General features: G+C 67.9%; 86 protein-coding genes, 15 tRNA genes and 1 pseudogene (1 of these 102 running past the window's edge). 20 read left to right on the top strand and 82 right to left on the bottom strand.

Translation table 11 applies throughout. The annotated features are described in order from the left end of the window. From N536_RS0130245 to N536_RS0130235, 3 genes are all read right to left on the bottom strand, one after another. Nucleotides 1-539 (bottom strand): type I glyceraldehyde-3-phosphate dehydrogenase (locus tag N536_RS0130245; RefSeq protein WP_029117033.1); only part of this gene is annotated, 539 nt, incomplete at its 3' end. A gap of 87 nt (nucleotides 540-626) precedes the next feature. Continuing rightward, a complete protein-coding gene (locus N536_RS0130240; protein WP_029117032.1) occupies nucleotides 627-1340 on the bottom strand; it encodes an ABC transporter substrate-binding protein in 714 nt (237 codons plus the stop codon). Between the two features lie 23 nt (nucleotides 1341-1363). Beyond that, a complete protein-coding gene (locus tag N536_RS0130235) occupies nucleotides 1364-2752 on the bottom strand; it encodes an HNH endonuclease signature motif containing protein (protein ID WP_051574860.1) in 1389 nt (462 codons plus the stop codon). Between the two features lie 166 nt (nucleotides 2753-2918). Here N536_RS0130235 and N536_RS42420 point away from each other — a divergent pair, with 166 nt between their 5' ends. Continuing rightward, nucleotides 2919-4715 carry a triacylglycerol lipase gene (locus tag N536_RS42420; protein WP_036438112.1) on the top strand — a complete coding sequence of 599 codons (1797 nt, stop codon included), beginning with the start codon at nucleotides 2919-2921 and terminating at the stop codon, nucleotides 4713-4715. 1 nt (nucleotide 4716) lies between these two features. Here N536_RS42420 and whiA read toward each other — a convergent pair whose 3' ends face one another. The 4 genes from whiA to uvrC all read right to left on the bottom strand — a co-directional run bounded on the left by whiA (nucleotide 4717) and on the right by uvrC (nucleotide 9715). Then, nucleotides 4717-5694 carry a DNA-binding protein WhiA gene (whiA, locus tag N536_RS0130225; RefSeq protein ID WP_029117029.1) on the bottom strand — a complete coding sequence of 326 codons (978 nt, stop codon included), beginning with the start codon at nucleotides 5692-5694 and terminating at the stop codon, nucleotides 4717-4719. Between the two features lie 13 nt (nucleotides 5695-5707). After that, nucleotides 5708-6709 (bottom strand): uridine diphosphate-N-acetylglucosamine-binding protein YvcK, encoded by a 1002-nt coding sequence (gene yvcK, locus N536_RS0130220; protein WP_029117028.1) that lies wholly within the window; start codon nucleotides 6707-6709, stop codon nucleotides 5708-5710. Nucleotides 6710-6782: 73 nt separating this feature from the next. Further along, entirely contained in the window at nucleotides 6783-7742 is a 960-nt protein-coding gene (rapZ, locus tag N536_RS0130215; protein WP_369798484.1) for an RNase adapter RapZ, read from the bottom strand. Beyond that, a complete protein-coding gene (uvrC, locus tag N536_RS0130210; RefSeq protein ID WP_029117026.1) occupies nucleotides 7739-9715 on the bottom strand; it encodes an excinuclease ABC subunit UvrC in 1977 nt (658 codons plus the stop codon). Before uvrC ends, rapZ begins: the two co-directional genes overlap by 4 nt. 92 nt (nucleotides 9716-9807) lie before the next feature. Here uvrC and N536_RS0130205 point away from each other — a divergent pair, with 92 nt between their 5' ends. Beyond that, the gene (locus tag N536_RS0130205; protein WP_081809446.1) at nucleotides 9808-11787 is read left to right on the top strand and encodes a gamma-glutamyltransferase family protein; all 1980 of its coding nucleotides are present in this window, start codon (nucleotides 9808-9810) and stop codon (nucleotides 11785-11787) included. Here N536_RS0130205 and murD read toward each other — a convergent pair. The 3 genes from murD to N536_RS0130190 are packed head-to-tail and all read right to left on the bottom strand — an operon-like array spanning nucleotide 11771 to nucleotide 15223. Continuing rightward, nucleotides 11771-13075, bottom strand: a complete 1305-nt coding sequence (murD, locus tag N536_RS0130200) for a UDP-N-acetylmuramoyl-L-alanine--D-glutamate ligase (protein WP_029117024.1) — start codon at nucleotides 13073-13075, stop codon at nucleotides 11771-11773. The genes N536_RS0130205 and murD overlap by 17 nt on opposite strands. Further along, entirely contained in the window at nucleotides 13056-14405 is a 1350-nt protein-coding gene (locus N536_RS39865) for a hypothetical protein (protein ID WP_036438106.1), read from the bottom strand. Before N536_RS39865 ends, murD begins: the two co-directional genes overlap by 20 nt. Beyond that, a complete protein-coding gene (locus N536_RS0130190; protein ID WP_029117023.1) occupies nucleotides 14402-15223 on the bottom strand; it encodes a hypothetical protein in 822 nt (273 codons plus the stop codon). The genes N536_RS39865 and N536_RS0130190 overlap by 4 nt, the downstream gene beginning before the upstream one ends. Nucleotides 15224-15271: 48 nt before the next feature. Here N536_RS0130190 and N536_RS0130185 point away from each other — a divergent pair, with 48 nt between their 5' ends. After that, on the top strand, nucleotides 15272-15748 hold the full coding sequence (locus tag N536_RS0130185; RefSeq protein WP_029117022.1) for a GNAT family N-acetyltransferase: 477 nt from the start codon (nucleotides 15272-15274) through the stop codon (nucleotides 15746-15748). Here the strand turns inward: N536_RS0130185 and N536_RS0130180 are convergent. The 4 genes from N536_RS0130180 to N536_RS0130165 form a co-directional block, all read right to left on the bottom strand. Next, complete coding sequence (locus tag N536_RS0130180) at nucleotides 15723-16184, bottom strand: PH domain-containing protein (RefSeq protein ID WP_029117021.1); 462 nt, start codon at nucleotides 16182-16184, stop codon at nucleotides 15723-15725. The genes N536_RS0130185 and N536_RS0130180 overlap by 26 nt on opposite strands. Further along, nucleotides 16181-16663 (bottom strand): 6,7-dimethyl-8-ribityllumazine synthase, encoded by a 483-nt coding sequence (gene ribH, locus N536_RS0130175; protein WP_029117020.1) that lies wholly within the window; start codon nucleotides 16661-16663, stop codon nucleotides 16181-16183. Before ribH ends, N536_RS0130180 begins: the two co-directional genes overlap by 4 nt. Further along, complete coding sequence (locus N536_RS0130170) at nucleotides 16660-17988, bottom strand: bifunctional 3,4-dihydroxy-2-butanone-4-phosphate synthase/GTP cyclohydrolase II (protein ID WP_029117019.1); 1329 nt, start codon at nucleotides 17986-17988, stop codon at nucleotides 16660-16662. The genes ribH and N536_RS0130170 overlap by 4 nt, the downstream gene beginning before the upstream one ends. Before the next feature lie 129 nt (nucleotides 17989-18117). Beyond that, complete coding sequence (locus N536_RS0130165) at nucleotides 18118-18726, bottom strand: riboflavin synthase (RefSeq protein WP_029117018.1); 609 nt, start codon at nucleotides 18724-18726, stop codon at nucleotides 18118-18120. A gap of 96 nt (nucleotides 18727-18822) precedes the next feature. Between N536_RS0130165 and N536_RS0130160 the strand changes: the two genes are divergently transcribed. Beyond that, nucleotides 18823-19533 (top strand): LppX_LprAFG lipoprotein, encoded by a 711-nt coding sequence (locus tag N536_RS0130160; RefSeq protein ID WP_029117017.1) that lies wholly within the window; start codon nucleotides 18823-18825, stop codon nucleotides 19531-19533. Then, nucleotides 19533-21119, top strand: coding sequence for an MFS transporter (locus N536_RS39860; protein ID WP_036438103.1), 1587 nt, complete (start codon nucleotides 19533-19535; stop codon nucleotides 21117-21119). Before N536_RS0130160 ends, N536_RS39860 begins: the two co-directional genes overlap by 1 nt. 1 nt (nucleotide 21120) lies before the next feature. Here N536_RS39860 and N536_RS42415 read toward each other — a convergent pair whose 3' ends face one another. The 9 genes from N536_RS42415 to N536_RS0130110 all read right to left on the bottom strand — a co-directional run bounded on the left by N536_RS42415 (nucleotide 21121) and on the right by N536_RS0130110 (nucleotide 30704). After that, on the bottom strand, nucleotides 21121-21285 hold the full coding sequence (locus N536_RS42415; protein WP_155948799.1) for a hypothetical protein: 165 nt from the start codon (nucleotides 21283-21285) through the stop codon (nucleotides 21121-21123). A gap of 222 nt (nucleotides 21286-21507) precedes the next feature. Next, nucleotides 21508-22509 carry a bifunctional diaminohydroxyphosphoribosylaminopyrimidine deaminase/5-amino-6-(5-phosphoribosylamino)uracil reductase RibD gene (gene ribD, locus N536_RS0130145; protein WP_029117016.1) on the bottom strand — a complete coding sequence of 334 codons (1002 nt, stop codon included), beginning with the start codon at nucleotides 22507-22509 and terminating at the stop codon, nucleotides 21508-21510. After that, on the bottom strand, nucleotides 22506-23183 hold the full coding sequence (rpe, locus tag N536_RS0130140; RefSeq protein ID WP_029117015.1) for a ribulose-phosphate 3-epimerase: 678 nt from the start codon (nucleotides 23181-23183) through the stop codon (nucleotides 22506-22508). The genes ribD and rpe overlap by 4 nt, the downstream gene beginning before the upstream one ends. A 5-nt stretch (nucleotides 23184-23188) precedes the next feature. After that, on the bottom strand, nucleotides 23189-24562 hold the full coding sequence (locus N536_RS0130135) for a 16S rRNA m5C967 methyltransferase (RefSeq protein ID WP_029117014.1): 1374 nt from the start codon (nucleotides 24560-24562) through the stop codon (nucleotides 23189-23191). Further along, nucleotides 24559-25500, bottom strand: coding sequence for a methionyl-tRNA formyltransferase (gene fmt, locus N536_RS0130130; protein ID WP_029117013.1), 942 nt, complete (start codon nucleotides 25498-25500; stop codon nucleotides 24559-24561). Before fmt ends, N536_RS0130135 begins: the two co-directional genes overlap by 4 nt. A 2-nt stretch (nucleotides 25501-25502) precedes the next feature. Beyond that, nucleotides 25503-26039: a LemA family protein gene (locus N536_RS0130125; RefSeq protein WP_029117012.1), complete on the bottom strand. Its 537-nt coding sequence runs from the start codon at nucleotides 26037-26039 to the stop codon at nucleotides 25503-25505. Then, nucleotides 26033-27844, bottom strand: a complete 1812-nt coding sequence (locus tag N536_RS0130120; protein ID WP_029117011.1) for a DUF2207 domain-containing protein — start codon at nucleotides 27842-27844, stop codon at nucleotides 26033-26035. Before N536_RS0130120 ends, N536_RS0130125 begins: the two co-directional genes overlap by 7 nt. A gap of 59 nt (nucleotides 27845-27903) precedes the next feature. Next, complete coding sequence (locus tag N536_RS0130115; RefSeq protein WP_197040272.1) at nucleotides 27904-29853, bottom strand: primosomal protein N'; 1950 nt, start codon at nucleotides 29851-29853, stop codon at nucleotides 27904-27906. A gap of 89 nt (nucleotides 29854-29942) precedes the next feature. Further along, nucleotides 29943-30704 carry a lysoplasmalogenase gene (locus N536_RS0130110; protein WP_029117009.1) on the bottom strand — a complete coding sequence of 254 codons (762 nt, stop codon included), beginning with the start codon at nucleotides 30702-30704 and terminating at the stop codon, nucleotides 29943-29945. Between N536_RS0130110 and N536_RS0130105 the strand changes: the two genes are divergently transcribed. The 3 genes from N536_RS0130105 to N536_RS0130095 all read left to right on the top strand — a co-directional run bounded on the left by N536_RS0130105 (nucleotide 30703) and on the right by N536_RS0130095 (nucleotide 33115). Further along, entirely contained in the window at nucleotides 30703-31659 is a 957-nt protein-coding gene (locus N536_RS0130105) for an alpha/beta hydrolase (RefSeq protein WP_029117008.1), read from the top strand. The two genes, N536_RS0130110 and N536_RS0130105, sit on opposite strands and share 2 nt — an antisense overlap. 5 nt (nucleotides 31660-31664) lie before the next feature. After that, on the top strand, nucleotides 31665-32030 hold the full coding sequence (locus N536_RS39855) for a YdeI family protein (RefSeq protein WP_036438144.1): 366 nt from the start codon (nucleotides 31665-31667) through the stop codon (nucleotides 32028-32030). Between the two features lie 155 nt (nucleotides 32031-32185). After that, a complete protein-coding gene (locus tag N536_RS0130095) occupies nucleotides 32186-33115 on the top strand; it encodes an LLM class flavin-dependent oxidoreductase (RefSeq protein WP_231514681.1) in 930 nt (309 codons plus the stop codon). Nucleotides 33116-33178: 63 nt separating this feature from the next. Here N536_RS0130095 and N536_RS0130090 read toward each other — a convergent pair. The 18 genes from N536_RS0130090 to N536_RS0130010 all read right to left on the bottom strand — a co-directional run bounded on the left by N536_RS0130090 (nucleotide 33179) and on the right by N536_RS0130010 (nucleotide 36741). Then, nucleotides 33179-33250 (bottom strand) — tRNA-Arg (locus tag N536_RS0130090). A 19-nt stretch (nucleotides 33251-33269) separates the two neighbouring features. After that, nucleotides 33270-33341, bottom strand: a tRNA-Arg gene (locus N536_RS0130085). 3 nt (nucleotides 33342-33344) lie between these two features. Further along, nucleotides 33345-33419 (bottom strand) — tRNA-His (locus N536_RS0130080). A 62-nt stretch (nucleotides 33420-33481) separates the two neighbouring features. After that, nucleotides 33482-33553: transfer RNA gene (locus N536_RS0130075), tRNA-Glu, on the bottom strand. A gap of 58 nt (nucleotides 33554-33611) precedes the next feature. Continuing rightward, nucleotides 33612-33682, bottom strand: a tRNA-Glu gene (locus N536_RS0130070). A gap of 11 nt (nucleotides 33683-33693) precedes the next feature. Then, nucleotides 33694-33766, bottom strand: a tRNA-Gln gene (locus tag N536_RS0130065). Nucleotides 33767-33779: 13 nt separating this feature from the next. Next, a tRNA-Gln gene (locus tag N536_RS0130060) sits at nucleotides 33780-33851 on the bottom strand. A gap of 16 nt (nucleotides 33852-33867) precedes the next feature. Further along, nucleotides 33868-33951: transfer RNA gene (locus tag N536_RS0130055), tRNA-Tyr, on the bottom strand. 15 nt (nucleotides 33952-33966) lie between these two features. Further along, nucleotides 33967-34038 (bottom strand) — tRNA-Asn (locus tag N536_RS0130050). Between the two features lie 62 nt (nucleotides 34039-34100). Continuing rightward, a complete protein-coding gene (locus tag N536_RS0130045; protein ID WP_029117006.1) occupies nucleotides 34101-34586 on the bottom strand; it encodes an HNH endonuclease in 486 nt (161 codons plus the stop codon). A 35-nt stretch (nucleotides 34587-34621) separates the two neighbouring features. Then, nucleotides 34622-34698: transfer RNA gene (locus tag N536_RS0130040), tRNA-Met, on the bottom strand. A 31-nt stretch (nucleotides 34699-34729) separates the two neighbouring features. Then, nucleotides 34730-34803, bottom strand: a tRNA-Trp gene (locus tag N536_RS0130035). 41 nt (nucleotides 34804-34844) lie between these two features. Further along, nucleotides 34845-34919, bottom strand: a tRNA-Lys gene (locus N536_RS0130030). A gap of 8 nt (nucleotides 34920-34927) precedes the next feature. Then, nucleotides 34928-35003 (bottom strand) — tRNA-Lys (locus tag N536_RS0130025). An 11-nt stretch (nucleotides 35004-35014) separates the two neighbouring features. Beyond that, nucleotides 35015-35098: transfer RNA gene (locus N536_RS0130020), tRNA-Leu, on the bottom strand. Between the two features lie 14 nt (nucleotides 35099-35112). Then, nucleotides 35113-35200 (bottom strand) — tRNA-Leu (locus tag N536_RS0130015). Between the two features lie 188 nt (nucleotides 35201-35388). Further along, a complete protein-coding gene (locus N536_RS42410; RefSeq protein ID WP_155948798.1) occupies nucleotides 35389-35652 on the bottom strand; it encodes a hypothetical protein in 264 nt (87 codons plus the stop codon). 54 nt (nucleotides 35653-35706) lie between these two features. Next, nucleotides 35707-36741 (bottom strand): AraC family transcriptional regulator, encoded by a 1035-nt coding sequence (locus N536_RS0130010; RefSeq protein WP_155948797.1) that lies wholly within the window; start codon nucleotides 36739-36741, stop codon nucleotides 35707-35709. 72 nt (nucleotides 36742-36813) lie between these two features. On the opposite strand from N536_RS0130010, the gene N536_RS0130005 reads away from it, so the two are divergent. Together N536_RS0130005 and N536_RS0130000 are read left to right on the top strand one after the other, a co-directional pair. Then, nucleotides 36814-38193 carry a cytochrome P450 gene (locus tag N536_RS0130005; protein ID WP_029117004.1) on the top strand — a complete coding sequence of 460 codons (1380 nt, stop codon included), beginning with the start codon at nucleotides 36814-36816 and terminating at the stop codon, nucleotides 38191-38193. Next, nucleotides 38190-39671, top strand: coding sequence for an NAD(P)/FAD-dependent oxidoreductase (locus N536_RS0130000; RefSeq protein ID WP_029117003.1), 1482 nt, complete (start codon nucleotides 38190-38192; stop codon nucleotides 39669-39671). Before N536_RS0130005 ends, N536_RS0130000 begins: the two co-directional genes overlap by 4 nt. Before the next feature lie 4 nt (nucleotides 39672-39675). On the opposite strand, the gene N536_RS0129995 is transcribed toward N536_RS0130000, so the two are convergent. From N536_RS0129995 to mihF, 6 genes are all read right to left on the bottom strand, one after another. Beyond that, nucleotides 39676-40689, bottom strand: a complete 1014-nt coding sequence (locus N536_RS0129995; RefSeq protein WP_029117002.1) for an acetamidase/formamidase family protein — start codon at nucleotides 40687-40689, stop codon at nucleotides 39676-39678. 51 nt (nucleotides 40690-40740) lie between these two features. Beyond that, nucleotides 40741-41949, bottom strand: coding sequence for a methionine adenosyltransferase (metK, locus tag N536_RS0129990; protein WP_029117001.1), 1209 nt, complete (start codon nucleotides 41947-41949; stop codon nucleotides 40741-40743). Between the two features lie 114 nt (nucleotides 41950-42063). After that, nucleotides 42064-43320 (bottom strand): bifunctional phosphopantothenoylcysteine decarboxylase/phosphopantothenate--cysteine ligase CoaBC, encoded by a 1257-nt coding sequence (gene coaBC, locus N536_RS0129985; protein WP_029117000.1) that lies wholly within the window; start codon nucleotides 43318-43320, stop codon nucleotides 42064-42066. Between the two features lie 16 nt (nucleotides 43321-43336). After that, nucleotides 43337-43633 carry a DNA-directed RNA polymerase subunit omega gene (gene rpoZ / locus N536_RS0129980; RefSeq protein ID WP_029116999.1) on the bottom strand — a complete coding sequence of 99 codons (297 nt, stop codon included), beginning with the start codon at nucleotides 43631-43633 and terminating at the stop codon, nucleotides 43337-43339. Between the two features lie 18 nt (nucleotides 43634-43651). Then, nucleotides 43652-44242, bottom strand: coding sequence for a guanylate kinase (gene gmk / locus N536_RS0129975; RefSeq protein WP_029116998.1), 591 nt, complete (start codon nucleotides 44240-44242; stop codon nucleotides 43652-43654). 60 nt (nucleotides 44243-44302) lie between these two features. Next, the gene (gene mihF, locus N536_RS0129970; RefSeq protein ID WP_029116997.1) at nucleotides 44303-44626 is read right to left on the bottom strand and encodes an integration host factor, actinobacterial type; all 324 of its coding nucleotides are present in this window, start codon (nucleotides 44624-44626) and stop codon (nucleotides 44303-44305) included. 525 nt (nucleotides 44627-45151) lie between these two features. Between mihF and N536_RS0129965 the strand changes: the two genes are divergently transcribed. Further along, entirely contained in the window at nucleotides 45152-45676 is a 525-nt protein-coding gene (locus N536_RS0129965) for a hypothetical protein (protein ID WP_029116996.1), read from the top strand. Nucleotides 45677-45977: 301 nt separating this feature from the next. Further along, nucleotides 45978-46295, top strand: coding sequence for a hypothetical protein (locus tag N536_RS0129960; protein WP_029116995.1), 318 nt, complete (start codon nucleotides 45978-45980; stop codon nucleotides 46293-46295). 53 nt (nucleotides 46296-46348) lie between these two features. Here the strand turns inward: N536_RS0129960 and pyrF are convergent, their stop codons facing one another. Genes pyrF through pyrR form a run of 7 tightly spaced genes read right to left on the bottom strand, consistent with a single transcriptional unit; the run spans nucleotide 46349 to nucleotide 54968 of the window. Further along, nucleotides 46349-47164 carry an orotidine-5'-phosphate decarboxylase gene (gene pyrF, locus N536_RS0129955; RefSeq protein WP_029116994.1) on the bottom strand — a complete coding sequence of 272 codons (816 nt, stop codon included), beginning with the start codon at nucleotides 47162-47164 and terminating at the stop codon, nucleotides 46349-46351. Further along, nucleotides 47164-50505, bottom strand: a complete 3342-nt coding sequence (carB, locus tag N536_RS0129950) for a carbamoyl-phosphate synthase large subunit (RefSeq protein WP_029116993.1) — start codon at nucleotides 50503-50505, stop codon at nucleotides 47164-47166. The genes pyrF and carB overlap by 1 nt, the downstream gene beginning before the upstream one ends. Next, the gene (gene carA / locus N536_RS0129945) at nucleotides 50506-51633 is read right to left on the bottom strand and encodes a glutamine-hydrolyzing carbamoyl-phosphate synthase small subunit (protein WP_029116992.1); all 1128 of its coding nucleotides are present in this window, start codon (nucleotides 51631-51633) and stop codon (nucleotides 50506-50508) included. 20 nt (nucleotides 51634-51653) lie between these two features. Next, nucleotides 51654-52157 (bottom strand): hypothetical protein, encoded by a 504-nt coding sequence (locus tag N536_RS0129940; RefSeq protein WP_029116991.1) that lies wholly within the window; start codon nucleotides 52155-52157, stop codon nucleotides 51654-51656. Continuing rightward, entirely contained in the window at nucleotides 52154-53446 is a 1293-nt protein-coding gene (locus tag N536_RS0129935) for a dihydroorotase (RefSeq protein ID WP_029116990.1), read from the bottom strand. Before N536_RS0129935 ends, N536_RS0129940 begins: the two co-directional genes overlap by 4 nt. Next, nucleotides 53443-54396 (bottom strand): aspartate carbamoyltransferase catalytic subunit, encoded by a 954-nt coding sequence (locus N536_RS0129930; RefSeq protein ID WP_029116989.1) that lies wholly within the window; start codon nucleotides 54394-54396, stop codon nucleotides 53443-53445. Before N536_RS0129930 ends, N536_RS0129935 begins: the two co-directional genes overlap by 4 nt. Further along, entirely contained in the window at nucleotides 54393-54968 is a 576-nt protein-coding gene (gene pyrR / locus N536_RS0129925; RefSeq protein ID WP_369798485.1) for a bifunctional pyr operon transcriptional regulator/uracil phosphoribosyltransferase PyrR, read from the bottom strand. The genes N536_RS0129930 and pyrR overlap by 4 nt, the downstream gene beginning before the upstream one ends. A 110-nt stretch (nucleotides 54969-55078) precedes the next feature. Here pyrR and N536_RS0129920 point away from each other — a divergent pair, with 110 nt between their 5' ends. Next, on the top strand, nucleotides 55079-56296 hold the full coding sequence (locus N536_RS0129920) for a serine hydrolase (protein WP_029116987.1): 1218 nt from the start codon (nucleotides 55079-55081) through the stop codon (nucleotides 56294-56296). A 3-nt stretch (nucleotides 56297-56299) separates the two neighbouring features. Here N536_RS0129920 and N536_RS0129915 read toward each other — a convergent pair whose 3' ends face one another. Next, nucleotides 56300-56674, bottom strand: a complete 375-nt coding sequence (locus N536_RS0129915; RefSeq protein ID WP_197040268.1) for a nuclear transport factor 2 family protein — start codon at nucleotides 56672-56674, stop codon at nucleotides 56300-56302. Between the two features lie 80 nt (nucleotides 56675-56754). Here N536_RS0129915 and N536_RS0129910 point away from each other — a divergent pair, with 80 nt between their 5' ends. Further along, a complete protein-coding gene (locus N536_RS0129910) occupies nucleotides 56755-57996 on the top strand; it encodes an FAD-dependent monooxygenase (protein ID WP_029116985.1) in 1242 nt (413 codons plus the stop codon). Nucleotides 57997-58003: 7 nt separating this feature from the next. Here N536_RS0129910 and N536_RS40955 read toward each other — a convergent pair whose 3' ends face one another. Beyond that, the gene (locus N536_RS40955; RefSeq protein ID WP_197040267.1) at nucleotides 58004-61534 is read right to left on the bottom strand and encodes a YncE family protein; all 3531 of its coding nucleotides are present in this window, start codon (nucleotides 61532-61534) and stop codon (nucleotides 58004-58006) included. 513 nt (nucleotides 61535-62047) lie between these two features. On the opposite strand from N536_RS40955, the gene N536_RS0129890 reads away from it, so the two are divergent. Further along, nucleotides 62048-63151 carry a helix-turn-helix transcriptional regulator gene (locus N536_RS0129890; RefSeq protein WP_029116981.1) on the top strand — a complete coding sequence of 368 codons (1104 nt, stop codon included), beginning with the start codon at nucleotides 62048-62050 and terminating at the stop codon, nucleotides 63149-63151. A 1-nt stretch (nucleotide 63152) separates the two neighbouring features. Here the strand turns inward: N536_RS0129890 and N536_RS0129885 are convergent, their stop codons facing one another. The 4 genes from N536_RS0129885 to N536_RS0129870 are packed head-to-tail and all read right to left on the bottom strand — an operon-like array spanning nucleotide 63153 to nucleotide 65880. Further along, on the bottom strand, nucleotides 63153-63695 hold the full coding sequence (locus N536_RS0129885) for a hypothetical protein (RefSeq protein WP_029116980.1): 543 nt from the start codon (nucleotides 63693-63695) through the stop codon (nucleotides 63153-63155). 2 nt (nucleotides 63696-63697) lie between these two features. Next, nucleotides 63698-64174, bottom strand: a complete 477-nt coding sequence (gene nusB / locus N536_RS0129880; protein ID WP_029116979.1) for a transcription antitermination factor NusB — start codon at nucleotides 64172-64174, stop codon at nucleotides 63698-63700. 33 nt (nucleotides 64175-64207) lie between these two features. Beyond that, nucleotides 64208-64771: an elongation factor P gene (gene efp, locus N536_RS0129875; protein WP_029116978.1), complete on the bottom strand. Its 564-nt coding sequence runs from the start codon at nucleotides 64769-64771 to the stop codon at nucleotides 64208-64210. Between the two features lie 14 nt (nucleotides 64772-64785). Next, nucleotides 64786-65880, bottom strand: coding sequence for a Xaa-Pro peptidase family protein (locus N536_RS0129870; RefSeq protein WP_029116977.1), 1095 nt, complete (start codon nucleotides 65878-65880; stop codon nucleotides 64786-64788). 33 nt (nucleotides 65881-65913) lie between these two features. Here N536_RS0129870 and N536_RS0129865 point away from each other — a divergent pair, with 33 nt between their 5' ends. Beyond that, the gene (locus N536_RS0129865) at nucleotides 65914-66483 is read left to right on the top strand and encodes a B-4DMT family transporter (protein WP_029116976.1); all 570 of its coding nucleotides are present in this window, start codon (nucleotides 65914-65916) and stop codon (nucleotides 66481-66483) included. On the opposite strand, the gene aroQ is transcribed toward N536_RS0129865, so the two are convergent. The 11 genes and pseudogenes from aroQ to N536_RS0129810 all read right to left on the bottom strand — a co-directional run bounded on the left by aroQ (nucleotide 66480) and on the right by N536_RS0129810 (nucleotide 76640). Next, nucleotides 66480-66920, bottom strand: coding sequence for a type II 3-dehydroquinate dehydratase (gene aroQ / locus N536_RS0129860; protein ID WP_029116975.1), 441 nt, complete (start codon nucleotides 66918-66920; stop codon nucleotides 66480-66482). The genes N536_RS0129865 and aroQ overlap by 4 nt on opposite strands. Then, nucleotides 66917-68008: a 3-dehydroquinate synthase gene (gene aroB / locus N536_RS0129855; RefSeq protein ID WP_029116974.1), complete on the bottom strand. Its 1092-nt coding sequence runs from the start codon at nucleotides 68006-68008 to the stop codon at nucleotides 66917-66919. Before aroB ends, aroQ begins: the two co-directional genes overlap by 4 nt. A 145-nt stretch (nucleotides 68009-68153) precedes the next feature. Beyond that, nucleotides 68154-68648 (bottom strand): annotated as a pseudogene (locus tag N536_RS0129850) (shikimate kinase); the annotation flags it as partial. After that, nucleotides 68648-69859, bottom strand: coding sequence for a chorismate synthase (gene aroC, locus N536_RS0129845; protein ID WP_029116972.1), 1212 nt, complete (start codon nucleotides 69857-69859; stop codon nucleotides 68648-68650). The pseudogene N536_RS0129850 and the gene aroC, both read right to left, overlap by 1 nt. Before the next feature lie 54 nt (nucleotides 69860-69913). After that, nucleotides 69914-70408, bottom strand: coding sequence for a GNAT family N-acetyltransferase (locus tag N536_RS0129840; RefSeq protein WP_029116971.1), 495 nt, complete (start codon nucleotides 70406-70408; stop codon nucleotides 69914-69916). Between the two features lie 18 nt (nucleotides 70409-70426). Next, a complete protein-coding gene (locus tag N536_RS0129835) occupies nucleotides 70427-70858 on the bottom strand; it encodes an A24 family peptidase (RefSeq protein ID WP_036438097.1) in 432 nt (143 codons plus the stop codon). 9 nt (nucleotides 70859-70867) lie between these two features. After that, nucleotides 70868-71689, bottom strand: coding sequence for a shikimate dehydrogenase (locus tag N536_RS0129830; protein WP_051574858.1), 822 nt, complete (start codon nucleotides 71687-71689; stop codon nucleotides 70868-70870). After that, a complete protein-coding gene (gene mltG / locus N536_RS0129825) occupies nucleotides 71686-72936 on the bottom strand; it encodes an endolytic transglycosylase MltG (RefSeq protein ID WP_029116968.1) in 1251 nt (416 codons plus the stop codon). Before mltG ends, N536_RS0129830 begins: the two co-directional genes overlap by 4 nt. After that, nucleotides 72929-73438 (bottom strand): Holliday junction resolvase RuvX, encoded by a 510-nt coding sequence (gene ruvX, locus N536_RS0129820; protein ID WP_029116967.1) that lies wholly within the window; start codon nucleotides 73436-73438, stop codon nucleotides 72929-72931. The genes mltG and ruvX overlap by 8 nt, the downstream gene beginning before the upstream one ends. A gap of 4 nt (nucleotides 73439-73442) precedes the next feature. After that, entirely contained in the window at nucleotides 73443-76145 is a 2703-nt protein-coding gene (gene alaS, locus N536_RS0129815) for an alanine--tRNA ligase (protein WP_029116966.1), read from the bottom strand. A 105-nt stretch (nucleotides 76146-76250) separates the two neighbouring features. Beyond that, nucleotides 76251-76640, bottom strand: coding sequence for a secondary thiamine-phosphate synthase enzyme YjbQ (locus N536_RS0129810; RefSeq protein WP_197040271.1), 390 nt, complete (start codon nucleotides 76638-76640; stop codon nucleotides 76251-76253). Between the two features lie 130 nt (nucleotides 76641-76770). Here N536_RS0129810 and N536_RS0129805 point away from each other — a divergent pair, with 130 nt between their 5' ends. Together N536_RS0129805 and N536_RS0129800 are read left to right on the top strand one after the other, a co-directional pair. Further along, complete coding sequence (locus N536_RS0129805; protein WP_029116964.1) at nucleotides 76771-77391, top strand: hypothetical protein; 621 nt, start codon at nucleotides 76771-76773, stop codon at nucleotides 77389-77391. 92 nt (nucleotides 77392-77483) lie between these two features. Continuing rightward, nucleotides 77484-77771 (top strand): GlsB/YeaQ/YmgE family stress response membrane protein, encoded by a 288-nt coding sequence (locus N536_RS0129800; RefSeq protein ID WP_029116963.1) that lies wholly within the window; start codon nucleotides 77484-77486, stop codon nucleotides 77769-77771. An 88-nt stretch (nucleotides 77772-77859) separates the two neighbouring features. Here N536_RS0129800 and N536_RS0129795 read toward each other — a convergent pair whose 3' ends face one another. The 4 genes from N536_RS0129795 to N536_RS0129780 form a co-directional block, all read right to left on the bottom strand. Next, nucleotides 77860-78333, bottom strand: a complete 474-nt coding sequence (locus N536_RS0129795) for an SRPBCC family protein (protein ID WP_029116962.1) — start codon at nucleotides 78331-78333, stop codon at nucleotides 77860-77862. Beyond that, nucleotides 78330-78692 (bottom strand): helix-turn-helix transcriptional regulator, encoded by a 363-nt coding sequence (locus N536_RS0129790; protein WP_029116961.1) that lies wholly within the window; start codon nucleotides 78690-78692, stop codon nucleotides 78330-78332. The genes N536_RS0129795 and N536_RS0129790 overlap by 4 nt, the downstream gene beginning before the upstream one ends. Nucleotides 78693-78854: 162 nt before the next feature. After that, entirely contained in the window at nucleotides 78855-80183 is a 1329-nt protein-coding gene (locus tag N536_RS0129785) for a replication-associated recombination protein A (RefSeq protein WP_029116960.1), read from the bottom strand. A gap of 20 nt (nucleotides 80184-80203) precedes the next feature. Further along, nucleotides 80204-81046, bottom strand: coding sequence for a DUF3097 domain-containing protein (locus N536_RS0129780; protein ID WP_029116959.1), 843 nt, complete (start codon nucleotides 81044-81046; stop codon nucleotides 80204-80206). 71 nt (nucleotides 81047-81117) lie between these two features. Here N536_RS0129780 and N536_RS0129775 point away from each other — a divergent pair, with 71 nt between their 5' ends. After that, nucleotides 81118-81699, top strand: coding sequence for a hypothetical protein (locus N536_RS0129775; RefSeq protein WP_029116958.1), 582 nt, complete (start codon nucleotides 81118-81120; stop codon nucleotides 81697-81699). Between the two features lie 31 nt (nucleotides 81700-81730). Here N536_RS0129775 and N536_RS0129770 read toward each other — a convergent pair whose 3' ends face one another. Further along, nucleotides 81731-82042 (bottom strand): DUF4333 domain-containing protein, encoded by a 312-nt coding sequence (locus N536_RS0129770; RefSeq protein ID WP_051574857.1) that lies wholly within the window; start codon nucleotides 82040-82042, stop codon nucleotides 81731-81733. A gap of 129 nt (nucleotides 82043-82171) precedes the next feature. Here N536_RS0129770 and N536_RS40950 point away from each other — a divergent pair, with 129 nt between their 5' ends. Beyond that, nucleotides 82172-83287: a hypothetical protein gene (locus N536_RS40950; RefSeq protein WP_051574856.1), complete on the top strand. Its 1116-nt coding sequence runs from the start codon at nucleotides 82172-82174 to the stop codon at nucleotides 83285-83287. A 14-nt stretch (nucleotides 83288-83301) separates the two neighbouring features. On the opposite strand, the gene N536_RS0129760 is transcribed toward N536_RS40950, so the two are convergent. The 6 genes in view from N536_RS0129760 to N536_RS0129735 are tightly spaced (at most 44 nt apart) and all read right to left on the bottom strand, a layout consistent with a single transcriptional unit that may run on beyond the window. Beyond that, nucleotides 83302-84318, bottom strand: coding sequence for an NAD(P)/FAD-dependent oxidoreductase (locus tag N536_RS0129760; RefSeq protein ID WP_029116956.1), 1017 nt, complete (start codon nucleotides 84316-84318; stop codon nucleotides 83302-83304). After that, nucleotides 84315-84824: an isoprenylcysteine carboxyl methyltransferase family protein gene (locus N536_RS0129755; RefSeq protein WP_029116955.1), complete on the bottom strand. Its 510-nt coding sequence runs from the start codon at nucleotides 84822-84824 to the stop codon at nucleotides 84315-84317. The genes N536_RS0129760 and N536_RS0129755 overlap by 4 nt, the downstream gene beginning before the upstream one ends. A 3-nt stretch (nucleotides 84825-84827) precedes the next feature. Then, nucleotides 84828-85898, bottom strand: coding sequence for a type III polyketide synthase (locus N536_RS0129750; RefSeq protein WP_029116954.1), 1071 nt, complete (start codon nucleotides 85896-85898; stop codon nucleotides 84828-84830). Nucleotides 85899-85942: 44 nt separating this feature from the next. Further along, a complete protein-coding gene (locus tag N536_RS0129745) occupies nucleotides 85943-87004 on the bottom strand; it encodes a putative zinc-binding metallopeptidase (protein ID WP_029116953.1) in 1062 nt (353 codons plus the stop codon). Beyond that, on the bottom strand, nucleotides 86997-87935 hold the full coding sequence (locus N536_RS0129740; protein ID WP_029116952.1) for a transglutaminase family protein: 939 nt from the start codon (nucleotides 87933-87935) through the stop codon (nucleotides 86997-86999). The genes N536_RS0129745 and N536_RS0129740 overlap by 8 nt, the downstream gene beginning before the upstream one ends. After that, nucleotides 87932-90309, bottom strand: partial view of a circularly permuted type 2 ATP-grasp protein gene (locus N536_RS0129735; RefSeq protein ID WP_029116951.1) — the 3' portion only. It continues 283 nt past the right edge of the window; 2378 of the gene's 2661 nt are visible here — the last part of the coding sequence; its start codon lies off the right edge, out of view; its stop codon occupies nucleotides 87932-87934. Before N536_RS0129735 ends, N536_RS0129740 begins: the two co-directional genes overlap by 4 nt.

The raw sequence follows: 90309 nt of genomic DNA, 5'->3' as shown, positions 1-90309 counted from the left end.
CCCTTGACGATGCCGAACTCGTCGTTGAGCACCTTGGCCAACGGACCCAGGCAGTTCGTCGTGCACGACGCGTTGGAGATGATGTTCTGGCTGCCGTCGTACTTGTCGTCGTTGACCCCGATCACGATCGTGATGTCGGGATCGGTGGCCGGCGCAGAGATGATCACCTTCTTCGCCCCCGCATCCAGGTGACCCTTGGCCTTGGCGGCGTTGGTGAAGATGCCGGTCGACTCGACCACCACGTCAACACCCAGATCACCCCACGGCAACTCGGCGGGACCGGCCTTGACCTCCAACGCCTTGATCTTGGTGGAACCCACCACGATGGTGTCGTCACCTTCCAAGCTGACGTCGTACGGCAGCCGGCCCAGGATCGAGTCGAACTTCAACAGATGCGCCAACGTCGCATTGTCGGTCAGATCGTTGACCGCCACGATCTCGATGTCCTTGTTCGCACCCAGCGCCTGCTGCGCATCCAGAGCCCGAAAGAAGTTGCGCCCGATTCGGCCGAAGCCGTTGACGCCTACCCGAACGGTCACTATGTGTTCTCCTTCGATCTTGACGAGTGCTCCGGTGAATTGCTCGAGGCCAGCCTAGTGGTGTGCCGATCGCAGCGCGAAGGCTGGTCAGTGCGCGGCGAGGCTCTGGTCGACGTAGGGATTGCCGAGCCACTTGCGCCGGATTCGCTGCAGCGTGCCGTCGTCTTCGAGTTCGGCCTGCGCCGCGGCGATGCGCTGCAACATCGCGTCGTCACCCAGGGCCACCGCGATGGCGATTTCCTCCCTGGAGATGTTGCGCTGCACCACCTCGACGTCGGCGATGGGCTTGACGAGCTCTGTGAGCACCGGTGCCAGCTTCATGAACGCATCGCAACCGCCGGTGCTCAGGTCGGCCAGCGCGGTCCGGATGCCGGCGTAGCCGTAGACGCGGACCGCCCCCGCCTTGCCGTCGATGACGAGGCGCTCGGCGATGGGCTGGCTGGTGTTGCCCTGCTGGACGCCGATCGTCAACCCGGCCAGATCATCGATCGAGCGCACCCGCGGAAACCGTTCGGTGTCGACGGCGAGCGACTGGCCGGAGATCAGATATGGCGGCGCAAAGGCGGCCTTGCGCTTGCGTTCGGGGGTGACCGTGGTGCCGGCGATGACGCAGTCGAACTGCCGGGCGCCCAGCGCATCGAAGATGCCGTTGAAGTCCGGTCCGTCGTAGGCGACGAGTTGAACCGACATGCCCATCGCCGCGGCGACCTCGGTAATGAGATCGACGTCGAGGCCGCCGCCGTCCGCGACGCCGTTGAAGGGCGGGTCGGGGAACGCAGCACCGACTCTCAGAATCGCCACGTGATCAACCTATGCCCCGTCGGCTATTCGTCGTCGAGAAGTTCACCGTCGTGGTGGATGCGGTTGGTTCTTGGTGGACCGTCACCGATGGACCACGCCAGTCGGCCATCGGGGGTGACGGTGGTGCTGGCGTGTCCGTCGGTGACGAGCTTGTGGTCGCGTGGGCAGCCGAAGTGCAGCTTGTCGGCGTCGGTGGCCCCGTCGGGATGCCAGTCCGGTGTGTGGTGCACTTCGCAGTCGTAACCCCATACGGTGCAGTCGGGCCGGGTGCAACCCTTGTCTCGCGCGTGGCAGATGATGCGTTGGTCCGCGGTGGCGATGCGTGTGCTGCGCCCCAGGTACACCGGCCGCTCGGAATGCCCGTCGAACACGGTCAAGTAGTGAATGCCGTTGCCTGCCATCCGAATCAGATCGCGCATCGGCAGCGACGACCCGCCACCGGTGCGTGCCGGGGCGGGCATCGCGACATCGGGATCGGTCGTCGCGCGGGCGGCCTGTTCCATCTGATCCACGGTCACGGTCGCGATCACGGTGACCGGGATACCGCGATGGGCGCCCAGGGAGCCGGACTGGAGACCCGCCCGCAGGCCCCACACCAGCGCGTCGTGCAACCGCTGCGGGCCGCTGCGATCATCGGTGGCCGCGTCCACCACCGCCTGGTCGGCACCCGGAACGTGGTGGCCCGGACGCACCGCCGCCTTGAGGGCTTCGACGTAGGCCCGTCCTTCTGGCGTGACCCAGCCCGACAATCGACTCATCCCGTCCGGGCCCTGCCGGCCCAGCGTCATGGAACGACGGTTCATTCGATCGCGGTCGTCGAACAGCCCGTCCGGGTTGAGGGTGTCGGCCAGGCGACGCCCTATCTCGGCGACGAACGCGGAGTCCTGCTCGCGGGCGTGGCGAACCAGCGTGCGTTCCACCCGGTCCTTCTGGTCGGCGACCGCGGCGGGTAGGACGTCGATCGCGTCGCACACCTGCTTGATGTGATCGTCTCCGACGTCGCCCGCCTCGACTGCAGCGGCGAGCGCAGGCAACTCCGGCGGCAACGTCACCCCGATCGGGGAGCGCCGCCGCGTGATCCGGGCGGCAAGCTTGAAGCGGCGCGTCACCTCGGCGGGCACGATGCGCAGTCGGTGAGCCAGCACGTCCCGCAGCTTCACGCCAGGAGCCTGGACAGGTCGGTCGTCGCCGTCGGGTGGGTCGGCCAGTTCGGCGAACACGCGGTAGGACAAACCGCGGTTGATCCGTAGCTGCGTCTCCAGCCGGTCGGCCACCTCGACGCGAAAGGCATTGCCCACCAGGTCCGTTGACGTCGCCCGCAGCCGGCTCAACGCTGCGTCGATCGCGTCGAGGTCGGCGGCCACTCGGGAGCGGGCCACCTCGGCAGTCAGGAACGGACGATCAACGGACACACCCCCACGCTAATCGCACAAAGGTTCGAACGACAGGTCGCGAGACCTCGCCTGTGGATGAAAACGTGACTGTGGATAACTGCAGCGTCGGCGTACGAAATCAGTGAAAACTCCGGCCGCCCCACCGTCCGAGCGGTTATGGTCCCGCCTGAAGTGGGAGGCTGATTTGTCCAAGAGCGCCGTTTGCCAGTTCGGGAGCCGCACGTCGTCGGTGCAGGTGTGGCTGCGGCTCACACTCGCAGCGTTCGTGCTGGCCTTCTACACCGTCATCGCGATGGCCGGTGGCATCGCTCGTGCCGACGACGACCCGTCCGCCTCGGGTGGTGAGCCCGGTACGAAGGGCACGACGTCCCAGCAGTCAGGCCACGCCGACGAGGTAAAGCCGCCGAAAGCCGGCGCCACCGATGGTCCCGCGCCCAAGTCCGACGAGCCCGAAAAGTCCGACGAGCCGAGCACCGTCGACCCGTCGACGAAGACGCCGAAGCCAACGGGCACAACGGAACCCACTGCGCCGACGGTGACTGGCCTTCGGGACAAGGACACGACCAGTCCACCAGCCGGCACACCCGTCGAACACACCACGACCACAGCCATTACTGAAACACCCGAAACCCCACCGCTGGTCGTCCCCGACGCCGGCCCAGCCACAACCGATCCGAGCGAAGTCGACGTCGAGCCGGCGACGTCCCTGCCTGCTGGCGCCTCACACGACTCGAAGCGGCCCAGCCCAACGGCCAGCGCCGCCGCACCCGCCACCGCCGAGCCCCGGCCGACTGCGACGGTCGAATCCAACGTGCGCAGTCTCAGGCCCCAGCTCGATCCCGAGCCGGCCAGCGCAGTCGGGGCATCGATCGCACCGCCCGTTCCCGCACCCGTCAGCCCCATTTCGTTCAACCCACCACTATTCATCCAACAGATGACCGGGTTGGTCGCGGACTTAGGAACGATCACGGTGTCCGTCGTGCACACCGCCGCGACCGCCGTTGCGCAGGCATTCGGACCCGATAGCTTCCTCGGCGCGCCCTACCTGCTCGCCTCCACGGTGGCCAACGTCGCGGCCGCCGTCGGCCGATCGATCATCGGGGCGCCGATGTTCGAACCCACCACGGGACAGTTCGACGTCAACTACGGGATCCTCGATGGGCTGGCGTTCTTCAATCCGACCAAGCCGCCCGCCGGTGCCAATGACGTGACCATCAAGGTGACCGCCGACCATCCGCTGCCGATCATCCTGATCAACGGCACCACCGCCACCCAGGGCACCAACTGGTCCGTCGGGGCACCAGTTCTCGCCAACGCGGGATACAAGGTCTACACGTTCAACTATGGCAACACCACCGGGAACCCGAACTCCCCGATCCAGGCCATGGGCGACATCAGGCAGTCCAGCGCGGAACTCGCCGCCGAGGTGCAAAGAGTGCTCGACGAAACGGGCGCCCCGAAGGTCATCCTGATCGGGCACTCCCAGGGCGGCGGAATCCTGGCCGTCGACTACATCAACAACATGGGCGGCGCGGACAAGGTGTCGCAGCTCATCGGGATTGCTCCGAGCAACCACGGCACCGACATCGACGGCCTCGGCGCGCTGCAGTCGCTGCCGATCTTCGGGCAGTTGGCCGTCGGCATCGCCAACGTGATCGGACCTGCCCTCTACCAACAGGCGCTGGGTTCGCCCTTCCAACAAGAGGTCTACGGCAATGGCGACACCCGGCCCGGCGTGCTGTACACCACGATCGCGTCCGTGAACGACTGGGTCGTCACCCCGTATACGCAGCAGGCCCTCACCGGTCCGCCTGGCTCGAACAACGTCACGAACATCGTGCTGCAAGACCGCTACCCAGGATTGATCCTCGGCCACGCGAACATCTTCTTGAGCCCTCAGGTGTGGTCGACGGTGCTCGACGCTCTGGCGAGCAACCCCGCAGCCAATCCCCTACCGGCTCAGAGCACCGTCGCCGCCTGAACTAGGCCTCTTCCAGCAGATCCGGGGTGACTGCCGACTCGGTGTCGGGAATCCCGTCCTGCTTGGCCTTCCGATCGGCCATCGACAGCAGCCGCCGAATGCGCCCCGCCACAGCGTCTTTGGTCATCGGAGGTTCGGCGAGCCGGCCGAGTTCCTCCAGCGACGCCTGGCGGTGCTCGACCCGCAACCGGCCTGCCGCCGAGAGGTGATCGGGCACGGTGTCACCGAGGATCTCCAACGCCCGCTCGACCCTGGCCGCCGCAGCGACGGCAGCCCGCGCCGAGCGGCGCAGGTTCGCATCGTCGAAGTTGGCCAGCCGATTGGCAGTCGCCCGTACCTCGCGGCGCATCCGCCGCTCTTCCCACGTCAACCGCGTGTCCTGGGCGCCCATCCGGGTCAGTAGCGCGCCGATGGCCTCGCCGTCGCGGACCACGACGCGGTCGCTGCCCCGCACTTCGCGCGCCTTGGCGCTCACACCCAACCGCCGCGCGGCGCCGACCAGCGCGAGCGCCGCCTCCGGCCCGGGACAACTGACCTCCAACGCCGACGAACGCCCGGGCTCCGTCAGCGAACCATGCGCCAAAAACGCTCCGCGCCAAGCGGCTTCGGCATCACCGACACTGCCGCCGACGACCTGCGCCGGCAGGCCACGGACCGGACGACCGCGCAGATCCAGCAGGCCGGTCTGACGCGCGAGCGCTTCACCGTCCTGCGCCACGCGCACCAGATACCTGGTGCTCTTGCGGATGCCGGTGGCCGACAGCACGTGCACGACGGCGTTGTAGCCGTATAGGTCGTAGATGTCCTTGCGCAACCGTCGCGCGATGATGCCCAGGTCGACCTCTGCCTCCACCACGACACGGCCGGCCACGATGTGCAGCCCACCGGCGAAGCGGAGCAAGGAGGCTACCTCGGCACGACGGGCGCTCACGGAGTTGATCGCCAACCGACTCAGCTCGTCTTTGACCTCGGCTGTCATCGCCACGAAAACGTCACCTCTCGTCGACCGATCTCACGGCAGCAGTTGGAACCGTCGGTGGCACCGGTGCGGTGCCACGCAGGCGGACGCGCTCCAGGGCCGCCGCCAATCTCGCCGGGTCATGTAATGGTGTACCAGGTCTGGACACGTCAGCAAACTCGACCTGAGCGTTGAGTATGGCTGCGGTGCGCCTGAGCTGTTCGCGTTCGCGCTCGCCGGGCACTCCTGCCGCGTCGACGACGATGTCGTGAACGGTGAAGCCGGGTGCGTGTTGCGCCAGGACGTGAATGTGCCGTTCGGCGGAAAAGCCTGCGGTCTCCCCCGGTTCGGCCACCAGATTGAGCACCAGCGCGCGCCGCGCCGACGTCGCCTGCAGTGCCTCCGCCAGCTGCGGAACCAGGACGTGAGGTATCACGCTGGTGAACCACGACCCCGGACCCAGCACTACCAGATCGGCCGCCATGATCGCGTCGATGGCCTGCCGCGTGGCCGGCGGATTGCTCGGCAGCAGCCGCACCCGCCGCACCTTTCCCACCGTGGTGGCGATGGCGACCTGTCCGCGGATCACCCGGCTCATCCGCGGATCGGACTCGAGGCCACCCACGTCGGCCTCGATCTGCAGTGCGATCGGGCACATCGGCAGGACCCGGCCCTTGAGGCCGAGGATCCGACCGAGCTCGTCGAGCGCCGCCACCGGATCGGCCAACACCTCGTTGAGCCCCGCGAGCAATAGGTTTCCGATCGGATGGCCGGCGAGTGCGCCGTTGCCGCCGAACCGGTGCTGGATGATGGTGCCCCACAGCTGACCGTGCGGGCTGTCGGAAGCCAACGCCGCCAAGGCCATTCGGAGGTCGCCGGGTGGCACGACGTCGAGCTCGTTGCGTAGCCGCCCGGATGAACCGCCGTCGTCGGCGACGGTCACCACGGCGGTGACGTGTGGGGTCAGCCTGCGGGCGGCCGACAACGTCGCGTACAGCCCGTGCCCGCCACCGAGCGCAACGACGCGTGGGCTCATGGCTCGACTCCCACGCGCTCCGGTCCTCGCTCGTCCCTCGCTGCGATCCTCACGCGCGCTCGTCTTCGCGGACTCATTCGCGCCCCAGGTCCCGGTGCAGCACCCGGACCGTCAACTGATCGCCACCCTCGAGACGCCCGGCGAGCGCCTCGGCAATGGCAACGCTGCGATGCTTGCCACCCGTACATCCGATGGCGACGGTCATGTATCGCTTTCCCTCCCGCCGGTAGCCGTCGATGACGACGTCCAGCAGCCGATGGTAGGTGTCGAGGAACTCCGCCGCGCCTGGTTGCCCCAGTACGTAGTCGCGAACCGCGGCGTGCTGACCCGTGTGCGGCCTCAGTTCGTCCACCCAGTGCGGGTTGGGCAGGAACCGTACGTCCATCACGGTATCGGCGTCCATCGGCAGTCCGTACTTGTAGCCGAACGACTCGACGGTGATGTTGGTGTGCGCGACGGTCTCGCTGCCGAAGGCCCGTTCGATGCTTGCCCGCAACTCGGGTACCGACAGGGTCGTCGTGTCGATCACCAGGTCGGCGGCAGCGCGCACCGGCGCCAGCATCGTCCGTTCGGCGGTAATGCCTTCTGCCAGAGTCTGATTGCCCTGCAGCGGATGACTGCGCCGGTTTTGTTCGTAGCGGCGCACCAAGATCTCGTCGGATGCCTCGAGGAAGAGCACCCTCGGTGTGATCTGCCGGGTGGCGAGGTCGTTGCGCACCCAGTCCAGATCGCCGGTAAAGCCCCGTGAGCGGACGTCCATCACCACCGCGAGCTGGGTGATCCGCGACCCGGCCGCCAAGCCCAATTCGACCATGCGGGCGATGAGTTCCGGCGGCAGGTTGTCTGCGACGTACCAGCCGAGGTCCTCGAGCACCTTGGCCGCCGTCCCGCGCCCTGCCCCGGACAGTCCGGTCACCAGAACAACGTCGATGTCGCCGGTCTCGTGGTCGCTCGGCAAGCCGTCCCTCAACTCCTCGGTCACGCGCGATTCGCCTCCGGCTCCTCGCTGCACGCCATTACCCGACCCCGTCATCCCGATGCTCTACTTCGATCATCGTCGATGATCACCTCGGGCGCGTCCGATTCGGCTGGTACGCCCAGCGCTTCCAACACCGCCTTCGCGGTGGCCACGCCGATGCCCGGCACCGAGGTGATCTCCTCGACGCTGGCCTGCTTCAGTCGGGCCACCGAACCGAAGTGGGTGACGAGTGCCTTGCGCCGGTGCTGACCCAGGCCCCGGATGGAGTCGAGCGCCGACGCCGTCATCCGCTTGGATCGCTTGCTGCGGTGGTAGGTGATCGCGAACCGGTGCGCTTCGTCACGGACTCGCTGCAACAGATACAGGCCCTCGCTGTTGCGCGGCATGATCACCGGATCCGGTTCGGACGGCACCCAAACCTCCTCCAGCCGCTTCGCCAGACCGATCACCGCGACGTCGGTCACGCCGAGCTCGTCGAGCACCGCAGCGGCGGCATTGACCTGTGGAGCGCCACCGTCGACGACGAACAGGTTCGGCGGGTAGGCGAATCGGCGCGACCTTCCCTCGGCCACCAGAGGCCGGTCCGCGTCCGCGACGTGTCGCATGAACCTGCGGCGCGTCACCTCGGCGATCGACGCAACGTCATCGGATCGGCCATCGCCCGCGGCCTCCCGGATCGCGTAATGCCGGTAGTCCGACTTGCGGGGCAGGCCGTCCTCGAACACCACGAGTGACGCCACCACGTCGGTGCCCTGGACGTGGCTGATGTCCACGCACTCGATGCGCAGCGGCGCGTCGGCGAGACCAAGGAATTCCTGAATGCTCTGCAGCGCAGCAGATCTTGCGTTGAAGTCGCCGGCGCGCTTGAGCTTGTGCTGGTTGAGCGCGTCCTGGGCGTTGCGGTGCACGGTCTCGGCGAGCGCGCGCTTGTCGCCGCGGGCCGGCACCCGCAACTGAACCCGCGATCCGCGCAGCCCCGACAGCCAGATCTCCACTTCCCCGGCGTTGCCGGGCAGCACCGGTACCAGCACCTGTCGGGGCACCGGGTTGGTCGCTTCGTCCGCGGCATCTCCGAGTTCCGCCTGGGCGCCGTAGAACTGCGTGAGGAACTGCTCGACGAGCTGCTCCTGGCCGGATTCGCCTGGCTCACCGGACTTTTCGACCACCCAGCCACGTTGACCACGGACCCGTCCGCCGCGCACGTGGAACACCTGAACGGCTGCCTCCAGCTCATCGTCGGCGAAGGCCACCACGTCGGCGTCGGTCCCGTCACCGAACACCACGGTCTGCTTCTCCAATGCCCGCCGCAGGGCACCGATGTTGTCGCGCAACCGCGCCGCCCGTTCGAAGTCCAGCTGCTCGGACGCCGCGTTCATCTGCTGTTCCATCTGACGGACGAACCGATCGGTCTTGCCAGCAAGGAAGTCGCAGAAGTCCAGCACGATTGCCCGGTGCTCCTCGGCACTGACCCGGTCGACACACGGCGCCGAGCACTTGTCGATGTAACCGAGCAGGCAGGGCCGACCAATCTGGTTGTGCCGCTTGAACACCCCCGCTGAGCAGGTCCGCGCGGGGAAGACCCTGGTCAACAGGTCCAGGGTCTCGCGGATGGCCCAGGCGTGCGAGTACGGACCGAAGTAGCGCACACCCTTGCGGCGTGGCCCGCGGTAGACGAAGAGCCGGGGGTATTCCTCGTTGAGGGTGACCGCCAGCACCGGGTACGACTTGTCGTCTCGGTACCGGATGTTGAATCGCGGATCGAACTCCTTGATCCAGTTGTATTCGAGCTGCAGCGCCTCGACCTCGGTGGTGACCACCGTCCATTCGACGCTGGCCGCCGTCGTCACCATCTGCCGCGTGCGCGGCGCCAGTCCGGAGATGTCGGCGAAGTAGGAGTTCAACCTGCTGCGCAGGCTCTTGGCCTTGCCGACGTAGACCACCCTGCCGTGCGGATCCCGGAACCGGTAGACGCCGGGCTCGATGGGAATGGATCCCGGAGCCGGCCGGTACGTCGCTGGATCGGGCACGGGTTCCAGGTTAGTACCGCCGGGTGACCCGATTTGAGGAGCGCTAGGCCAAGTCGGCCCGCGTGGGTCCATCGATGATCTACCGTCGGATGATGCGGATCCCGGCTTCCGCCCCGTGGATGGCCCTGCTGGCCAGTGTCGTGTTGGTCGTCGCGGGATGCGGATCCGAGGAATCCGCACCGCCGGCCGCCGCGGGACCGTGCGAGATCGTGGCGAACGGCACACCGGCGCCGAAGACGTCGGCGGCTCCTACCACCGGGTCGGTGGCCACCTCGCGGAATCTCGGCACCAATCCCGAAGTCGCCACCGGCTACCGCAAGGACATGACCGCCGTGCAGACCGCTCGCTTCTCGGTGGTGACCGCCAATTCGCTGGCCACCCGGGCGGCGTGCGAAGTGCTTCGCGACGGCGGCACCGCCGCCGATGCGCTCGTCACCGCGCAAGCAGTGCTGGGTCTGGTCGAACCGCAATCGTCTGGCATCGGCGGCGGGGGCTTTCTGCTGTACTACGACGCCGCGTCCGGCACGGTGCAGGCCTACGACGGCCGCGAGGTAGCGCCGGCCGCGGCGACGGAGAACTATCTGCGCTGGATCTCGGACACCGACCGCACCGAACCGAAACCCGACGCGCGGGCGTCCGGACGGTCCATCGGCGTGCCCGGCATCGTGCGAATGCTGCACGACGTGCACACCCAGCACGGCAAGACAGCGTGGCGCGAGCTGTTCGGTCCCGCAGTCGAACTGGCCGACGGCGGCTTCGACATCAGCCCGCGGCTTGCCGCCGCCATTGCAGACGCCGCGCCGCAACTGCACGTCGACCCGCAGGCCGCCGCCTATTTCCTGAATTCGGACGGAAGCGCCAAGACCTCCGGAACCCGCCTGACCAACCCGGCCTATTCGAAGACGTTGGGGGCCATAGCTTCCGACGGTCCTACGGCCTTCTACTCCGGGAACATCGCCAGCGACATCGTCGAATCCGCCGCTGACACGTCGGGTGGCCGCACTCCGAGCCTGATGACGCTCGAGGACCTGTCCACCTACACCGCGAAGCAGCGCGAACCGCTGTGCACCGGCTACCGCGGCCGCGAGGTCTGCGGCATGCCGCCGCCGTCGTCGGGCGGCATCGCGGTGGCCGCCGTCCTCGGCATTCTGGAGCACTTCCCGATGGGCCAACACGAGCCCACCGACGTCGACCTCAACGGCGGCCGACCGGCCGTCATGGGCGTTCATCTCATCGCCGAGGCCGAGCGTCTGGCGTACGCCGACCGCGACAAGTACGTCGCCGACACCGAATTCGTGCCGCTGCCGGGCGGCTCACCCAACACCCTGCTCAACAGCGATTACCTCGCAGGCCGGGCGGCGCTGATCTCCGAACAGCACACCATGGGCACAGCCAAGCCCGGAGAGTTCGGTGCGCCGTCGTCGCCGGTACCGCCCGTCCCGGAGCACGGCACCAGCCACATCAGCATCGTCGACACGCAGGGCAACGCGGCCGCGATGACCACGACGGTGGAATCGGCCTTCGGCTCCTTCCACATGGTGGACGGTTTCATTCTGAACAACCAGCTCACGGACTTCTCGGCCGAGCCGGTGGGTCCCGACGCACTACCGGTTCCGAACCGGATCCAACCGGGAAAGCGGCCACGCAGCACGATGGCGCCCACGTTGGTGTTCGACCAGCCCGGTTCGGGCCAGCCCAACTCCAGGGGGCCGCTGTACGCGGTGCTCGGTTCGCCGGGCGGCTCGGTCATCATCCAGTTCGTCGTGAAAAGCCTTGTGAGCATGCTGGATTGGGGACTGGACCCGCAGCAGGCGGTGTCCGCCGTCGACTTCGGCGCGGCCAACACCCCGAAGACAAACGTCGGCGGCGAGCATCCCGTGATCGACACGTCCGCGAATGGCGACCACGACCCGCTGGTGCAGGGACTGCGCGCACTCGGACATCAGGTCGACCTCGCCGATCAATCCAGCGGATTGTCCGCGATCGTCCGCAACCAGTCCGGCCTGGTGGGCGGCGCCGACCCGCGCCGCGAGGGTCTGGTGATGGGTGACCCCGTCACAGGCGGTCGATGAAGCCGCAGAACGCGGCGGCCTTCGCCTCGTAGTTCACGAACAGGTCGTAGCTCGCCGCGCCCGGTGAGAGCAGCACGACGTCGACGTCGGGCAACCCGGCGGCCACCCGGACCGCCTCCTCCAGCCCGCCCACGACATGGGTATCCGAGGGATGCTCGCGGGCGAAGCCGCGGCCGATCACCGTGCCGTTGCTCGGTGCCTGGATGAGCGACACCCGCCGCGCGCCGCTGCATAGGTACGCGTCGATCTGGTCGTAGTTCAGCTGCCGGTCCATGCCTCCGACGATCAGTGCGATGTGGTGGTCCGGTCGCATCGCCTTCAGCGCGGCGACCACGCTCTCCCCCGTGGTGGCCAACGTGTCGTCGATCCACCTGGTTCGCCCGGTGATCCGCACGGTCTGAAGCCGGTGCGGCAGGCCCTCGAAGGTGGCGATCGCGGCGTCCGCCTGCTCCGGCGTCACCGGCCTGCCGAGCATCTCCTCGGCGGCCAGGATTGCGAGCGCACCGTTGACCACGTTGTGCGCGTAGGTCATCACCGACGTGCCCTCCGGCTGGCGCACCGCCGTCGGATCGACGAGTCGCAGCGACGGCGGGAACGAGTGGATGCCGATGCGCTCCAGTGCGGCGATCGCCTCGGGAGTGGACACCAGCGAGCGCGCACCGTTGCGGAAGACGTTCGCCTTCGCCAGGTAGTACGGCTCGGTGCCGCCGTGCCAATCCAGGTGGTCCTGAAAGAGATTCGTGACGACCGCCACCGCGGGCGACGTGGTCAGCAGCGCCGCCTGCTGACTGGACAGCTCGGCCACCACCACGGCGTCGCGATCGGGCGACAGGTCCGACAGCGGGGTACCGATATTGCCTGCGACCACCGCGTTCACCCCGAGCGTGCCCAGCAGGTGTCCGAGGAACGAGGCGGTGGTGCTCTTGCCCTTGGTGCCGGTGACGCCGACGGTCTGCGCGCTGTGCCGCGAGACGAACCAGTCGGCCGCACTCGAGATGCGCGTGCCGGATGCCCTCAGTTCGGCGAAGACGGGCTGTCGCCACGGCACGCCTGGGCTAACGAACACGATGTCGCACTGCCGCAGGCGATTCAGATGTTCCGAGCCGCGGAAGACGGTGACGCCCGCGATGTCAGCGGGCACCTCGAGCTGGCCCCTGCCGATGTCGTCGACGGCCTCGATGCGCGCCGCGCCGGCAGCCGCCGCGGTCCTGGCCATCGAGACGCCCTCGCGGCCGAAACCCCAGATCCCGACGACCTGACCGGCGAGCTCAGGCTGTGATTGCGCCATCGCGGTCATCCAGGGTGGCCGCGTACCGATCGGGCACGTAGTGCACGGTGCTTCCCGGGTCGGCCGTGGTGGCGACCGACTCCAGCTCGCCGCGGTGGGACCGGAACTGTTCGACCAGAGGCAGGCCGCGCCATTCGTCGTCGTCGAGGATCGACACCATGGCCTCGGCGGCTTCGTAGTATTCGCCGACGCACTCGAACGGCTTGTGCACGCCCAAGCCGACGATGTCGGAGAATCCAGGTCCGTTGTCGTTGTCCGCGAAGAGGTTCCGGCCGAAGATCGCCTCGACCTCGGCGCGTCCGAGGCGTGGGCCCATCAGCACGAAGACGAACAGGCACTTCGGGCAGTGGCCGCACCACGACGCACCGCGGCGGCCTTCGTCGATCGCGAACGGCCGGTTGCAGCTGATGAAGACGCGGAAGTACTCCGGGCAGGAGCGGAACCGGTCGGCAATCTGCGATTCGGACAGGCCGCGCAGCAGCGAGAAGTAGCGGTCCGGGTTCAGTCCGTAGCGCGACAACGTGTTCCGCAGCAGCGTCTCGTACGTCACGCTCTTCGACCACTGATGGTTGATGTCCCGGCCCATCCAGCTGATGTTGCCGACGTTGGAGGATCGCTCGTTGGACAACACGACGGGTCCGAACCCGTTGCCGTCGGCGACGATCAGGCCGATGACGCTGTTGATCGCCGTGACGGGCACGTGGCCGTTGTAGGCGCCTTCGCCGTTGAGCTCGATGAGCCGCCGGTCGATGGACCTCGTCACCCGCGTGCTGTCCAGCCCGCTGACCTCGATGCATCGATCGATGGGGTCGAACTTGTTGACGCTGAACAACATCGGCTGAAGCCCGTGCCGTTTGAGGGCTTCGATGGTCACCACCGAGTCCTTGCCTCCGCCGACGGGTACCAGCGGCGTACGCGCGGCGTCCCAGTCGTCGACGCCGTCGTGCGCCGCGGTGGCCTCCGGTCCAATCACTTCCGGTGTCAACGCCTCGGGCAGGTCATTGCGGTAGGCGAATTCGCCTAGGCCGCCGGCGATGAGCTCGCGCAGGTAGTCACGCTCGAAGTCGAAGGTGGGAAACGCGATTTCGATCCGCGCGGGCGCCGCCGCCTTGTAGTAGCTCGGCACGCAGGTCAACACGAGCAATCTCAGCAGCCGGTCGTCCGGCGGCTGCTGCAGTGCGGTCCCGAAATTCACCCGCTCGGAGAAGGCGAGGTCATCTTTCGCGTCGAAGCCGCGCAGCGCGTAATGGCCGGTGAACACGCCGTCGGTGATCTCGAAACCGTCGATCGTCAGCGCCCGGAAGGCCTTCGGGTCGAATGCACGTGTCATCGCAACCCCACGAAGGGTGCTGCGGCGCCGGCATCGACGTCGAAGCGCCCGTCGTCGATGCTCACCACCGGATGGGTTTCGTAGTTCGGCGAAATCCACCATGCTCGGTCGGCCCGCTGCGGCCGCTCGTCGACGCTGCGGACACCGCTCACGGCACCGCACCGCTCGAGTTGGCCGAGGATGGACGTCGGTTCCCCGGCGTCGATGCCGACCAGACCGTCGGCGCATTCGAAGACCAGGGCCCCGAGCAGCGGCGCGCCCACACGTGGCTTCGCCGGGACGGCGTCGGCGAAGCCGCCGTCGTCCAACCACCGCTGCACCTGATCGACTGGTCCCCTACTGGTCGTACGCGCCGCCATCCGCAGCCAATGCGGATCGCTGCGCCGAACCACCGGCAGCCCGACCTCACAGCTGGCGATGCGCACCGGGGTCGGGCGCACGGGGCGCACCACCGTCCCGGTGACGACGAAGTCCGGCCGACCGTCGATGTCCAGGAGGGTCACGGTCGCCGCGATGAGGGCGCGACCACCCCCGCGGATCTCGCCACCGAATCGGCCGAGTGCGGCACGCAGAGCGGCGCGCTCGGGGATCGGGAGATCGAAGAAGTCCGCCGGTTCCTTCAGGTACCGCCAGATGGCGTCGACGTCGGGCTCGACCCCGGACACCATCCCGCACACCATGGGGATGGTGATGGTCGGGTTGGCGCCCAGCCGCGCAACGACTTGCGTAGCCGAGATGAGCGGAGTATCGATTTCGTGTATCCGGTCTGCCGACGTGGGCGCCAAGGCCAGCGTCGTCGACATGCGAAAATCGGTCACTGTCAGCGAATTCTACCGTACTCGATGAACGGAGCCGTGCGACGCCGCATGAGTGCCCCACGGGTCGACCAACTGGCCGAGGCGGATTGGCGAGTGTTCGCCGAGCTGCGGCTGCGTGCGCTCGCCGACACGCTCGGCTCCGACGATCCCCAGTACCGACAGGAGACGTCGTTCACGGCGGCGCAGTGGCGCCGCCGGTTGCGCGCCCACGCCCAGTTCGCCGCGTCGATCGACGAGCGCCTGGTCGGGCTGATCGGCGCGCAACGCGAAAGCACGGAATCGGTCTACCTGTACTCGCTGTGGGTGGAGCCGGCCGCCCGCGGCCACGACCTGGCAGGCGCCCTGCTGACTGCCGCCGTTGACTGGGCCCGCGGTCAACACGTCCGCAGGGTGACGCTGCGGGTGGGTATCGCCAACGACGCGGCGCGCGCCGTGTACGAGCGTCTGGGCTTCGGCGTGACCGAGGCGAACGGGACGGCCGCCGGTCAGGTCGACGAAGTCACGATGACGTTGACCGTGGGCTGACGTCCGGGCGATAGCGGACCACCAGCTCGCGCACGCCGTCCATCGCGGCCACGGCGCGATCCTTGTCGACGGCCTGGATGGCCATCGCCGGCACGTACTCGTAGTCGGGCAGGTCGACGCGCGCCCACCGGGCCCCGGGCGGAAACGAGATGTCGACGACGTCCGACCACGGAATCAGCTTGTCGCCGAACAGGTTCCGCACCGATACGCCCGCGGGTCCGATGCGCAACCGGGGCCTGGCGAACAACAGCACCAGGCCGCCGATGATCACCCCGAGAATTCCGATCGCGACCTGATCGGCGGTCTGGAAGATCACCCCCGACGAGCCGATCTTCAGCGCAAAACCCACCGCGATGTGCGCGGCGGCGATCAAGAACGCCGCCGCGTAGGCGAAGTACGGCGTCAGGTGTGGGCGGACCTCGAGGTCCCAGGTCATGAGCCTGCGCGCAGGTCGCGCAGCGTCAGCGCAGTGGACAGGGCGGCCGCAGCGGCCTGGGCACCCTTGTCCTCTGCCGACCCGGGCAATCCCGCGCGGTCCAGAGCCTGCTTCTCGTCGTTGGTGGTCAGGACGCCGTTGGCAACGGGCGTCGAGGAGTCGAGTGATACCCGCGTCAGCCCCTGCGTGACCGCGTCGCACACGTAGTCGAAATGTGGTGTCTGCCCACGGATCACCACGCCAAGCGCCACCACGGCGTCGTGGCGCTCCGCCAAAGCCTGTGCGACGACCGGAATCTCGATGGCGCCGAGCACCCGCACGATGGTGGGCGCGGCGATCCCGCTGTCCTTGGCGACCCGCAGCGCACCGTCGAGCAGCGCATTGCAGATCTCCTCGTGCCAGGTGCTGGCGACGATGGCCAGTCTCACGTCGGACGCCTCGACGTGGGGCAGGTCCGGTACTCCCGCGCCACCGCTCACTGCGGGGCTCCCGGCTCGGAGGCCGTCGGAGGCAGGCGATCACCAAGCAAATAGACCGCTTCGTCGTAACCGTCCATCTTGACCGACTCTTCGTAGTCGTCGAGACCGGTCAGGTCGTGGCCCATCCGATCGCGTTTGGTCATCAGGTAGCGGATGTTCTCGGCGTTGGCGCGCACCGGCAACGGCACCCGCTCGATGATGTGCAGGCCGTAGCCGTCCAGACCGACCCGCTTGGCCGGGTTGTTGGTCAACAGGCGCATCGACCGGATGCCCAGGTCGACGAGGATCTGCGCACCGATGCCGTAGTCGCGGGCATCGGCGGGCAGGCCCAGCTTGAGGTTGGCGTCGACGGTGTCGTCGCCTGCGTCCTGCAATTGGTAGGCCTGCAGCTTGTGCATCAGGCCGATGCCGCGCCCCTCGTGCCCGCGCATGTAGAGCACCACGCCACGGCCCTCACGCGCGACCATCGCCATCGCGGCGTCCAACTGAGGGCCGCAATCACACCGGCGGGAGCCGAATACGTCGCCAGTCAGGCACTCCGAGTGGACTCGCACCAGCACGTCGTGACCGTCGCCCTCGGGTCCGGAGATGTCGCCCCGGACCAGCGCGACGTGCTCGACGTCCTCGTAGATGCTGGTGTAGCCGACGGCGCGGAACTCGCCGTACCGGGTGGGGATGCGCGCCTCGGCGATGCGCTCGATGTGCCGCTCGTGCTTGCGCCGCCACTCGATCAGGTCGGCGATGGAGATCAGCGCCAGGTCGTGGTCGTCGGCGAAGACGCGCAGCTCGTCGGTCTGCGCCATCGCACCTTCGTCCTTCTGGCTGACGATCTCGCAGATCGCACCGGCCGGCTGCAGGCCGGCCAGACGCGCCAGGTCGACGGCGGCCTCGGTGTGTCCGGGCCTGCGCAGCACCCCACCGTCCTTGGCGCGCAACGGCACCACGTGACCGGGCTTGGTGAACTCGTCGGCGGTGGCCGTCGGATCGGCGAGCAACCGCATGGTGGTTGCCCGGTCGGAAGCCGAAATACCCGTTCCCACACCGTTTCTCGCGTCGACGGTCACGGTGTACGCGGTGCCGTGCTTGTCCTGGTTCACCGCATACATCGGCAGCAGGCCGAGCCGGTCGCAGATGTCACCGTCGAGTGGCACGCAGAGATAGCCGGACGTATAGCGGACCATGAACGCGACCAGCTCCGGAGTCGCCTTCTCGGCGGCGAAGATCAGATCGCCCTCGTTCTCGCGATCCTCGTCGTCGATGACGACGACGGCCTTGCCCGCGGCGATGTCGGCCAGCGCCCGCTCGACGGAATCAAGCCTCGTCATCTGTGCCACCCTTGCCGGTCCCGATGGGACCCTCGTTCAATGCCCTTCAGTATGAACCACGCGAGCCGAACACTTATTGCCTGCTCATTGCGCCCCGCCTGACCTGGGCGGATGGTCAGAGGCGCCAACTCATTCGGCGGGTGTGCCATTGACGCCGAGCAGCCGCTCGACGTACTTCGCGATGACGTCCACCTCCAGGTTGACCGGCGTCCCGACCCCGGCCCGGCCCAGCGTGGTCAACGACAACGTGGTCGGAATCAGCGACACCTCGAACCAGTCGTCACCCAGGCCCGACACCGTCAACGACACTCCGTCGACGGTGATCGACCCCTTCTCCACCAGGTATCGGGACAGCGCGGCAGGCAGGGCGATGCGCACCACCTCCCAGTGCTCGGACGCCGTGCGGGCGAGGACGTGGCCCGTGCCGTCGACGTGCCCCTGCACGATGTGGCCGCCGAGCCTGCTGTTGATGGCGGCCGCACGCTCGAGGTTGACCCGGCTGCCGACCGCGACGGCCCGCAGGCTCGACCGGTTCAGCGTCTCGGCCATTACGTCGGCGGTGAACGCCCCGTCGGGCAACACCTCGACCACGGTCAGGCACACGCCGTTCACGGATATCGAGTCGCCGTGGCCGGCGTCGGCGGTGACGATCGGACCGCGGATGGCGAACCGCGCGGCGTCGGTCAGGTCCTCCTTGCCGACGACCTCACCCAATTCTTCGACGATGCCCGTGAACATGTGGTCAGACTAACCTTGCCGTGAAAGCGCAGCTCAGCACCGTCCCCGGGAGCCCGGGCCGCAGGGCCGCCCGCCTCCACCCTCTACGATGCACTCATGCAGACGCGCCCCCGCCTTGCCGTGCTCGTTTCCCTCTTCACAGCTCTCCTCGCAGCCATTGCGCTGACCGCGGGCTGCTCGTCGGAGAAGAAGGCCGATGCCGCTCTCCCCGACGCGGCGACCCTTCTGAAGGACTCCAACGAAACCACCAAGGCGCAGCAGAGCGTTCACCTGCAACTCACCGTCAACGGTGAGATCAAGGAACTGCCGATCGCCTCGCTGACCGGCGACCTGACCAACAGCCCCGCCGTCGCGGCCCAGGGCAAGGCCGACATCATCTTCCTGGGACAGAAGCTCGAGGGCGTGGACTTCGTCGTCGCCGACGGCTCGCTCTACGGGGCGATCACGGCGGGCAGCTGGCAAGACTTCGGCCCGGCGGCCGACATCTACGACGTGTCCGCGATCCTGAGCCCCGACAAGGGTCTGGCCAACGTCCTCGCCAACTTCTCCGACCCGAAGACCGAAGGCCGGGAGACGGTCAACGGCGTCGACACCGTCAAGGTCACCGGCACGGTCAGCGCCGACGCCGTCAACAAGATCGCTCCGCAGATCGGCGCCACCGGCCCGGTGCCGGGCACCGCATGGATCGTCGGGGACGGCGACCACAAGCTGATTCAGGCGAAGCTGGAGCCGACCCCCGGCAACAGCGTCCAGATGACGATGTCCGACTGGGGCAAGTCGGTCACGGTCACCAAGCCCGCGGTGTGATGGCCCACGCACCGCAGCCGCGGCCGGGAACCAACCGGCGGCTAGCCATCACCGCAGGCGGCTTGGCGGTCCTGCTCGGAGCGCTCGACACCTACGTCGTGGTCACGGTGATCCGCGACATCATGGCGGAGCCGCCTGCGGGAATCGGCATCCCGGTGAACCAGATTCAGCGGGTCGCGCCGATCATCACCGGATACCTGGTGGGCTACATCGCGGCGATGCCCTTGCTCGGGCGCGCCTCCGACCGGTTCGGCCGCAAGCTACTGATTCAGATCAGCCTGGCGGGATTCGCCGCAGGCTCCGTCGTCACCGCGCTGTCGTCCGACCTGACCATCCTGGTGATCGGGCGCATCGTGCAGGGCACGGCCAGCGGCGCGATCCTTCCCGTCACCCTGGCGCTGGCCGCCGACCTCTGGGCACAGCGCAACCGTGCTGCCGTCCTCGGCGGCATCGGCGCGGCGCAGGAACTGGGCAGCGTGCTCGGCCCGCTCTACGGCATCGCCGTGGTCTGGGCGCTGAACAGCTGGCGCGACGTCTTCTGGATCAACGTGCCGCTCGCCGCCCTAGCGATGCTGATGATCCACTTCAGCCTTCCCTCGAAGCAGAAGGGTGGGCCTCCCGAGAAGATCGACGTCGTTGGCGGAGTTCTCCTCGCGATCACACTCGTTCTGATCGTGTTCGGCCTGTACAACCCGGCACCCGACGGGAAGCAGGTCCTGCCGAGTGGCGGCGGATGGCTCCTGGCCGGAGCCGCGGTGGCCGCCGTGGCGTTCTTCACGTGGGAGCGCTTCGCGCGCACCAAGCTCATCGACCCGGCGGGCGTGCACTTCCGGCCGTTCCTGTGTGCCCTCGGCGCCTCGTTCGCCGCGGGCGCCGCCCTGATGGTCACCCTGGTGAACGTGGAACTGTTCGGCCAGGGCGTGCTCTCGCTGAGCCAGAACGAGGCCGCGTTTCTGCTGATGCGCTTCCTCGTTGCGCTGCCGATCGGCGCGCTGCTCGGGGGCTGGCTGGCGACGCGTGTCGGCGACCGGATCATCACGTTCGTCGGTCTGCTGATCGCGGCTTACGCGTATTGGCTGGTGTCGCACTGGCCAGTCGACCTCCTGGCCGCGCGCCACGACCTCGGGCTGTTCACCCTGCCCACCATGGATACGGACCTCGCACTGGCGGGGCTGGGACTCGGTCTGGTGATCGGCCCGCTGACCTCTGCGGCATTGCGGGTGGTTCCGCCGGCCCAGCACGGCATCGCGTCATCGGCCGTGGTGGTGGCGCGGATGACCGGCATGCTGGTCGGGGTCGCCGCACTCTCGGCATGGGGCCTGTACCGGTTCAACCAGTACCTGCAGGAGCGGCTGGCCGCTCAGCCGCCGGCGAAGTCCGACTCACCGCTGGGCCAACTGGCCGCCGGAGCCGCTCGGGTTCAGAAGGCGTCGATCGAAGCGTTCGCACTGCAGTACGGCGAAATCTTCGGCATCACCGCCATCGTCTGCGTGGTGGGTGCGGTGCTCGGCTTGTTCATCAGTGGTCGACGCGAGCATGCCGACGACGTCGACCCGGCGACCGAAGTGGTCGCTGCCGACCGATAGGTCAGCAGCGCTCGAGTCCCGGCCGCAAAACCTTCGGCTCGGTGTCTTCGACGGCTTCGTCGGGGGTGCTCAGCACCGCGCGCAGCGGACGGCACACCATTTCCTTGATGGCGCTCTGATCGACTGGGCGGAAACTGAGCCAGTCCTGCAGGGCAGTCATGCTCATCGTCCTCTTCTCGTGCTTCTCGCTTCGCGTAACGTCGGCGGTGAAGACGCGATTCCCGTGAGTGCGGGCATGTGGCCCGGACTCACTTACGAGTCTACGGGCGGACGGTGACCAAGATCGGTGTCCGTCGCGCCGTTGGGATTTCGAACTGGTAACGAGTCACCCAACGGATGCGTCACCGATGGTGACGGGAGTCACATTGGGCGGCAAAGGAATTCCATCTCACGCCGGCACGAGGCTGAGCCGAACGTCGGGGCCGATCGGATCCATCCCGTCGAAGCGCCACCGCTGCGCATTGGCGATGTTCAGCACACCGACGTCGTCGACCGCGGTAATCGGTCCACCGAGCAGAAGCGGCGCCACGTAGGCGAGGATGCGGTCGATCACGCCGGCCCGCAGGAATGCTCCTGCCAACGTCGGGCCGCCCTCCACGATCACGTCGGTGCGATCCGACAATGCCCGGATCACCTCCAAGGGGTCACGGGTTCGGATGATCATGGTCCGCGAGTCTTCGTTCAAGACGCGGGCCTCTGACGAGATTTCGCGCTGTCCGACGACGACGCGCAGCGGCTGCCGCTCGGCGACGCTGCCGTCGGGCAGTCGGGCAGTCAGCGTCGGGTCGTCGACGAACACGGTGCCGGTGCCCACGACGATCGCGTCGGCGACACCGCGCTTGCGGTGCACGTCTGCCCTCGCGGCCTCACTGGTGATCCATTGGCTGCTGCCGTCGGCCGCCGCGCTGCGTCCGTCCACGCTGGTGGCGAACTTCCAAGTGAGATGCGGCTTTCCGGTGCGCTGCTTGTGTAGCCACTCACGCAGCGGTCCGCCCGCCACCTCGGTGGCGAGCACACCGCGGCTCACCGCGATACCTGCCTCGGCCAGTCGCGCCGACCCTCCTGCCGCGACCGGGTTTGGATCGGGCACCGCATACGAGACGGCCGAAACACCAGCCGCGACAAGCGCATCCACGCACGGCGGGGTGCGTCCGTGGTGATTGCAGGGTTCCAGCGTGACGACGGCCGTGCCGCCCCTGGCCCGCTCCCCCGCCCGCCGCAGCGCCACCACTTCCGCGTGTGGCCCGCCCGGCGGCTCGGTGGCGCCGACGCCCGCGATCTCACCGCTGCGATCCAGGATCACCGCGCCGACGGGTGGATTGGGATAGGTGGTGCCCTTGACCTGTTCGGACAGTTCGATGGCCAGCCGCATGGCGGCTTCGACACTCACGGCGTCAGATGTTTGGCCGCTTTGGCGGCCTGCGCACGCAACGACTCGACCGCAGCGGACGGGTCGGAGGCACCGAAGACGGCGGAGCCCGCAACGAAGCAGTCGACGCCCGCTTCGGCGGCCGCTTCAATGGTGTCGGCGTTGATGCCGCCGTCGATCTCCACCACGATGGTCAGTTCGCCCGCGTCGACGAGTCGTCGCACGATGCCCACCTTGGCGAGCACCTCGGGGATGAACTTCTGCCCGCCGAAGCCTGGCTCGACCGACATCACCAACAGGGTGTCGAAGTCGCGGAGGATCTCGAGGTAGGGATCGATCGGTGTGCCGGGCTTCACGGACAGCCCCGCCTTCGCGCCTGCGGCGCGGATGTCGCGCGCGACAGCGCGGGGATCGTTGGCGGCCTCCGCATGGAAGGTGACGTTGTAGGCGCCGGCCTCCGCATATGGTGGCGCCCAGCGGGCCGGGTCGTCGATCATCAGGTGACAGTCCATCGGGATGTCGGTGACCTTGAGCAGGCTCTCCACCACCGGCAGGCCGAGCGTCAGGTTGGGGACGAAGTGGTTGTCCATGACGTCGACGTGCAACCAGTCGGCGCCGGTCACCGCGGCGGTCTCGTCGGCCAGCCTGGCGAAGTCGGCGGCCAGAATGGACGGCGCGATCAGGGGTGCTGCCATGGGCATCAGGTTACTTGCAGGGCCGCCGCGAACATCGCATCCGTCCCGTGCCGGTGCGGCCACAGCTGCACGTACGGTCCCGAACCGAGCCCGTCGACCGGATCGAACAGCGGCCGGGCGTCGATGGCCCGCACCGGATAGCGGCGCACCGCGTCGGCCACCACGCCGACGGTCTCGGCCAGATGTGGTGAGCACGTCGCGTACATCACCACCCCGCCGGGGCGGGTTAGCGCGATGGCCGCGGCGAGCAGTTCACGTTGCAGTTTCACCAGCCCCGCGACGTCGCCGGGTTGGCGCCGCCAGCGCGCTTCGGGCCTGCGACGCAACGCTCCGAGGCCGGTGCAGGGCGCGTCCACCAGGACCCGGTCGAAGGACGCAGCGGGCAGACCCGAGTCGCGGCCGTCGACGCGCAGCACCTCCACGTCGAGTCCGGCGGTGTTCCGCTCCACGAACTCCGCGCGGTGTGGCGCCGGTTCGATGGCAGTCACCTTGGCACCTGAGGCGGCTCCGATCGCGGCAAGCAGCGCCGTCTTTCCGCCCGGTCCCGAACACAGGTCCAGCCACCGGCCCGCGTCGTCGTCGACGGGTGCGAGTGTGAGGGCTCTGGCCACCAGCTGGCTGCCCTCGTCCTGCACCAGTGCCTGCCCCTGCTGGATCGGTTCCAGGTCGCCTGGGTCGCCGCCGGAGAGGTAGACCGCGTAGGGCGAGTACCGACCGGGTTCGCCGTTGACGGCGTTGGCCAGTTCCTCGGCCGTCAGCACGCCGGGACGCGCCGCCAGGTGCACCTGCGGCCGCTCGTCGTCGTTGGCGAGCAACGCGCCAAGCTGGCCCGCGTCCGTCCCGAGCGCATCGGCGAAGGCCTGGGCGATCCATCGCGGGTGCCCGTGCGCGAAGGCGATGTGGCCGACCGGGTCCGTGTCGAGTGCGGGCGCGAGTTCGGCCACCCACGACGCCTCGTCCCGCGCCGAAATGTTGCGCAGCACGCCGTTGACGAAACCGGCACGCGCCGTGTCGAATTCGATGGCGGCCTGCTCCACCGTGGTGTCGACGGCGGCGTGAGCGTCGACACGCATCCGGAGGAGTTGATAGGCGCCGAGCCGGAGCAGATCGAGCAGCACCGGGTCGATCTGATCGGTCGGCCGGTTCGCGGCCTTGGCGATCACGGCGTCCAACAGGCCGATGGCGCGGCAGGTGCCGTAGGTGAGCTCGGTCGCGAATGCGGCGTCGCGGCCGGTGATTTCGCGCGTCCTGAGCATGGCGGGAAGGGTGAGGTTGGCATAGGCGTCGCGCTCCGACACCGCACGGAGTACGTCGAACGCCGCCTGGCGGGGCGGGTCGAGGGGCTTGCGGCGTGGTCGTCGCTGCTGCGGTCTGTTCATTCGGCGTGCGCACTCTCGTCCAGTCGGGCACCGCGGGCCCAGTCCGCGGCGTTCATCTCCTTCTTGCCGGGCGGCTGGATCCGGCCAAGCAGCACGGGTTGCGATGCAGTGCCGATCAGGACACCGGCACGTTCGACCCGAATCTCGCCGGGCGCCAATGGTTTCCGGTCGGTCGCCTCGTCATCGAGTACCGAGACGGGCCCGACCTTGATGCGCAGATCCCCGATCATCGTCCAAGCCCCCGGGTTGGGCGTGACGGCGCGGATGCGCCGATCCACCACGTGCGCGGGCAGATCCCAGCGCACCCGTGCCTCCTCGACGGTGATCTTCGGCGCAACTGTGACGCCTTCCGAGGGTTGCGGTACGGCGGCCAGCGACCCGTCGGCGATGCCATCCAGGGTCGTCTCCAACAGGGCGGCGCCGGATTCCGACAGCCGCCCGAGGAGGTCGCCCGCGGTGTCGGTCGGGCGGATCGTCTCGGTGACGACACCGAACACCGGTCCGGAGTCCAGGCTCGGCTCGATCAGGAACGTCGTTGCGCCCGTCACCGCGTCCCCTGCCGCGATGGCGGCCTGCACGGGCGCCGCGCCCCGCCATGCGGGCAGCACCGAGAAGTGCAAGTTGATCCAGCCGAACCGCGGCACCGCCAGTAGGCCGTCGCGCAGCAGCGCGCCGTACGCCACCACCGCGCAGCAGTCGGGGGCCAAATCGGCCAGCTCGGCGACGAATTCGTCGCCGTTGGGCCGCTCCGGCCGCAACAGCGGGATGCCGTGGTCGAGCGCGAGTTGCGCGACCGGCGACGGCCGTGGCTTCCCCCTGCGGCCTGCGACGGCATCGGGCCGCGTCAACACGGCGATCACGTCGTGGCGCGGCGAGTCGATGAGGCGGCGCAGCGACGGAAGGGCGGGTTCGGGTGTCCCGGCGAAGACGATCCGCATCTCTATTGGGGAATCTGGTAGTACTCGCGCTCCGGTACCCGGGCCAGCGGCGCGACGAACATCCACGGGATGGTGCTGATCGTCCGGTTCAGGGTGGCCACCGCGTCGTTGTAGTACTGGCGGGCGAATGCGAGTTTGTTCTCGGTGTCGGCGAGGTTGTCCTGCAGGTTCAGGAAGTTGTTCGACGAGTTGAGCTGCGGGTAGCTCTGGCCGAGCGCGAGCACCTGCCCGAGGGCGGTGTCGAGTTCGCGTTCGGCTGCGCTGCGCTGCGCCACCGACTTACCCCCCGTGGCCGAGGTCAAGGCGGCACGGGCGTCGGTGACGTGGTCGAGGATGCCCTTCTCGTGGGCGGCGAAGGTCTGCACGGTGTGCACCAGGCTGGGGATCAGCGAGGCGCGCCGCGTCAGCTCGACGTCGATGCCCGACAGCGCCTCGGACACCCTGACGTCGGCGGACCGAATCTTGTTGTACCCCAACACGAAACCGATGAGTATCAGAACCAGTACGACCAGCACCAAGATCAGCAGGAATCTCACCACGAGCCACCTCCTCCTCCGCCGCCTCCGCCGCCGCCACCGCCGCCGCCAGAGCTGCCGCCGCTGGAGCTGCCCGACGACGACGAAGACTGTGAAGCGGTATACGCGCCGATCGACGACGAGACCGCGGAGTCGAAGCTGTCGAAGTCCGCGCCACCGGAACCGCCGGTGAAACTCGAGCCGGTGGTGGACGATGAATGGTACCAACCAGGTTGCGGCGCAACCTCTCCCGTGGACGCCTGGTACTTCTTGGCCCAGAGCGCGGCGGTGCCCGCGGCGACCGCGAACGGTACGTACGCCGAGTAAAGGTCCTTGCGGGCACCGAAGTCGAACCGGGTCTCGGCAGAATCGGTCGACAACAGCCGGTGGAACCCGCCTGCCTGCGACCACAATTGACGCCCCGCTTCGGTGCGCCGCGTCCCCACGCCGTCGGCCCATGACCGCACCGTGAATGCGAAGAACGTCGCGAACGGCAACCCCCACATGGTGGCCGGGAAGCCCCAGCGGAAGAAGCCGCACACCGCGAGGATGATGGCAGCGACGTTGGCCGTACGGATCCAGAGTTCCTTCTTGCGCTTGACCAACAGCCCGTCGTCGATCGCCCACTTCCGTACTGCCGCAGCCATGTCGGTCTTGGCGGTGCTGAGCTTCTTGCCTGCCGTCGCGGTCTTCTTGGCCTCGAACTCGCCGCCGGGCACGTTGACCTTCAGCGCATGCCCGACCGCGACGCTGACCGGATCGACGTCGGCCCAGGCGCCGCGTTCTGCGCTGCTGCGCACTTTCCAGTGCTTGTCGCTGACCTGCGTGAGCTCGACGAGCCCGCGTTCGGCGAGGTAGAACAGCGTGGCGGTCAACCCGTTGCGCGGTACCGACTCGGTGCGGATGTACTCGGTCTGCACGGGCCCGAGTCCTGGTGGCGGTGCGTACTGGATGGGGAAGCCCGGCGGTGGTTCGACGGTGGTCCGGTACAACAGATAGGCGCCAAGACCGGCGACCACGGACAGCCCCAGCATCCAGGCCGCGCCGGTGGCCGACTGACCGAGGATGCGGTCCCACTCATATGACCACGGCAGGCTGATCCGCGGCGGCGTCGGCACGTCAACTCCTGCGCGCAACGTGACCGGGGTGCGCGGGGCCAGACCTCCCGCGGAAAACTCGACGGTGTTGCCGTGAACGGTCAAGCCCGGACAAGGTTCTCCGAGGCCGAAGCCGACCGAACACTGGGCGCCGGTGACGTCGGCGGGCAGGGTCGCGCGGATGTGCGCCCGCTGAATCTCGTTGTTCCAGGACGGCGCGATGACGTTCCAGAAGAAGGTCGACGTGGAGTTGGGTTCACCGGTGCTGCTGGCAAACCGCTCGTGGTCGCCGGTGGTACCGGGATCCAGTACGCCGGGGATGGTGTAGCGGATTTCGTAGACGTGGGTGCCGGGCGACAGCGTGGTGTCCGGACTACCGATCTTGGCCACCCGGAACCGCTCGCCGTCCTCCCACAGCAGCTGGTAGGGGGCGGGTTCGCCGTCGAGCAGAAGGGAGGTGATCTCGGGCTTCTGCCGCACGCGTGGACTGTTCTGGTTGGCGACGTCCCAGTAGCGGAAGATGCCGTGCCGCCCTGACGGGAACTCACCGGTGATGGTCTCGACGGCGTCGAGCGTGCCGTCCTCGCCGACGGTGAAGTCGGCTTCGTAGTTGCTGATGACGACGGGGTCCTGGGTGACGCCCCCACCGCCACCGCCGCTGAGGACGAGTGGCCACAGCAGTCCAATGGCACAGAGCCCCAGCAGAATCAGCCAACCGAATATCCGCCGCATGCCACCTCCCGCTCGGCTCGGCGCACGGTATCGACAACCCTGCGTGTCATGAGTCCGCCCTACCCTATGTGCAAAGGGTCGATTTGCACCCGTACGGGCTGTTGGTCGTGGCGGGCACTGAGCACCCCGGTCGCCCGGCGCAGCGCGGCCGCGAGGGCCAGACCGCCGTCGCGCGGGACCCGAACCAGCATCCTCGTCACCGGACCGGTCGCCGCTGCACCGCCCGCGGGACGCCGGGCACCGGCGGGCAGGTCGACGGGGCCGAGCACCTCCGCGTCGTCCGGCAGATGCGCGGTATCCAACAGCGCCGTCGCCGCAGCGGCTTCGCCGTCGATCGCCGCCATGTGCGCCGCGGGAGGCAGGCCGACCTCCGAGCGCGCATCGAGTTCGGATTCGGCGTGCGCCACCGGATCCCACCGGATGAGCGCCTGCACTGTCGGAATTGCCGACTCGGCAACGACGGCGACGACGCCCCCGTCACCGCGATGGCGCACCAGGGCTGCCGCGGCCATCCAGCGACGCAACGCATCCTCAGCGGCGCGCAGGTCCTGCCTGCCGAGCAGAGCCCATCCGTCGAGCAGCATCGCCGCGCCGTAACCCCCTTCGGCGACGGGCTCGGCGCCCGGCGTCGCGACCACAACGGCCGGTGCATCGGGCACCGAGCCGACCACGGCGTCCCCGCCGGACGTGACGACGGTCGTGCCGGGAAATGCCCGGCCGAGTTCCTCGGCGGTGCGCCGCGCCCCCACCACGACGGCCCGCACGGCGTCGGAACCGCACCGCACGCAGCGCAGGGCGGTCTCTGTCCGGCCGCACCACCGGCACACCGCGCCGGCGTGGTCGCGGTCGGGCAGTGACATCGGACCGGTGCAATGCCTGCACCGGGCGATCGTCCGGCACCGTCCGCAGGCCAGCGCGGGCACGTAACCGCGCCGCGGCACCTGGACGAGTACGGGCCGGTGCGCCTGCAGCGCCGCCCGCGCGGCGTCAAGCGCCATCGTCGGCAACCGCGCGGTGCGGGCCGCCGGGTCGCGCTCCTGCGAGAAGCTGCTGTCGTCGATCGCGATGACGCGCGGAGTGCGCGCCCGGACCACCGGCCGCGGGGCCACGAGATCGTGCGCCCACCTGGAGCGCACCAACGCCTGCGCTTCGGCGGTACGGGCATACCCGCCGATCAGCGCCGCGCAACGCAGTTGGTGAGCCCGCAGCATCGCCACCTCGCGGGCGTGCGGATACGGCGCGCGCGGCTCGCCGAGCGTGTCGTCACCGTCGTCCCAGACCATCACCAGGCCGAGGTCGGCGACCGGCGCGAAGACGGCGCTCCTGGTTCCGATCACCAGGCGGGCCCGTCCGCGCAGCACGGCCAGCCAGCGGCGGTAGCGCTCGGCAGGGCCCAGCCCGGCCGACAGGGCTACCACCCTGGACTCGTCGACGTGTCGTACCGCGGCGGCATGCAAGGCGTCGACGTCGCGCTGGTCCGGCACGATCACGAGCGCGGCGCGGCCGGAGTTCGCCACCACCGCCCCGGCCTCGGCCAGCCGATCGGCCCACGACTCCCCCGGCAGCGCCTGCCAGACCGCGCGGGCGGCACGTCCCTCCGCGAGCGCGCCGAGGAACTGCTCACCGCGGCCGTAGGACGCCCAAGCCGTGGCGTCGACCTCGGTGGTCACCGCGGCGGGCAACTCGGCGACGACCTGCTTCTCGGCCGCTGCGTGCCGCGGCGGAACGGCCAACCGCAACACGTCCGAGCGCGTGCCCGCGTACCGCGCCGCGACGGCCTCGACGAGGCGTCGCACGTCGGGTGTCAGCACCGGCTCGGCGGACACCACCCGATCCAGCCAGCCGAGCTTGCCTGCGTGATCGGTGTCCGATCGCCGTTCGAGGATGAACGCGTCGACGAGCCGGCCGTGAAAGCGCACCCGCACCCGCACGCCCGGCTGCGCGTCGTCGGACTGCTCAGCCGCGACCAGATAGTCGAAGTCGCGGTCGAGATGCGGCACCGACAGCATCGGCAGCACGCGGGCGATCGGCTCGTGTTCGGCGGGCTGCCGGGAATGGCCATCCCCCGGTCGCTGCGCTCCTGCCCGCCGTTCGATCGTCACGCAGTCGGTGTAGCAGAGCCATCCGACGGCCCGCGACCGCGGCCGAAGAAGAACCCCGCAGTGATCAACAGCAGCGATGCCGCGTAGGCCCACCAGATCGGCACCGCCAACGCCTCGGAGCCTGATGTCGCCGGCAGCCCGGCTCCGGCCTGCAACACGAACTTGCCGATACCGATCATGCCGTCGGACACCGCGAAGCACACCGCGCCCAGCGCCGTCCAGGGTGTCGGCAGCCGTGCCAGCAGCGCGGCACACACCATCGCGCCGAGCACTGCGATGTAGAGCGTCACCGGTACCGCCATTCCCTCGGCGACGAGTCGCGGCCAGAACCAGATCAGCAGTGCGGCACACGCGGCGACGAGCACCACGGCCGCCGCCAATCGTGGGGCACTGCGTGCGGCCAAGGGCCACAGGGCGGCGAGGAAGCACAGGTGAGCGACCAGGAACGCGCCCAGCCCCAACACGAAGGACGGCTCCCACCACGGCATCGCCAGCAGGAAGTCGCCCGCTGCCGAGAAGGCCAGCGCCGCGACCAACCAGCGGCGCTCCCGCCGGATCGGATGGCCGAGGGCCGCGATCGCGAGCACGACGGCCGCGGCCGCCTTCACCACGGGCTGACCGGCGAACTGGCCGGTGAGTTCGGCACCTGAAGGCAAGCGTGCGGCGGTGCCGATCAGAAACACCCCGTAACCAGCCCCGACGAGGGCGGCGACGGCCCAGAGCAACCGGGTGACGCGCCGCGGATACGGTGTGGTCATGCCAGTCGCCGACGACCCCGCAGTCACCTCCACACCCCTGGACGCCATCGTGCAGAAGGTACTGGAAGCCGTCCCGTTCCAATTGACATCCGACGGAGGGCCCGAGGAGGCCCGGCAACGATTCCGGGATCTGCCGCGTCGGCCCGTGCACCCCGAACTCCGCGTCGAGGACCACACCGTCGACGGTCCCGCGGGCCCGATCCCCGTCCGGCTCTACTGGCCACCCACGACCGGCGGCACACCACCACCGGTGGTGGTGTTCATCCACGGCGGTGGATGGTCGGTCGGCGACCTCGACACCTATGACGGCACGGCCCGACTGCACGCGGTGGGTGCGTCGGCATTCGTGGTGTCGGTGGACTACCGATTGGCGCCAGAACATCCCTACCCGGCGGCAGTGGATGACGTGTGGGCGGCCACGCAATGGGCAGCAGAGCACGCAGCCGACTTCGGCGCCGACGCGCAACGCCTTGCCATCGTTGGAGATTCGGCGGGCGGCAACCTGGCCGCCGTGGTGGCGCACCTCGCGCGCGACGCCGGCGGGCCACCGATTCGGTTTCAGCTGCTCTGGTATCCGGCGACCACGTGGGACACCACGCTGCCGTCGTTCGCCGAAAACGCCGACGCGCCGGTACTCGCAGGGCGTTCGGTGGGCGGCTTCTCCCGGTGGTACGCCGGCGACGCCGACCTCAAGAACCCGCCGGCGACCCTGGTGCCTGCCCGAGCCAAGGACTTCACCGGCCTGCCGCCCGCTTACATCGCGGTCGCGGGCCATGACCCCTTGCGCGACGACGGGATTCGCTACGGCGAACTGCTGACCGACGCCGGCGTGCCCGTCGAGGTCCACAACGCCACGAGCCTCGTGCATGGTTACCTCGGATACGCAGGCGTCGTGCCGGTGGCCACCGAAGCCGTCGATCGTGGCCTCGAGGCGCTGCGCGCCGCGCTAACGTGACGCCCATGGCCGACGCCGAGCGGGTCCTGCTCGACGTGAAGTCCCCCGGGCAGTGGGAACAGTGGCTGGAGGTCAACCACGACACGGCGACCGAGGTGTGGTTGCGGCTGTTCAACAAGAGCGCAGGAGAGGTGCCGCTGTCGTACGCCGAAGCCGTCGAGATCGCCTTGTGCTTCGGCTGGATCGACAGCCTGGCGCGCGGTCACGACGACGTGTCTCGCATCCAGCGATTCAGCCCGCGCAAGCCCAAGAGCGCCTGGTCGAAGTCCAATGTCGAACGGGTACAACGAATGTTGGCCGCGGGACGGATGCGCGAGCCCGGCCAACGCCAGATCGACGCGGCCAAGCTCGACGGAAGATGGCCGTCCTAACGACTGTGCCGAGGAACCCCTGGTTGCCTTGAGGTCGAGGTCCACGCATGGAAGGCTTCGGTAGGTTCTGGAATCTTCCCGATCGCACAGTGTTGTCCCATTCGGCTGTCGTGTCGTCTGCGGCGCGCTACGAAGAGGAGCCGCTCGTGAATCTGATGGAAGCGCCCAAAGTTAGCGTTTGGACCGACGCGCGACCGGAACCGGCCGACCATTGGGACCGACGGCGCTACGCCGAACTGCGGGACGAGGCGCGCCTGGCCGACCAGCTCGGATTTCACTCGATCTGCACGACCGAGATCCACGGTGTCGACGAGGGCTACATGCCCACTCAGTTGCCGTTGATCACCGGTCTGAGCGACGCGACCGAGCGGATCCGGTTCATGACCAACACGCTCTTGTTGCCGCTCCATCCTTGGGATCAGGTGGTCGAGCAGGCGCTGGTCGCGGATTTGCTCTCCGCCGGCCGACTGTCGCTTGGGGTCGCTGCCGGTCGATACGCACCCGAGTACGACCTCGCCGGCGTGGACTTTCGGCGTCGAGGTGCTCTCATGGAGGACGGTCTGCGATTCCTTCAGCAGAATCTCGGTGGGGCGGATGGCCCGGATGAGGGTCGCATTCCCGTCTACGTCGGGGGTAGCACGGTCCACGCGCTAGACAGGGCGGTCCGGTTGGCCGACGGCGCCGTTCCCGTCGACTTCTTCGATGCCGACACTGCCTTCGCCGATCTCTGGGAGACCAGGCTGGCACCGGCATTGTCCGCCCACGATCGGACTCTCGACGACTTCCGCTTCACGATATGCGTACCGCTATGGGCGTCGGACGACCCGGAACGCGATTGGTTTCTGTTCTACGAGCAGGCGATCGCATACCAATTCGGTCAGTTCGAACCAGATCCATGGTGGACGCGCGAACGGATGCTCGTCGACACTCCAGAGGAAATCGCGCGCCGGCTACGCGAAATTCGTTCTCGCGCCCCGTATCACGAAATCGTATTCTGGTATCGGATACCGGGCATCGGCCACGAGCGCGCGCTCGAGCATCTCGACCTCGTCGCTCAGCGCGTACTGCCCTTGCTGGCGGCGTAGCAGCCGGCTGTGTGCGCCGGGCGGGACTCGAACCCGCATGTGTCCGGGCTCCGTATCGTCGAGCACCCCTGGAGAGAATCGAACTCCCATCCTCAGCTTCGTAGACTGGCACTCTTTCCATTGAGCTACAGGGGTTTGCAGCTTTCTTGGTGCGCTCCCCCGGCAGGACTCGAACCTGCATTCTCCGGTTCCGGAAACCGGTGCGCTATCCGTTGCGCTACGGGGGCATTGGGGCGATCGGAGGGGGTCGAACCCGTCGACTGTGGCGTCACAGACCACCGTGTTGCCGTTACACCACGATCGCCATGGGGTCGAGCCTCTGTGTACGTCGCGAGGCAATGCCGACCCATGCTTGTTGTTCTGCCGCACCCCGTGCGGGACTCGAACCCGCTCCCCCGCCTTGAAAGGGCAGGAGCCTAACCCATATCCGAACGGGGCCTTGCATCTTCCGGGCTTCAGCCGGACGCTCTGCCTGATCTGAGCTACAACGGCGTCGTAGTCCGTAGGAGAGTTGAACTCCTGCCTCCTGGCTGAAAACCAGGTGTGCTGCCATTACACCAACGGACCACGGTCATGCGCTGCCTCGTCAGGATTCGAACCTGAACTATCCGGATCCAAAGTCCGGTGGGCTACCAATTACCCTACGAGGCAGTGTGCTTCGTCGCTGACCCGCCAGGACTCGAACCTAAACTGGCTGATTCAGAATCAGCCGTGCTACCGATTACACCACGGGTCACTACGTGTTGAGGACGTGCGTGCGGAGGGATTCGAACCCCCTGCGCCCGAAGGCAGCTGCTTTACAGGCAACCGCGACAATCCTTATTCGCCTCGCACGCTTGGCATCTCGAACGCTCCCCGAGCAGGACTCGAACCTACAGTCACGGATTAACAATCCGACGGTTTACCGGTTAACCGACCGGGGACTGAAGCAACCGGGGCAAGCGGGCGGAGTACTGCCGTACTCCGCCCGCCTTCGTACAACCGTTCACACGAGCTGAGGCGGGCACCGGAATCGGTCGCGCTGCCTCGGTTCGAATGGCTCACGACTCAAGCGCATCCCGGCCTCGCCCGGTGTGCGGTTGCCCTTGAGGCCGTTGCAGGCCTGGCATGCGGCCACCAGGTTGAACCAGGTGTCCCCACCGCCGCGGGAGCGCGGCAGGACGTGGTCCACGGTGTCGGCCGCCCGACCGCAATAGGCGCATGCGCGCTCGTCGCGGCGCAACACCCCGTCGCGCGTGACCCGGAGGTCGGTCTCGTGCGGAATGTGCACGTATTCGCGCAGGGCAACCGACATTGGTAGCTCGATGACCAGCGACGGGCCGTGAATGCGTACCGCGGGATCGTGGAGGTCGATGACGTACACCGCACCCCGCAGAATCAGCCGGATCGCGTCTTGCCACGGAATCCGGGACAGTACGCGGTAGTCGGCGTTGTAGACGTCGACGTTCAGGTCGTGCATCAGAATGCTCATGGCCACATACCTCCTTTCCGTGTTGGCGCTGGGCATGGTTGCGCGGGCAGGATTCGAACCTGCGACTTCCGGGTTATGAGCCCGGCGGACTGCCGAACTGTCCTACCGCGCATCGTGTTGGCCTCGCACCAGAGCGGGGCCGGCACGGATGGACGGAATCGAACCGCCAACCTGCGGCTTTGGAGACCGCTGCTCTACCCAGTTGAGCTACATCCGTCAGTCACGCGGCACCGCTCCGGCCGCGGGTTGTTGAATCTGTGGTGCGCCGTGAGGGTTTCGATCCCCCGTCCCCAGATTAAGAATCTGGTGCTATCCCAACTCAGCTAACGGCGCAGGTATCGTGGTGGGCCGCCCGGGACTCGAACCCGGAACTCATGGGTAAAAGCCAAGAGTGATACACGATTTCACCAACAGCCCACGTTGTTGCGTACGTCCGGCAGGAGTCGAACCTGCATGCCCGTTCGGGCACCGGAGTCTGAATCCGGCACGTCTACCAGTTCCGTCACGGACGCTTGGCATTACGAAGTGCGCTCGGCAGGACTCGAACCTGCACGCCCGTTGCTGGGCACCCGGGTTTGGGCCGGGCGCGTCTACCAGAATTCCGCCACGAGCGCGGATGCCACCACTATGTAGTTCTCAAAGGTCGTACGGGGGAAGGACATTCGCCTACGCCCCGAGCACACTGGCAGGCCGGCGTGCTGTTGTGAATGATGATGCTCCGCGAAGCGCGGGATGTCGAGCGGATTATTCAGCGTAACTCGTTGCACTACAAGGCATTTAGGTGCAACGAGCTACCGGAATGTCAGGCGACGTTCCGAGCAGGGTGAACAGCGAAGCTGAGAGATATATGAGATTTTTCTTCTGCCGCTTGCTTATGGCCGGAGCACAGGCCCACTGCGAGGGCGGAAAGTCGGCATAATTGCCAGAAGAGCCTGGGTTGACTGAAGCCGCCACGCTCCGCGCGCCGCAAGGCGGCGTTGGCACTGGTGGCACCTGCGCACGACAAAGCCACCGTGGATGCGTCCCGCATCCCGGCGAGCAAATAGTCGTCGCGCAACATCGTCATGACTTCAACGGTAACACCCGGGTCTCGACGGTCCTAGCAAATAAGTCGCGTCACTCAACGGCCGCGCACGAACCCACTCGGCGACGTACCGTGCCAACGCTTGAATGCATGGCAGAACGTCGAGGTATCGGTGTAGCCCAACCGCTTTGACACTTCATCGACGGTGAGTCCCACGTTGCACAGCAGATCGACGGCCAGCGCGGAACGGGCTTCGTTCAGCAGTGCGCGAAACGACGTGCCCTCTTCGGCGAGCTGACGGCGAAGCGTCCGCGGGTGCACGTCGAGTTCCGCCGCGACGTCGGGCAGCGCGGGGAAGCGACCGGTGTCGCGGAACAACTTCGACCGCACCACGGCCGTGATCCCGCGGCGCTGCTCGTTGCGCTGCAACAGCAGGTCGCATTGGGCGATGCACACTTCGAGGGTGTGCCGGTCGGCCTGCGGCAACGGTTCGTCGAACATCGCCTTCGGAATGTGCAGCCGGTTGTGTGCCCGTTCGAACGAAACGTTCTCGACGGGAAGGACTTCCAGAAGCGGGGCGAGCACTCGCCTGTCGAGAACCACCTCGGCCGTCACCTGCGCGGCGTAGGAGGCGACCAGCGGGAACGCGAACTCGCTGACGGTCGTGACGATGCTGGCGACGTCGCGCTCGAGGAAGAACTCGCGCACGTCGGCGGGGAGATGGTCGTCGTTCAGTTCGAGCAAGCAGTGTTGGGGACCCTCGAACAACTTCACGTCGATGTTGAGCATCGTCAGCGAGAAGTAACGCATCGAGACGTCGAAGAGTTCGCGCAAGGTCGCGCACGACATCGTGGCGAAACCGAACAAGCCCAGGTGGGTCAGCCGATATCTGGTGCCCACCTGGATGCCGAGGCCGACGGTGTCCGGCAGCAGGGTCAGGAGCCGGCGTACCACCGCGATTTCGTCCCACGCCGTGACGACCCCCTCGGGGTCGTTCACGTCGGACGCCCGGATGCCCGTGCCGGTCAGCACGTCGTCCGTCGACACCCCGCGCTCGTTTGCGACCTCGCACAGGAGCCGGGTCGCGTACATCGGGTGCCGCAGGTTCGGGGCCCACGCAGTTGCCGCCATCTGTCCCAAACTCCCAACTCTCCGTCCGATAGTCCCATTCCGGATCGGCGGCCGCGTGCATACGCTCGATTCATGGCGGCACCAGCGGCACGGCTGAACACCTGGACCATGACTCGCGAGGCGATCACCGTCGGCTTCGACGCCGACGGCGGCTTCCTCGCCAGGGCACGCGGGCATGACGTCACGCGATTCCGCTGCGCTGGACGCCGTTTCGTGTCGATCGCGCACCCGGAGTACATCGACCACGTGCTGCACGCGGCACGGACCCGCTACGTCAAGTCCAACGAATACGAGCCCATCCGGGCAGCCGCGGGCATCAACTTGCTGACCGACGAGGGCGACTCGTGGGCCGCTCATCGGACGACCCTGAACCCCACCTTCGCGCGACGGCACCTCAACGAACTCGTCGACCTGATGATCGACCCCATCGAGCGGGTTGCTGCCGAACTCGCCGAACGGGGTGACGACGTCGCGTTCGACATGCACACGACCATGGTCGAGACGACGCTCCGAGTCGTCGCCAACGCACTGTTCAGTCAGGACTTCGGCCCGATCGTGCACGGCATGAAGGACTTGACGACGCGCGGCCTGCGACGCACCGAGCGTCTAGCGCGAGTCGGATTGTTGGGACTGCTGCCACGGCCGGTCTACGAGGCAATGACGTGGAGCACGTTCTCGGGCATCCCACTACCACCGCCGTTGCGGGAAGGGCAGAAGATCGCCCTGGCCTTGGACGCCGCGGTGAACGACGTGCTCGAGGACCGGCTGGCACATCCGACCGAATCCGCCGACCTGCTCAACGTGCTGTTCTCGGCCGACGGCGGAACCTGGCCGCGCAAGCGCGTTCGCGACGAGGCGCTGACCTTCATGCTGGCCGGCCACGAAACCACGGCGAATGCGATGTCGTGGCTGTGGTACCTGCTGGCGCAGAACCCGGACGCGCGGAATCGGATGCTGGCCGAAATCGACGACGTGCTCGGCGGTCGTCGGCCCACTGCCACCGACTTGACCCAGCTGCCCTGGACCACTGCCTGCGTGCAGGAGTCACAGCGCTACTTCTCCGCCGTGTGGATGATCGGCCGCGAGGCCGTCGAGCACGACGCCATCGGCGAGCACCACATCCGCCCGGGGACCACGGTGCTCATCCCCGTGCACGCGGTCCACCACGATGAGCGCTGGTGGCCCGACCCCGAAGTCTTCGACCCAGCGCGATTTCTCGGCGATGCGGCCAAGGAACGCCCGCGGTCGGCCTATCTTCCCTTCGGGGGCGGACGACGCATCTGCATCGGGCAGAGCTTCGCATTGATGGAGATGGTGCTGATGACGGCGATCATGAGCCGGCGATTCACCTTCGAGTTGCAGCCGGGCCATCCCGTCGAACTCGAGGCAACCTTGACGCTGCGACCCAAACATGGCCTCAAGGTCGTCGGACACAGAAGGGAGACGCCGTGACGGAACCCGACTGCGACACCGTCATCGTCGGCGCCGGGTTCGCCGGCATCGGCGCGGCCATCCAGCTCGACCGGGCGGGACTCGGCGACTACGTGATCATCGAGGCCGGCGAGGAGCCAGGCGGAACGTGGTACTGGAACACCTATCCCGGTATCGCCGTGGACATTCCGTCGTTCTCCTACCAGTTCTCCTTCGAGCAGAGTCCGCACTGGACACGCACGTACGCGCCGGGAAACGAGCTGAAGGCCTACGCCGACCACTGCGTCACCAAGTACGGCCTGCGGCCGAAGATCCGGTTCTCCACCAAGGTCACCGCGGCGGTGTTCGATGACGCATCCGCCACCTGGCGGGTCGACCTGGACTCCGGTACGTCCATGACGGCCCGGTTCCTGATCAACGCCAGCGGTGTCCTCACGCTGCCCAAACTGCCGGACATCGACGGCGTCGACGGCTTCGCGGGTGTCACCATGCACACCGCCCGGTGGGACCACTCCCAAGATCTCAGGGGCAAGCGAGTGGCGATCATCGGCACCGGCGCGTCTGCGGTCCAAGTGATTCCGGAGATCGCACCGATCGTCGAGCGGCTCGTGGTGTTTCAGCGCACCCCGATCTGGTGCTTCCCGAAGATGGACGTGCCGTTACCGGCCGCGGCGCGCTTGGCGATGCGCCTTCCCGGCGGCAAGGCGATTCAGCGCTTGATCAGCCAGGCCTATGTCGAGTTGACCTTCCCGCTGTCGGCGCAGTACTACACGGTGTTCCCGCTGGCGAACCGGGCGGCGCGGCTCGGCAAGGCGTATCTGCGCCGCGAGGTGCACGACCCCGTGGTGCGCGAGAAGCTGACACCGCAGTACGCCGTCGGCTGCAAGCGACCCGGCTTCCACAACACGTATCTCTCGACGTACAACCGGGACAACGTGGAGCTGGTTACCGAGCCGATCGACAAGGTGATCGGTTCGGGAGTGGCGACCGTGGACGGCGTCACCCGCGACGTCGACGTGCTGATCCTGGCGACCGGGTTCAAGGTGATGGACGTCGACAGCGTCCCCACCTTCGCCGTCACCGGCGCCAACGGCCGGTCACTGAGCCAGTTTTGGGCGCAGCAGCGGCTGCAGGCCTATGAAGGTGTCAGCGTGCCGGGGTTTCCCAACTTCTTCACCGTGATGGGGCCGTACGGCTACGTCGGCTCGTCCTACTTCGCGCTGATCGAGGCCCAGACTCACCACATCGTGCGGTGCCTCGACCGGGCCTCCGATCGTGGCGCGACCCGCGTCGAGGTGTCCAAGGAAGCCAACGACCGCTACTTCGCCGAGATGATGCGCAAACGGCACCGGCAGATCTTCTGGCAGGACAGCTGCCAACTGGCCAACAGCTACTACTTCGACCAGAACGGTGACGTGCCACTGCGGCCCGCCACCACGGTCCAGGCCTACTGGCGCAGCCGCCGGTTCCCGATCGAGGACTACGAGTTCACCGCATAGCGTCTCAGTACGAGATGGTGCCGAAACTCTTTGCGGTGCCACGCATTTCGTCGTGCATTCCGCCATAGACCTGCACCCGCGGCAGCAGTCGCTTGTCGATCTTGGTGACGGCGCTGAAGTTGGTGTCCACCACGTTGGCGATGGGAACCTGTGAGATCTGGGTCAGCAGCTGATAGGCGTCGAGCCTGTCGAGGCCGTAGAGCTCGCCGAGCCAGCCGATCATCTCGACCTGGCCGGCCCGCCACGCCTCCTCGAGCGGCCGGCCGGAACCGATGCACATCAGGTGGGTGTCGTTCTCGATCCTCGGCCAGGCCGGTCCACCGCCCTTGATCAGATCGACGATCGCGGTGACGTTCATCGCGCCTTCCACTGCCGTGCCACACGATTCGCCTTCACCCTGGCGGTAGTGCCCGTCGCCCAGCGAGAACAGCGCCCCTTCGACGTTCACCCGCAGATAACACGTTGCGCCGGCCGCCATTTCGGGGGTGTCCATGTTGCCGCCGAAGTAATCCGGCACCAGCGAGGTGCGCACCTCGCGGCGCGCCGGCGCCACGCCCACCGTGCCGAGCATGGGATTGGCGGGCAGGCTCAGCTCGAAGTTGCTTCCCTGCGCCGAGAAGCCCAAAGTGTCCGTGGCCGAATCGTATTCGTAGATCCAGGTGCGCTCGGGTAGCGCGGGCTGCAGCGTCGGGCTGGCCGGAACGCTGGTGAGGCCGCCGAAGAACGGGATCAGCGTCGACGCACCCCAGCTGCGCGCCGGCGTCAGGTCGACCAGATGCACCGCCAACGTATCCCCGGGCTCGGCGCCCTCGATCCAGAACGGACCGGTCTGAGGGTTGAGATCGTCGGTTTGCAGGACGCTGCTGGCGACGTCGTCCGTGCTGGTGATCCTGCCGCCGTAGGCATCCTCGGCCCACAGCGTCAGCACCGTGCCCGGATTGATGCGCCGCACCGCCGGCGCCCCGCCGAACGTGTAGGCCAGCTGGTCGACGGTCGGGACGAAGGTCACGTGTTCCATGACCAACATCCTGCTGGAATCCGGCTGCGGACGCGCCGCGAAGCGACGTCCCTAGACCGAGGCCTTCAGGTCGTCGGCCTTGTCGGTCCGCTCCCACGGCAGGTCGACGTCGGTGCGGCCGAAGTGGCCGTACGCGGCGGTCGGCGCGTAGATCGGTCGCAGCAGGTCCAGGTCGCGGACGATGGCGCCGGGCCGCAGGTCGAACACCGACGTGATGGCCTTCTCGATCCGGGCCGGATCGACGGTCTCGCTACCGAACGTCTCGACGAACAGCCCAACGGGAGCGGCCTTGCCGATGGCGTAGGCCACCTGGACCTCGACGCGCTCCGCCAGCCCAGCTGCGACCACGTTCTTGGCCACCCAGCGCATCGCGTACGCGGCCGAACGGTCCACCTTGGACGGATCCTTGCCCGAGAACGCACCGCCGCCGTGGCGGGCCCAGCCGCCGTACGTGTCGACGATGATCTTGCGGCCGGTCAGGCCGGCGTCGCCCATGGGGCCACCGAGCACGAACTTGCCGGTGGGGTTGACCAGCAGCCGGAAGTCGGACGTGTCCATGGTGTCGTGATTCAGGTCGGCCAGAACGGTGTTGACGACCTTCTCGCGGATGTCGGGCGTCAGCGTGGCGTCCAGGTCGATGCCCGCGGCGTGCTGGGTCGACAGCACCACAGTGTCGAGGCGGACGGGCGTGGTGCCGTCGTACTGCACCGTGACCTGGGTCTTGCCGTCGGGCCGCAGGTAGTCGAGTACTCCGTTCTTGCGCACCTCGGTGAGCCTCCTGGCCAGCCGGTGGGCAAGAGCGATCGGCAGCGGCATCAGCTCGGGCGTGTCCTTGATGGCGTAGCCGAACATCAGGCCCTGATCGCCCGCGCCCTGGGCGTCCAGCGGATCGCCGGCTCCCTCGACGCGCGCCTCGTGGGCGGTGTCGACGCCCTGCGCGATGTCGGGCGACTGGGCCCCGATGCCGATGTTGACGCCGCACGTCTCGCCGTCGAAGCCCTTCTCCGACGAGTCGTAGCCGATCTCGAGAATGCGTGCCCGCACGGTCTTCGGGATGTCGGCGAAGGCGTCCTTGGCCAGCGTGGTGACCTCACCGACGACGTGCACCTGGCCGGTCGTGACGAGGGTCTCGACGGCGACGCGGGACCGGGGATCCTGTGCGAGCAGCGAGTCGAGCACCGAGTCGCTGATGGCGTCACAGATCTTGTCGGGATGCCCTTCGGTTACCGACTCACTGGTAAACAGCCGACCTTTGCTCACGGTGTCATTCCCTTCAGAAACTTAGTTATGCGAATCATATCTGTGCCCGGATGCAGCCAAGCGCGTGCCGTCGTCCCACGCAACCCTTAGACGCAGCGTGCCGAGTGCAAAGCGTCACCCATCGTGGTTGCGGAGGAAGTCGGCGATCGCGTCCACGATACGGCTGGACATCAAAGTCTTCGAACCGTGCTCCAATGCGGCTTCGTTGCCGTCGGCCGCCAAGAGCCATCCGTCGTTGTTGTCGACCTCGAAGGCGCGGCCTTCGCCGACGGCGTTGACGACGAGCAGATCGCAGCCCTTGCGCTGAAGTTTCGCGCGCGCGTGGAACAACACGTCGCCGTTGGCGTCCCCGGTTTCCGCGGCAAAACCCACGATCGCCCGCATGTTGGGCAGCTGTCCGTCGGCGCGTGCCCGGACGGTCCCGGCAAGGATGTCGTCGGTGCGGGTCAGGGCGATGGTGGGCGCGTCGGCGGACGCGTCGGCCGACTTCTTGATCTTGCTGGTCGCGACCTGGGAAGGCCGGAAGTCCGCGACCGCGGCCGCCATCACGAGCACGTTCGAGTCGGGGGCGTGCTTGGACACCGCGTCCTGGAGTTGGCTTGCCGAACCGATGTGCACGACCTCGACGCCCGCCGGGTCGACGAGGCCGGCGGTATTTCCGGCGATCAACGTGACGTCCGCACCGCGCTGAGCAGCTACGCGGGCCATCGCATACCCCTGCTTGCCCGAACTGCGGTTGCCGATGAAGCGGACGGGGTCGATGGGTTCCCTGGTCCCTCCCGCGGTGACGAGGACCTTCACGCCGGCCAGATCGTGCGGCAGGGCGTCAGGGCGGTCCAGGAGCAGTTGGGCGAAGGTGGTGATCTCCTCGGCCTCAGGCAGCCTGCCTGCCCCGCTGTCCGCGCCGGTGAGCCTTCCGGACGCCGGCTCGAGCACCACGGCCCCGCGTCGGCGCAGCGTCGCGACGTTGTCGACGGTCGCCGGGTGAAACCACATCTCGGTGTGCATCGCGGGTGCGAACAGCACGGGACATCGCGCGGTCAGCAGTGTCGCGGTCAGCAGGTCGTCGCCACGGCCCGCCACTGCGCGTGCGAGCAGGTCGGCGGTGGCGGGGGCGACAACGACGAGATCGGCTTCCTGGCCGATGCGGACGTGCGGAACCTCGTTGACGTCCTCGAACACTCCCGTGCGGACGGGATGCCCGGACAACGCCTCGAAGGTGGCGGCGCCGACGAACTTCAGGGCCGATTCGGTGGGAACGACGCGAACGTGGTGGCCGGCTTCGGTGAGCTGCCGGACGACCGAGCACGCCTTGTAGGCCGCGATGCCCCCAGCAACGCCGACAACGATCCGCTTGCGGTCCGTACTCACGTGCTCGGCGGCCTGGCTACTGCTCGCCCTCGGAGTGCTCGAGCAGGTCGGCGTGGATTTCCCGCATCGCGATCGACAGGGGCTTTTCCTGGAGGCCGGGCTCGACCAGCGGGCCGACGTACTCGAGGATGCCGTCGCCGAGCTGGTTGTAGTAGTCGTTGATCTGGCGCGCGCGCTTCGCGGCGTAGATGACCAGCGCGTACTTGCTCGACGCCCGATCGAGCAACTCGTCGATGGGCGGGTTGGTGATGCCCAGCGGCGTGTCGTAGGCATTTGCTGCGTCGGAGTCGAGGCTCTCGACAGGCGTGATCACTAAGAAATCTCCTGAAAGCTAGCTAGCTGTTGGGTCGATGTGCGCCGTCTTCGGCGTGTCGCCCACCAGCAAGGATACCAATTCCGCGCACGCGGACTCCAATTGGCTGTTGACGACCACTTTGTCAAAGGTATGTTGGGCGGCCAGTTCGGCCCGCGCGGTGTCGAGCCGGCGTGCCATTACTTCGGGGCTCTCGGTCCCCCGGCCGACCAATCTGGCCTCCAAGGCCTCCCAGCTCGGCGGCGCGAGGAAGACCGTCAGCGCGTCGGGCATGGCGGCCTTGACCGACCGGGCACCGGCGAGGTCGACCTCGATGAGGACGGGGCGTCCGGACCGTGCGGCGGCACGGACGGGTTCGGCAGGCGTGCCGGAACGGTGCAGGCCACCGTGTATTTCGGCCCATTCCAGGAGTTCGCCGTCGTCGATGAGCTGCTGGAACCGTTCCGGAGTGACGAACGCGTAGTCGACGCCGTCCACCTCGCCCGGGCGGGGCGCTCTGGTGGTTGCGGAGACGCTGAAGTGAAGGTCGGGAAGCCGGTCGCGCAGGCAGCGCACGACGGTCGACTTGCCGACGGCGGAGGGACCGGACAGCACCACGACGCGGCTCATCGCGCATCTCGGCTATTCGCGCAAGCGCTCATCGCTGTCCGGCCCCTCGGCCGGCGTTCACTAATCGCTGGTGAAGTCGAACTTCTCCAGCAAGGCCTTGCGCTGACGATCACCGAGACCACGCAGGCGGCGGGTCGGGGCGATCTCGAGCTCGGTCATGATCTCCTGCGCCTTGACCTTGCCCACCTTGGGCAACGCCTCGAGCAGTGCAGAAACCTTCATCTTGCCCAAGACCTCGTCGGACTCGGCGTCCTTGAGGACCTGCTTGAGGTTGGTGCCGCCACGCTTGAGCCTGTCCTTGAGCTCAGCTCGCGCTCGACGTGCGGCAGCAGCCTTCTCCAACGCTGCCGCGCGCTGTTCGTCGGTCAACTGGGGAAGGGCCACGGGTTCCTCCGTCTCTCGGTCATCTCTTTACGGCCGTCATCTTCTGTCTTGACTGGTAGGAGAACCAGCCAGCGTCGACGACCGTACCCACGCTGGCTGACGAAAGCTAACCCCACCCCCCGGTTTTGGCGTCAAAAGTCCAGCGTGTAGAGCGATTGCTCGACGCGGCCCGCCACGCGCCATCACCGCCGATTGGCGCCGTTTCCGGCCCGTCGGTCAGCGATGTGCCTGCATATCGGGGGTTTTGGCCGCCCGCGGCCGATCGCGCGCCGGCTCGAGTGATCACGCGGGTGCCCATAGGCCGCCCGACCGACCCCCTGGTTGAGAAATTTTCGCTGGTCACCGCGTGTCGGGCGTGTCGGAGCGGTCCGCGCGCACGATGACGACGTCACGACCGTCACTCCAGTTACACCTGTCACGTAGGCCACTCATAAGCAGAAGAAAGCTCCCGCACAGGTTGTCTGCATAGCGTGCGGCGGTCGGGTTGATCAGGGCGTCTCGAACGCCCCGAAAGGAAAGATGGCCATGCATCTCAAACGCATGACATGTGCCTCCGTGATCGCGATCGGCGTCGGTGCCTCCGCATTGACCGCCGGGGCCGGGCTCGCCGCCGCACAGCCCGGTCCGCCCCCGTGCGGACCTCAGGGCGTCGACTGCCAGGGACCGGGTGGTCCCGGCGGGCAAAATGGGCCTGGCGGGCCAGGCGGCCCGGGAGGACCGCCTCAGCAGCACGACAACGGACCCGGCGGACCTCCTGGCGATCCGGGCGGTCGAAACGACGGACCCGGCGGGTTCGATCGCCGCGGCGGCCCTGGCGGCGATCGCGATCAAGGTGGACCACCGTGGGGTGACGATCCGGGCCGCTCGCACTTCGGCGATCCCGGCGGGCCCCCACCGCCACCGCCGCCCGACCTGGGCTGGCGTGGGATCGACCAGGGCAGGTTCGACCATCAGCCGTTCAACTACAACGGCAGCTGGGTGCAACCGATCTTCAACCCCGACTTCAACAACTGGGGCTTCTGGTTCTTCGGCATCTGGATCCCGCTGTGACGGGTCGGTAGGAGGAAGCGAAACACCGCGGCCGGCGATGGCGACATCGCCGGCCGCGGTGTTTCTTGTTGACCTCTCGAACGGCGCAGCCCGCCACTGTGCGCGTCACGATGAATTCGCCCGCAGAATCTCGTCACGTTCACAGTCGGCGCAGATCCTGGTGGCGGTCATCGGTTTAGCAAACCGTTATCGCTCGCACAGGCGAGACACATCACCACCACAGAGCCAACCCATTTCGGCGCCATAACGTCACTGCACGTGCCGCGACGATCGCTGCATCGATGAGAAATGGAGTGAGAGAATGACTTTCAAGCGAATCTTGTGCACGTCAACGATGGCGGCCGGAATCGGAATCGCGGGCATACTCGGGGTCGGCCTCGGGACGGCAAGTGCGGAGCCGTGGCAGAACTGCGACCGCCCGGGCGCCCCGCCCTGCGGCGGGTACGACCACCACGACGACCGTGGGAACGGTCCGGTCGACTGGAACCACCGCGGCATCGACCAGGGTCGTCAGGACCATCAGCCGTTCAACTGGAACGGTCAACAGGTGTACCCGGTGCCCGCCGGCGACGGCAACGGGTGGGGTTTCTGGTTCGGCCCCATCTGGATTCCGCTGTAAGCCACAGGGAAGCAGCGCGGCGGGTCATCGGCAACGGTGGCCCGCCGCTGCGTCTATCCGGCCAGATATGCCACCGCGTCGCGCATCCGCTCCCCTGCCGCCCGCACCGCGGCCACGTCGGGACCTGCGCGCAGCACCTCGCGGGACACCGCGGGCAACACCGTTCCCGGCGCCGCACCACCCAACTCGTCGAGCGCGTCGGTCCGACCGCCCTGGGCACCGATTCCCGGCACCAACACGGGTCCGCCGAGCGCTCGCAAGTCGGGAACCTCGGACAAGGTGCCACCGACCACGACACCTACCGAACCCGTTCCCGACGACCGGTTCTCGGCGCCCGCGTCGTCGACGATGGACTGGGCGACGGTGCGGCCGTTCACGGTGGCGCCCTGCACGCTCGCACCTTCGGGATTGGACGTCGCCGCCAACACGAACACCCCGCGGCCGTGCGTTGCGGCAGTGTCCAACAGCGGTCGCAGCGAGCCGAAACCGAGGTACGGGGACGCGGTCACGGCGTCGCACGCCAGCGGCGAGTCACCGGCCCACGCCGCGGCGTACGCCGCCATCGTCGTGCCGATGTCACCTCGCTTGGCGTCCGCCAAAACCAGGACCCCGGACTCGCGCAACGCGGCGATGGTGCGCTCGAGCACCGAGTAACCGGCCGCACCATGGCTTTCGAAGAACGCCACCTGCGGCTTGACCACGGCGAAACCCGCATAGGCCTCGACACAGATGTCGCAGAATGCTGCGAGGCCGTCGGCGTCCACGGTCAACCCCCATGCCGTCAGCAGCTCGGGATGGGGGTCGATGCCAAGGCACAGCGGCCCCCGCTCTGCCGTGGCGGCGGCGAGTCGCGCCCCGAACCCCGCCACTACGAGGCGCCGAGCCTGCTGTGCAGTTCCTGCAGTGACAGCACGCCGATGTCGCCACGGATGCCCGCTTCGATGCCCTGCACTGCGGCCGATGCACCCTGCACCGTCGTGACGCACGGGATGTTCATCGCCACCGCGGCCGACCGGATCTCGTAGCCGTCGATGCGCGGCCCCGAGTTTCCGTACGGCGTGTTGATCACCATGTCTACCTCGCCTGCGCGGATCGCTTCGACGGCTGACATGGCGGGCCGGTCGGGAGTGGCCTCCTCGAAGTGCTTGCGTACCTCGTCGCATGGAATGCCGTTGCGGCGCAACATCTCGGCAGTGCCCTCCGTGGCCAGCACGCGGAAGCCGAGGTCGGCGAGCCGCTTGACCGGGAACACCAGCGAGCGCTTGTCCCGGTTGGCCACCGAGACGAAGACCGTGCCCTCTGATGGCAACGAACCGTAGGCGGCGGTCTGACTCTTGGCGAAGGCCGTGCCGAAGTCGCGGTCGATGCCCATCACTTCGCCCGTGGACTTCATCTCCGGTCCGAGCAACGAGTCCACCTGTGAGCCGTCGGCCTTGCGGAACCGGTTGAACGGCAGGACCGCCTCCTTCACCGCGATGGGGCCACGCGATGAGAAGTTCGCGCCGTCGCCGGTCTTGGCGAGAACGCCTTCCTCCCGGAGTTGGGCGATCGTGGCGCCCAACATGATCCGCGCGCACGCCTTGGCCAGCGGGACGGCAGTGGCCTTCGACACGAACGGCACGGTGCGGCTCGCGCGCGGATTGGCCTCGAGCACGTAGAGCACGTCGTCCTTGAGCGCGTACTGCACGTTGAGCAGCCCCACCACGCCGATGCCGTGGGCGATCGCCTCGGTGGCGTGCCGGACCGCGGCGATGTCCTGCCGGCCCAACGTGACGGGAGGCAGCGCGCACGCCGAGTCGCCGGAGTGGATCCCGGCCTCCTCGATGTGCTCCATCACGCCGCCGATGTACACCTCGCTGCCGTCGCACAACGCGTCGACGTCGATCTCGATGGCGTCCTCGAGGAACCGGTCGACCAGCACCGGGTGTTCGGGCGACAGTTCGGTGGCGCGGGTGATGTACCCGCGCAACGTCTCGTCGTCGTACACGATCTCCATGCCGCGGCCGCCGAGCACGTAGGACGGCCGCACCAGCACCGGGTAGCCGATGTCGGCAGCGATGCGACGGGCCTGCTCGAAGCTGGTGGCCATGCCGAACCGCGGCGCAGGCAACCCCGCGTTCTTGAGCACCTCGCCGAACTCGCCTCGGTCCTCGGCGAGGTCGATCGCCTTGGGGCTGGTGCCGACGATGGGGACGCCCGCGTCGGCGAGCCGCTGTGCCAGGCCCAGCGGCGTCTGGCCGCCCAGCTGCACGATCACACCGGTGACGCCGGGACCGCCTGCGCCAGAAGCGCACTCGGCGTAGTACACCTCCAGCACGTCCTCGAAGGTGAGCGGCTCGAAGTACAGCCGGTCGGCGGTGTCGTAGTCGGTCGACACCGTCTCCGGGTTGCAGTTGACCATGACCGTCTCGAAGCCGGCCTCGCTCAGCGTGGTGGCGGCGTGCACGCAGCTGTAGTCGAATTCGATGCCCTGGCCGATCCGGTTCGGCCCGGACCCCAGGATCAGGACCTTGGGCTTCTCGGTCTGCGGCGCCACCTCGGTCTCGGCGGCGGGGTCGAGTTCGTAGCTGCTGTAGTGATAGGGCGTCTTGGCCTCGAACTCGGCCGCGCAGGTATCCACGGTCTTGTACACGGGGTGGATGCCGAGCCGCTGGCGCAGCGCGCGAACGCCCACCTCGCCCGCGAGTTCGGTTCGCAATGCCGCGATTTGGCGGTCCGACAGACCGCTGTGCTTCGCCCTGCGCAGCAAGTCCTCGTCGAGCACCGGCGCACCGCGCAGCTCGGCCCACAGCTCCACCAGTCCGCCGATCTGCTCGACGAACCACGGGTCGACGCCGGACGCCTCGGCGACGCTCTCGACGCTGCCGCCCAGTCGCAGGGCCAGCTCGATGTCGTAGAGCCTGCCGTCGGTCGGGGTACGCAGCCGGTCCAGCAGTTCGTCGACCGTGACGTCTGGGTCCTCGCCCGTCCAGAACCCGGCCCGTCCGGTTTCCAGCGACCGCATGACCTTGCCAAGCGCCTCGATGAAGTTGCGGCCCAACGACATTGCCTCGCCGACGGACTTCATCGTGGTGGTCAGCGTGGGGTCGGCGCCCGGGAACTTCTCGAACGCGAACCGCGGCGCCTTGACCACGACGTAGTCCAGCGTCGGCTCGAAGCAAGCCGGCGTCTCCTTGGTGATGTCGTTGACGATCTCGTCCAGGGTGTAGCCGATGGCCAGCTTGGCGGCGATCTTGGCGATCGGGAAACCCGTGGCCTTGGACGCCAGCGCACTGGATCGGGACACCCGCGGGTTCATCTCGATGACGATGAGGCGGCCGTCGGCCGGATTGATGGCGAACTGGATGTTGCAGCCACCGGTGTCGACGCCGACCTCGCGCAGGATGGCGATGCCCAAGTCGCGCATGGTCTGATACTCGCGGTCGGTCAAAGTCATCGCGGGTGCGACGGTGACCGAGTCGCCGGTGTGCACGCCCATCGGATCGAAGTTCTCGATCGAACAGACCACCACCACGTTGTCGTGGTGGTCACGCATCAATTCGAGCTCGAATTCCTTCCAGCCGTAGATCGATTCCTCGATCAGCACGTTGGCACTCGGCGACGAGGCCAGCCCGTAGCCCGCCATCCGCTCGACGTCCTCGACCGAGTGCGCCATGCCGGAGCCGAGGCCGCCCATCGTGAAGGAGGGGCGAACGACGACCGGCAGGCCGAGTTCCGCGACGGTCTCGCGGACCTCGTCCATGGTGAAGCAGACCGCCGACTTCGCGGACTCGCCGCCGACCTTCGCGACGATGTCCTTGAACCGCTGCCGGTCCTCGCCCCGCTGGATGGCCTCGAAGTCCGCGCCGATCATCTCGACGCCGTGCCGCTCGAGGGCACCGTTCTCGTACAGCGCGACGGCCGTGTTGAGCGCGGTCTGACCACCGAGCGTGGCGAGCAATGCGTCGATCTTGTTGCCGCGCTCGGCTTGTTGCGCGATCACCTTCTCGACGAACTCCGCGGTGATGGGCTCGACGTAGGTGTTGTCGGCGTACTCGGGGTCGGTCATGATGGTCGCCGGATTGGAGTTGACCAGGCTCACCTGCAGGCCCTCGGCGCGCAGCACGCGGCAGGCCTGCGTGCCGGAGTAGTCGAACTCGCAGGCCTGCCCGATCACGATGGGCCCCGAGCCGATGACCAGAACGTGGTTGAGATCTTTGCGGCGTGGCATCTAGCGGTGCTCCCCTGCCATCAGGTCGACGAATTGGTCGAACAGGTAGTTGGCGTCGTGTGGACCGGCCGCGGCCTCGGGATGGTACTGCACCGAGAACGCCCTTCCGTCAACGAGTTTGATTCCCTCGACGACGCCGTCGTTGGCGCAGGTGTGGCTGACCACGGCCCGCCCGAACGGCGTGTCGAACTCCTCACCCGCCTCCCCCTCCAGCGCAAAGCCGTGGTTCTGCGCGGTGACGGCGACGCGGCCCGTGGCATGGTCCATCACCGGCACGTTGATGCCGCGGTGGCCGAACACCATCTTGTAGGTCGACCGGCCCAACGCCCGGCCCAGGATCTGGTTGCCGAAGCAGATGCCGAACAACGGGATTCCCGCGGCGAGCACTTGCTGCGTCACCCCGACCACGTGGTCGGCGGTGGCCGGGTCGCCCGGCCCGTTGGACAGGAAGACGCCGTCCGGATTGAGCTCGGCGATCTCGTCGAAGGTCACCGACGAGGGCAGCACGTGACTGCGGATGCCGCGACGGGCGAAGTTGCGGGGCGTGTTCGTCTTGATGCCGAGGTCAAGAGCGGCCACGGTGAACCGTTGCGCTCCATCGGGTTCCACGACGTAGGCGGCGTCGGTGCTGACCTCGCCGGCAAGGTCAGCACCCAGCATCGAGGACTGGCCGAGGACGCGCTCCAGCAGTTCGTCGGTCGGCGCGAGCGCATCTCCAGAGAACACGCCTGCCCGCATGGACCCGACGGTGCGCAGGTGGCGCACCACGGCCCTGGTGTCGATGCCCGCAATGCCCACGACGCCCTGACGGACCAGTTCGTCGTCGAGCGTGCCGGTGGCCCGCCAGTTCGACGCGCGCGGCGACGGGTCACGGACGGCGTAACCGGCCACCCAGATCTTGTCGCCGCGGCTCTCGGCGTCTTCGTGGTTCCAGCCGGTGTTGCCGATCTGCGGCGCCGTCGCGACGACGATCTGCCCGTGGTAGCTCGGATCGGTCAATGTCTCCTGGTAGCCGGACATGCCGGTGCTGAACACCGCCTCACCCAGGGTCTGCCCCACCGCGCCGAACGGGGTGCCCATGAAGACCCGGCCGTCCTCCAGCACCAGGACCGCCGTGCTGGCGCGCAATCCGCTTCGCGTGTCGCTGATCACGCCACGTCCTCCTCAACCCAGTTGGCCAGGTCGCGACGGTCGTCGCCGCGGAACCCGGTGTCGATTTCGGTGCCCGACGGCAGTCGCCACCTGATGGCGAGGATGCCGTCATGCGTCAGTGCCTTGCCCGCGATTCCCCGTTCCCTGCGGATGACCGTGATGGCCTCGTCGGGAATCCAGATGGGCGTCGCGCCGGTGCGCTGCACCATGATTCCCTCCGGGTAGCGGGTGAGCGTGGCCTTGCTGCGGAAACCCAAGTCGCCAACGGCGATTCGGTCCTGCCAGCTCGGTGCGATGGTGCTGCCCACGTAAAGCCCCTTGGTCGCCGGGATGAGCGCGGGCCCGACGGTGTCCGGCAGCGGCGGCAGCGTGCCGATCAGCTCGGCCTGCCGCTGGGCGCGGCGCAACCAGCCACGCATCATCTGCCGGATGAAGAACGCGATCAACACCGCCAGCACGGCCGCCATGATCAGCGACGCCACCAAGGTCGGGGTGTTCATGCCGGACTCTTCCCGTCCCGCGCCGTGACCTTGCCGCGCAGCATCGTCAACGTCACCACGGCGGGCAGCGTCATCGACTCGAACGGGGTGTTGTCCGACCGGCTGGCGAGTTCCGTTCCAGCGACGGTCCAGCTGGCATCGGGGTCGACCACGGTGAGGTTGGCCGGTTCGCCGACCTCCAACGGGCGGCCCTGATCCGGTAACCCGACGATGCGGGCGGGCTCCTCGCTCATCACCCTGGCGACGTCGCGCCACGTCAGCAGCCCGGTCTGAACCATGGTTTCGACCACGACCGACAGCGCCGTCTGCAGCCCGAGCATGCCCGGGCGGGCGGCGGCGAACTCGCACATCTTCTCGTGCTCGGCGTGTGGGGCGTGGTCGGTGGCGACGCAGTCGATGACGCCGTCGGCCAGCGCTTGACGCAGCGCCTGGGCGTCATCGGCCTCGCGCAGCGGCGGGGTCACCCGATTGCGGCCGTCGTAGCTGGCCAGCCGCGAATCGTCGAGCAGGAGGTGGTGCGGGGTGACCTCCGCGGTGATCGAGATGCCTTGCTGCTTGGCCCATCTGATGATCTCCACGGTTCCCGCGGTCGACGCGTGACAGATGTGCACCCGCGCCCCTGCATCGCGGGCAAGCAACGCGTCGCGGGCAACGATCGATTCCTCCGCGGCGCGCGGCCATCCGGACAGGCCGAGCCGCGCGGCGTTCGGGCCCTCGTGGGCAACTGCACCGACGGTGAGCCGGGGCTCCTCGGCGTGCTGGGCGATCAGCACGCCAAGGCCGCTGGCGTACTCCAGGGCGCGGCGCATCATCAGCGGGTCGTGCACGCAGATGCCGTCGTCGGAGAACATCCTGACGCGTCCGACCCCGGCGGCCATCAGGCCCATCTCGGTCAGCTGCGTGCCCGCCAGCCCAACGGTGACGGCCCCGACCGGGTGGACGTCGACCAGCCCGACCTGCTGACCACGGTGCCAGACGTGGTCGGTGACCACTGGACTGTCGGCGACAGGGCTGGTGTTCGCCATCGCGAACACCGCGGTGTAACCGCCCAGAGCAGCGGCGGCCGAACCGGTTTCGATGTCCTCGGCGTACTCCCGGCCGGGCTCCCGCAGATGGGTGTGCAGGTCGACGAATCCCGGCAGCAACACCTGACCCGAGGCGTCGATCACGTCGGCGTCATCCGGCACCGCGAGTTCCGCACCGATGCCAGCGATCTGGCCGTCCTCGACCAGGACGTCGACGGGGTCACCCTCGCCGTAGGGACGTAGGTTGCGAATTAGGACCCTCATGCGCTGATCGCCTCTCGTTCCGCGCCGACCAGCAAGTGGAACAACACGGCCATCCGCACGTGTACACCGTTCGAAACCTGTTGCAGCACGGCGGATTGCGATGAATCGGCCACGGTCGACGAGATCTCCATGCCGCGCAGCATCGGACCGGGATGCAGCACCACCGCGTCGCCGGGCAGCATCGCCTGGCGCTTCTCCGACAGCCCGTACAGCACCGAATACTCTCGGGCGGACGGGAAGAAACCGCCGTTCATCCGTTCGGCCTGCACCCGCAGCATCAGCACTACGTCGGCGGCGGGCAGTTCGGCGTCCAGGTCGTGCGACACCGTCACGGGCCAACCGGACACCCCGACCGGCAGCAGCGTGGGAGGGGCGACCAGCACCACCTCGGCACCGAGAGTGGCCAGCAACAGGACGTTGGACCGGGCCACCCGGCTGTGCAGGACGTCGCCCACGATGACGACCCGCTTGCCCTCGATCGTGCCCAGTCGCTGGCGGATGGTCAGCGCGTCGAGCAGCGCCTGCGTCGGATGTTCGTGCGTGCCGTCGCCGGCGTTGATCACCGATGGTCCGGTGCTGGCCTCTTCGACCGTCCACTCCGCAAGTTGTTGCGCCGCACCGGATGCCGGGTGCCGGATGATCAGCGCGTCGGCGCCGGCTGCCCGCAGCGTCAGCGCGGTGTCGCGCAGCGATTCGCCCTTCGCCACCGACGACCCCGACGAGCTGACGTTGATCACGTCGGCGCTCATCCACTTACCCGCGACCTCGAAGGACACCCGGGTGCGCGTCGAGTTTTCGTAGAACATCGTGATCACCGTGCGGCCGCGCAGCGTCGGAAGCTTCTTGACCTCGCGGCCGAGCAGGGCTTCGCGAAACCGGTCGGCGTCGTCGAGGATCGCGGTCGCTTCATCCCGAGTCAGGTCGGCGGCGGAAAGGAGATGTCTGCTCATCGTGGGGGCCCTCCGTGCGACGCGATCAGCACCCCGTCGCGGCCGTCGTGCTCGGTCAACAGAACCTTGATGTTGTCGTTGCGGGAGGTGGGAACGTTCTTGCCGACGTAGTCGGCGCGCAACGGCAGCTCTCGATGGCCGCGGTCGACCAGAGCGGCCAGTTGGACCGCGCGCGGCCGGCCCACGTCGCGCAACGCGTCGAGCGCGGCCCGCACGGTTCGGCCGGAGTACAGCACGTCGTCGACCAGTACCACCACTGCGTCGTCGATGCCGCCGTCGGGGATCGACGTGTCCTCGAGGGGGCGGGGTGGCTTGAAGTTGAGGTCGTCGCGGTACAGCGTGACGTCCAGCGCGCCTGCCGAGACCGTGACGCCTGCGAATTCGTTGATCTTGTCGACCAGCCGGGCGGCGAGCGTGACGCCGCGGGTGGGGATGCCGAGCAGCACGACGCGCGGTGCATCAGGACCGTCGAGGGCGGTCTTCTCGATGATTTGGTGCGCGATGCGCGAGATGGTCCGGCCTACGTCTGCGGCGGACATCAATTCCCGGTCGGGGCTTGGGGCACCCAAGATGACCTGGACCTCCTTCTCCGCCTCTCGGGACGGATCGTTAAAGGACGTCGAACTGCCGGGCAGCTTAACACTCGCGAGCCTGCGCTCGAGAGGCTGGCTAGGCTGGCCCGGTGAATCTCGACGGCAATCAGGCGTCCATCCGCGAGGTGATCGACGCGGGCCTGCTCGCCGGTGCGGTCACGCTGGTATGGCAGGGCGGCAAGGTGCTGCAGGTCAACGAACTCGGGTACCGCGACGTCCACGCGGGCCTTCCGATGCAGCGTGACACCGTCTTCCGGATCGCGTCGATGAGCAAGCCCATCACCGTCGCGGCCGCGATGACGATGGTCGAGGAGGGCAAGTTCGCGCTCGGCGACGCCGTGGCGCCGTACCTGCCCGAACTGGCGCAGTTGCGGGTGATGGCCGACCCGGCTGGACCACTGGACAGGACCGTGCCGCTGCGCCGGCCGATCACATTCGACGACCTCATGACGCACCGCAGCGGCCTGGCGTATGGCTTTTCCGTCGGTCCCCCGCTGTCGCGGGCCTACGGCAAGTTGATGTTTCGTCAGGATCAGGACCGCTGGCTGACCGAGCTCGCTGCGCTGCCGCTGGCGCACCAGCCCGGTGATCGGCTCACCTACAGCCATGCCACCGACGTGCTGGGCATCGCGTTGTCCAGGATCGAGGGCAAACCACTGTCGGAGATTCTGGCCGACCGGATCTTCGAGCCGCTCGGCATGACGGACACCGGTTTCGCGGTGACCCAGCAGGGGCGCAGGCGCGCGGCGACGATGTACAAGCTCGACGAGTCCACCGGCGACCAGCCGACGCTGCGCGACGACGTCATGGGGCCGGCCAGCGTGGCCCTGCCGACGTTCTGTGCGGGCGGCGCCGGGCTGTGGTCGACGGCCGACGACTACCTCACCTTCGCCCGCATGCTCCTCGGCGGCGGCGTCGTGGACGGCGTGCGGGTGCTGTCGGAGGAGTCGGTGCGGTTGATGCGCACCGACCGGCTGACCGACGAGCAGAAGCGCCACCCCTTCCTTGGCATGCCGTTCTGGAATGGGCGTGGCTTCGGGCTGAACCTGTCGGTGGTGACCGATCCCGCGAAGTCACGTCAGCTGTACGGGCCGGGCGGGCTGGGCACGTTCAGTTGGCCGGGCGCATACGGCACGTGGTGGCAGGCCGATCCGTCGGCGGATCTGATCATGCTGTACCTGGTGCAGAACCTGCCCGACCTGAGCGGTGACACGGCCGCCGCCGTGGCGGGCAACACGTCGCTGGCCCGGCTGCAGACCGCGCAGCCACGATTCGTGCGGCGCACCTATCAGGCGCTGGAGGCCTGAGGGTCAGCCGTCGATCCGGGTCTGCGTGTACAGCGCGAGCTTCCATCCGTCGTCGGTGCGGTGGTACGCACTGGCCATCGCCCCGACGAACGCGGGTTCTTCGCCGTCGCGGTATCCGGTTCCGGTGTAGACCAGCACCGCGTTGTCGGCGTCGACTTCGATCAGCCGGGCGTCGTCAATGTCGTAGGTGCGCCACGGCGGTGACTGCGACAGCGCCGCGACCACGGTGTCGCGGTCCATCACCATGCCGTTGGCCAGCACCATGAGCGCGTTGGGCAGCATGACGTCGCCGTAGAACTCCGAGCCGGTGGCCTGGCACAGCGAATCCCAGCCTGCGCGTTCCAGTTCGAGCAAGGAATCGAGGTCGATGTTGGACATGCGCGGCGGATACCCAGTTTCGAGGAATGGTTGCGCCATCGGGTCGTCGCCACCAATGCGTATGACATACGCTTAACGCCATGACGCAACCCACCATCCTGATCAGTGGCGCCGGTGTCGCCGGACCCGCGTTGGCCCACTGGCTTGCCGACGACGGCTATCGCGTGATGGTCGTCGAGCTGGCGCCCGGCATCCGCCCGGGCGGTCAGACGGTCGACCTACGCGGCGCCGGACGCGACGTCGTGCAACGCATGGGACTGCTCGAGGAGATGGTCGACCGCTCCCTACCGCAGCGCGGCATCGCCTGGGTTCGCGCCGACGGCAGTCGCCGGGCCGAGATGCCGGTTGAAGCGTTCGACGGCAATGGCGTGGTCTCCAAGCTGGAGATCCTGCGCGGCGATCTGGTCGACGCGCTCTACCAACACACCAAGGACCGGGTCGACTACCGCTTCGGCACCGGCATCACGGCGCTGGAGCAGGGTGACGATGGCGTCGACGTGACGCTCAGTGACGGCACCCGGCTGCGGGCGGATCTCGTAGTCGGCGCCGACGGGCCCCATTCGGCGGTGCGGCGCTTGACGTTCGGTCCCGAGGAGCAGTTCGTGAAACTGCTGGGCGGGTACAACGCATGGTTCACCGCACCCGACACCGCGGGTTTGGATGGGTGGTATCTGATGTACCAGGCCCCAGGCGGGCTGAATGCGTCGATGCGACCCTCGCATGTTCCGGCAATCGCCAAGGCGGGCCTGGCCTTTCGATCGGAGCCGTTGACCTACGACCGGCGTGACGTCGATGGGCAGCGAAAGCTGTTGGCGGACAGGTTCGCCGCCGCCGGTTGGCACGCCGGTGAGCTCGTCAAGGCGGCAGCGCAGGCCGACGACTTCTACTTCGACGCGTTCCTGCAGGTGCACATGGAGTCGTGGTCGCGGGGCAGGGTGACGCTGTGCGGCGATGCCGGCTACTGCGCGTCACCGCTGTCCGGGATGGGCACCAGCCTCGCGCTGGTCGGTGCCTACGTCCTCGGCGGCGAACTGGGTGCCGCCGAAGGCGAAATCGCCACAGCACAAGGCGGATTGACCACCGAGCGGGTGACCGACGCACTCGCGCGGTACGGGAAGATCATGCGACCCTACGTCGACAAGTGCCAGGCCCTGCCCGCGGGCCTCGACGGGTACGCGCCGGTAAAGAAGTCCGACATCGCGATCACGGCGATCGTGATGAACTGGATGCAGCGCTGGCCGTTCCGGTCGTACGCGGCCAAGAAGTTCTTCACCACGGCCGATTCGATCGAACTGCCGGACTACGCGCGAGTTAGCCGCTAGCCGGCCGTCATACCGTCGTGAAGGACGTGACGTACAGCAGGTTGTCGGCGGAGTCCGTCACGTAGAGCTTGCCGTTGCCACCCACCGCGATTCTGCGGCTGACCGCATTTGAGCTCTGATCGGTGGTGAACGTACGGATCACCTGGTTGGTGCGGGTGTCGATCATCGTGACTGACTTTCCGTCCGAATGTGTCACGTAGGCGGTGCTGCCATCGGGGCTGAACGCCACGTCGTAGGCACCGGCGGGCACGGTGATCCGTCCGATCTCCGTGTTGTAGGTGGCACTCGCCGGGTTGGTGTCGATCACCGACACCGCGCTGTAAGTGCCTGTCACCAGCCAATTGCGGCCTTGGTCGTCGGTGATGAACCAGCCGCTGGTCTGGCCGCCGACGCCGCGGTCGACGACGAGCACCCGCTCGGTGACGTACAGGCGATTGCCGTCGGGGCTGACGGCCACGTTGTACGTGCTGTCGACCACCTCGTTGTGGAAGGCGTCGGCATTCCACGCCGGTCCGACGTGCACGGCCTTGGTGACGGTCATGGTCGACGTGTCGATGACGTACACGGCGTCGTCGGTCGGAGCGCCCGCATAGAGCCGGCGCCCATCTCCGCTGATCTCCAAATCGCCGTCCCACACACCGACATTCGACGTCGAGATGACCTTGTTGTAGGTCGTGGTGTGCGTCGGATCGGTGTCGATCACGGAAATGCTGCCGTCGCCGACGGCGGCGTACGCCCGTTTGCTGTCGGGGCTGACGACCACGTCGTAGACGCCGTTGTAGCACTCGCCACACTCGTTGGGCACGTAGATCGTCGCCGCGACCGTGTTGGTGCTGGTGTCGATGACCGAAACGGAGTCGTAGTTCGCGACGTACACCCGCTTGCCGTCGGGAGCGGCAGTGGCCCGCGTCGGCGCGTATCCGACGGCGATGGTCTTGACGACCTGCCCGGAGGTCGTGTCGATCACCGACACGGTGCTGTCGGCGTTCACCACGTAGGCCTGGTTTCCGGCCACCGCCACCCCATTCGGGTTGCTTCCCACCGGGATTGGCGTCGTGGTCGGGGCGCCCCCGCTCGGAGGTGGCGGTACGGCCGCCTTCGGCGAGATCACGACGGTGACGGGAACCGCCGTAGTCGCTTGGCCGTCGCCGACGTTGACCGTAAAGTGGTCGTAGTCCTCGGTGCTGGTCTGCGCCGCTTGCTGCCGCGCCGCGTCGGTCGGCGTGTAGGTGTAGGTACCGGTGACCTCACCGTAGGTGACCGTGCCGCTCGCCGGGCCCGTGTTCGGTGCGGTGGCGAAGGTCAGTTTGTCGCCGTCGATGTCGGTGACGTTGACCGATCCCGTGACCGCCCCCGTCGTCGAATCGGTGCCGGTCACCGTCGGCAGCCCCTTGGGCGTCGGAGCGGAGTTGACGTGCGCCAACTTCAGGACGCGCACATTGCGGTCGACGGCATCGGTGACGTAGATCGTGTTGCCGTCGGCGCTCAGCGCGATGCTGTGCCCTCCCGTCTCGGCCGCGGGATCGATCGCCAGGGTGCGAGTCACTGTCGTGCTCCTGGTGTCGATCACCGAGATCGAGTCGTTCCCGTTGGCGACGTACGCGAGGCTGCCGTCCGGGCTGAACTTCACCGAACTGGGGGAAGTGCCCACCGCGACGGTCTTGCGCACGGTGTAGGCGTTCGTGGCGGCGTTCGTGGCGTCGATGACGGTCACGGTGCTGCTGCCGGTGTTGGTCGCGTAGACCGACTTGTTGTCGGGACTGACGGCGAGGCTGGTGGGCTGGGTTCCAGCCGTGATGGTGTTGGTGACGCCGTAGCTCGCCGTGTTGATCACCGACACCGTGCCACTTCCCTTGTTGGCCACGTAGAGCCGGGAGCCATCGGGGCTGACGGCGAGCCCGGTCGGCGACGAGCCGACCGCGATCGAGTCGACTGCCCACCAGGTGACCGGGTTGACGTCGACGAGGGCGTCGCTGGACGTGCTGATCACCGACACCGTGCCGCTGCCGCTGTTGGCGACGTAGACCTTGCTGCCGTCCGGGCTGACCGCCAACCCCTGCGGTGAGGAACCGACCTGGATGGTCTTGGTCACCTTGTTGGTCGACGTGCTGATCACCGATACCGTGCCACTGCCGCTGTTGGCGACGTACACCTTTCCGTTGGACGTCGCGACCACTGCGGCCGGAGACGTGCCGACCGTGATGGGATCGACCACGGTGGGAGTGGCGAGATTGGTGTCGACGAGTTGCCCAGTGCGCGTGTCGATTACCGACACCGTATTGGATCCCTGGTTGGCCAGGTATGCGTAGTTGCCGCTCAGCGCGAGCGCCGAAGGGTTCGTCCCGACGGTGGTCGGCGCGTTCAGTGACGTCTGCATCGACGAGATGGGCACCGTCACGGCGACAGGCGTGCTGGCTTGGCCGTCGCTGACGGTGACGGTGAAGCTGTCGGTGTCGGCCCCCGGAGTCTGACTCGCGGCCAGGCGTACCGCTTGCGTCGGCGTGTAGGCGTAGTTGCCCGCTCCATCGACCGTGACCGCGCCATTCGCCGGTGTGCCGGTGACGGCGTAGGTCAGCGTGCTGCCCTCGGGATCGGTGGCGTTCAGCGACCCCGTCACCTTGCCCGCGTTGACGTCGTCGGGCGCATTCACCGTCGGCGATGCGGTGGGCGCGGCGTTGACCGCCGTCGCCGCCAACGCCATCATCGGCTGGGCGCCACCGGTATCGGTGCTCGCAAGCTTCAACGAGGTTTGCGTGGAATCCGAGGCGGTCGTTGATGATTCGCCGGCCAGCGACTGCTGCGACAACCGCCGCCAGGCGCCGAGCAGCACCAACGACACCGGCGACTCCCCCGGCGTCACGGGGCCGCCACCGGCCGCCGACGGGTTCCATCCGACCAGCGACATCATCGTCGACGCCAACTGCGACACCACCGAGGACGGTGCCACGGGCGCCTCCGCGAATGCCGAGACTGCCTGCGGCGCAGCCATATCCGAGGTCAACGCCGCGGGGGGTTGAGTCGAGCGCGGCACCGACGGTGCCACCGCTCTCGTACTGACGGAGTCGGCCGCTGCGGACGCGCTACGCCTCGCCGAAGGTGGCGTCCCGGTGTCCGCATTGGACGCGCTCACGGCCGTCGACGCGCGCTTGGCCGGTTTGACCGGCGACGATTCGAAGTCCGACTTGCCAGACTTGACGCGCGCCGCAGGAGTATCGCGGTCGGTCGTGGTGTCCGTGTCCGTGCCGGCAGTGCCGTCGTCGGCCAACGCAGCGCCCGCGGAGCCAGGCGTCGTCGAGGTAATCGATCCGCCCGTCGCGTCCACCTTCATCGCACCGGCGTCGTCCCCGGCATCATCCCCGGGGTCATCGGAGCCTCCGTCCGAACCCGGAGACCCCGACGGGACCTTCGGGGCTTCGGCCGTACCCGTCGCCGACGCTCCCGTGGCAGCACCGGCAGGCGAGCCATCCGTCGTCGAGGGTTCCGTCGACGTCGCATCGGCATTCGGCGTGGCATTGGCAACGCCAGGCGTGTTTGCCACGGCTATCCCCACACCCAAGGCGACCGCTAACGAACCAACCCGGCCCACATATCGCGCGTAACCCATCGGAGTTCCCCCCACCGGCCCGTTGGGGCCAACCCGCTGAAGTCGCTATTCACCTGCCCGGCAATCCGGAGACGACGCCACCACCAACCGCGCCTTCATCGTCCTCGTCGACGGTCCGAAGCACTCGAGTAGTCGGATACTCGAATCTCAACCCGCGAAACGGCGTTACGGCCAAACGCGTGGAACCGCTGGCACGCCACAGCCGCCGTCCCGAAGGGGTCGTTGCCACCGACCCATCACCCCTCGTCATAGGTCGCTCACCCCGTTGCCATGGCGCCGGGACACCAGGTGTCGCTGCGCCGATTGACCCGACATCTTGGTAAGTAAGCACGTCCCCGTTCGGCAGTACGTCATCCAAATGAATGAGATCCAGCTACCGTTCACTCCAACGCCGGGATGAGGGGAAATCGATATGCCAGAGCATGTCGCAGACAAGGGGACGGCCCGTTGGTCACCGTCGAGGACTTCTCCCGCATAGTCTCCGGTATCTACGCCGCCGCGGTCGCTCCCCAGCACTGGGAAGCGGCCATCCGGGAGGTTCATCAGACGGTCGGCGGCATCGGCGGAGCACTCGCCACCCCCGACGGTGCGGTGTGGTCGATCGAGAACACGACGCTGCCCGATGCCACCATGAAGAGCTACGCGGAGCACTATCGCCACCTCGACCACGTGCTGGCCACCGTCCAGAGGGGCCCGGTGGGTGTGGTGCGCACCGGGACCGAACTCATCGTGCCGAACCGGTGGTCCGAGTTCTACAACTGCTGGATGCGTCCCAACGACTTGCTTGACGGGCTGTTCGTGCGGCTCACGGGTGGCCCTCGACCCACGATCTTCATCGTGGCTTCGTCGGACGATTCGGCGCCGTTCGACACACCCGAACGGGTCAAGTTCCTCAGTGGCCTGACTCCCCATCTGCAACAGGCTGTGCGCGCTCAAGCCAAGCTGTCCGCGTTCACCCAACTCAACGCCGACCTCGCCGGAGCCCTTGATGCGGTCCGGCACGGCATGATCCTGGTCGGACTGGACGGTGTGGTGATCAACGCCAACAGTGCCGCCGAACGGATGCTTCGCGCGGAGGACGGCTTGCGGATGCGATCCGGACACCTGGGCGCCATGACTACACACGTGGGCCGAAAGTTGCGTGGCGCAATCCACTTCGCTCTGCTCGACGATGAATCCGACACCTGTCGCGGGCAGTCGTTCACGTGCGACCGCCCCTCGGGAAGACGGCCCTACGTCGTTCACGTGCTACCGCTTCGCCGCGGCCCGACCGACGAAATACCAAGTGACGCTGCTGCTTTGGTGATGATCGTGGATCCCGACAACGAACCGGAGCCCACGGCAGTCCAGCTGCAACGCGTCTACGGGCTCACCAACGCGGAGGTCAAGGTGACGCTTGCCGTCGTACGCGGCGACGACCTACACCAGATCTCGGATCAGCTGTCGGTGTCGATCACGACTGTCCGCACGCACCTACAGCACATCTTCGACAAGACCGACACACACCGTCAGGCGGAGCTCGTCAGGCGTCTGCTCACACTGAGTCCGTGACTCACATCGACCGCGACAGCATCCGGCCGAACTGCAGCAGCCGCTGCATCTGGGCCAGGCCACCGTTGTCGACGGTCTTGGTATAGCGGAACGATTCGCAGAACAGATCGGTGTCGACGGCAGACTTCTGCCGCGTGCGGGTGAGCAGTTGGGTGTACATCCGCAGCCGCACTTCGGCCAGCCGGCGGGTTCCGTCGTCGAGGATCTCGAACTCGGTGGTCAGGATGTGGTCGGTGATGGTCGACAACAGGATCGTCCGGATCGACGCGTCCAGCGTCCGGCGCGGCTCGCGGCCCTCGACCGACGACAGTTCATCGTCAGCGCGCCACATGATGAGGCGGCGACCGTCGGTGAGCACGATCTCCTGCCACAGCGCCTCGCCCCAGGACTCCTCCGTTGCGCCGCGGGACATGATGAACGACTTGATCGTCGGAAAGTCCACCAGCGACCGCAGTTGGTCCAGTGCCAGTTCAGGGTCGCGCAAATAAACCCTGGCCGCTTCCTCCACGGTCGCGTACGGCGCCCAGTCCTGCGGCACGCTCATGGCTATCCCTCCGGGGCCCCGCGGACGGCAGCCGCGGCGGCACGGATCTGCGGAGTCACCAACATGATCTGGCCGAGCACGCCGTTCACGAAGTTCGGCGAATCGTCCGTGGACAGGCTCTTGGCCAGTTCGACAGCCTCGTCGACGGCCACCGCCTCGGGCACGTCGTCGGCGTGCAGCAACTCCCACACCGCAACCCGCAGGATCGCGCGGTCGACCGCGGGGAGCCGCTCCAGCGTCCACCCGTGCAGGTGCGCGGAGATCAGATCGTCGATGTGCGCCGCGTGGTCGGTCACGCCGCGGGCCACCGTCACCGTGTAGGGGTTCAGCGCGGAGATCTCGGAGTCGCCCTGCGCCAGCGTGCCGCGTCCCTCTGCGACCTCCCCAGGGGTCAGTCCGCGGGCCTCGGCCTCGAAGAGCAGGTCGACCGCACGCTTGCGGGCCTGATGCCTGCCTCGGTCGCCGCGACGGTCACTCATCCCGTCGCTCCGCTGCGCTTCGCCCGCCCAGGCTCACGCATTCACGCGGCCCAGGTAACTGCCGTCGCGGGAGTCCACCTTGAGCTTGTCGCCGGTGTTGATGAACAGCGGCACGTTGATCTGCGCGCCCGTCTCGACCGTGGCAGGCTTCGTACCCGCGCTGGACCGATCGCCCTGCAGGCCGGGCTCGGTGTGCGTGACCACCAGCTCGACGGTCGTCGGTAACTCGAGGTACAGCGGGGCGCCGTCGTGGAACGCGACCTGCACGGGCATGCCCTCGAGCAGGAAGTTGGCGGAATCGCCCACCAGCGACTCAGGCAGCGCGTGCTGCTCGTAGTCCTGGCTGTCCATGAAGACGAAGTCGCTGCCGTCGCGGTACAGGTACGTGGTGTCCCGACGGTCGACGGTCGCGGTCTCGACCTTCACGCCGGCGTTGTAGGTCTTGTCGACGACCTTGCCGGACAGCACGTTCTTGAGCTTGGTGCGCACGAACGCCGGCCCCTTGCCCGGCTTGACGTGCTGAAACTCGATGATCTGCCACAGGTTCCCGTCGATCTGCAGGACGAGCCCGTTCTTGAAGTCTGCGGTGGATGCCACGTTCGGTACTACTCCTAGAGAATGGCCAGTTCCTTGGGGAACCGGGTAAGCAATTCGGGTGTGGGTGTTTCTTCACTGCCCACGACCAGCGTGTCCTCGATGCGGACGCCGCCATGGCCGGGCAGATAGACACCGGGCTCCACGGTCACCGCAGAGCCAGGAAGCAGTGTACCGGCGGCGGACGCGCTGATTCCCGGCGCTTCGTGGATCTGCAGCCCGACGCCATGTCCCAGCCCGTGACCGAAGTTCTCCGCGTACCCGGCTTCGGCGATGACCTGGCGGGATGCGCCGTCGACGTCCTTGAGTGACACGCCGGGCGCCAGCGCGTCGCGACCGATCCGCTGGGCGGTCTCCACCAGGGCGTACAGGTCACGCTGCCACTGCGCGACCGGCGCCAGCACGAACGTCCGGGTCATGTCCGAGTGGTATCCGGCCACCAACGCGCCGAAGTCGATCTTGACGAAGTCGCCCGCGGCGAGCTCAGCGTCCGTCGGCCGGTGGTGCGGGATGGCCGAGTTCGGACCCGCCGCGACGATGGTCTCGAACGACACCCCGTCGGCACCGTGGTCGAGCATCCGCGACTCGAGCTCGCGACCAACCTCCTTCTCGGTGCGCCCGGGGCGCAGTCCACCCGTCGCCACCAGATCGGTGAGTGCGGCGTCGGCGGCTTCGCAGGCCAGCCGGAGCAGCGCGATCTCGCCGGCATCCTTGACTTCGCGCAGCGCCTCGACGATTCCCGCCGCCCGGACCAACTGGGTGTCGTCGCCTGCCACCTTCAGCAGCATCGCGTGCCCGTCGACGGTGACGACGTGACTCTCGAAGCCCAGCCGGCGCACGTCCCAGGCCGCCGCGCGGGCCACCAGATGCGGACCGCACGCCCGTTCGATGACGACCTCGACGTCCGGCGACTGCTGGGCCGCCTGCGTGCGGTAGCGCCCATCGGTGGCCAGCACCGGCGTTTCGTGTTCGGCCAGAATTAGTAGAGCGGCGTTCGAACCGGTGAAACCGGACAGATAACGCACGTTGACCAGGTCGGTCACCAACATTGCGTCCAGCTCGGCGTTGACCAATCGGCGACGCAGACGGTCCCGGCGCTGAGAAATCGTCACAGCGGTTGACGCTACTCGCTACGCTGTGCCCCCATGAGTAAGTGGTTGCTGCGCGGACTGGTGTTCGCGGCGTTGATGGTCGTGGTCCGGCTGCTGCAGGGCGCGCTGATCAACACCTGGGAAACACAGGCCCTGTTGATCAGCTCCACCCTGGTCGTGGTGTTCGCCGTATGTGCGTTCGTCTGGGGGTTGATCGACGGTCGCAGCGACGCCAGGGCCCAGCCCGACCCGGACCGGCGCGGCGACCTGGCGATGACGTGGCTGTTGGCCGGCCTGTTCGCCGGCATCGTCAGCGGGTTCGTCGCCTGGTTCATCTCGCTGTTCTACGACAACCTGTACGCCGAGGCGCTGCTCAACGAGATCACCACGTTCGCCGCGTTCACCGCGCTGCTGACGTTCCTTGCGGCGATCGCGGGCGTGGCGCTTGGCCGCTACCTGATTGACCGCAACACCCCGCCGTTCGTGCGCCAGCCAGCCGACGGCGAACGCGCCGACACCGACGTCTTCGCCGCCGTGAGCGCCGGAGGCCAGGACGAGACCACGCAGGCCACGCCGGTGACCACCGAGGGTGGCGGCACGGAGCGCGCCGAGCACCGTCCCTAGTCGAGGCTGGCCAGGTAACGCAGCGCCAACAGGTACCCCTGCACCCCAAGACCGACGATCACGCCTGTCGCCACGGCGCTCAGGTAGGAGTGGTGCCTGAACTCCTCGCGGGCGTGCACGTTGGAGATGTGCAGTTCGATCAGCGGCGCAGTCAGTTCCGAGCACGCGTCGCGCAGCGCCACCGACGTGTGGGTCAGCGCGCCCGCGTTGAGCACGACCGGCTCGCCGGCGTCGGCGGCGGCATGGATCCAACCGAGTAGCTCGGCTTCGCTGTCGCTCTGGCGGACAACGACTTTCAATCCGAGGTCGGTGGCCTCCTGCTCGATCAGCGCGACGAGATCGTCGTGCGTCGTGTGCCCGTAGACCTCGGGCTGGCGGCTGCCGAGCCTGCCGAGATTGGGGCCGTTGATCACGTTGACCGTCGGGTAGGCGCTCATCTGACTCCGATCTCCGAGTACGCGGCGGCCACCAGCGCGGGATCCGGGCCCTCCAGCCGGCCCGGCTTGGCCAACCCGTCGAGGACGACGAAGCGCAGCACGCCGGACCGGGTCTTCTTGTCGCCCGCCATGTATTCGAGCAGCTGAGGCAGGGCGTCCGCGTCGTAACTGACCGGCAACCCCAGCGACGTCAGGATCGACCGGTGCCGGTCGGCGGTGTCGTCGTCGAGCCGCCCGGCCAGCCTGCCGAGTTCGGCGGCGAACACGAGACCCACCGAGACCGCGGCGCCGTGGCGCCACTGGTAGCGCTCGCGCCGCTCGATCGCGTGCGCCAGCGTGTGCCCGTAGTTGAGGATCTCCCGCAGCGCCGACTCCTTCTCGTCGGCTGCCACCACCTCTGCCTTGACGGCGACGGCGCGCCGGATCAGCTCGGGCAGCACGTCGCCCGACGGATCCAAGGCGGCCTCGGGGTCGGCCTCGATCATGTCGAGGATGACCGGGTCGGCGATGAACCCGGCCTTCACGATCTCGGCCATGCCCGCCACGATCTCGTTGCGCGGCAACGTCTCCAGGGTCGCGAGGTCGATCAGCACGGCGAGCGGTTGGTGGAAGGCACCGACCAGGTTCTTGCCCGCGTCGGTGTTGATGCCCGTCTTGCCGCCGACGGCCGCATCGACCATGGCGAGCAGCGTGGTCGGCACGTGCACGATGTCGACGCCGCGCAGCCACGTCGCAGCGGCGAAGCCGGCGACGTCGGTGGCCGCTCCCCCGCCCAGGCTCACGACGGCGTCCCGACGGCCGATCCCGATGCGGCCCAACACGTCCCAGATGAAGCCGAGAACCGGCAGTTCCTTGCCCGCCTCGGCATCGGGGATCTCGATGCGGTGCGCATCGATGCCACCGCCAACGCCGTTGTCGGACAGATGGTTACGGATCGCCTCGGCGGTCTGGGCGAGCGACGGCTGGTGCAGGATCGCCACCTTGTGACGTCCGTCGAGCACGCGGGTCAGGTCGTTGAGCAGACCGCGCCCAATGATCACCGGGTACGGCCGCTCGACGAGGACGTCGACGGTTACGGGTTCAGTCATTGCGCGCTTCCGCTCGGCGGGCCAGCGCCGCGGGGCTGGGCGGGGCCTCATTGGTTGGGGCTGGATTCAACACGGTGGGAAGCCGCCGCCACGCCGACCTACGGCGTCGCCTCCCATGGTGGTGGTCGCCGCTGCCGCAGTCGTCGAGCCTGTGCACGATGTGGCGCACCACGGCTCCGGGATTGCGCCGGTTGGTGTTGACCCGCATCGTGGCGACCTGACGGTAGAGCGGGACCCGCGCGGCCATCAGTGCGCGGAACTTCTCGCCCGCGTCGCCGCCGGCGAGCAGCGGCCGCACGGCGCCACCGGTGGCCCGCCGAACACCTTCTGCCGCACTGATTTCCAGGTAGATCACGGTGTGCCCGGCGAGCGCCTCGCGTACCTCGGCGGAGGTGATCGCGCCGCCGCCCAGCGAGACGATCCCGTCGTGCTCGGCTAGGGCCGCCCGCACGACGTCGGCCTCGATGCGGCGGAATTCCGGTTCACCGTCGACGAAGATCTCGGCGATGCTGCGGCCGGTGTTCTCGACGATCTTGGCGTCGGTGTCGAGCAGTGGCACGTTGAGCGCCTTGGCAAGCCGACGGCCGATGGTGGACTTGCCCGAGCCGGGCATGCCCACCAGCACCGCCTTGGGCGCCATCAGCCCGACGCCTGCACTGAGGGCACCTGCTCACCGGACCGGGCGGCGATGCCGCGCAAATAGTTGTCGACGTTGGCGCGGGTCTCGGTGAGCGAGTCGCCGCCGAACTTCTCCAGCGCCGCACGCGCCACGACCAACGCGACCATCGTCTCCACGACCACGCCTGCTGCGGGCACGGCGCACACGTCGGAGCGCTGGTGGATCGCGACGGCCTCGTCGCCGGTCGCCATGTCGACGGTGGCCAGTGCCCGCGGGACCGTCGAGATCGGCTTCATCGCGGCCCGCACCCGTAGGGGCTGACCGTTGGTCATGCCGCCCTCGAGTCCACCGGCGCGGTTGGTGGAGCGGATCACGCCGTCCCGACCGGGATACATCTCGTCGTGCGCGACGCTGCCACGCCGGCGCGCGGTTTCGAACCCGTCGCCGATCTCGACGCCCTTGATGGCCTGAATGCCCATCACGGCGGCGGCAAGCTGGCTGTCGAGCCGGTTCTCGCCGCTGGTGAACGAACCCAGTCCGATCGGTAGTCCCTCGACGACCACCTCGACGACGCCGCCGAGCGTGTCGCCGTCCTTCTTGGCGGCTTCGATCTCGACGATCATCGCGTCTTCGGCGCCCTTGTCGAACGCGCGGACGGGGCTGTCGTCGATGGCGGCCAGGTCGGCGGGCTGCGGCGGCGGGCCGTCGTAGGGCTTCGACGCACCGATGGAGATGACGTGCGACAGCACCTCGACGCCCAGCGCTTCGCGCAGGAACGCCCTGGCGATGGTGCCTGCGGCGACCCGGGCGGCGGTCTCCCTGGCGCTGGCGCGCTCGAGGACCGGCCGGGCATCGTCGAAGCCGTACTTGAGCATGCCCGCGTAGTCGGCATGCCCGGGCCTCGGGCGGGTCAGCGGCGCGTTGCGAGCGACGTCCAGTTCGGCCGGGTCGACGGGGTCGGCGGCCATCACGGTCTCCCACTTGGGCCACTCGGTGTTGCCGATCTCGATGGCGATCGGCCCGCCGAGCGTGAGGCCGTGCCTGACGCCGGCCAGCACGGTGACCTCGTCGGCCTCGAACTTCATCCTGGCGCCGCGGCCGTAGCCGAGGCGGCGGCGTTTCAGCTGGCCTGCGATGTCCTCCGAGGTAACGCCGACACCCGCGACCATGCCCTCGACCACGGCCACCAAGGCGCGGCCGTGGGATTCACCAGCAGTTGTCCATCGCAACACGCGTCCCATCTTCCCATGACGGAGCCCAGGCACCGAAACCGCCGAGCAATCCGCTCATGCCAGCGAGCGCTGCAACAGGATGGTGTCGATGAACCGGTCGTGCTTGTAGCCCACGCGGGTGAGCCGCCCGGCCTCGACGAAGCCGAACCGGCGGTGCAGTTCGACCGACGCGGGGTCGCCGGTGTCGGCGATCACGGCGATCACCTCTCTGACGCCCGCGGCCAGGCACGCGTCGAGCAGATCACGCAGCAGCTCGGTGCCGCATCCCTTGCCGACGCCGGACGGGGCGACGTAGATGGAGTCCTCGACGGTCGCCCGGTAGGCGGGTCGCGTCTTCCACGGCGCGCAGTAGGCGTATCCGGCGATCGCCCCGTCACGCTCGGTCACCAGGAACGGCAGGCCGGCCTCGGTGATGGCGGCGAACCGGCGGTGCAACTCCTCGGCGTCCGGTGGTTCCAGTTCGAACGTCGCGACGCTGGTGGTGACGTAGTGGGCGTAGATCTCGGCGATGGCGTCGAGGTCGGCGGGTGTGGCGGCACGGGTCGACATGGTCAGCCCACCGTATGACTACGCGACCACCAGGGCGACCGCAGCGGCGGCGGCCACGCACATCGACGGACCGTGCGGCACGGTGGCGCTTCTGCCGCGCAACGCGACCGCGACCGCCCACAGCGCGGTCAGGACGGGAGCGCCCAGCGCCGCCAACACCCAGGCGTCCACGCCGAACGATCCCGTCAGCGCGCCGACGCCCATCGCCAGCTTGACGTCACCGGCACCCATGCCCGCCGGAGCCGCCAGATGCACGCCGAGATAGAGGAGCGTCAGGGCGACCGCACCGACGAGCGCAGGCACGCCGCGTCCCGTCGCCGCGCAGACGATCAGCACCACCGCGGCGCCCGGCAGCGTCAGCGCGTTGGGCAGCCGCCGCTGCCGGACGTCGTAAACGGTCAGTGCCGCGAACCACGCCAGCACTCCCACGCAGGCCACCCCCACCCCCATGATCGAAGGCTAACGTCGGTCCAGCGCGGCGCTCATCACCTCTTTCGGTGCCGGGAGCCCGGTGAATTGTTCGACCTGGGCGTAGGCCTGATTCAGCAGCATCCGTAGCCCGCTGATCACCCGACCACCGGCCTCCGCGACCGCGGCGGCCAGCGGGGTGGGCCACGGGTCGTAGACCACGTCGAGCAACACCGGCACGGCGGCCACGGTGCCGACGTACCTCGCGGCCACGTCAGCAGGAAGGGTGTTCACCACCACGTCGACACCACCCAGCGGCGTACCCAGCTCGACCCACCGGACGTCGAGCCCTAGCCGCTCACCCAACGACACCAGCGGCGCGGCCTTGTCGCGGCTGCGGGCGACGACCGTGACGTCCCCGACGCCGAGTTGGGCCAGGCCGACCACCGCCGCGGGCGCGGTGCCACCCGACCCCAGCACCGCCGCCCGGCCCGTCGTGGGGCCGAGCGCACCGATCACTCCGTCGACGTCGGTGTTGTCGGCGCGCCAACCGACGGCCGTGCGCACCAGCGTGTTCGCCGAACCGACGAGTTCGGCACGCGTCGTGCGCTCGTCGGCGAACTCCAGCGCGGCGAACTTGCCGGGCATGGTCACCGACACGCCCACCCACTCGGGGCCGAAACCACTTACCAGCGAGGGCAATTCGTCGGCGCTGCATTCGATGCGGTCGTAGGTCCAGTCAGTCAGGCCGAGTGCGCGGTAGGCCGCCAGGTGCAGCTGCGGCGAGCGGGAGTGCGCGATCGGCGACCCCAGTACGGCCGCGCGTCGTGGCCCGCCACCGTGCACCGGAGGGCCCTGTTCGCCTGCGCTCATCGCGCGCTGTCGAGGACCCCGTTGCGCCTGGCGAGTTCGATGTTCGCCAGGTGCTGTTGGTAGTCGCGGGTGAACAACGTGGTGCCGGTCAGGTCGACGGTGACGAAGTACAGCCAGTCACCCGGCTCGGGGTTCTCTGCCGCCGCCAGCGCCGGCTGGCCGGGCGAGCAGATCGGCGTGGCCGGAAGCCCTTCGCGCACATACGTGTTCCACGGCGTGTCCGCACCGCGGTCGGCGTCGGTGGTCGCCACCTCCTGGCGGTCCAGCGGGTAGTTCACCGTCGAGTCGAACTCCAGGCGGTTGTGCTCGGGTTCGGCGAGACGGTTGTAGATGACCCGGGCCACCTTGGCGAAGTCCTGCGGTTTGGATTCGCGTTGCACGAGGGACGCCACTGTCAGGATCTGGTACGGCGACAAGGTGGATGTCTTGCCCGCCTCCAGCAGTCCCTGCGCCACGTATTGCTGTGCGCTGGCGGCGATCAGGGTGGACAGGATCTCCTGCGCCGACGCCGACGGATCGACGTTCCAGGTGCCGGGGGCGATGAGGCCCTCGATGCGGCGGTGGTCGTTGCCGAGCACTTTGATGGGTTCGAGCGCCCAGTCCGGGATGGACAAGGCCGACGGCGCGGCCGACGCGGCAGCCTGTTTGAGGTCCTCGGGTTTGACGCACTGCTTGGTGTCGTCGAGCTGCACGCAGGTGGCCTCGGAGATCAGCGTGAAGATGCCCTGGGTGACGGCATTGGTTCTGACGTCGGCGATGTCGTCGAGCTGACGCCCTTCGGGAATCACCAACCGACCCACCCGGTTCTGTGCATCGGCAAGCCGCGCAACGGCATTGGACGCGGGAATCTCGGTGCGCATCTTGTAGAACCCGGGCTGGATCGACGAGATCGCGGTGTTGCCCGCCGCGGCCGTGACGAAGGCCTGCACGGTCGCCACCACTTCGTGGTCGAGCAGCGTCTGACCGATGGCCGTCGTGGAGTCGCCGTTGTGCACCTCGATGACGACGTCGTTGACGCCGTCGCCCTGGTAGTCGTCGCCGGCTCCGAAGAGCCCGTGCCACATCCGAGAGCCGAGGAACACCGCACCGATGACCACGACGATCAGGGAGGCGACGGCGAAACCCGTGATGGTCCGGCGTCTGCGGCGGTTGCGAGTCGCGCGTGCCCGTTCGGTCCGGCTCATGCTGCGACGCGGCCTACCGACCGACACCGGCTCGGTGCGCTGGCGTCCCCAGTCGTCAGGCATCGGCCGCTCCGGTCCGACGGGCCAGAACGGCACGCCGCAGGTCCAGCCAGGTCTGCAGAATGCCGACCGCGGCGGCCTGATCGATCATCGCCTTCTGTCCCTTCGCTTTGATGCCGGCGTCCCGCAGTGACCTCTGCGCGGTGACCGTGGTCAGCCGCTCATCGGACAGCCGCACCGGGATCGGTGCGATGCGGGCGGCGAGTGTGTCCGCGACGCCGATGGCGTCGACGGCCGATGGCCCGGTGCGTTCGGCGAGGGTGCGGGGCAGCCCGACCACCACCTCAACCACCTCCAGCTCGTCGACCAGCCTGGCCAGCCGCTTCACGTGCTTGTCGGTCCGGTCGCGCCGGACCGTCTCCACCGGGGTGGCGAGGATTCCGTCGGGATCACTGGTGGCCACGCCGATGCGGACGGTGCCCACGTCGATGCCGAGCCGTCGTCCGCGTCCGGGGTCGTCGTCGCCCCCGGGCCGGTCCGGCAGACGGTCATCGTTGCGGCCCACTCAGTCAGCTCCGCTGGCTCCGTGCCACTTCGGCACGCAGTGCGGCCAGCGCCGCGTCGATTCCCGATGCCCCGCTGCCCGAACCCTGCGCGAGGTCGGCCTTGCCGCCGCCACGGCCATTGACCGCGGCTCCCAGCGTCTTGACGAGGTCGTTGGCCGACAGGCCAAGGTCCTGAGCGCCGGTGTTGGCCGCGACCACGAACGGCACCGTGTCCCCTTCGCCCTCGGCGATCAGCGCCACGACCGAGGCTTCGGAGCCGAGTTTCCCGCGGATCTCACCGACCAGGCTGCGCAGATCGGCAGCGGAGATGCCCGCGGCCATCCGCTGCGCCACCAGGCGGACCTTGCCCACGAGCTCGGCGCCGGCGGCGGCGTTGGAAGCCGCCGCGCGGGCATTCGCCAGGCGCATGCGGTCGAGTTCCTTCTCCGCCGCGCGCAAGCGCTCGACGAGGTTGGCGACCCGAGCGGGCACCTCGTCGGAGGGCACCTTCAGCGACGACGCCAGCCCGGCCAGCAGCGCCCGTTCCTTGGCGAGGTGCTTGAACGAATCGAGGCCGACGTACGCCTCGACCCGGCGCACGCCGGAACCCACCGACGACTCGCCGAGGATCGTGACCGGGCCGATCTGGGCCGAGTTGTGCACGTGCGTACCGCCACACAGCTCGATCGAGAACGGGCCGCCGATCTCGACCACCCGCACTTCGTCGGGATAGGCCTCGCCGAACAGCGCCATCGCGCCCATGGCCTTGGCCTTGTCGAGCTTGGTGTTGAAGGTGTTCACGGCGAAGTCGGCCTCGACGGCCTCGTTGGTGACCACTTCGATCTCGTCGCGCTGCGAATCGGTCAGCGCACCCTGCCAGTTGAAGTCGAAGCGCAGGTAACCCGGCCGGTTCAAGGAGCCGGCCTGAACGGCGTTGGGGCCCAACACCTGTCGCAGCGCGGCGTGCACCATGTGGGTACCGGAGTGACCTTGGGTGGCGCCGTGGCGCCACTTCGGGTCGACGGCCGCAACGATGGTGTCGCCCTCGACGAACTCACCCGACTCCACGACGACGCGGTGCACGAACAGCGTCTTGGCGATCTTCTGCACGTCGGTGACCGCGGCCTTGGCCGCCTGACTGGACCCGGTACCGCTGATCGAACCGACGTCGGCGATCTGGCCGCCGGACTCCGCGTAGAGCGGGGTGCGGTCGAGCACCAATTCGACGCGATCGGCGGTCCCGGCCTCGCCATGCGCGACGACGGGAACGCGCCTGCCGTCGACGAAGATGCCCAGAATCCTTGCCTCGGAGCTGAGCTCGTCGAAGCCGGTGAACTCCGTCGGGCCCGCATCGACCAGTTCCCGGTAGGCGGTCAGGTCGGCGTGGGCGTGCTTGCGCGCGGCGGCGTCGGCCTTGGCGCGCTGGCGCTGCTCGGCCATCAGCCCGCGGAAGCCCTCCTCGTCCACGCTCAGCCCCGCCTCGGCCGCCATCTCCAGCGTGAGTTCGATCGGGAAGCCATAGGTGTCGTGCAGGGTGAACGCATCGGTGCCCGACAGCACCGTCGCACCCGACGACCGCGTCGTATTCGCTGCTTCCTCGAACAGCCGTGAGCCGGACGCGAGAGTGCGGTTGAACGCGGTCTCCTCGGCAACGGCGATGCGCTGGATCCGGTCGAAGTCGGTCACCAGTTCGGGATACGACGGACCCATCGCGTCGCGCACCGTGAGCATCAGGTCGCCGACGATCGGGGTGTCGATGCCGAGCAGCTTGGCCGACCGGATCACGCGGCGCAGCAGGCGGCGCAGCACGTAACCGCGGCCGTCGTTGCCGGGGCTGATGCCGTCGCCGATGATGATCGCCGCCGTGCGGCTGTGGTCGGCGATGATGCGGTAGCGCACGTCGTCGTCGTGATTGCCTGCGCCGTACCCGCGTGGGGCGCGGGCGGCAACCGTGTCGATGACGGGACGCACCAGGTCGGTCTCGTAGACGTTGTCGACACCTTGCAGCAGGCACGCCACCCGCTCGACGCCCATGCCGGTGTCGATGTTCTTGCGCGGCAACGGCCCCAGGATCTCGAAGTCCGACTTCGAGGTGCCCTCGCCGCGCTCGTTCTGCATGAACACGAGGTTCCAGATTTCGATGTAGCGGTCCTCGTTGGCGACGGGTCCACCGCCGACGCCGTATTCGGGTCCGCGGTCGACGTAGATCTCCGACGAGGGGCCGCACGGCCCGGGGATGCCCATCGACCAGTAGTTGTCGGCCATGTCCCGGCGCTGGATGCGCTCGAGTGGCAGGCCGGCGACTTCCTGCCACAATCCGATGGCCTCGTCGTCGTCGAGATAGACCGTCGCCCAAAGCGTTTCGGGATCGAAACCGTAGCCACCCTGATCCTGCGGATTGGTCAGCAGCGTCCAGGCGAATTCGATGGCGCCCTTCTTGAAGTAGTCGCCGAACGAGAAGTTGCCGGCCATCTGGAAGAAGGTGTTGTGCCGCGTCGTGATGCCGACCTCGTCGATGTCCGGCGTGCGGATGCACTTCTGCACGCTCGTGGCACGGTTCCACGGCGGGGTCTGCTGGCCAAGGAAGTAGGGGACGAATTGGACCATGCCCGCGTTGACGAACAATAGGTTCGGGTCGTCGAGGATCACCGATGCGCTGGGCACCTCGGTGTGGCCCGCCTTCACGAAGTGATCGAGGAAGCGCTTCCTGATCTCGTGTGTCTGCACGTGCTGCTGTCCTTAAGGTGCTGGTGATTTCTCGACCGCATTACAGTACCGGTCCGCCGTGGCTCGGCTGACAGGGCAACGAACGGCGCGTGCGCGGAGTGCCGTTCAGCCGTCGATGAAGCTCAGCCGGACGGAGCGGCGGGAATTGTCGCGGTTGAGATCGACGAGCACCACGCTCTGCCACGTGCCGAGCAGTGGCTCACCGCCCTGCACCGGCACCGTCACCGACGGCGACACAATGCCGGGCAAGACGTGATCTGCGCCATGGCCCGGTGAGCCATGGGAGTGCCGGTAGCGGTCGTCGCGGGGCAACAGCCGCTCCAATGTGTCGATCAGGTCGTCGTCCGACCCAGCGCCCGTCTCGATGATCGCCACGCCAGCCGTTGCGTGCGGCACGAAGACGTTGCACAGACCATCACCCCGGTCGGCACAGAACGCCCGAAACTCATCGGTCAGGTCCACCGCCCGCCGCCGCGCGGTGTCGACCTCAAGCACCTCAGTCTTCATTTTCACCGTCCACGTTTCCAACCCTACGAGCCATTGCCTCAGCAAATTCGGCGGAGGACAGTGATGAATGGACCGGTGGCGCCGCCGGGGCGCCGCCCCAACCAAAGGGGGGTGGATCGTGTTCGCACGGACTACCACAATCCAGGCGCAACAATCATCGATCGACGCGGGCATCGCCTACGTCCGCGACGAGGTGATGTCAGCGCTGCAGGACATGGACGGCTACGTCGGCCTGTCACTGTTGGTCGATCGAGAATCCGGCCAGTGCATCGCCACCAGTGCATGGGAAACCGACGAGGCCCAGCGCGCCAGCGCCGAACGGATCGGTGCGGTTCGTGACCAGGCCGCGGCGACCTTCGGCGGCACGGCGACGGTGGCGGACTGGGAGATCGGGGTCCTGCATCGGGATCACCTCTCAGCCGACGGCGCCTGCGTGCGGGCGACGTGGCTCAAGGTGCCTCAGGACCAGGCGGATCGCGCCATCGAGTTCTACAAGACGTCGGTGCTGCCGGCGCTGGAGGATCTCGAGGGGTTCTGCAGCGCCAGTCTGCTCATCAACCGCTCGACGGGGCGAGCCGTGTCGTCGACGACGTTCGACAGCCGGGAAGCGATGCAACGCAACGAAGACCAGGCCAAGGAACTCAGGAACGCGCGGACCCGCGAGCTCGGTGCCGACATCATGGACGTCGGCGAGTTCGAATTGGCGCTGGCCCACCTGCGGGTGCCCGAGATGTCCTGACCACACGCCGGGAGCGGCATTCGATTGACGGCGACGTTTATTTGAGGATCCCAAGGGTATTTCTTTCTCACCATTCGTCCCTGGAGGAAGAAATGACTATCACCGGCGTCATCACTGCGATTCTGATCGGCATCGTGGTCGGCGTTCTTGGCCGACTCGTCGTTCCCGGCAGGCAGAACATCTCCGTGCTCGTGACCATCCTGGTCGGCATCGTGGCTGCCTTCCTGGGCACCGCGCTGGCACGCGCGCTCGGCATTCCCACCGCCACCAACGGCATCGACTGGCTCGAATTGCTGGTCCAGGTCGTCGTGGCGGCTATCGGCGTCGCGCTGGTGTCGGCCATGATGGGCCGTCGCCATACGGGGATGCTGCGGCGCTAGCCGCGTCGTTGGATCCCGCGAACAACCAACGCCCCCCGAGGTCCCGGTCAGCATCGCTGACCGGGATCGTGGGCGCGCGTCAAGTTCCTCAGAGGTTCTTCAACAGCTCGTCGAGCTTCTCGTAGCCCTCACTCATGCCGCCCTCCATGCCGGAGGACAGCAGGCCGTCGCGGGCCTCGACGTTCGGGCAGATCGACCTGCCCCGCAGCCGGCTGCGGCCGCCGCCGATGTCCTCGAACCACATGAACTCGATGTTCACCATGTCCGGCGCGCCTTCGAATTCGAAGGTCTGAATGATGAATTCGTTGTCCCGGACCTTGTGGAACACGCCGTTGAAGCTGAACTCACCACGATCGGCCTTGTGCACGTAGCGGTAACCGCCGCCGGTGGTGAAGTCCCAGCGCTCGATCGTCATTTCGAGGTCGCGCGGCCCCAGCCACTGCTTGACCAGCTCGGGGTCGGCATGTGCACGGAACAGCGCCTCCACCGGAGCATCGAACTCGCGGGTGAACTCCATGGCGAGGGTGTCGACGGGAGCCTGCAAGTTGAGTGCGTTCGTCATTGTTTCTTCCCTTTCTCTCCTGTGTCGGTCATCGCCGCCAGCAGGCCGTCCAGCTGGCGGTAGTTGCGCTCGGCGTCGAGCCGGTATCGGTCGATCCAGGCCGTCAGCCGCTCCAGTGCCGCCGCGTCCAGGTGCACTGGCCTGCGCTGGGCATCCCGGCTACGGGTGACCAGGCCGGCCTGCTCGAGCACCTGGATGTGCTTGGACACCGCCTGTTTCGTGATGTCGAACGGTTCGGCCAACTCGTTGACCGTCGCCGGGCCGCGTGACAGCCGCGCCACGATGGCCCGCCGGACCGGGTCGGCCAGCGCCAGGAACGCCTTGTCCAACCCCGTCTCCGCTTCTCCATCAACGTGCATTGTCAACCTTCTGTTTGATCAACACATCGGTTGACTACAAAGTTAGGAGGGAGTGAGCCGGCCGTCAAGGGCTGTTTTCCCGCCGAGACTGCGGGGAGATCGCAAAAAAGGCGCCAGCAGCGATCTGTTAGCAGTCTCGGCGAGTTGGGTGGACGGCTGAGCTCAGCGCCTCTTGCGGATGATCGCCCGCAACTTGTCCAGCCTGCCTGCGATCTCGCGTTCGGCGCCGTGACTGGTCGGCCGGTAGTAGTCGACGCCGACGATCTCATTCGGCGGATACTGCTGCGGCACAACGCCATCGGGGTCGTCGTGCGCGTACTTGTAGCCGATCGCGTTGCCGAGGCCTGCCGCGCCGGAATAGTGGCCGTCGCGCAGGTGGGCGGGCACCAGACCGGCCTTGCCCGCCTTGATGTCGGCGATCGCCGCACCGAGCGCCGTCGTCACCGCGTTCGACTTGGGCGCCGTCGCGAGGTGCACCGTCGCATGCGCCAGCGTGAGCTGTGCCTCGGGAAGTCCGATCAACTGCACGGTCTGCGCGGCGGCCACCGCCGTCGGCAACGCAGTCGGATCGGCCATTCCGATGTCCTCGCTGGCCAGGATCATCAACCGGCGGGCGATGAAGCGCGGGTCCTCCCCCGCCACCAGCATTCGCGCCAGGTAGTGCAGGGCCGCGTCGACGTCGGAACCGCGAACCGACTTGATGAACGCGCTGATCACGTCGTAGTGCTGATCGCCGTCGCGGTCGTAACGCACGGCGGCCTTGTCCAGCGACTGCTCGATGGTCTCGACCGTGACGTTCGCGGTTGCCTCGGCCGCCACTTCCAGTGCGGTCAGCGCCCTACGTGCATCGCCCGTCGACAGCTGCACCAGCAGGTCGACGGCATCGTCGGTGACCGTCGTCTTGCCGCCGAGGCCGCGTGGGTCGTCGATGGCGCGCCGAATGACGGTCCGGACGGCGTCGGCAGTCAGTGGCTGCAGTTGCAGGATCAGCGACCGGGACAGCAACGGCGCGACGACGGAGAACGACGGGTTCTCGGTAGTGGCCGCGACGAGCAGCACGACGCGGTTCTCGACGGCGGACAGCAGCGCGTCCTGCTGGGTCTTGGAGAACCGGTGCACCTCGTCGATGAACAACACGGTCTGCTCACCGTGCACGGCGGCGCGGCGCGCGACGTCGATGACCGCGCGAACTTCCTTGACCCCGGCCGAGAGCGCCGACAACGCCTCGAACCGTCGCCCGGTGGCCCCCGAGATCAGCGCGGCGAGCGTGGTCTTCCCGGTACCGGGCGGCCCGTAGAGGATGAGCGACGCCGCGCCGGAGCCCTCGGCGAGCCGGCGCAGCGGCGAGCCCGGTTGCAGCAGGTGGTCCTGCCCGACTACCTCGTCAAGCGTCGCCGGTCGCATCCTGACTGCCAGCGGCGAGGACGCGCCGACGGGCCCGCCCGCGGTCGACCTGGGTTCACCGGGGACGTCGAACAGACCGTCGGACACGTTCTCTGCTTACCACGCCGCTACGACGGCTGTTGCGTCACGAAGTCGATGAGCTCCTCGACCCGGCCGATCAGCGCCGGCTCGAGGTCGTTCCAGTCGCGCACCCTGCCGCGGATCCGCTGCCAGGCCTGCGCGATGTCGGCCTGTCCGGCGTGCGGCCAGCCGAGCGCTTCGCAGATGCCGTGCTTCCACTCCACGGTGCGCGGGACGACCGGCCACGCCTTCAGTCCGAGCCGGCCGGGCTTGACCGCCTGCCAGACGTCGACGAAGGGATGCCCGACGACGAGGGTGTGGGCACCGCCCGGGCCGCGCCGGACTGCGTCGGCGATACGGGTCTCCTTCGAACCGGCCACCAGGTGGTCGACGAGCACGCCGAGCCGGCGGCCGGGGCCGGGCTGGAAGTCGGCGACGATGGCGGTCAGATCGTCGATGCCACCGAGGTACTCGACGACGACGCCCTCCACGCGCAGATCGTCACCCCACACCTGTTCGACGAGTTCGGCGTCGTGACGTCCCTCGACGTAGATCCGGCTGGCCAGCGCCGTGCGGGCCCGGGCTCCGGCGACGGCCACCGAGCCCGATGCCGTCCTGGTCGGCGCGGCGGGCGCCGTGCGCCGCGGCGGGTTGAGGATCACCGGCTTGCCGTCGATCAGGTACCCGGGGCCGATCGGAAAGGACTTGCGTCGACCGTTGCGGTCCTCGAGTTGCATCCGCCCGTATTCGACCCTGACCACGGCGCCGACGTATCCGGTCGCCGCGTCCTCGACCACCAGGCCGATGTCGGCGACGCATTCTTTTGAGCGGGTTCGCTTCAGGCCGTGCGGATTGCTGGCCAGTACGTCGGAGCCGTATCGATCTTTCATCCCCGCGATCCTAGGAAGGATCCGCGCGGATGCCCGGCATCGCCACGCCTTGCGCCCCTACGATCGAGCGCGTGCTGCTGAATCGGGCCACCGCCCAGGGCATCGCCGACGGCACCATCACGCTCGTGCTGCGCCGCTGGGACGCACCGCGCGCGAAACCCGGTGGTACACAGCGCACTCCGGTGGGCACGATCCGCATCGACGGCGTCACCGAGCGCTCCGGTGGCTACCGCGTCACCGTCGCCGAGGCCATCGCGGCAGGGTATCCGAGCGCCAAGGCCGCGCAGCTCGACCTCGACCGACGCCCAGCCAGGCACACCTACCTGATCGCGGTGTCGTTCCTCGGGCCCGACGAGCGTCCCGCCCTGGCCGCCGACGACGCGCTCACCGAGGACGAGATCAACGCCATCACCGCACGATTGGACCGCTGGGACGCCGCCGGATCGCCCTGGACGCGCGACTACCTCGCGATGATCGGCGCGAATGAAGCCGTCCGCGCACCGGAACTGGCGGCGCGGGTCGGTCTGGACGTGCCGCGGTTCAAGCGCCGGGTGCGACAGCTGAAGGGCCTCGGGCTGACCATCAGCCTCGACGTGGGGTACCGGCTGAGTCCGCGCGGTCGGGCCTACCTGTCGGCGACGCGACCCGATTAGCCGAACGCCACGCCGACGCCGGGGCTGACCCCTATTGGCTCAACTTGGTGTTGATGTCGAACAGCACCTGCTCGCCCTCGACCTTGAGCACCTTCATGTGGGCGGTGTAGGCGCCGTCCGGGCCGGTGAACTTGCAGTCGAACTCCTGGCCCACCTTCGCCTCGATACCGTCGGGGCACTTCACGTCGGTCGGCTTGAAGTCCGTCTTCTCGGACACCAGGTCGACGACCGACTGTGCCGCGCCCTCGGGCTTGATGGTGGAAGAGCCGCACGCCGCGAGTTGCAGCGTTGCCGCACCGATGAAGAATGCGGCGCCGAGGCGGATTCCAAGAGTTCGGGTCATTTGCGGAATGGTGCTAGACGGTTTGCAGGAGGTCAATAGACACGCCGCGGGCCCACCGAGCAGTTGAACTCGTCGGCCGCGCACGTCGTGGTAACGGGTGTGACCTAAATCCACGGCAAGGGGGCAACCATGCGACTGCGATCATCCGTCACCGCCGGCTGCGCGATGGCGACCGCCACCACACTTCTCCTCGCGCCCGCAGCATTACCCAAGCCAACAGCCGCGCCGTCCGTCGGCACGGTGCGGCTCGCGGCCACGGCCACCGCGATTCCCGCAGCTGCCCCGCCGGGCGCGCTGATCTCGCAGTTCCTCGTCAACCAACTCGAAGACTGCTCGTTGATCTGCCCGTTCATCGTCCAGCTCGCCATCGAGCCGACGATCAAGTTCGCCGTCATTCCCGCGACGTTCGCAGCGGAACTCCAATCGGGACAACCGCTTCTCAATGCCATCGCCTTGACCGACGCGACGGTGAGTGGGGCGGCCAACGCCGCCCTCACCGGCATCATCGACAACGACCTCGGCCTGGTCCTGCCACGCGCGCAGAACGCCCTGGAAGTCGCCGTGATCGGGTTGATCGGCATCGGCACCACTGCCGTCACCCAGCCCGGCGACCTCCTTGCCGCCGTCAATACCGCACGCAACGACTTCCTCACCGCCTTGCAGCAGCCACCCGGAACGATGCCGCCTCCGACGGTGCACAACGGTCTGCAGGCCGCGGCGGTGCGGACCATCGAGGTCTTCTCGGCGTTGACCTTCCAAGCGCCAGAACGCCTCCTACTCGGCGTGACGCAAGCGGCGGACGCCTTCTTCTCCACCGTCGGCGCCACCGGCAACCTCGGTAGCGGTCTGACAGCCGCTGGTGCGTCGGTCGCGACGACGATCGACGAGTCGGTCGCCTTCGTCCGTCACGCGCTCACCGAGCCGATCCCGATCTCGACCAACACGGCCGCCACAGCCCCCACCAACGCGGCCACGGTGACGGCTACCACTGCGGACCCGACACCGTCGTCAGCGGCGCAGATCCGAACGTCCACGCCGAAACCCGCCGCCACCGTCCTGAACGCGCCCCGACGAACCAGCAAGGCGGACAACGACATTCCCGCCAAACCGACAACGGAGGCCACCGCCGACAGCACCAAGCCCGACCACCCGACACACGACGGAGTCAGCAAACGCCACGACGGCGATCGCTCGGGCCCACCGCACCGCGACACCCATCGAACCGCCAAGCCCTCCGACGGGTGACGCCGCGAATACGGTTACTCGGCCAGCTGGTTGACGACCGCGGCGAAGACGGCCGGCATCGCGGCCGCCGCGGGAACGATCGCCGAACGCATCGGCCCGATGGCGCTGGCCTGCAACAGGCCGGCCGTCAACAGCCGGTAACGGCGCGACATCCGACGCCATTGGCCGTCGTAGTCACCCGGCCGGTCGGCGGCGACGCAGCCCACCAACAGCTCCGCGGCACCGAAGGCAATGCCGAGCCCCTCACCGGTCAGCGCATCGACGTAACCCGCGGCGTCACCGACCAACAACACGCGGCCTGCCGTCCTGGCGCGCACCTTCTGTCGCAACGGTCCTGCAGCCCGGTCGCGGCCATGCGCGCATCCCCGCACGCGCGCCTCGAGGGCAGCGAAATCACCGAGGTGGCCGTCGAATCCGCCCCGACGCGACGTGAGGATCGCGATGCCCACGCAGTCGTCGGCGACCGGAGTCACGTAGGCCTCGGCGTCAGTGCCCCAGTGCACCTCGACGTGGTCGGTCCACGGCGCCGTCTGCACGTGGCGTCGCAGACCCCATCGGCGCCTTCCGCCTGACGGAATCTCCAGGCCCGTCGAGCGCCGGATGGGTGAGTGCAAGCCGTCGGCGGCGGCGAGATACCGAGCTCGAAACCCGGCCGCGTGAACCGACTCGGCGTCCTGCGTCACGTCGGCCACCTCGCCGTGGACCACGCGTACCCCGGCGGCGTTGGCGGCCTCGGCGAGCGCGGCGTGCAACACCGTCCGGCGCACGCCCCGTCCCGTGCCGGAGCGGAACGGCGCACTCGCCGACCGACGACCGTCGAGATACGTGATGCCGCCAAGCGTCCTACCCGTCGGCTCGACCCCGAGTCGCTCCAACTGGGCGACGGTGTGCGGCATCAGCCCTTCCCCGCACGCCTTGTCGATGGCGCCGCTGCGGGGTTCGATCACCACCACCTCCAGACCCGCCCGGGCCCCGTGCAGGGCGGTGGCGAGCCCGGCCGGGCCTCCCCCGGCGACGAGGAGATCGATCACGTCAGTCTTGCCAGTGCGGCGTTCTCGACCTTGATCCGGGCCATCATGAGCGCCGCGTTCAGCACAGTGAACGCCAATGCCGTGATCCAGGCGGTGTGCACCAGCGGCAACGCGACGCCTTCCGCCGCGACCGCAACGTAGTTCGGATGTGACAGGTAGCGGTAGGGGCCGCCGGTGACCCGCGCGGCGCCAGGCACGACGATCACCCGGGTGTTCCACTGCCAACCCAAAGTGGTGATGCACCACCACCGCAAGCCTTGGGCGGCGAGCACGACCGCCAGCATCGGCCAGCCGAGCGCAGGGATGAACGGCCGATGCAAGGCAATGGCCTCGACCAGGCAACACGCAAGCAGAGCGGCGTGCAGAACCACCATCACCGGGTAGTGGCCCTTCCCGAACTCAGCGCCGCCGCGGGCCCGGCTCGTCGCCAGGTTGCGTTGCGACACCACGAGTTCGGCCACGCGCTCCACCGCGACCAGGCCGATGAGCACCTCGTAGGCGAGCACCGATCAGTGCCAGCGCAGGAGCACTAGTTCTGAGCAGAAGCCGGGCCCCATCGCCATCAGCACACCCGGGCTGCCGCTGGGCGGTTGTTTGGCGATCGTGTCGCGCAGGACGTGCAGTACCGACGCGGACGAGAGATTGCCCACCTCGCTGAGCGAACGCCACGTGAGTTCGAGTGCCTCATCGCCCAGCCCGAGCGTCGAGGTGATCGCCTCGATCACCTTGGGTCCGCCCGGATGGCTCACCCAGGCACCGACCTGATCGATGCGCAGGTCATGCGCCGCAAGGAATTCGGTGACGTCGTCGCGCAGGTACCGCTCGACGACCTCGGGCACTTCGCGGCCGAGGACGATCTGGAAGCCCGAGTCACCGATGTCCCATCCCATCGTCCGCAGCGAGTCTGGATAGAGATGGCTGCGGGAGTCGAGAACGTCCGGCCCGCGGGCACCGCTGGTTTCCGCCCGCTGCGCGCCCACCGCCACCACCGCTGCCGCGCCGTCACCGAACAGCGAGCCGGCCACCAGGTTGGCCATCGACGGATCCGCCGTTTGCAGCGTGAGGGAACAGAGTTCGACCGCGACCAGTGCGGCGACGCATTCCGGTGCGCCCCGCAGATAGTCGTTCATCCGCGCGACGCCCGCAGCGCCGGCCACGCAGCCGAGGCCGAAGACCGGCACCCTGCGTACGTCGGGGCGCAGACCCACGCGCGCGGCGATGCGGGCGTCCAGCGAAGGCACCGCGATGCCGGTGACGGTAGTGGACATGATCATGTCGACATCGCTTGGGAGCAGGCCCGCATCGTCGAGCGCGCCCTGCAGCGCCGCACAGCCGAGTTCGGTTGCCTTCTCGATGAATACGTCGTTGGCCTGCCCGAAGTCCGTGAGCTTCCGATAATCCTCCAGCGGCAGCACCAGGTGGCGGCTGGCGACCTTGGAGCTTGCATGGAAGTGCCTGATCAACTCCTCGTGCGGTTCATTCACCGGTAGGTCGATCAGCGCCTGGGTGATCTCGTGTTGGATATAGCGATTCGGCGGCAACGCGCCGTGCACGCCGGCGATGACACTCGTCTGCTCCATGTCTGGGACACGAAACCCGGCGTCAGTTGGTTCAGTCCGGGCGCCTAGCCTCCGCCGCTCGCGGCCGCGAGCTTGGCTGGGTCGGAGGTGACCTCGTCGATCACGGTGTGAATGAAGCGCATCTTCTCCAGCACCTTCGCCGGGAGGACGAACGGGTAGAGGTCGTCGTGGCCCATCGACCGGTTCACCATGTTGAGCGCCCACGACAGGGGCAGCCACATGTCGATGATGGCGTCGAAGCCGCTCGGCCCCAGATTCCGTCGCTCGAATGTCGCGGCGGCCGGCGCGAACGTGAAGGCGGCTGCCGTGTCCAGGGTGTCGCGGATGTGCAGGTAGTGCGCGAAGGTCTCCGCCCAGTCCTCGGCGGGATGCATGGTGGCGTACGACGAGACGTAATCGGCCGCCCAGCCGGGCGGCGCGCCCTGGCTGTAGTGCCGGTCGAGCGCGGCCTGGTAGTCGGCTTCGGGATCGCCGAACAACTCCTGGGCCTTCGCCTGATATTCCGGCGCGGCACCGACGAGCCGGTAGTAGTAGTAATGCCCGATCTCGTGTCGGAAGTGGCCGAGCAGGGTGCGGTAGGGCTCGGCCATCGCGATGCGTAGTTGCTCGCGGTGCACGTCGTCGCCTTCGGCGAGGTCGAGCGTGATGACACCGTTTTCGTGGCCCGTGAAGACCTTCTCGGACGCGCTGGACAGCAGATCGAACGCCAAGCCGTAATTCGGGTCCTCGTCACGGCCGACGATGGGAAGTTTCAGGTCCACCAACTCGACGATCAGCCGCCGCTTGGCTCTCTCCGCCGTGGCGAACGCCGCCATGGCCGGCGTGTCGGCGTCGTTGGGCCTGGTGCGGGTGAGCGCACACGACGTGCACAGCCGCCGGACCGGCGCCACACGGACCAGCCAATTGCACTCTGCTGCATGCAGATTCGCGCACAGCTGATACTCGCTGGCGTCGACGGCCCCGCCGTGTTCGCTCTCCGCACCCGACGCGATGACGAGAAAGGCCATGTCGTCCAGCGAGAAGCCCAACCTGCTGCGGCATGACAGGCAGACCGAATTCTCGAAGGCCAGGTGCTGCCCACAGTTGGGACAGATGAAGTCACGCATGGAGGATTCCCCCCTCGAACGGGACCACGTCGACGGCGACGTCGATCACGCTGCTCTCCGAGTCGGTGTAGATGATGCCGCGCAGCGGCGGCACGTCGGCATAGTCACGGCCGAACCCGACGACGATGTAACGCTCGTCGACCATCTGATCATTCGTGGGATCCAGGCCCAGCCACTGGTTCTGGGGTGTCCACACCGACGCCCAGGCGTGCGAGGCGTCGATGCCCACCATGCGTTCCTTTCCAGGCGGCGGGGCCGTCGCGAGATAGCCGGAGACGTAACTGGCGGCGAGACCGTTGGCACGCAGGCAGGCGATCGCCAGCCGGGCGAAGTCCTGACATACCCCCTCCCGTGCCGCCAAAACCTCAGCGACCTGGGTGGACACCGTCGTCGAACCCGAGCGGTAGGTGAAGTCGGTGTAGATGCGGGTGTTCAGGTCCCGCAGTACCTCGATCAGTGGCCGTCCCGGTTCGAAACTCGGTGCGGCATAGGCGCGTACGTCGTCGGTGATCTCGGGCGGCTGCAGGTCCAGGGTGAACTCGACGGCGAGCGCACCGTCGGGTCCGACGGGACGGGCGATCTCCCACGGGGCCTTCGCCGGACCGCTGCCGTACAGCTCGGCAGGGGGCGCATCGACGTCGACGACCGAATGGCTGGTGACCGACAGCGCGCGGTGCCGCTCGGTGACGTGGAAGTACGAGCTGATGTTGCCGTATCCGTCCCGGCTGGTGGAACTGTCGGCCGCCTCGGGATCGAGGACGAGTTCGTGCGACAGGCAACGCTGACGGTTGGAGTCCCGTGGGGTGAGGAAGCCCCGGCCGTAGGAGCTCGTCACGTCGTCGGAGTACCGGTACACCGTGCGGTGCGTGATCTCGTAGCACCGGCTGGCACTGACCGTCGGCCCGTCGGAGAAGCCCTCTGAGAAGCTCACGGCATCACCCGACGCTCGTCGGGTCCCCACAGCGGTTGCATGCCACCCGGCAGGGACAGGTGAGTTGAGGTGATGATGCGCGACAGTTCACGTAGATCGGCGTGGATGCCGTCGAGCAGGTCGGCCAGCTCGGCCCGCTTGCCGTCCGGCGTGACGTCCTCGAGGTCGGCCGGATCGAGGCGCCGCAGCCGAGCGCCGACCTCGTCGATCAGTCGTTCGGGCCGCGACGAACCCGACGACGACGGCAGGGCCTTGAGGTTCGTGCGCAGCCGCTCGAACTGATAGGCCAGCGATCGAGGGTTCTCCTCGTCGAACAGCACCAGGTCCGCGACGGCGGCGACGCTCACCTTGCCCAGCGTGCGCCTGCGATAGATGACCGACGACTCGCATGCCACCAGGGCCGACTCGGTGATGGTCTGCTCGGCGCCTGCACTCCGCACGGTGGTCAGCGTGGCACTCAGGAGCGTGACCAGCCAAATCCCCCGCTCGATGCGCTTGCCGATGTCCATCACGGTCCAGCCGACGTCGTGCACCATCGACTCGGCAGCCACCCCGGACAGCGCGAGCATGCCTGCGAGCGTCTGGCTGTGGGCGTTCGCGAGGTAGGCCTCGCCCTCGTTCTTGGAGTCCGGTGGCGAACCGGACGGGTGCAGCACCGCACGCTCGACGGCGGCCAGCACCATCCAGGTGTCGTTCGACATCTGGTCGCGAACCGCGCGCGAGGTCAGGCCCAGCCGTTCGACCGATTGCGCCAGCGCGCCGGGGCGGTGCCGGTCGGCGGTGAGCGACCACAGCGTCGTCGGCGCTATCGCGACCAACTCGGCGTAGTCGCCGTCGCCACCGGCGTCGGTACCGGTGATCCGGCCGAGTGCGGTGAGCAGGACGGGAACGCACTCACTTCCGGCCAGGTCCCTGCGGTATCGGAATTCGTGGTACCGCTCGCGCGTGATGTTGAGCAGCCGGGCCATGCTCTCCGCGCGTTCGGCGTAGCGGCCGAGCCAGAACAGGTCGGACAGCACGCGCGGTGAGCTGACGGCACGGGTGGGGCTGGGGGTGATCGCCGGCAGGTCCACCGACGGCGTCGGAATCCGCTCGGCCGTCACCCGGGCCGGCGTGCGGATCCAGATGTCCTTGGCTGCAACGGTGTTCAGCTTGTGCGCGGCATGTCCCGGGGCGAGGAGGTAGCCAAGTCCGCCGTTCATCGGCGCATATCCACCACGCTGAGCGACGGTGAACAGGCGCATGCCCACGCTGCCCGACGACAGGCCGGTGGGATGCACGTCCGTTGGCGCCGAAGAGAACTGGGGCAACTCCTGACCCACCCACTGCCACGGCGTGGCACCGATCCGCGCGGCCAGTTCCTCGCGCCGCGCTGCCGACAGCGCCGGGCCGACGATCGTCTCACCACCGGTAACCGGCTTGATCAGCAGCGACGACAGGTTGGCGAGCAGGTGCGATCGCTCCACGTCGATGCCGCCCCAATAGGCAGGTGCGGTCTGCAGCAGCGGCGTCTCGCCGAGCAGCAGCTCCGCCAATTCGGGCAGGAACCGAAGCAGCCCCGGGCTTTCCAGGATGCCGCTGCCGAGTGTGTTGACCACGGTCACCGCCCCGCGCCGCAACACCTCGACCAGCCCGACGACACCGAGCCGCGAGTCGGGACGCAGATCGAGTGGGTCGGCGTAGTCCGCGTCGACTCGGCGCAGCACCACGTCCACCCGCTTCAGCGTGCCGAGCGAACGCATCCACAACTTGCCGTCGCGGACCACCAGATCGGCGCTCTCCACCAGCGGGAAGCCGAGCACGCTGGCCAGGTAGGCCTGGTCGAACGCGGTCTCGGAATGGATGCCCGGACTCAGCACCACCACGACGGGTTCCTCGGCCGACTCGGGGGCGGCGTCGATGAGCGCGAGCCGCAACGCCTGCGCCCACGGCGAGGCGGGCCGTGGGCCGATGCGCTCGTAGAGGTCGGGCATCGCGTGTGCGGCGACGCGGCGATCGGCCAACGCGTACCCGGCACCCGAGGGGGCCTGGGTCCAGTCCGCGTTGACCACGAAGTCGCCGCCCTTGTTGCGGCTGATGTCGCAGCCGTGCAGGAACAGCTGATGACGCCCCGGCACGACGATGCCACGGGCGGCCCTGACGTAACCGGGATGGGCGAACAGCAGGGCAGGAGGCAGCGTGCCGCTGGTGATCGACCGACGTGGCCCGTACAGATCCGCAAGGACGGCGTCGAGCAGCCGCGACCGCTGCACCAGACCGGACTCGATGGTGTCCCAGTCGGGCGACGAGATCACCAGCGGTAGCGCGTCGAGGTGCCACGGGCCCGGCACCGAGGTGCCATCGCCGTTCGTGACCGCTTCGCCGTGCCGATCGA

Origin of the sequence: Mycobacterium sp. URHB0044, assembly GCF_000620625.1 — a bacterium.
Taxonomy (GTDB): Bacteria; Actinomycetota; Actinomycetes; order Mycobacteriales; family Mycobacteriaceae; genus Mycobacterium.
Note: the sequence above shows the minus strand (reverse complement) of the source record. Positions and strands in the feature narration are given on the sequence as shown.

Bases quoted from the DNA above. Each gene is read 5' to 3' on its own strand.
- whiA (WP_029117029.1), bottom strand. From the start codon at position 5,694: ATGACAGCCGAGGTCAAAGACGAGCTGAGTCGGTTGGCGATCAACTCC.
- yvcK (WP_029117028.1), bottom strand. From the start codon at position 6,709: ATGAGCCCACGCGTCGTTGCGCTCGGTGGCGGGCACGGGCTGTACGCG.
- rapZ (WP_369798484.1), bottom strand. From the start codon at position 7,742: ATGACGGGGTCGGGTAATGGCGTGCAGCGAGGAGCCGGAGGCGAATCG.
- N536_RS0130205 (WP_081809446.1), top strand. From the start codon at position 9,808: ATGCGGATCCCGGCTTCCGCCCCGTGGATGGCCCTGCTGGCCAGTGTC.
- murD (WP_029117024.1), bottom strand. From the start codon at position 13,075: ATGGCGCAATCACAGCCTGAGCTCGCCGGTCAGGTCGTCGGGATCTGG.
- N536_RS39865 (WP_036438106.1), bottom strand. From the start codon at position 14,405: ATGACACGTGCATTCGACCCGAAGGCCTTCCGGGCGCTGACGATCGAC.
- N536_RS0130185 (WP_029117022.1), top strand. From the start codon at position 15,272: ATGAGTGCCCCACGGGTCGACCAACTGGCCGAGGCGGATTGGCGAGTG.
- N536_RS0130180 (WP_029117021.1), bottom strand. From the start codon at position 16,184: ATGACCTGGGACCTCGAGGTCCGCCCACACCTGACGCCGTACTTCGCC.
- N536_RS0130170 (WP_029117019.1), bottom strand. From the start codon at position 17,988: ATGACGAGGCTTGATTCCGTCGAGCGGGCGCTGGCCGACATCGCCGCG.
- N536_RS0130165 (WP_029117018.1), bottom strand. From the start codon at position 18,726: ATGTTCACGGGCATCGTCGAAGAATTGGGTGAGGTCGTCGGCAAGGAG.
- N536_RS0130160 (WP_029117017.1), top strand. From the start codon at position 18,823: ATGCAGACGCGCCCCCGCCTTGCCGTGCTCGTTTCCCTCTTCACAGCT.
- N536_RS39860 (WP_036438103.1), top strand. From the start codon at position 19,533: ATGGCCCACGCACCGCAGCCGCGGCCGGGAACCAACCGGCGGCTAGCC.
- N536_RS42415 (WP_155948799.1), bottom strand. From the start codon at position 21,285: ATGAGCATGACTGCCCTGCAGGACTGGCTCAGTTTCCGCCCAGTCGAT.
- rpe (WP_029117015.1), bottom strand. From the start codon at position 23,183: ATGGCAGCACCCCTGATCGCGCCGTCCATTCTGGCCGCCGACTTCGCC.
- N536_RS0130135 (WP_029117014.1), bottom strand. From the start codon at position 24,562: ATGAACAGACCGCAGCAGCGACGACCACGCCGCAAGCCCCTCGACCCG.
- fmt (WP_029117013.1), bottom strand. From the start codon at position 25,500: ATGCGGATCGTCTTCGCCGGGACACCCGAACCCGCCCTTCCGTCGCTG.
- N536_RS0130120 (WP_029117011.1), bottom strand. From the start codon at position 27,844: ATGCGGCGGATATTCGGTTGGCTGATTCTGCTGGGGCTCTGTGCCATT.
- N536_RS0130115 (WP_197040272.1), bottom strand. From the start codon at position 29,853: ATGCTGTCGGTGCCGCATCTCGACCGCGACTTCGACTATCTGGTCGCG.
- N536_RS0130105 (WP_029117008.1), top strand. From the start codon at position 30,703: ATGCCAGTCGCCGACGACCCCGCAGTCACCTCCACACCCCTGGACGCC.
- N536_RS0130110 (WP_029117009.1), bottom strand. From the start codon at position 30,704: ATGACCACACCGTATCCGCGGCGCGTCACCCGGTTGCTCTGGGCCGTC.
- N536_RS39855 (WP_036438144.1), top strand. From the start codon at position 31,665: ATGGCCGACGCCGAGCGGGTCCTGCTCGACGTGAAGTCCCCCGGGCAG.
- N536_RS0130095 (WP_231514681.1), top strand. From the start codon at position 32,186: ATGGAAGCGCCCAAAGTTAGCGTTTGGACCGACGCGCGACCGGAACCG.
- N536_RS0130045 (WP_029117006.1), bottom strand. From the start codon at position 34,586: ATGAGCATTCTGATGCACGACCTGAACGTCGACGTCTACAACGCCGAC.
- N536_RS42410 (WP_155948798.1), bottom strand. From the start codon at position 35,652: ATGACGATGTTGCGCGACGACTATTTGCTCGCCGGGATGCGGGACGCA.
- N536_RS0130010 (WP_155948797.1), bottom strand. From the start codon at position 36,741: ATGGCGGCAACTGCGTGGGCCCCGAACCTGCGGCACCCGATGTACGCG.
- N536_RS0130005 (WP_029117004.1), top strand. From the start codon at position 36,814: ATGGCGGCACCAGCGGCACGGCTGAACACCTGGACCATGACTCGCGAG.
- N536_RS0129995 (WP_029117002.1), bottom strand. From the start codon at position 40,689: ATGGAACACGTGACCTTCGTCCCGACCGTCGACCAGCTGGCCTACACG.
- gmk (WP_029116998.1), bottom strand. From the start codon at position 44,242: ATGAGCCGCGTCGTGGTGCTGTCCGGTCCCTCCGCCGTCGGCAAGTCG.
- N536_RS0129965 (WP_029116996.1), top strand. From the start codon at position 45,152: ATGCATCTCAAACGCATGACATGTGCCTCCGTGATCGCGATCGGCGTC.
- N536_RS0129960 (WP_029116995.1), top strand. From the start codon at position 45,978: ATGACTTTCAAGCGAATCTTGTGCACGTCAACGATGGCGGCCGGAATC.
- carB (WP_029116993.1), bottom strand. From the start codon at position 50,505: ATGCCACGCCGCAAAGATCTCAACCACGTTCTGGTCATCGGCTCGGGG.
- N536_RS0129940 (WP_029116991.1), bottom strand. From the start codon at position 52,157: ATGAACACCCCGACCTTGGTGGCGTCGCTGATCATGGCGGCCGTGCTG.
- N536_RS0129935 (WP_029116990.1), bottom strand. From the start codon at position 53,446: ATGAGGGTCCTAATTCGCAACCTACGTCCCTACGGCGAGGGTGACCCC.
- N536_RS0129930 (WP_029116989.1), bottom strand. From the start codon at position 54,396: ATGAGCAGACATCTCCTTTCCGCCGCCGACCTGACTCGGGATGAAGCG.
- N536_RS0129915 (WP_197040268.1), bottom strand. From the start codon at position 56,674: ATGTCCAACATCGACCTCGATTCCTTGCTCGAACTGGAACGCGCAGGC.
- N536_RS0129910 (WP_029116985.1), top strand. From the start codon at position 56,755: ATGACGCAACCCACCATCCTGATCAGTGGCGCCGGTGTCGCCGGACCC.
- N536_RS0129885 (WP_029116980.1), bottom strand. From the start codon at position 63,695: ATGAGCGTGCCGCAGGACTGGGCGCCGTACGCGACCGTGGAGGAAGCG.
- nusB (WP_029116979.1), bottom strand. From the start codon at position 64,174: ATGAGTGACCGTCGCGGCGACCGAGGCAGGCATCAGGCCCGCAAGCGT.
- N536_RS0129865 (WP_029116976.1), top strand. From the start codon at position 65,914: ATGAGTAAGTGGTTGCTGCGCGGACTGGTGTTCGCGGCGTTGATGGTC.
- aroQ (WP_029116975.1), bottom strand. From the start codon at position 66,920: ATGAGCGCCTACCCGACGGTCAACGTGATCAACGGCCCCAATCTCGGC.
- aroB (WP_029116974.1), bottom strand. From the start codon at position 68,008: ATGACTGAACCCGTAACCGTCGACGTCCTCGTCGAGCGGCCGTACCCG.
- N536_RS0129840 (WP_029116971.1), bottom strand. From the start codon at position 70,408: ATGTCGACCCGTGCCGCCACACCCGCCGACCTCGACGCCATCGCCGAG.
- N536_RS0129835 (WP_036438097.1), bottom strand. From the start codon at position 70,858: ATGGGGGTGGGGGTGGCCTGCGTGGGAGTGCTGGCGTGGTTCGCGGCA.
- N536_RS0129830 (WP_051574858.1), bottom strand. From the start codon at position 71,689: ATGAGCGCAGGCGAACAGGGCCCTCCGGTGCACGGTGGCGGGCCACGA.
- mltG (WP_029116968.1), bottom strand. From the start codon at position 72,936: ATGCCTGACGACTGGGGACGCCAGCGCACCGAGCCGGTGTCGGTCGGT.
- N536_RS0129800 (WP_029116963.1), top strand. From the start codon at position 77,484: ATGACTATCACCGGCGTCATCACTGCGATTCTGATCGGCATCGTGGTC.
- N536_RS0129795 (WP_029116962.1), bottom strand. From the start codon at position 78,333: ATGACGAACGCACTCAACTTGCAGGCTCCCGTCGACACCCTCGCCATG.
- N536_RS0129790 (WP_029116961.1), bottom strand. From the start codon at position 78,692: ATGCACGTTGATGGAGAAGCGGAGACGGGGTTGGACAAGGCGTTCCTG.
- N536_RS0129780 (WP_029116959.1), bottom strand. From the start codon at position 81,046: ATGAAAGATCGATACGGCTCCGACGTACTGGCCAGCAATCCGCACGGC.
- N536_RS0129770 (WP_051574857.1), bottom strand. From the start codon at position 82,042: ATGACCCGAACTCTTGGAATCCGCCTCGGCGCCGCATTCTTCATCGGT.
- N536_RS40950 (WP_051574856.1), top strand. From the start codon at position 82,172: ATGCGACTGCGATCATCCGTCACCGCCGGCTGCGCGATGGCGACCGCC.
- N536_RS0129750 (WP_029116954.1), bottom strand. From the start codon at position 85,898: ATGGAGCAGACGAGTGTCATCGCCGGCGTGCACGGCGCGTTGCCGCCG.
- N536_RS0129745 (WP_029116953.1), bottom strand. From the start codon at position 87,004: ATGCGTGACTTCATCTGTCCCAACTGTGGGCAGCACCTGGCCTTCGAG.